The 115,343-nt window shown below is 43.3% G+C and carries 98 protein-coding genes (1 of these 98 running past the window's edge); 55 read left to right on the top strand and 43 right to left on the bottom strand.

All coding sequences use genetic code 11. The annotated features are described in order from the left end of the window. From DXX94_RS08670 to arcA, 3 genes are all read left to right on the top strand, one after another. On the top strand, positions 1-786 hold the 3' portion of the coding sequence (locus DXX94_RS08670; protein ID WP_116015229.1) for a methyltransferase. The gene continues 333 nt to the left of window position 1, outside the view; the window shows 786 of its 1,119 coding nt (coding positions 334-1,119); the start codon falls outside the window, past its left edge; the stop codon is at positions 784-786. Between the two features lie 230 nt (positions 787-1,016). Then, positions 1,017-2,699: a HAMP domain-containing sensor histidine kinase gene (locus DXX94_RS08675; protein ID WP_258872133.1), complete on the top strand. Its 1,683-nt coding sequence runs from the start codon at positions 1,017-1,019 to the stop codon at positions 2,697-2,699. A 173-nt stretch (positions 2,700-2,872) separates the two neighbouring features. Next, entirely contained in the window at positions 2,873-3,577 is a 705-nt protein-coding gene (gene arcA / locus DXX94_RS08680) for a two-component system response regulator ArcA (RefSeq protein ID WP_115998981.1), read from the top strand. A gap of 57 nt (positions 3,578-3,634) precedes the next feature. Here the strand turns inward: arcA and DXX94_RS08685 are convergent, their stop codons facing one another. Then, positions 3,635-3,982: an Hpt domain-containing protein gene (locus DXX94_RS08685; protein ID WP_116015230.1), complete on the bottom strand. Its 348-nt coding sequence runs from the start codon at positions 3,980-3,982 to the stop codon at positions 3,635-3,637. 447 nt (positions 3,983-4,429) lie between these two features. Between DXX94_RS08685 and folE2 the strand changes: the two genes are divergently transcribed. From folE2 to DXX94_RS08705, 4 genes are all read left to right on the top strand, one after another. Continuing rightward, complete coding sequence (gene folE2 / locus DXX94_RS08690; protein ID WP_116015232.1) at positions 4,430-5,356, top strand: GTP cyclohydrolase FolE2; 927 nt, start codon at positions 4,430-4,432, stop codon at positions 5,354-5,356. A 487-nt stretch (positions 5,357-5,843) separates the two neighbouring features. Continuing rightward, a complete protein-coding gene (gltB, locus tag DXX94_RS08695) occupies positions 5,844-10,304 on the top strand; it encodes a glutamate synthase large subunit (protein ID WP_116015233.1) in 4,461 nt (1,486 codons plus the stop codon). An 18-nt stretch (positions 10,305-10,322) separates the two neighbouring features. Next, positions 10,323-11,756, top strand: coding sequence for an FAD-dependent oxidoreductase (locus DXX94_RS08700; protein ID WP_115998977.1), 1,434 nt, complete (start codon positions 10,323-10,325; stop codon positions 11,754-11,756). A gap of 424 nt (positions 11,757-12,180) precedes the next feature. After that, positions 12,181-13,926 carry a sensor domain-containing diguanylate cyclase gene (locus DXX94_RS08705; RefSeq protein WP_116015235.1) on the top strand — a complete coding sequence of 582 codons (1,746 nt, stop codon included), beginning with the start codon at positions 12,181-12,183 and terminating at the stop codon, positions 13,924-13,926. Positions 13,927-13,932: 6 nt separating this feature from the next. Here DXX94_RS08705 and DXX94_RS08710 read toward each other — a convergent pair whose 3' ends face one another. After that, positions 13,933-14,745 carry a class II aldolase/adducin family protein gene (locus DXX94_RS08710; RefSeq protein ID WP_116015237.1) on the bottom strand — a complete coding sequence of 271 codons (813 nt, stop codon included), beginning with the start codon at positions 14,743-14,745 and terminating at the stop codon, positions 13,933-13,935. 254 nt (positions 14,746-14,999) lie between these two features. Here DXX94_RS08710 and DXX94_RS08715 point away from each other — a divergent pair, with 254 nt between their 5' ends. The 9 genes from DXX94_RS08715 to DXX94_RS08755 all read left to right on the top strand — a co-directional run bounded on the left by DXX94_RS08715 (position 15,000) and on the right by DXX94_RS08755 (position 23,079). Next, positions 15,000-16,817: a DUF885 domain-containing protein gene (locus DXX94_RS08715; protein ID WP_116015238.1), complete on the top strand. Its 1,818-nt coding sequence runs from the start codon at positions 15,000-15,002 to the stop codon at positions 16,815-16,817. Between the two features lie 100 nt (positions 16,818-16,917). Next, on the top strand, positions 16,918-17,805 hold the full coding sequence (locus DXX94_RS08720; RefSeq protein ID WP_116015240.1) for a prenyltransferase: 888 nt from the start codon (positions 16,918-16,920) through the stop codon (positions 17,803-17,805). A 170-nt stretch (positions 17,806-17,975) separates the two neighbouring features. Beyond that, a complete protein-coding gene (locus DXX94_RS08725) occupies positions 17,976-18,605 on the top strand; it encodes a dUTP diphosphatase (RefSeq protein ID WP_116015242.1) in 630 nt (209 codons plus the stop codon). A gap of 158 nt (positions 18,606-18,763) precedes the next feature. After that, the gene (locus tag DXX94_RS08730; RefSeq protein WP_116015243.1) at positions 18,764-19,411 is read left to right on the top strand and encodes a DUF2726 domain-containing protein; all 648 of its coding nucleotides are present in this window, start codon (positions 18,764-18,766) and stop codon (positions 19,409-19,411) included. 149 nt (positions 19,412-19,560) lie between these two features. Continuing rightward, entirely contained in the window at positions 19,561-20,094 is a 534-nt protein-coding gene (locus DXX94_RS19660; protein ID WP_116015245.1) for a type II secretion system protein, read from the top strand. A gap of 48 nt (positions 20,095-20,142) precedes the next feature. Beyond that, entirely contained in the window at positions 20,143-20,853 is a 711-nt protein-coding gene (mtnN, locus tag DXX94_RS08740) for a 5'-methylthioadenosine/S-adenosylhomocysteine nucleosidase (protein WP_116015246.1), read from the top strand. Next, positions 20,853-21,824 carry a cobalamin biosynthesis protein CobD/CbiB gene (locus DXX94_RS08745; protein ID WP_116015248.1) on the top strand — a complete coding sequence of 324 codons (972 nt, stop codon included), beginning with the start codon at positions 20,853-20,855 and terminating at the stop codon, positions 21,822-21,824. The genes mtnN and DXX94_RS08745 overlap by 1 nt, the downstream gene beginning before the upstream one ends. Positions 21,825-22,041: 217 nt before the next feature. Beyond that, positions 22,042-22,440 (top strand): rhodanese-like domain-containing protein, encoded by a 399-nt coding sequence (locus DXX94_RS08750; protein WP_116015249.1) that lies wholly within the window; start codon positions 22,042-22,044, stop codon positions 22,438-22,440. Positions 22,441-22,449: 9 nt separating this feature from the next. Further along, positions 22,450-23,079 (top strand): trimeric intracellular cation channel family protein, encoded by a 630-nt coding sequence (locus tag DXX94_RS08755; RefSeq protein WP_116015251.1) that lies wholly within the window; start codon positions 22,450-22,452, stop codon positions 23,077-23,079. Positions 23,080-23,148: 69 nt separating this feature from the next. Here the strand turns inward: DXX94_RS08755 and DXX94_RS08760 are convergent, their stop codons facing one another. The 4 genes from DXX94_RS08760 to tyrS form a co-directional block, all read right to left on the bottom strand. Beyond that, the gene (locus DXX94_RS08760) at positions 23,149-23,472 is read right to left on the bottom strand and encodes a ribonuclease E inhibitor RraB (RefSeq protein ID WP_116015252.1); all 324 of its coding nucleotides are present in this window, start codon (positions 23,470-23,472) and stop codon (positions 23,149-23,151) included. Between the two features lie 151 nt (positions 23,473-23,623). After that, positions 23,624-24,280 carry a hypothetical protein gene (locus DXX94_RS08765; RefSeq protein ID WP_116015254.1) on the bottom strand — a complete coding sequence of 219 codons (657 nt, stop codon included), beginning with the start codon at positions 24,278-24,280 and terminating at the stop codon, positions 23,624-23,626. After that, positions 24,270-24,770 carry a DUF4136 domain-containing protein gene (locus DXX94_RS08770; protein ID WP_181901520.1) on the bottom strand — a complete coding sequence of 167 codons (501 nt, stop codon included), beginning with the start codon at positions 24,768-24,770 and terminating at the stop codon, positions 24,270-24,272. The genes DXX94_RS08765 and DXX94_RS08770 overlap by 11 nt, the downstream gene beginning before the upstream one ends. 238 nt (positions 24,771-25,008) lie before the next feature. Next, positions 25,009-26,208, bottom strand: coding sequence for a tyrosine--tRNA ligase (gene tyrS, locus DXX94_RS08775; RefSeq protein ID WP_116015257.1), 1,200 nt, complete (start codon positions 26,206-26,208; stop codon positions 25,009-25,011). Positions 26,209-26,376: 168 nt separating this feature from the next. Here tyrS and DXX94_RS08780 point away from each other — a divergent pair, with 168 nt between their 5' ends. From DXX94_RS08780 to bfr (DXX94_RS08805), 6 genes are all read left to right on the top strand, one after another. Further along, positions 26,377-27,810, top strand: coding sequence for a peptidoglycan DD-metalloendopeptidase family protein (locus tag DXX94_RS08780; RefSeq protein WP_441351113.1), 1,434 nt, complete (start codon positions 26,377-26,379; stop codon positions 27,808-27,810). Positions 27,811-27,820: 10 nt separating this feature from the next. Beyond that, the gene (locus tag DXX94_RS08785; RefSeq protein ID WP_116015258.1) at positions 27,821-28,960 is read left to right on the top strand and encodes an anhydro-N-acetylmuramic acid kinase; all 1,140 of its coding nucleotides are present in this window, start codon (positions 27,821-27,823) and stop codon (positions 28,958-28,960) included. Positions 28,961-29,154: 194 nt separating this feature from the next. After that, entirely contained in the window at positions 29,155-29,346 is a 192-nt protein-coding gene (locus DXX94_RS08790; protein ID WP_116015260.1) for a hypothetical protein, read from the top strand. Positions 29,347-29,585: 239 nt separating this feature from the next. Beyond that, positions 29,586-29,780, top strand: coding sequence for a (2Fe-2S)-binding protein (locus DXX94_RS08795; protein ID WP_116015262.1), 195 nt, complete (start codon positions 29,586-29,588; stop codon positions 29,778-29,780). A 133-nt stretch (positions 29,781-29,913) separates the two neighbouring features. Further along, on the top strand, positions 29,914-30,378 hold the full coding sequence (bfr, locus tag DXX94_RS08800) for a bacterioferritin (RefSeq protein ID WP_116015263.1): 465 nt from the start codon (positions 29,914-29,916) through the stop codon (positions 30,376-30,378). A gap of 9 nt (positions 30,379-30,387) precedes the next feature. Continuing rightward, on the top strand, positions 30,388-30,855 hold the full coding sequence (gene bfr, locus DXX94_RS08805; RefSeq protein WP_116015265.1) for a bacterioferritin: 468 nt from the start codon (positions 30,388-30,390) through the stop codon (positions 30,853-30,855). An 89-nt stretch (positions 30,856-30,944) separates the two neighbouring features. Here the strand turns inward: bfr (DXX94_RS08805) and ssb are convergent, their stop codons facing one another. Beyond that, positions 30,945-31,667, bottom strand: coding sequence for a single-stranded DNA-binding protein (ssb, locus tag DXX94_RS08810; RefSeq protein ID WP_116015267.1), 723 nt, complete (start codon positions 31,665-31,667; stop codon positions 30,945-30,947). Between the two features lie 202 nt (positions 31,668-31,869). Continuing rightward, the gene (locus tag DXX94_RS08815) at positions 31,870-32,280 is read right to left on the bottom strand and encodes an acyl-CoA thioesterase (protein WP_116018409.1); all 411 of its coding nucleotides are present in this window, start codon (positions 32,278-32,280) and stop codon (positions 31,870-31,872) included. 184 nt (positions 32,281-32,464) lie between these two features. Here DXX94_RS08815 and DXX94_RS08820 point away from each other — a divergent pair, with 184 nt between their 5' ends. Both DXX94_RS08820 and DXX94_RS08825 read left to right on the top strand, forming a co-directional pair. Beyond that, positions 32,465-33,073 (top strand): (2Fe-2S)-binding protein, encoded by a 609-nt coding sequence (locus DXX94_RS08820; RefSeq protein WP_116015268.1) that lies wholly within the window; start codon positions 32,465-32,467, stop codon positions 33,071-33,073. Next, positions 33,073-35,361 (top strand): xanthine dehydrogenase family protein molybdopterin-binding subunit, encoded by a 2,289-nt coding sequence (locus DXX94_RS08825; RefSeq protein WP_116015274.1) that lies wholly within the window; start codon positions 33,073-33,075, stop codon positions 35,359-35,361. The genes DXX94_RS08820 and DXX94_RS08825 overlap by 1 nt, the downstream gene beginning before the upstream one ends. 82 nt (positions 35,362-35,443) lie before the next feature. Here the strand turns inward: DXX94_RS08825 and DXX94_RS08830 are convergent, their stop codons facing one another. Further along, positions 35,444-36,655: an iron-containing alcohol dehydrogenase gene (locus DXX94_RS08830; RefSeq protein ID WP_116015275.1), complete on the bottom strand. Its 1,212-nt coding sequence runs from the start codon at positions 36,653-36,655 to the stop codon at positions 35,444-35,446. 518 nt (positions 36,656-37,173) lie between these two features. On the opposite strand from DXX94_RS08830, the gene DXX94_RS08835 reads away from it, so the two are divergent. The 3 genes from DXX94_RS08835 (at position 37,174) to DXX94_RS08845 (ending at position 39,552) form a co-directional block, all read left to right on the top strand. Then, positions 37,174-37,917, top strand: a complete 744-nt coding sequence (locus DXX94_RS08835) for an SDR family oxidoreductase (protein ID WP_116015277.1) — start codon at positions 37,174-37,176, stop codon at positions 37,915-37,917. Further along, positions 37,911-38,540 (top strand): 2-hydroxychromene-2-carboxylate isomerase, encoded by a 630-nt coding sequence (locus DXX94_RS08840; RefSeq protein WP_220348069.1) that lies wholly within the window; start codon positions 37,911-37,913, stop codon positions 38,538-38,540. Before DXX94_RS08835 ends, DXX94_RS08840 begins: the two co-directional genes overlap by 7 nt. A 166-nt stretch (positions 38,541-38,706) precedes the next feature. After that, entirely contained in the window at positions 38,707-39,552 is an 846-nt protein-coding gene (locus DXX94_RS08845) for an esterase/lipase family protein (protein WP_116015278.1), read from the top strand. Positions 39,553-39,800: 248 nt separating this feature from the next. Here the strand turns inward: DXX94_RS08845 and DXX94_RS08850 are convergent, their stop codons facing one another. From DXX94_RS08850 to DXX94_RS08860, 3 genes are all read right to left on the bottom strand, one after another. Further along, positions 39,801-41,093 carry an OmpP1/FadL family transporter gene (locus tag DXX94_RS08850; protein WP_116015280.1) on the bottom strand — a complete coding sequence of 431 codons (1,293 nt, stop codon included), beginning with the start codon at positions 41,091-41,093 and terminating at the stop codon, positions 39,801-39,803. Between the two features lie 506 nt (positions 41,094-41,599). Then, on the bottom strand, positions 41,600-42,505 hold the full coding sequence (locus tag DXX94_RS08855) for a LysR family transcriptional regulator (RefSeq protein ID WP_181901521.1): 906 nt from the start codon (positions 42,503-42,505) through the stop codon (positions 41,600-41,602). 276 nt (positions 42,506-42,781) lie between these two features. After that, positions 42,782-44,008, bottom strand: a complete 1,227-nt coding sequence (locus tag DXX94_RS08860; RefSeq protein ID WP_115998948.1) for an NADH:flavin oxidoreductase/NADH oxidase family protein — start codon at positions 44,006-44,008, stop codon at positions 42,782-42,784. Positions 44,009-44,304: 296 nt separating this feature from the next. Here DXX94_RS08860 and DXX94_RS08865 point away from each other — a divergent pair, with 296 nt between their 5' ends. The 3 genes from DXX94_RS08865 to DXX94_RS08875 all read left to right on the top strand — a co-directional run bounded on the left by DXX94_RS08865 (position 44,305) and on the right by DXX94_RS08875 (position 46,331). Then, positions 44,305-44,766 carry a hypothetical protein gene (locus DXX94_RS08865; RefSeq protein ID WP_116015282.1) on the top strand — a complete coding sequence of 154 codons (462 nt, stop codon included), beginning with the start codon at positions 44,305-44,307 and terminating at the stop codon, positions 44,764-44,766. Positions 44,767-44,814: 48 nt separating this feature from the next. Then, positions 44,815-45,201 (top strand): 4-oxalocrotonate tautomerase, encoded by a 387-nt coding sequence (locus DXX94_RS08870; RefSeq protein ID WP_116015283.1) that lies wholly within the window; start codon positions 44,815-44,817, stop codon positions 45,199-45,201. Between the two features lie 359 nt (positions 45,202-45,560). Continuing rightward, positions 45,561-46,331: a transporter substrate-binding domain-containing protein gene (locus tag DXX94_RS08875; RefSeq protein ID WP_116015284.1), complete on the top strand. Its 771-nt coding sequence runs from the start codon at positions 45,561-45,563 to the stop codon at positions 46,329-46,331. A gap of 120 nt (positions 46,332-46,451) precedes the next feature. Here the strand turns inward: DXX94_RS08875 and DXX94_RS08880 are convergent, their stop codons facing one another. The 3 genes from DXX94_RS08880 to DXX94_RS08890 are packed head-to-tail and all read right to left on the bottom strand — an operon-like array spanning position 46,452 to position 50,477. Continuing rightward, entirely contained in the window at positions 46,452-47,354 is a 903-nt protein-coding gene (locus tag DXX94_RS08880) for a bile acid:sodium symporter family protein (RefSeq protein WP_116015285.1), read from the bottom strand. 50 nt (positions 47,355-47,404) lie between these two features. Continuing rightward, positions 47,405-49,024 carry a GMC oxidoreductase gene (locus DXX94_RS08885; RefSeq protein ID WP_116015286.1) on the bottom strand — a complete coding sequence of 540 codons (1,620 nt, stop codon included), beginning with the start codon at positions 49,022-49,024 and terminating at the stop codon, positions 47,405-47,407. A 13-nt stretch (positions 49,025-49,037) separates the two neighbouring features. Continuing rightward, the gene (locus DXX94_RS08890; RefSeq protein ID WP_374188847.1) at positions 49,038-50,477 is read right to left on the bottom strand and encodes a coniferyl aldehyde dehydrogenase; all 1,440 of its coding nucleotides are present in this window, start codon (positions 50,475-50,477) and stop codon (positions 49,038-49,040) included. A 572-nt stretch (positions 50,478-51,049) separates the two neighbouring features. On the opposite strand from DXX94_RS08890, the gene DXX94_RS08895 reads away from it, so the two are divergent. Next, on the top strand, positions 51,050-51,376 hold the full coding sequence (locus DXX94_RS08895; RefSeq protein ID WP_116015288.1) for a DUF1330 domain-containing protein: 327 nt from the start codon (positions 51,050-51,052) through the stop codon (positions 51,374-51,376). 193 nt (positions 51,377-51,569) lie between these two features. Here DXX94_RS08895 and DXX94_RS08900 read toward each other — a convergent pair whose 3' ends face one another. Next, positions 51,570-53,507 (bottom strand): acyl-CoA synthetase, encoded by a 1,938-nt coding sequence (locus DXX94_RS08900; protein WP_116015289.1) that lies wholly within the window; start codon positions 53,505-53,507, stop codon positions 51,570-51,572. 539 nt (positions 53,508-54,046) lie between these two features. Between DXX94_RS08900 and DXX94_RS08905 the strand changes: the two genes are divergently transcribed. Further along, entirely contained in the window at positions 54,047-54,850 is an 804-nt protein-coding gene (locus DXX94_RS08905) for a substrate-binding periplasmic protein (RefSeq protein ID WP_116015290.1), read from the top strand. 141 nt (positions 54,851-54,991) lie between these two features. On the opposite strand, the gene DXX94_RS08910 is transcribed toward DXX94_RS08905, so the two are convergent. From DXX94_RS08910 to DXX94_RS08920, 3 genes are read right to left on the bottom strand one after another with little or no spacing between them, the layout of a single operon-like run. Next, on the bottom strand, positions 54,992-55,774 hold the full coding sequence (locus tag DXX94_RS08910; protein WP_116015291.1) for a TIGR04219 family outer membrane beta-barrel protein: 783 nt from the start codon (positions 55,772-55,774) through the stop codon (positions 54,992-54,994). Positions 55,775-55,777: 3 nt separating this feature from the next. Further along, positions 55,778-56,770, bottom strand: coding sequence for a DUF2333 family protein (locus tag DXX94_RS08915; RefSeq protein WP_116015292.1), 993 nt, complete (start codon positions 56,768-56,770; stop codon positions 55,778-55,780). Positions 56,771-56,778: 8 nt separating this feature from the next. Further along, complete coding sequence (locus DXX94_RS08920; protein WP_116015293.1) at positions 56,779-57,249, bottom strand: copper chaperone PCu(A)C; 471 nt, start codon at positions 57,247-57,249, stop codon at positions 56,779-56,781. Between the two features lie 68 nt (positions 57,250-57,317). Here DXX94_RS08920 and DXX94_RS08925 point away from each other — a divergent pair, with 68 nt between their 5' ends. After that, positions 57,318-58,058, top strand: a complete 741-nt coding sequence (locus tag DXX94_RS08925; protein ID WP_116015294.1) for an enoyl-CoA hydratase — start codon at positions 57,318-57,320, stop codon at positions 58,056-58,058. A gap of 118 nt (positions 58,059-58,176) precedes the next feature. On the opposite strand, the gene DXX94_RS08930 is transcribed toward DXX94_RS08925, so the two are convergent. The 9 genes from DXX94_RS08930 to DXX94_RS08965 all read right to left on the bottom strand — a co-directional run bounded on the left by DXX94_RS08930 (position 58,177) and on the right by DXX94_RS08965 (position 64,744). Beyond that, on the bottom strand, positions 58,177-58,518 hold the full coding sequence (locus DXX94_RS08930) for a hypothetical protein (RefSeq protein WP_116015295.1): 342 nt from the start codon (positions 58,516-58,518) through the stop codon (positions 58,177-58,179). Positions 58,519-58,716: 198 nt separating this feature from the next. Continuing rightward, the gene (locus DXX94_RS08935; RefSeq protein WP_115998933.1) at positions 58,717-58,929 is read right to left on the bottom strand and encodes a PspC domain-containing protein; all 213 of its coding nucleotides are present in this window, start codon (positions 58,927-58,929) and stop codon (positions 58,717-58,719) included. 157 nt (positions 58,930-59,086) lie between these two features. Beyond that, complete coding sequence (gene pspA / locus DXX94_RS08940; RefSeq protein ID WP_115998932.1) at positions 59,087-59,752, bottom strand: phage shock protein PspA; 666 nt, start codon at positions 59,750-59,752, stop codon at positions 59,087-59,089. 11 nt (positions 59,753-59,763) lie between these two features. Beyond that, positions 59,764-60,078, bottom strand: a complete 315-nt coding sequence (locus tag DXX94_RS08945) for a hypothetical protein (RefSeq protein ID WP_115998931.1) — start codon at positions 60,076-60,078, stop codon at positions 59,764-59,766. 799 nt (positions 60,079-60,877) lie between these two features. After that, the gene (locus tag DXX94_RS08950) at positions 60,878-61,735 is read right to left on the bottom strand and encodes a sulfurtransferase (protein ID WP_116015296.1); all 858 of its coding nucleotides are present in this window, start codon (positions 61,733-61,735) and stop codon (positions 60,878-60,880) included. A 244-nt stretch (positions 61,736-61,979) separates the two neighbouring features. Next, positions 61,980-62,144, bottom strand: a complete 165-nt coding sequence (locus DXX94_RS19290; RefSeq protein ID WP_181901522.1) for a hypothetical protein — start codon at positions 62,142-62,144, stop codon at positions 61,980-61,982. Positions 62,145-62,162: 18 nt separating this feature from the next. Further along, complete coding sequence (locus tag DXX94_RS08955; protein ID WP_116015297.1) at positions 62,163-62,444, bottom strand: hypothetical protein; 282 nt, start codon at positions 62,442-62,444, stop codon at positions 62,163-62,165. Positions 62,445-62,747: 303 nt separating this feature from the next. Further along, positions 62,748-63,737: a tRNA dihydrouridine(20/20a) synthase DusA gene (dusA, locus tag DXX94_RS08960; RefSeq protein ID WP_116015298.1), complete on the bottom strand. Its 990-nt coding sequence runs from the start codon at positions 63,735-63,737 to the stop codon at positions 62,748-62,750. Between the two features lie 125 nt (positions 63,738-63,862). After that, positions 63,863-64,744, bottom strand: coding sequence for a LysR family transcriptional regulator (locus DXX94_RS08965; RefSeq protein ID WP_116015299.1), 882 nt, complete (start codon positions 64,742-64,744; stop codon positions 63,863-63,865). Positions 64,745-64,920: 176 nt separating this feature from the next. On the opposite strand from DXX94_RS08965, the gene DXX94_RS08970 reads away from it, so the two are divergent. Next, positions 64,921-65,298, top strand: a complete 378-nt coding sequence (locus DXX94_RS08970; RefSeq protein ID WP_309545214.1) for a YybH family protein — start codon at positions 64,921-64,923, stop codon at positions 65,296-65,298. Between the two features lie 110 nt (positions 65,299-65,408). Here DXX94_RS08970 and DXX94_RS08975 read toward each other — a convergent pair whose 3' ends face one another. The 5 genes from DXX94_RS08975 to DXX94_RS08995 all read right to left on the bottom strand — a co-directional run bounded on the left by DXX94_RS08975 (position 65,409) and on the right by DXX94_RS08995 (position 78,667). Next, on the bottom strand, positions 65,409-67,142 hold the full coding sequence (locus DXX94_RS08975) for an alkaline phosphatase D family protein (RefSeq protein WP_116015301.1): 1,734 nt from the start codon (positions 67,140-67,142) through the stop codon (positions 65,409-65,411). A 243-nt stretch (positions 67,143-67,385) separates the two neighbouring features. Then, complete coding sequence (locus DXX94_RS08980; RefSeq protein ID WP_116015302.1) at positions 67,386-75,344, bottom strand: beta strand repeat-containing protein; 7,959 nt, start codon at positions 75,342-75,344, stop codon at positions 67,386-67,388. A 419-nt stretch (positions 75,345-75,763) separates the two neighbouring features. Beyond that, positions 75,764-76,870: an NADH:flavin oxidoreductase gene (locus tag DXX94_RS08985; RefSeq protein ID WP_116015303.1), complete on the bottom strand. Its 1,107-nt coding sequence runs from the start codon at positions 76,868-76,870 to the stop codon at positions 75,764-75,766. Between the two features lie 145 nt (positions 76,871-77,015). Next, positions 77,016-77,627 (bottom strand): TetR/AcrR family transcriptional regulator, encoded by a 612-nt coding sequence (locus DXX94_RS08990; RefSeq protein ID WP_116015304.1) that lies wholly within the window; start codon positions 77,625-77,627, stop codon positions 77,016-77,018. Positions 77,628-77,716: 89 nt separating this feature from the next. After that, complete coding sequence (locus tag DXX94_RS08995) at positions 77,717-78,667, bottom strand: LysR family transcriptional regulator (RefSeq protein ID WP_116015305.1); 951 nt, start codon at positions 78,665-78,667, stop codon at positions 77,717-77,719. Positions 78,668-78,827: 160 nt separating this feature from the next. Here DXX94_RS08995 and DXX94_RS09000 point away from each other — a divergent pair, with 160 nt between their 5' ends. From DXX94_RS09000 to DXX94_RS09010, 3 genes are all read left to right on the top strand, one after another. Next, entirely contained in the window at positions 78,828-79,355 is a 528-nt protein-coding gene (locus DXX94_RS09000; protein WP_116015306.1) for an NADPH-dependent FMN reductase, read from the top strand. 251 nt (positions 79,356-79,606) lie between these two features. After that, positions 79,607-80,359, top strand: coding sequence for an AraC family transcriptional regulator (locus DXX94_RS09005; protein ID WP_116015307.1), 753 nt, complete (start codon positions 79,607-79,609; stop codon positions 80,357-80,359). A gap of 235 nt (positions 80,360-80,594) precedes the next feature. Beyond that, positions 80,595-81,482, top strand: coding sequence for a DMT family transporter (locus DXX94_RS09010; protein ID WP_116015308.1), 888 nt, complete (start codon positions 80,595-80,597; stop codon positions 81,480-81,482). A gap of 40 nt (positions 81,483-81,522) precedes the next feature. On the opposite strand, the gene DXX94_RS09015 is transcribed toward DXX94_RS09010, so the two are convergent. Beyond that, the gene (locus DXX94_RS09015; RefSeq protein WP_116015309.1) at positions 81,523-82,728 is read right to left on the bottom strand and encodes a helix-turn-helix domain-containing protein; all 1,206 of its coding nucleotides are present in this window, start codon (positions 82,726-82,728) and stop codon (positions 81,523-81,525) included. Between the two features lie 265 nt (positions 82,729-82,993). Here DXX94_RS09015 and DXX94_RS09020 point away from each other — a divergent pair, with 265 nt between their 5' ends. After that, entirely contained in the window at positions 82,994-83,761 is a 768-nt protein-coding gene (locus DXX94_RS09020; RefSeq protein WP_116015310.1) for a DUF2306 domain-containing protein, read from the top strand. Between the two features lie 5 nt (positions 83,762-83,766). On the opposite strand, the gene DXX94_RS09025 is transcribed toward DXX94_RS09020, so the two are convergent. Beyond that, the gene (locus DXX94_RS09025) at positions 83,767-84,651 is read right to left on the bottom strand and encodes an SDR family NAD(P)-dependent oxidoreductase (RefSeq protein ID WP_181901523.1); all 885 of its coding nucleotides are present in this window, start codon (positions 84,649-84,651) and stop codon (positions 83,767-83,769) included. A 294-nt stretch (positions 84,652-84,945) separates the two neighbouring features. Here DXX94_RS09025 and DXX94_RS09030 point away from each other — a divergent pair, with 294 nt between their 5' ends. Together DXX94_RS09030 and DXX94_RS09035 are read left to right on the top strand one after the other, a co-directional pair. Beyond that, positions 84,946-86,793 carry an RluA family pseudouridine synthase gene (locus DXX94_RS09030; RefSeq protein ID WP_116015311.1) on the top strand — a complete coding sequence of 616 codons (1,848 nt, stop codon included), beginning with the start codon at positions 84,946-84,948 and terminating at the stop codon, positions 86,791-86,793. A gap of 100 nt (positions 86,794-86,893) precedes the next feature. Then, positions 86,894-87,436, top strand: coding sequence for a hypothetical protein (locus DXX94_RS09035; RefSeq protein WP_116015312.1), 543 nt, complete (start codon positions 86,894-86,896; stop codon positions 87,434-87,436). A gap of 17 nt (positions 87,437-87,453) precedes the next feature. On the opposite strand, the gene DXX94_RS09040 is transcribed toward DXX94_RS09035, so the two are convergent. Next, on the bottom strand, positions 87,454-88,752 hold the full coding sequence (locus DXX94_RS09040) for an acyltransferase family protein (protein ID WP_116015313.1): 1,299 nt from the start codon (positions 88,750-88,752) through the stop codon (positions 87,454-87,456). A gap of 168 nt (positions 88,753-88,920) precedes the next feature. Between DXX94_RS09040 and DXX94_RS09045 the strand changes: the two genes are divergently transcribed. The 4 genes from DXX94_RS09045 to DXX94_RS09060 all read left to right on the top strand — a co-directional run bounded on the left by DXX94_RS09045 (position 88,921) and on the right by DXX94_RS09060 (position 93,315). Further along, positions 88,921-89,784 carry a LytR/AlgR family response regulator transcription factor gene (locus DXX94_RS09045; RefSeq protein ID WP_116015314.1) on the top strand — a complete coding sequence of 288 codons (864 nt, stop codon included), beginning with the start codon at positions 88,921-88,923 and terminating at the stop codon, positions 89,782-89,784. A gap of 221 nt (positions 89,785-90,005) precedes the next feature. Beyond that, complete coding sequence (locus tag DXX94_RS09050) at positions 90,006-91,736, top strand: hypothetical protein (protein WP_116015315.1); 1,731 nt, start codon at positions 90,006-90,008, stop codon at positions 91,734-91,736. Beyond that, positions 91,726-92,112: a hypothetical protein gene (locus tag DXX94_RS09055; RefSeq protein WP_116015316.1), complete on the top strand. Its 387-nt coding sequence runs from the start codon at positions 91,726-91,728 to the stop codon at positions 92,110-92,112. Before DXX94_RS09050 ends, DXX94_RS09055 begins: the two co-directional genes overlap by 11 nt. A 375-nt stretch (positions 92,113-92,487) precedes the next feature. Next, complete coding sequence (locus DXX94_RS09060) at positions 92,488-93,315, top strand: hypothetical protein (RefSeq protein ID WP_116015317.1); 828 nt, start codon at positions 92,488-92,490, stop codon at positions 93,313-93,315. Between the two features lie 256 nt (positions 93,316-93,571). On the opposite strand, the gene DXX94_RS09065 is transcribed toward DXX94_RS09060, so the two are convergent. Further along, complete coding sequence (locus DXX94_RS09065) at positions 93,572-94,072, bottom strand: lactoylglutathione lyase family protein (RefSeq protein ID WP_116015318.1); 501 nt, start codon at positions 94,070-94,072, stop codon at positions 93,572-93,574. A 117-nt stretch (positions 94,073-94,189) separates the two neighbouring features. Between DXX94_RS09065 and DXX94_RS09070 the strand changes: the two genes are divergently transcribed. Continuing rightward, the gene (locus DXX94_RS09070) at positions 94,190-95,095 is read left to right on the top strand and encodes a LysR family transcriptional regulator (RefSeq protein WP_116015319.1); all 906 of its coding nucleotides are present in this window, start codon (positions 94,190-94,192) and stop codon (positions 95,093-95,095) included. Positions 95,096-95,132: 37 nt separating this feature from the next. Here DXX94_RS09070 and DXX94_RS09075 read toward each other — a convergent pair whose 3' ends face one another. After that, on the bottom strand, positions 95,133-95,873 hold the full coding sequence (locus DXX94_RS09075) for a metalloregulator ArsR/SmtB family transcription factor (RefSeq protein WP_116018415.1): 741 nt from the start codon (positions 95,871-95,873) through the stop codon (positions 95,133-95,135). 456 nt (positions 95,874-96,329) lie between these two features. On the opposite strand from DXX94_RS09075, the gene DXX94_RS09080 reads away from it, so the two are divergent. Continuing rightward, complete coding sequence (locus tag DXX94_RS09080; RefSeq protein WP_116015320.1) at positions 96,330-98,135, top strand: lysophospholipid acyltransferase family protein; 1,806 nt, start codon at positions 96,330-96,332, stop codon at positions 98,133-98,135. Between the two features lie 106 nt (positions 98,136-98,241). Here the strand turns inward: DXX94_RS09080 and DXX94_RS09085 are convergent, their stop codons facing one another. Continuing rightward, the gene (locus DXX94_RS09085) at positions 98,242-99,027 is read right to left on the bottom strand and encodes an NRDE family protein (protein ID WP_116015321.1); all 786 of its coding nucleotides are present in this window, start codon (positions 99,025-99,027) and stop codon (positions 98,242-98,244) included. A 12-nt stretch (positions 99,028-99,039) separates the two neighbouring features. Continuing rightward, entirely contained in the window at positions 99,040-99,552 is a 513-nt protein-coding gene (locus DXX94_RS09090) for a DinB family protein (RefSeq protein WP_181901524.1), read from the bottom strand. A 291-nt stretch (positions 99,553-99,843) separates the two neighbouring features. On the opposite strand from DXX94_RS09090, the gene DXX94_RS09095 reads away from it, so the two are divergent. Then, a complete protein-coding gene (locus DXX94_RS09095) occupies positions 99,844-100,710 on the top strand; it encodes an alpha/beta hydrolase family protein (RefSeq protein ID WP_116015323.1) in 867 nt (288 codons plus the stop codon). Positions 100,711-100,780: 70 nt separating this feature from the next. Here the strand turns inward: DXX94_RS09095 and DXX94_RS09100 are convergent, their stop codons facing one another. Continuing rightward, positions 100,781-101,086, bottom strand: coding sequence for a hypothetical protein (locus DXX94_RS09100; protein WP_147302262.1), 306 nt, complete (start codon positions 101,084-101,086; stop codon positions 100,781-100,783). A 559-nt stretch (positions 101,087-101,645) separates the two neighbouring features. On the opposite strand from DXX94_RS09100, the gene DXX94_RS09105 reads away from it, so the two are divergent. The 7 genes from DXX94_RS09105 (at position 101,646) to DXX94_RS09135 (ending at position 110,241) form a co-directional block, all read left to right on the top strand. Next, on the top strand, positions 101,646-103,958 hold the full coding sequence (locus DXX94_RS09105; protein ID WP_116015327.1) for a S8 family serine peptidase: 2,313 nt from the start codon (positions 101,646-101,648) through the stop codon (positions 103,956-103,958). Positions 103,959-103,971: 13 nt separating this feature from the next. Then, positions 103,972-104,505: a hypothetical protein gene (locus DXX94_RS09110; protein ID WP_116015329.1), complete on the top strand. Its 534-nt coding sequence runs from the start codon at positions 103,972-103,974 to the stop codon at positions 104,503-104,505. A 418-nt stretch (positions 104,506-104,923) separates the two neighbouring features. Continuing rightward, positions 104,924-105,799: a YncE family protein gene (locus DXX94_RS09115; protein ID WP_258872136.1), complete on the top strand. Its 876-nt coding sequence runs from the start codon at positions 104,924-104,926 to the stop codon at positions 105,797-105,799. 83 nt (positions 105,800-105,882) lie between these two features. After that, the gene (locus DXX94_RS09120; protein ID WP_116018417.1) at positions 105,883-106,365 is read left to right on the top strand and encodes a nuclear transport factor 2 family protein; all 483 of its coding nucleotides are present in this window, start codon (positions 105,883-105,885) and stop codon (positions 106,363-106,365) included. Between the two features lie 389 nt (positions 106,366-106,754). Then, positions 106,755-107,291 (top strand): GbsR/MarR family transcriptional regulator, encoded by a 537-nt coding sequence (locus DXX94_RS09125; RefSeq protein ID WP_309545215.1) that lies wholly within the window; start codon positions 106,755-106,757, stop codon positions 107,289-107,291. A gap of 500 nt (positions 107,292-107,791) precedes the next feature. Continuing rightward, entirely contained in the window at positions 107,792-109,171 is a 1,380-nt protein-coding gene (locus tag DXX94_RS09130) for a cytochrome ubiquinol oxidase subunit I (protein ID WP_258872234.1), read from the top strand. A 44-nt stretch (positions 109,172-109,215) separates the two neighbouring features. Further along, positions 109,216-110,241 carry a cytochrome d ubiquinol oxidase subunit II gene (locus DXX94_RS09135; RefSeq protein ID WP_116015337.1) on the top strand — a complete coding sequence of 342 codons (1,026 nt, stop codon included), beginning with the start codon at positions 109,216-109,218 and terminating at the stop codon, positions 110,239-110,241. A gap of 411 nt (positions 110,242-110,652) precedes the next feature. On the opposite strand, the gene DXX94_RS09140 is transcribed toward DXX94_RS09135, so the two are convergent. Together DXX94_RS09140 and DXX94_RS09145 are read right to left on the bottom strand one after the other, a co-directional pair. Further along, positions 110,653-111,423 carry a LytR/AlgR family response regulator transcription factor gene (locus DXX94_RS09140; protein ID WP_116015339.1) on the bottom strand — a complete coding sequence of 257 codons (771 nt, stop codon included), beginning with the start codon at positions 111,421-111,423 and terminating at the stop codon, positions 110,653-110,655. Beyond that, entirely contained in the window at positions 111,416-112,477 is a 1,062-nt protein-coding gene (locus DXX94_RS09145; protein WP_116015341.1) for a sensor histidine kinase, read from the bottom strand. The genes DXX94_RS09140 and DXX94_RS09145 overlap by 8 nt, the downstream gene beginning before the upstream one ends. A 229-nt stretch (positions 112,478-112,706) precedes the next feature. Here DXX94_RS09145 and DXX94_RS09150 point away from each other — a divergent pair, with 229 nt between their 5' ends. Then, positions 112,707-115,103: an extracellular catalytic domain type 1 short-chain-length polyhydroxyalkanoate depolymerase gene (locus DXX94_RS09150; protein ID WP_116015343.1), complete on the top strand. Its 2,397-nt coding sequence runs from the start codon at positions 112,707-112,709 to the stop codon at positions 115,101-115,103. Positions 115,104-115,343: the final 240 nt, after the last annotated feature.

Raw genomic sequence — 115,343 nt, forward strand, 5'->3', positions numbered from 1 at the left:
AAAGCTGAGCTTGCTTATTCTCTCGCTATGCTTGCTCCATATTTAACAGACGATGCACGAGTGCTGTTTGTTGGTGAAAACAAAGGCGGCATCAAATCAGCAGCAAAATTAAGCCAAGACTATATTAGCCATTGTCATAAGCTCGATTCTGCTCGCCATTGCAGTTTATTCGCTGGTCAGTTTATTCGTGGTGATTATCAGTTTTCCCTTGCCGATTGGTTCCACTACTACCCGCTTTCGGTTGCCGGTATTGAACTTAACATTGCCGCACTGCCGGGCGTGTTTAGCCAAAAGCAACTAGACAAAGGCACACAAGTTCTATTAGAAAATTTACCTACCGAGCAACTGCCGAAAAAAAGTTACCAAGGCAAACTGCTTGATTTTGGCTGTGGTGCCGGAGTGATCAGCGCCTACTTAGCCAAACAGCACCCAGCAGCAGAGATAACAGCCCTCGATATTAGTGCACTGGCAGTTGCTTCCACGCAAGAGACGTTAAAAGTAAATAACTTAGCAGGCGAGGTATTTGCCTCAGACGGCCTAAGTGAAGTTACAGGCTCGTTTTCACATATCGTCACCAACCCACCGTTTCATCAAGGCTTGAAGACGCATTATGCTGCAACCGAAACGTTTTTGCGTGAGTGTCCGAAACGATTAGTTAGAGGTGGTAACTTAACTGTGGTGGCAAATAGCTTTTTAAAATACCAACCTATTTTGGCTGAAGGTTTTAAACAAATACAAACCACGGTTAATCAACGTGGCTTTGCTGTCTACGTCGCTTCAGTGTAGTTATTACTGGCAAGCGTGAAAAAAAACAGTGCGTCAGTCGTTAACTAAATTGGTATAAATTAACTTTAATAAAGAATAAAACATTGACGAGTGCTGACCTTTTGATATTCACTGAAAAAGCATCGTAGATATAAACCCATGCTACTTTGCGCCTACGACACGTGCTCAAGTTAAAAATTGAGCATTAAAAACGGCGAATAAGCACTAAGATAGGTAGTTAAAATCTAGTAATGAACCAAACTATGCACTCCAACCAATCTATGCATTCAAACCAAACTATGCATTCCAACCAAGTTGTGCAAACCAAGTCAATTCGTCGTAAGTTGAATCTATTAATGCTGGCTTTTGTAACCGGCTCATTTTTTCTCGCACACTTGGTTGTCTCCTATTTTGTTTTTGATCACCTTGGCGCAGAGTTAAAACAAGATATTAAAGAGCGCGCAGCCATTATTAGTGGTCGCTCAATCTCATTTATTGAAACTGACAACTATAGTGAATATCAAGAGGTATTGAAGCGACTTTCAAACCTACCTCGGTTTAACTATGTGCACATTTATCGCTTTGAAAACCAAGAGCTGAGCTTTTTTGCCAGCTACAATAAGCAAGGTTTTCCTGCTATCCCAGAGAAAACGGCGAGTATCGAAAAGTATCAAGCGCCCATTATTACCGATAGCATTATTGAATATATCAACCCAATCAAAGTCGATAACAAGCTAATTGGTTATGCCTACTTGCAGCTTGATACAAATAGCTATCATGAACTGCAAACAACGACTTGGTTCACCTTATCTATTGGCTATATTTTAGTGCTGATAATCGGTGCTCTTATCACCAACAGTATGTATAGCTCGGTGATTACACCGATTAATCGATTACTTACGGCGATACGCAATGTATCGCAGAAAAAAGACTTCAGTGTTCGTGTTAACGGCATGGAAAACCAAGAGTTTGAATTACTTGCCAACGACTTGAATGTTATGCTCAATCGCATTGAGCGACATATAGAAAAACAAGCAAACGCAGAGCAACAGATTTTAAAACTTAACCACGAGTTAGAAGACAAAGTTAGCCAGCGAACTGACGCACTAAAAGATTCAAACCAAGAGTTACTATCTACGCTAGAAAAGCTTCATCAGTTCCAAGGGCAACTAGTTGAAAGTGAAAAAATGGCCTCGTTAGGTGATATGGTGGCTGGTGTTGCTCATGAGGTAAATACCCCAATAGGTCTAGGGGTTACTGCATCAAGCTTGCTATCTGATCGCTTAAATGAAGTTCATACCGCCTTTAACGATAAAACCTTAAAATCGAGTCAACTGCGCCGTTTTCTGACGGAAAGTGAAGAAAACCTAGCCATCGTCACACGCAACTTACATCGTGCTGCAGACTTAATTTCTAGTTTCAAACAAGTGGCAGTAAACCAAAGCAATGAAGCAGATAGCGCATTTATTGTTAAGCAATTGATTGACGAGGTGATCTTGTCATTGGGGCCACAACTCAAACAAAAAAGTGTAAATTTTCAAATCGAGTGCAGTGAAAACTTAGCGGTTATTAGTAAGCATGGACCGATTAACCAAATATTGATCAACCTTATTGTGAACTCCATCATTCATGGTTTTGCAGATAATGATGGTGGCACAGTCACAATCAATGTGATGTATTTAAGTGGCCAACTGCACATTAATTACCAAGACGATGGCAACGGCGTAGAGCCGTCGATCAAAACCAAGATCTTCGACCCTTTCATCACAACTAGACGCGGCGAAGGTGGCAGTGGTTTAGGCTTACACTTAGTTTATAACCTTGTCACCCAAGCGCTTGGCGGCCATATTCAATTCGATATTGAACCAACGCAAGGCGTACAGTTTGAGATCGCTTTCCCTGCACAATTAAGCGAAGTACCAAAAATTAACTAATTGATTACTTTCTGTAACTATGTGGCGGATGAAGTCACCTATATTGTTTGCTAAAATGTTAAAGACTAAAGTAAAAAGTACCTACACTAGCCTTTAATTTTAGCGGTTGAGTTACTATATAAGGCTAACTAAACAATACTAAGCATAGATACCAGTTAGTAAACGGACAAAAAATGCAAAAAGCACATATCCTTATCGTTGAAGACGAAGACGTCACACGCTTTAACCTCCGAAACCTATTCGAAGCAGAAGGCTATCAAGTCTCTGAAGCTGTAGATGGCGATTCGATGGACGCTCAGCTAAGAGAACAAAAAGTACACTTAGTTATCATGGATATTAACTTGCCTGGTAAGAACGGCTTGTTGCTAGCTAGAGAGTTGACTAACAATCGAGATATGGGGCTTATTTTCCTAACTGGTCGTGATAGTGATATTGATAAAATTTTGGGTCTAGAAATTGGCGCAGACGATTACTTGACTAAGCCGTTTAACCCAAGAGAGTTAACCATTCGTGCACGCAATATCCTCAGCCGTATTACTCATGTAAAACCTGACACTGACGGTGCAATTATCAATTTTAACGGGTGGTCACTTGACGGTAACTCACGCAAGATGACAACCCCCGTTGGCGATATTATTCCAATTCCTCGTGGTGAATATCGTGCGCTTAAATTGTTGATTGAAAATGCTGGGCAAATTGTTTCTCGCCAGCAATTAATCAAGGAAATGACGGGTCGTGACTTACGCTCAAATGACCGTACGGTTGACGTTACCATTCGTCGTTTGCGTAAACACTTTGAATCTATTCCAGAAACGCCAGAGCTAATCAATACCATCCATGGTGAAGGCTACCGTTTCGTTGGTAGCATCGACGCCTAGCTAAAGTTTAAGTTAGCTTTAGTTAAGCTTATTTGGGGCTTAGGTTAAGAAAGCTTCTTACGAGCTTTCAAGCCATTGCTTAAAATCAGCAATAGCTGCGGTATTATCAATTTTTAAGCGAGCAAGATGCTCGCTTTTTTGTGGCCAAGTTTCTGTCGATTTTTCAATAGCCACTAAGAACTGATGAACACTCAGTAAGCCTACACTTGCCGCTGCACCTTTCATTTTGTGACAACGTTCTTGCCAGTTAGATTGACTTTGCTCATTGATCGCAGCTTCAATCTCACCAATGTAAACGCCAGATTGCTTCTGATAAAGCGCAAGCATCTGCGCTACCACCGTGCCCCCCAAATTGTCTAAATATCCTTGAATTAGCGATTTATCAATAGTTGCAGGCTGGTTCATAGTGCTTTTTGTTCCTCTTATTTCGTATCACCACACAGCCTAATCGCAAGCGTATTTAATGTAAATCTAAATTCATTAAATGCTACACCTTTACTAATGAGAATGCCGCTACAGATATTGATTTTAGCCGGATTTTCGTTCAGAATAGCCGCCCATTTTATTAGCGAAAACAGCCCTCAAATCAATACTTTTTATGTGGTTTTTGGTTCTAGGCTGGTTACGCTGACAAGGGCGTGTAGATCTTTTGAGGTTGAATTTTGTTCAATCTAAACACTTTCAGATCGCGGCGCTCGTTTTGTCGCATAGTCGTTCTATGTAAAAAGCGAGCAACAATGAGCAGGAAGTGTTTAGATGAACCCGCAGGGCAGCTTCTGCAAAACCAACCCTGAAAGATCAATACGCCCTGAGTAGCTTATTAAGTTTTACTACTGAGATTGCGGAGAACTAATGCCAACATCAATGCCAGACATCGCCAATCACACCACAGCCCAAACCGAAGGGACGTTAGATTGGGTTGGAATGAGCAATATTGAAATGCCTTTAATGGTGGCTTCTAAAGACCAGCCAGAGCGAATGGTGTCAGCTCACATTGATGCGTTTGTGAATTTGAAAGAGGCACAGGCAAAAGGTATTCACATGTCGCGCCTATATTTATTGCTCGACGAATTGTCCAATAACAATACCTTGAATTACCAAAGCTTTGCAGCTTTGCTCGATGGCTTTATTAGCTCTCATCAAGAACTAAGCGACCAAGCAAAAGTCGCTATTCACTTTGATTACCACCTGCGCCGTAAATCACTAATCAGTGGTAAGCAAGGTTGGAAAGCCTACCCGGTTGTATTAACAGGCCAGTTAAACAAAGGGCAATTGTCAGTTGAACTAGCAATCGATGTAAGATACTCGTCCACTTGTCCTTGCTCTGCTGCGTTAGCTCGCCAGCTAATACAGCAAGCTTTCTTAAATAAGTTTGATGAACAAGACAATATCGACAAGCAAACAATACATGAATGGCTCGGCACAACCGAAGGCGTTGTCGCCACACCACACAGCCAGCGCTCTATTGCCAAAGTAAAAGTTAAGCTGAACTCATCGGTTACAGAGTTTCCGATCAGTGATCTAGTTGATGCGATTGAAGACACATTACAAACGCCTGTACAAGCCGCAGTTAAAAGAGAAGACGAGCAAGAGTTTGCCCGTTTAAACGGTCAGAACCTGATGTTCTGTGAAGATGCAGCGCGCAAACTGCAGCATACGATGAACCAAGCTACGCACTATGATGACTTCTGGGTTAAGGTAAATCACCTTGAATCCTTACACGCACACAACGCAGTGAGTATCACCACCAAAGGCGTTGAAGGAGGCTATCAAGCATAAAGCTAAATAAAGCCACTAGCTGACCAAAAATAATTTCTATGAAAAGCCTGCTGATGCAGGCTTTTTTGTTTCTTAACATTGGCAAATTTCAATATAATTATTCGTTATAAATATGAATAAAATTAATTTTCATAACGTCATCAAGCTAGCGCCCCTAACTTAACTGGCAATGCGCCTTTGATGTAATAAAATTACAGAATATGTAAGCGCTCCCCCATATACGCCCCATCATTGACCATTTATTCAACTTTTGTGCAACCATTGTTTTAAAATGGCGCAACAAGCGATAAATAAGCCATAAAAATACCGATTATTATGAAAATTAATTACGAGCAAATACTCTATAAATGTTGACGGAATGTATATTTGTCGTTAGTGTCTATGGTTCGCTCATAATGCATTCAGGTATATTTATTCACAATTATTACCTAATTATTCGTACCTGAAGCCTCGTATCTGCGAATTGTAAAATGCTTGGAGAACAATAATGCAGCTATATGATCCCAACACACAAAAGGATAATTGTGGTTTCGGTTTAATTGCTCATCAAAAAGGTGAAGCAAGTCACAAATTAATAAAAACTGCGATTAGCGCCTTAGATCGTATGCAGCACCGGGGGGGTATTGCAGCCGATGGAAAAACAGGTGATGGTTGTGGTCTACTATTACAAAAGCCAGACACATTTTTCCGTGCCATTGCTGAAGAAAACGGTTGGCAGCTAGGCCGAAAATATGGGGTTGGTATGGTGTTTCTTAACACTGACCCAGAGCTTGCCGCAGCGTCGAAAAAAATACTTGAAGAAGAATTAAGCCGCGAAACACTTACTATTGTTGGTTGGCGCGTTGTCCCTACTGACAAATCAATTCTTGGCCCAATCGCCGCCAGTAATTTACCAGCTATTGAACAAATTTTCGTTGATGCACCACCAGGCTGGCGTAACCGTGATTTAGAACGCCGCTTATATATGGCAAGACGCCGTGCCGAAAAACGCATCAGCGACGAGAAATTCTACATTGCCAGCCTATCTTGTCAGGTTACTATTTATAAAGGCTTAATGATGCCTGTTGACCTGCCAAACTTTTATTTAGATTTGGCTGACATTCGCATGCAAAGCGCTATTTGTGTCTTCCATCAGCGCTTCTCAACGAACACCTCGCCACAATGGCATCTCGCACAACCTTTCCGCTTCTTAGCACATAACGGTGAAATCAACACCATTAAAGGTAACCGCCAGTGGGCACGAGCACGTACATACCGTTTTAATTCACCGTTATTACCAGATTTAAAAGACGCTGCACCGTTTGTTAACGAAAGTGGTTCTGATTCCTCGTCACTAGACAATATGCTAGAGCTATTTTTAGCCGGCGGCATGGACTTCTTCCGTGCGATGCGATTATTAATGCCACCCGCTTGGCAGAATAATCCAACCATGGATGACGACTTAAAAGCCTTCTACGAATTCAACTCCATGCACATGGAGCCGTGGGATGGTCCGGCTGGTATCGTGATGACCAATGGTCGCCATGTTGCCTGTAACCTCGATCGCAACGGCCTTCGTCCAGCCCGTTACGTCATTACCCGTAATGGCTTTATCACCCTAGCGTCAGAAGTCGGCATTTGGGATTACGGCGAAGATGAAGTGCTTGAAAAAGGCCGAGTTGGCCCAGGTGAAATGCTGGCGATTGATACCTATACAGGTACCATTTTCGACTCAAACAAGATTGATGATGAATTAAAAGTTCGCCATCCATACCGTGAATGGTTAAATAAAAACATTCGCCGCTTAGTACCGTTTGATCAACTGGAAGCCAACCTAATTGGCACTCGTATGTTTAACGACAGCGAGATGGCGCAATATCACAAGCTATTTAACTACAGCTATGAAGAAATCAATCAAGTGGTTAAAGTGCTTGCCGAGAATGGTCAGGAGGCGACAGGTTCAATGGGTGATGATACGCCGATGGCAGTATTATCAAGTAAACCTAGAACGCTTTATGATTACTTCCGCCAACAGTTTGCGCAGGTAACCAACCCACCAATTGACCCATTGCGCGAGCGCTATGTAATGTCACTGGCAACATGTATTGGCCGCGAGCACAACGTTTTCAATGAAACTACAGGCCATGCCGATCGCATTATTTTCGACACCCCAGTATTGATGTACACAGGGTTAAAACAACTGCGCGAATTAGATCAAGAGCACTATCGTTCAGATACCTTGACCTTGAACTATGATCCAGCAGAAGGGTTAGAAGCAGCAGTGCAGCGCTTATGTGACGAAGCAACTGATCTTGTGCGCAACAAGAACACCGTTATCTTGGTGTTGTCAGATCGCCAAATTTACCCTGGTCTATTACCTATTCCAGCGGCAATGGCAGTAGGTGCTGTACAAAAACGTTTGGTTGAAGAGCAGCTTCGATGCGATTCCAATATTATTGTTGAAACTGCATCGGTTCGTGACTCACATCAATTTGCTGTACTACTTGGCTTAGGTGCCACAGCAGTTTATCCATTCTTAGCGTTTGAAACCATTGAACAAATGGTCGACAAAGGTCAGCTTGAGATCCCTGCACGTCAAGCCATTGAAAATTACCGAAATGGTATCAATAAAGGCTTGTTAAAAATCTTGTCTAAGATGGGTATTTCAACCATTGCCAGTTATCGTTGTGCTGGCTTGTTTGAAGTGATTGGTCTTAACGATAACATTATGCAAACCTGCTTCCCTGATATTCCGAGCAGATTGCAAGGTGCTGATTTTAGCGATATTGAGCAAGACAATATCAACTTAGCGCGTCGTGTCTTTTTACCACATCAAAAAGTTGACCACGGCGGTTTACTTAAATATGTGCATGGCGGCGAGTATCACGCGTTTAACCCAAATGTAGTAAGTTACCTACAAAATGCGGTTAAAACCGGTGAATATAGCGATTACCGTCAGTTTGCCGAGGAAGTGAACAATCGCCCTGCTGCAGCATTGCGCGACTTATTAGCACTGAAAGATGACACACAAGCGATTGATATTTCAAAGGTCGAATCAGACGCAGATTTATTCAAGCGTTTTGACAGCGCCGCAATGTCTATTGGTGCATTAAGCCCTGAAGCACATGAAGCGTTAGCGATTGCAATGAACCGCTTAGGTGGTTTCTCTAACTCTGGTGAAGGCGGTGAAGATGAACGCCGTTTTGGTACTGTGAAAAACTCACGTATCAAGCAAATCGCCTCGGGCCGTTTTGGAGTTACACCGCATTACCTCGTCAATGCTGACGTGCTACAAATTAAAGTAGCACAGGGTGCAAAACCGGGTGAAGGCGGTCAACTACCGGGCGACAAAGTTACGCCACTAATCGCTAAGTTGCGTTTTTCTGTGCCTGGCGTAACGCTAATTTCACCACCTCCACATCACGATATTTATTCAATCGAAGATTTAGCTCAGCTAATTTTCGACTTAAAGCAAGTTAATCCAAAAGCGGTAATCTCGGTTAAATTAGTATCAGGCCCGGGTGTTGGTACGATCGCATCAGGTGTTGCTAAGGCATATGCCGACTTTATCACCATTTCAGGTTATGACGGTGGTACAGGTGCCAGCCCATTAACGTCTGTGAAGTACGCTGGCTGTCCATGGGAGATTGGTTTAGCAGAAGCGCACCAATCACTAGTAGCAAATGGTCTTCGTCATAAAGTGCGCTTACAAGTTGATGGCGGTTTGAAAACAGGTTTAGACATTGTTAAAGCCGCTATTTTGGGTGCTGAAAGCTTTGGCTTTGGTACTGCGCCTATGGTCACCTTAGGTTGTAAGTTCTTACGTATTTGTCATCTAAACAATTGTGCTACTGGTGTTGCAACGCAAGATGAAGTGTTACGTGAAGAATTCTTCAAAGGCTTACCGGAGCAAGTGATGAATTACTTCAAGTTCGTGGCACAAGACGTACGTGAAATTTTAGCTAAGCTTGGTGTTGAAAGCTTAACTGCCATCATTGGCCGTACTGATTTACTTGTGCCACTACAAGGTATTAGTGCCAAGCAGCAAAAACTCGACTTGTCACCAATTATTGCCCCAGTGGTTGCAGGCAAGCATACGGCACTTCACCAAACGGAAGCCAATATTCCGTTCGATGAAGGCAAGCTTAATCAACAATTGGTGGAAGCTGCTCGTGATGCTGTTGCCCATAAAACAGGTGCGGAGTTTAGATTTAACATCAACAATACTGATCGCTCAGTCGGTGCGGCACTTTCGGGTGAAATTGCTAAACACCATGGCGATCAAGGTATGGCAAGTAACCCTATTAAACTTCACCTTAAAGGCACAGCGGGTCAAAGTTTCGGTGTCTGGAACGCTGGCGGGTTAGAAATGACCTTAACTGGTGACGCTAACGACTATGTTGGTAAAGGCATGACCGGTGGTAAGTTAACTATCAAGCCACCTAAAGGTGTTGAGTATGCAAGCCATGAAACCATGATCATGGGTAACACCTGTTTGTACGGTGCAACAGGTGGTCGTTTATTTGGCTGTGGCCGTGCGGGTGAGCGTTTTGGTGTACGCAACTCAGGTGCTCATGCAGTTATCGAGGGCACAGGCGATCACGGCTGTGAATACATGACTGGTGGTATTGTTACTGTTCTGGGTCAAGTGGGTTTGAACTTTGGTGCAGGGATGACAGGTGGCTTTGCTTATGTACTTGATGAAGCTGATGACTTGGCAATTCGTCTAAACACTGAGTCGATTGAAATGTTGCCAATTGAAGAGCTAGTGATTCACCAAGAGCACTTACGTGGCATTATTAACCAACATTTTGAGGAAACTGGCAGCTTACGCGCGCAAGCTATATTGAACGATTTCGATAATTACGCGCCTAAATTTAAGCTAATCAAGCCAAAAGCAACTGATGTTAAAGCCCTGCTAGGTCACCAAACGCGTTCGTCGGCAGAACTTCGCGTGCAAGCGCAATAAGGGGTGGAGTAAAGAATTATGAGCAAAAATGTTTATCAATTTATCGATGTAAAACGTATCGATCCGCCCAAAAAAGCCATTGAACAGCGTAAAATTGACTTTGTTGAGATTTATCAACCGCTCAGTAGCGATCAAAGTAAAGGCCAAGCAGATCGTTGTTTAGACTGCGGCAACCCTTATTGTGAGTGGAAATGTCCTGTACATAACTACATTCCACAGTGGTTAGAGTTAGTCACCGAAGGTAAAATCTTCGAAGCTGCCGAGCTTTGTCATCAAACTAACAGCTTGCCTGAAATGTGTGGCCGCGTTTGTCCACAAGATAGACTTTGTGAATCTGCCTGTACGCTAAATGATGAATTTGGTGCGGTCACTATCGGTAATATTGAAAAATACATTACCGATACGGCCTTTGAGCAAGGTTGGACACCTGACTTGTCACATGTCGTTAAAACAGGCAAACGCGTTGCTATTGTTGGCGCTGGCCCTGCTGGTCTCGCCTGTGCTGATGTATTAACACGCCATGGTGTAGACTGTGTAGTTTATGACAAGCATTCAGAAATTGGTGGTCTGCTAACTTTTGGTATTCCAGCGTTTAAACTGGAAAAAGACGTTGTTATTCGCCGTCGCAAAATTTTCGAAGGCATGGGCATTGAATTCAAACTAAACACTAACATTGGTGTTGATATTGAATTCGATACATTATGCCAAGAATTCGATGCGGTATTCCTAGCTATGGGTACTTATACCGATATGGAAGGTGGCTTCGAAAACGAGCAAGCCAGTGGCGTTTACAATGCTCTCGACTTCCTCATTGGCAATACGCAACACATTATGGGGATTACTGAGAACGTAAAACCTTATGTGAATTTCGAAGGCAAAAAAGTTGTTGTGCTCGGTGGAGGTGATACCGCCATGGACTGTGTTCGCAGTTCAGTGCGTCAAGGGGCAAGTGAAGTCACCTGTGCCTACCGTCGTGACGAAGCGAATATGCCTGGCTCACCGCGAGAAGTGCAAAACGCGAAAGAAGAAGGTGTTAACTTTGCCTTCAACTTGCAACCACTTGATATTGCGGTCGACGAACAAGGTAATGCAATTGGCGTGCGCTTTGTTAAAACCCAACTGGGTCAGCCTGATGCAAACGGTCGCCGCAGCCCAGAGCCAATAGAAGGCTCAGAGTTTGTGATGGAGGCTGATGCCGTTGTTATCGCATTTGGTTTCTTACCAAGCCCGCCGCAGTGGATGAAAGACGCTGGTGTCGAAGTAGATGCACGAGGCCGTGTAGTCGCCACAGATAACAGCGAATTTGCCCTGCAAACGAGTGCAAATAATATCTTTGCGGGTGGCGATATGGTACTTGGCTCTGACCTTGTTGTAACCGCTATCGACCAAGGCCGAAAAGCCGCCATGGGCATTTTGGATTTTGTGTATAGCGAGCAAGTTATCGCGATTTAACAAGCAAACCAAAACGCTTCATCTGTAAAGTGAAAAACTAAGGGCACGCAACTTATTGCTTAATGAGTCTAGCGCGCCCTTTTTTTATGCGTTTTGAATATGTATACCAATTTGATTAATTATTTAGTCTCTCAGAATGACATAAGCAGTATTAGAACAAACGAAATTTATGACGATATAGTCGTTCTACATCAAGTGAATTTTGTGCAGTTATCATGCTGCTTATGCATTCCCAAGGGCGAGTTTTAAGGGCTCATATACTGCGTTATGTCATTTGATAAGGGAATAACCATTCTCTGCATGACAAGCCTTGTCTATGAGCCTTTAAATTCTCGCTGAGTGATTAAATAATTATTCAAGTTGGTATTATCAACAACTAAAAGTGCTATAGTAGAGCGGCGTATCGAGGCAAGAGATGTAATGCGTGCAGCAACCTAAGCACCCCAAGCAACAAAGTATCCGCGCTATTACCCTTATCACCACCTTCATGGGTGCAGTGATCCTATTGTCTGTTTTTGCCCTAAAACAAATTAAAGCAAGTACCACAGAGCAGATCAGAGACAACTTGCAAACCTTGCTACTGACGGTACAAGAGGCCCATCACATACTCGTTGAGCAACGTCGTTTTGCCGTCTCTAGCATTGCAGAAACAGCCGCTATCGTAGCCGTATCCAAGCGAATCCTAAACGAATACCACGGCGGCTTTCCACTTGCAGATAGCGAAAATCTTCGAGCGTTTAGGCAATTTATTCTGCCTATTATTCGCAAATTTGGCGATCAGGGCTTCTTCATCATTGCTCCTGATTACGCCAATATCGCGGCAATGGATAACAATAGCTTAGGGCGTGAAAACCTTATTGCACGCCATAAGCCAGAGCTGCTTGCTAAAGTTTTTAATGGTGAAACCACCTTTATTCCACCGATTAAAGCCGATAAAGAAGCAGCGACAATGTTTATTGTTGCCCCCATGCTCGACAGCCAGCAACAGGTTATTGCAGCCCTTGCTTTGCGCATCAATCCAAGAAGTTATTTTTCTAGCGTTACCACCATTGGCCGCATTGGTGAAACGGGTGAAACCTATGCCTTTGACAAGTCAGGCACTTTACTTACCGAAAGCCGCTTTGATCAGCAACTGCGCGATCTAAACATTATTAGTAATAACCAAAGCAGCAGTTTTAACGTACTTATTAAAGATCCTGGCGGCGACTTAACACAAGGCTATAAAGCTAAACTGCATTACGAACAACGACCCCTTACGCTGATGGCTGCGCAAGCGACACAAGGTAAGAGCGGCACCAATACCGAAGGTTATCGAGACTATCGCGGCGTGCCCGTAATGGGCGCTTGGATATGGGATCATAAGTTTCAATTTGGGATTGCTACGGAAATTAACGTAGAAGAGGCGTTAGAGCCCTACTACAAAACCCGCAACACTTTTATTCAAGTATTGAGCATATCTCTGGTCATGGTGCTCTTGCTGCTCAAATTGATTTTTCATTTACAGCGACAACATCGCAATCGAATCGAACAAACGAATGCTGAGCTTGAACAGCGGGTAAAAGAGCGCACCGCAGATTTAGAAAAAATGCAAAAAGAGCTGTCGGAAGCCAATGAGGAGCTTGCGATGCTAGCGATCACCGATAGTTTAACGGGGCTATACAATCGCCGCCATTTCGACAATCAGTTGAGCTTAGAATGGCAACGGTGCTTACGTGATAATAAATCGTTGGCAATTATTTTGTTCGACGTCGATCACTTTAAACAATACAACGATCATTACGGCCACTTAATGGGTGATATGTGCTTGAAAAATATCGGTAGCTTGCTCAATGTTTCCGATATCACTAAGCGTCCAAGTGATATTATTGCGCGTTACGGCGGAGAAGAGTTTATTGTCATGCTGAGCAATACAGATCGCGACTATTGTATTCAAGCCGCAAATGCAATCTGCCAAAAAATACGTGATTTAGCCATTCCTCATGAATATACAGGCAAGTCTTCACAAGTGGTGACCGTCAGCGTCGGGTTTATCATTTGTAATAATTTGGAATCATTAAGGCCAAATCAGCTAGTTAGCCGTGCTGACATTGCGCTTTACAGCGCTAAAGATGCAGGGCGAAATCAAGTCGTGGAATATCACGACGACCAGCGCATTGCCAGTCGCCGTTAATACGCTTTACTCTAAAAAGCTATCATCTAGCGCAAGCACTTGCGCGTACATTGGCTGATAATTGCCCCATGTCACATAATCCGAGCCATTCACTTTTTGCGTTTGTGCTGCTACTTGTTCAGGAATCAAAGTTAACTCACCCGCCCCTTGCGCTAATAATTGGCTATGGCAACAGCTATCCATAATCACGAAGTTTGCTGTTGCAGCATCAACCGACTTGCCAACAGTGAGTAGGCCATGATTTTGCAATATCACACCGGCTCCTTGCCCTAGTGCCTCAGCAATTAAATCACCCTCTTCAGTAACCGCTACAACGCCAGTAAACTCTGTAAATACGCCATGATTGTTATAAAACATACAAGCGTCTTGGGAAATTGGCGCCAACTTAATGCCCAATGAAGCAAAAGCTCGCCCGTATGTAGTGTGCGCATGCGCCACAGCATTCACGTCTGGGCGCGCTTCATGGATACGTGAATGAATAGCAAATGCGGCATTATTGATGGCATAGTTCCCTTCAACAATATTTCCCTTGTGATCAACACGCACGAGATCTGACGCTTTAATTTGCGAAAAGTGCACTGCCAATGGATTGACCCAAAAAGTATCAGGCTCAACGGCATCGCGCACGGTAATATGCCCTGCCAACCCTTCATCAAACCCCTTCATCGCAAATACGCGAAATGCTGACGCTAAACGCTGCTTGTCATATTGACGTTGCGCCATTTTATCTTCAAACACAGGTGGTTTAGGTACGCCAAATTGCTGGCTACCGCGCGTCATATTTTCAATATTCGCTTCTGGCTTCACTAATTCACTCATTTCTCGCCCCCAGGGGTTTTGCCTAAAGCAGCTAGGCTGCTGGTGTATTGTTAAAATACTAGTTATTCGTCAGACAAATACCAATGATATAAATGAATAGGAGTTTATTAGTTTGATGCATGGCTGTGTCGTTGGATTTGGTCTGCCATGCGAGGGCTAACTCGCTGATATTTATGTACTCAAGGCAATGCAAAATGCTAGGCTAAGTTGGCTAGACTCAAAAGAAGTATAAAAAACCAATAAAGAGTAAAAACATGATAAAAACATTCTTTAAACGCTTATTGCTGGGCCTGCTGGTCATACTGATCGCCGCAGCAGCCTTTGCCACACATGAATGGAAAGCAGAGAAACCATTTATGTTTCGTGCTTTTCTGGATCGCACGCTGATCCAATTTGCTTTTGAAAGCCCTGAAACGCTAACTTCACTAGGCTTTTTGGAGTCACTTGGCATCAAAGGGCACAATGCCAAACTCGATGACAACAGCCCTCAAAGCACTGATGAGTTATACGAAAAGCTGCCAAAGATCAAAGAAGTACTGTTAAGCTACGATGACGAAAGCTTGTCAGAAAGCGATCAGTTGTCAAAAGAAATTACCTTGTATTTACTCGAGTTTGGCGAGCAATCTGAGCCATTCCGCTACCACAACTACCCTGTTAACCAACTATTTGGGGTGCAAAATGGCTACCCAAGCTTTATGGAAGCACAACACCAAGTACATAGCGTTGAAGATGCAGAAAATTATCTCGCAAGACTTGAAGCCGTACGTGTTAAATTTGCACAAGCATTAGCGGGTATTCAACTTCGTGAAGAAAAAGGCATATTACCGCCACGCTTTGTTGTCGATCGCGTACTCGATGAAATGACCACCTTTGTCGCGACGCCAGCACAAGAAAATATCCTTTACACTTCGTTAAAAACCAAGCTTGACGATGCAGCAGATGTCAACGAGCAAGATAAGAGCCGACTTCTCGCCAGTGCAGAGCGCAATATTGTCGACTATGTTTACCCTGCCTATGATTTGTTTATAGAGTACTTTGAGCGCATTAAGCCGCGCACAGGCGAAGACGCGGGATTCTGGCGACTACCTGACGGCGACAAAGCTTACCAAGCCGCATTAAAGTTTTTCACCACCACAGACTACACCGCCGACGAAATTCATCAGATTGGTTTATCCGAAGTAGCGCGCATTCAAGCTGAAATCCTCGCAATTTTAGCGAATGAAGGTTTCGATACGAGCCAAGGGTTTAGTCAAGCAATTGAAGCACTGGCAGCAGATGAGCGCTTTTATTATGAAGATAGTGACGAAGGTCGCGCACAAATCCTGAAAGACTATCAAAAAATTCTTGATGAAATCGAAGTAGGCATAGACAGCGCGTTCCGCATTCGTCCAAAAGCAGGGATGGAAGTTGTTCGTATTCCTGAGTTTAAAGAAAAAACTTCACCAGGCGCTTACTATCAGCAACCGGCGATCGATGGCTCTCGCCCTGGTAGATTCTTTGCCAACCTATACGACATCAAAGCAACGCCAACCTACAGTATGCGCACTTTGGCCTACCATGAGGGCATTCCTGGGCACCATTTCCAGATTGCGATTTCAATGGAACTAGAAGGTTTACCCTTTATCCGCAAAATCTCGCCATTTACTGCCTACACTGAAGGCTGGGCGCTTTATACTGAGCAGCTAGCATGGGAATTAGGTTTCCAAGAAAATCCGTTTGATAATATTGGCCGTTTGCAAGCAGAGCTATTTAGAGCCGTACGCTTAGTAGTTGATACTGGCATTCATGCCAAACGCTGGACCCGCGAACAAGCCATTGACTATATGAAAGCGAATACTGGTATGGCGCAGTCTGACGTTGTCTCAGAAATTGAGCGTTACATCGTTATGCCAGGCCAAGCAACCGCGTATAAAGTAGGGATGATGAAAATCCTAGAACTTCGCGAGCAAGCCAAAGCAGTATTAGGCGACCGCTTTGATTTACGCGATTTTCATGACGTTGTCTTGAAAAATGGTGCGGTGCCACTAGATATTTTAGAGCGTCTGGTACAACAATATATTGAGAGCACTTAACACTTTAATCCTCAGAAGTATTTTTTGATCAAATGCTAGGGCATCATTGGATGCCCTTTGTTTTTCCAAAACCTAACTAACCGAACGTGAGAGCACTGTGATGGAGCAAGTCAAAGCGGCGTTCATGACCATGCGCCCACCCTTTCTGTTGTTAACACCCATTTGTATTGGGTTGGCAGCAAGTATGGCAATGGATCATGGTTATGGCATCAATGTTCTTGTCCTTTCTCTAATTTTCAGTTGCGCACTGTTAGCACATATTGCCGTCAACACCCTGAATGAATATCTCGATTTTCAAAGTGGTTTAGACCTAGTAACTAAGCGCACGCCCTTTAGTGGTGGTAGTGGCGCGCTCGTCGCAACTCCCAGCGCGGCCAACTGGGCTCGTAACATTGCCATTACTTGTATAGTGCTTATTGTGCTCATTGGCGGTTACTTATGTGTTACTCGTACTTGGCTATTACTGCCGCTTGGCCTGATTGGTTTAGCTGTGGTAATTCAATACACACGTACCCTCAACACTTTGCCTTGGCTGTGTTTTATCTCACCGGGTGTTGGCTTTAGTTTGATCATTACGCTGGGAAGCTTTTTAGCACTGACCTACACAATAACATTAGATGCGCTGTTAATTACAGGCATCACCTTTTTTCAAATCAACAACCTTTTATTACTGAATCAATTCCCTGACACAGAAGCAGACGCAGCTCACGGCCGCAACACCCTGCCCATTCACTATGGCGCCACCATAGCGAGCGTGATATTGCTTGTTTCTACACTTTCTTCGTTCGCGCTCATTGCAGTATTAATCCAGTTCAAATTCTTGCCCTTAAATGCCTATTGGGCGCTTGTTACAATGCCATTGGCAATTGTTAGTTGTATTGGTGCATTTATTTATGGCTTTGAAATTGGCAAGCGGCCAGCCTATTTAGCGTGTAACGTTATCGTGGCACTAATCACACCAACAATACTAGCTTTTAGCCTGTTGTAACGACTTTTTCTCACATTCCCAGCGGCAAGATAATATTGCTTAAGGGAAGTGCAAACATGCGAGGTAAAGCTAAACTTCCCACCTGACAAAACCTTCAAAAAGTTGCATGCAATACACGGCTTAGGCACACTATAGCCTTTGATTTTAAAGACCCCATAAAAGAGATAGTAATGAGCACACAAACAGTCGCGACCACTCAAATAAGCCAAATGCTGGCCATGCAAGATGCGATGAATAGCCGAGTAAGCGATACTTGGCGCGAAAATGGCTACGAATGGTACCGTGCCATTTGGGTTGAGTGCGCAGAAATGCTTGATCATCATGGCTGGAAATGGTGGAAACACCAAGAAATTGACGTTCCACAAGTACAACTAGAGCTCGTTGATATTTTTCATTTTGGTTTAAGTTTGCGTTTGATGACAGGTGCTAGCGTTGATGACATTGCATCATCGCTTACCAATGAATTAGCAACAGATAGCGAAGAAACAGACTTTAAACTCGCGCTAGAACAGCTTGCGTCAGCAGCTGTAAGCCAACGTGAATTTAACGCCCAAGCGTTTGCCGACTGCATGCGTTTAATGGATATGAACTTAGACGAGCTGTTTCGACAGTATGTCGGTAAAAACACCCTGAACTTCTTCCGCCAAGATTATGGCTATAAAGAAGGCACCTATATCAAAGTGTGGCACGGTAAGGAAGACAATGAAGTATTAGCTGACGTTGTGAGCAAGCTTGATAGCAGCGCGAACGACTTCCAACAACAGGTTTATGATGCGCTAGCAGCAAACTATCCCAGCTAACCTCAGCTTGGAATAGTCAGCCATATTAACAGCTAAACGGAATTTAACGAACAATACCAATCCACATAAATAAGCTCCACCAAAGATCTCTGGCACGTATTCTGCTTTAACAGGTTTATAAAGAACCCCGTCAAGAATTTGAATACTTGGAGATGTTTATGGAGCTTATCCTTTTTGCCCTAATCAGTTTAATTGCAATTGTTGCCGTATTGGCTAGCCGATTAACGGATAACAGCTTTCCATTCCCATTTGATAGCAAGCCAGCTGTATACACAGCCGCTGAGAAAAACTTTCTTACGCTTGTCGAAAGTGCCCTAGGCCCTGACTATCGTGTGCTTAACCGCGTAGCCTTGGCTGATATTGTCAATATTCGTCGCGGAGTCTCGAAAAAAGCCACACAAGCTGCACTGAAAAGTGCCAACAATAAGTATTTAGACTTTGTTATTTGCCAACGTAGCACAATGAAATTAATAGGTGCTGTTGATCTGGTAGACACTAACGGACGCGGTTACAAAGTGAAAAAAGATTGGTTTGTTAGCGGTGCGTTAGAAGCGGCTTCGATTCCACATGTGCGTATCAAAGTTAAGCCTAATTACACCGTTGAAGAAATTCGCGCTTGTTTAGGCAGTAAAGTGCTTGGTCGCAGTGTAAAAACAATGCCGAAAGTCAAAGGTCGCGTTATTCCTGCGCCAATGGTGAAAGCGCGCCCAAGAAATGCAGGGGTTATTACAGCCAATGCTGCCAAAGAAATGGCTGCTCAAACTCCATCTCTAGCCACGCCATCAATGGCCGCGATGCCCCACTAAATAGACTTTAGCTAGTTCATTTAAACTAGCCTTTAAAATTTCACTTTCTCTAGCTAGCCCGACTCTATCTGAGCTTCGGGCTAGCTTTGCTTTGCCCATTCAAACTTGATAATCTTGCGCCCACTTATTGTTGTTAAAAAGTTGTAATTATGAAATCACGCCATCAGGGTTTTACCCTTATCGAACTAGTTGTTGTTATCGTTATTCTTGGCATTTTAGCCGCCGTTGCTGCGCCGCGTTTTATTGATCTTGCCTCTGACAGCCGCGAAGCGATTATCGAAGGGGTAGCCGGAGCTATCGCTTCAAGTTCGTCATTGGTTGCAGCCAAAGCACGCGTTGACAATATAGAAGACGGTAATATTACAGTGAACGGTAGCAACGTTGCGATCGAGCAAGGTTATGCTAGTGGTCACTGGGCTAACGCATGGCAATTCTTACTTAATGTTGGTCAAAACATTACTTTTACCAACCCCACTGCAGAGTGCACCATTAATGATTTGTGTGGTGTTGGTAACCAAAACACCGCGCCCAGCTTAGATTTCACACCAAGCCCAGCCAATAGCAACGGTTTGATGTTGGTTTGGCCACAAGGCTATCGATTAGCTGACGCCTGCTACGCTTATTATTTCAACCCTAAAACAGGTGCGCAGCCACGTATTGGCACAGTTTCCAGTGGCTGTTAATGTGTAATGGCGTATAATCGCGCTAACTATTTTTAACCGAGATTTCCGATGAAAGCAGGTATTATTGGCGCAATGGAGCCAGAGGTTGCCATTTTAAAAGCAGCCTTAACTAACCCAACGACAACCCAACACGGCGGCTTCGAGTTTCACGAAGGCCAGCTAAATGGGCACGATGTAGTTATTGTTCAATCAGGTATTGGTAAAGTTGCCGCAGCACTAGCTACCGTTTTATTGATCGACAAGTTTTCGCCTGATTATGTAGTCAATACGGGCTCTGCGGGTGGTTTTGAACAATCACTTAAAGTGGGTGATATTGTTGTTAGCTCTGAAGTACGCTACCACGATGTTAATCTTATCGTTTTTGGTTACGAAATTGGTCAATTGCCAGCCAACCCAGCCGCTTTTATTCCGCACCCTGCATTGGTTGAAGCAGCAAAAGCTGGTATTGAAAAACTAGACGGTATTGATACGCTAGTTGGCTTGATCACAACGGGTGATACCTTTATGACTGCCGATGAAGATATCGCTAAAGCACGTGCCAATTTCCCAACCATGGCAGCAGTTGAAATGGAAGGTGCCGCGATTGCACAAACTTGTCACAAATTTAATGTGCCATTTGTGGTTATTCGCTCAATGTCTGATATCGCAGGCAAAGAATCTCCAACGTCGTTTGAAGCCTACTTGGAAACCGCGTCTGTTAACTCATCTGAGTTAGTGATCAATATGATCAACTCACTAGAGGGCGTGACTCTTAACTAATGGACTGGTTAGCCGCAATACCATCACAATTTGAAAGTATTGTTTTACTGTTGGCGGTATTACTGGTTAAGCGTGTGCTGCAAACCATTGCAGCACATAACCCCTGGCAATTTTTTCAGTTCTTTTGTTTGCAACTGGCTAACAAAGTCAACAAAGCTGAAAACGGTCAAAGTCAGCAAAGCATTTCAGGCTTTGTCGCAGTTATCGTTACCTTCACCCCATTGTGGGTAATCCTATGGTTATTTGCCGATTTCGTTGCGATTCCAGAGCTCTGGCAGGGGCTATTGCTGTATTTTGCGCTTGGTTCGTTAACGCTTGTACCCAGCGCGAAAACGATTTCTAAAGCACTGCGCGCTGGCGATAATTATAAGGCCAAACAAACCCTTAAACGGCTTGTGCTGCGAGACACCAGCCAGCTCTCTGCCATGGGGTTGTCCAAAGCAACCATTGAAGCGCTGATTATCAAACACATGCAACTTACGATCAGCGTCATTGCGATTTATCTTGTGGGCGGCGCACTGGCGGCTATCAGTTATCGCTTACTGTTGGAGATGCATTACGCTTGGAACCCTAAACGCAGCAACATGATGCACTTTGGCGGCTTTGTAAATGCGCTTTCACAGTTGATTACTTGGTTACCGAGTCGACTTTTCCTGCTCGCCGGCTTGTTGTTATCACTCGGCCAACAATCAACGCTATTGTGGCGATTAACCTTACCGAAAATATTCCAATTAAATAATGATGCTTTACTGCAGTTTTTTGCCATTGCACTAAATACCAAGTTAGCGGGTGTGGCTATGTATGAAGGTAAAAAGTTAAGACGCATCGAGTTTAATCCTAAAGGCCGCGCGCCAGACATCAATACGATTAGTCAGGCCTACCAATTTATTGGCCGTATCAATACCCTACTGGTTATCTTAGTCGTTAGTTATTATGTGTTTGCTTGGGCAGCGAGCCAAAGCCTTAGCTGATTTGATATTGCCTACACGCCATATACTGTGCGTGATCGTAACATCGCTATAATTAAGCTGAATAAAGGTATGTAGCATACCTTTATACATAAAACTTGAGCGTTATAACTTTGGCATCAAGAGTTAGGTATTAAGACTTAGGTTTTAAAAAGTAAGTATCACAGCCTAAGCATAACAAACTAACAAGTTCTCTTTTTATCAGTTACTAGGAGTTCAAATGAATAAGTTAGCAGCTAGCCTGCAATTGCTGCTCGTTACCGTTACCAGTTTTGTCTGGGCATCTGAGCGGCCAAGCGTGTCACAGGAGCACGTATTGAGCCTAGTCAATGCACCACTCACCAGTGGCTATACGCTGCTAGATGTGCGCACCGCAGAAGAATTTAAAACTGGCCATATTCAATCGGCAATCAATATTAGCCATACGGAACTGGCCAATAGTCTCGCTTTACTACCAAGTGATAAGGCAGCAAACATTATTGTATATTGCCGTTCAGGTAGACGGGCGGCAGTTGCTGAGCAATTACTTCGCAAACAAGGTTATACCAATATTTGGCATTTAACTGGCGACATTATTGCGTGGCAAGCTAACGGTTTACCGCTGAAAACTTTGGAGTAATTGGGTTAAATGACCGAGTTGTTATTCTGGCTAGATATATTTGGTACGGTTGTTTTTGCCCTTTCCGGCGCACTGATGGCAGGACGCTTTAAACTCGACCCATTCGGCGTCATTGTGCTTGCTGCCGTGACAGCGATAGGCGGAGGCACCATTCGCGACATCATTCTTGATGCGCCCGTGTTTTGGCTGGCCAACAGTTACTACCTATGGGTGATCTGCTTAACGGCGCTGTTAACCATTTTATTTATTCGCCGCCCCAAACGTATACCGACACGATTTTTATTAATAGCCGACGCCTTTGGCTTGGCGCTATTTGCTGTGGTTGGCACAGAAAAAGCTTTATCGCTGGGGGCACCAATTCCTGCGGCAGTTGTTTTAGGCACAATTACCGGGGTAGCGGGCGGTATGATCCGTGATGTCTTGTGCAATGTTATTCCATTAATTTTACGACAAGAGATATACGCAACTGCTGCCATGTTAGGAAGTAGCCTGTTTGCCCTGCTCTCTTGGTATGGGCAAGATCACACTTTGACGCTCATTGCCGCGATTCTCACAACACTCTTATTGCGCCTAGCGGCTATTTATTGGCGAGTATCTTTGCCTGCCTTCCATATTCGTGACAAAGATAACGATAGCTGATTAGCGATAGGATTTGGCATAAACGTCGTGAGTACTACTAGTCACACACGACGTATTAACGAAAAACAGCTAGGCTTCAATGCCCCAGCCGTCGTTGTAACCATTGAACTTGGCCGCAAGTTGCTCAAATTCGGCTTCTTGGGCGACGATCCCTTCATAACTTGGTACCATACGCACCGTGCAGTCAACGTCCCAAACATTCGGCGTTTCATCAGGATGAAGCTTTACTACCATATCTGGCGCTACTGCTTGTAGGTGAGCAACCAACTGCTCCGCTTGCGCTTTTTGCTCAAATAATTGAAAAAACACAACATCATGCATTTCATTTAACTCAATGCCTGCTTGCTGCATTTCCTGCAGGACATTACCCGTTTCATCATTGGGGAAAGACATAGTAATTACACTGTTATCGGAAGATGTTCGGCATTATACCCAAGCCAAAAGAAGATGCGAGCATCACTTGGTGACAATTGTTTATTGAAAATAGCTTAGCGGTAGTGGCTTAGTGAGTCCAAAGATGTGTTTAGTCGGGGTCGTAAGCGTTCTATTCAATGGAACACATATTGTGATGGCAAGTCAGTGAAAGCTCGCTAATTCGTTCTTCACATTCACTGTCATTTTGGCTGAACGTTTGCACAAATTGCGCTTTACTTAACATACTTTTACCTATGGTATTAACGGCGACAACGCAACCGAGCTCGATAGAGCTTGTATCAACAAAACGGCATTGACTAACATCTTGGCAAACTAAATTATTCAATATGGTCTGTTTCGCTTGTTCTAACTGGCGCAAGCGCGCTAGATCTTTTAATAGCTGTGCTTTCACCTTTGCTTCAACCTCGCTTTCTGCGCTCTCCTCACCACCTTGAGTGGCCAGCGTTAGTTGCGACTGTTCAGATAAAGGCAAAAGCTCAGTGGTAGGCGAAACCTCATTAGTCAATTCAATTAAAGGCGTTATAGACTCAGCATGTGGTTGTGCTGTCACTACCTGCTGGGCGCGCGGGCGTGTGGATTGTTGATCATGTTGAGATGCTTCTATCAATGCTCTGGTTTTACGTTCATTTTCTTTGAGCATGTAGCCTAACGCCAATAACACGCTAGTCAGCAAGGCTAGCACCACACAAGCAATAATTAACCATCTAAAAATTGCCTGTTGTAAGGTGTTTTGTCCCATACGATCACCAGAAGATCTAAGTGGCATGCGAGGCAATCCATTGTTGAGTTTGGCTAAATTGCTTGAGCATTGCCGCGACCGCAAAACTAATTTTTGCATTCACTTCAATACTGGTGTCTTTCTCGTTCAGGCCAAGTGGGTAGTTCGTTCGCCAAATCGAGCGTCTGTGCTTGGGTTGAATTACATCAATCACTAAACTTCCCGCTTTGATATCTAGTCGCTCGGCCCGCGTACCCGTTTTACTATTAGTTAAACAATATGAACAATAGTTAACACCACGGTTGTAGGTTTTAAAACTGCGGGCGCTGCGACGCACAACATAGTAGGTTACGATCACGTCTGCTTCACTACTTTCCTTGAACGCGAAACCTTGGCTATCCATCGCTTGCTCTATTGCCAACTCAATACCATTGCGCAGACTATCACTGATTAGCTGCCAGTCGTTAAATTCGTCATTACGCTGGTACAAGCCATAGCTTTGCACTTGGCTAAAATCAAAAATAGGCTGATATTTCACAATGGCAACTTTAGGTTGTGAACTGCAAGCGGATAACAGTAAAAAAGCGCTAAGGCAGTGCAAGCGGCAAGCAAACTTAGTGAATTGAAAAAAGCGTTTAAGCGAGCTGATTCGCATAGATTAATGTATATTATTTAACGATTCTTGTCAGTTAGCCTACCGAGTGACCAAGAAAATACAAGCATAAAAAAAACCAGCAAACTTGCTGGTTTTTTTGAATATCAGTAAGGCTGGTATATTAGGCAGTAGTCACACGTGCAAACTTGCGTTTACCTACTTGGTAAACAGCAGTGGTACCGCTTTCAATTTGCACTTTATTGTCGGCAACTTTCTCGCCATCAATTTTTGCAGCGCCTTGCTTAATCATACGCATCGCTTCCGAGGTACTTGCCACTAAACCCGCTTCTTTGAGTAAGTTGGCGATGGCGATTACACCGTCTGTGGTGGCAACGGTTAGCTCTGGCATTTCGTCTGGCATCGCACCTTTTTGGAAACGGTTAATGAACTCTTGGTGAGCTGCATCTGCCGCCGCTTGATCGTGGAAACGTGCGATAATTTCTTTCGCTAATTCAATTTTTACGTCACGCGGGTTCGCGCCATCTGCGATTTGCTGTTTGAATGCTTCGATTTCTTCAATCGGCTTAAAGCTTAGTAAGTCGTAGTAGCGCCACATCAAATCATCAGAAATTGACATGATCTTGCCGAACATTTCCGTTGGCGTGTCGGTAATACCAATGTAGTTACCTAACGACTTAGACATCTTCTGAACGCCGTCTAAGCCTTCAAGCAATGGCATCATCAATACTGTTTGCGGGCGTTGGCCTTCCACTTTTTGTAGTTCACGCCCCATCAATAAGTTGAACTTTTGATCGGTACCACCAAGCTCAACATCAGCTTCAAGTGCTACAGAATCCCAGCCTTGAACTAGCGGGTACATAAATTCGTGAATGGCAATTGCTTGGCCGCCTGCATAGCGCTTTTTAAAGTCGTCGCGCTCCATCATACGTGCGACGGTTTGGCGTGAAGCCAGTTTTAGCATGCCCGCAGCACCTAACTTTTCCATCCACGTTGAGTTAAATTCCACACGTGTTTTTGCAGGGTCTAGAATCTTAAAAACTTGCTCTTTGTAAGTTTCAGCATTGGCTAGCACATCTTCTTGCGTTAACGGCTTACGGGTAACATTTTTACCCGTTGGATCGCCGATCATGCCAGTGAAATCACCAATAAGGAAAATGACTTCGTGACCTAACTGCTGGAACTGACGTAATTTGTTGATCAGAACCGTATGACCTAGGTGCAAATCTGGAGCCGTTGGATCAAAGCCTGCTTTAATTTTTAATGGTTTACCTTGCTTAAGCTTTTCTAACAGCTCATCTTCTAGCAAAATTTCTTCGGCACCACGTTTAATTTCAGCAAACGCTTGGCTGACATCAGTCATGTAACTCGCTCCACATCGGTCAATATTATTCATCAATAGGTCGCCGATTCTACTGTAAATTAGGGACTGGATAAAACCCTGTTACTGTTTAAGCTGTATTTTTTTGTTATAGTGGCACAATTGTTTTTGTCCTTAGTTGATCACTTGAGTAGTAGCCAATTGAAAAATATAAAAAATTTATATTTATCACTGCCTAAACAGCACAAGGTAGTGATCAGCGTAGTGTCCTCGCTACTTGTACTGTCGTTGCTGTTGCCATCAGAGAAAGCAACCGCCAGCAAACAAACACCTGCATTGGAAGTTGGCAAACGTTACCAAGTTACCGCGCAAGGTGTCGAAAAAGTCGCAGCAAGTGAAAAAACACAAGGCATTACTCAAGAAAAACATCAGCAGAGCCCTGAAAAGAGTTCAAAAAACACCCAAAACTCACCCACTGAAACACTTGCTAACAATTTACCGCAACCCACTGTTAAGCAAGCAATTGAAGCACCGGAGCCTAAAACGCCAGCATTAAAATGGCAGACAGCAAGGGTTAAAAAAGGTGATTCACTGGCCAAGATTTTTAAACGTGCTGGCCTAAGTGCTCGCACCACTTATGAAATTGATAAAGCCGCCAAACAGCTCAAGAAAATTAACGTTGGTGATACGCTACGCTTAGGTAAAAACGAGCAAGGTGAGTTAGTGTCATTGGCTTATCCGCTGTCGAAAATCAAAACCTTGTACGTTGAGCGTATTGACGATAGCTACCAAACTCGTACTGAAGAAAAAGCAGTTGAAGTACGTGAAACCTTTGCCCATGGCATCATTAATTCAAGTTTTTGGAATGCAGGTATCAGCGCAGGCTTGGATGATAACCAAATTATTTCGCTCGCCAATATTTTTGGTTGGGATATCGATTTTGCGCTAGATATTCGCAAAGGTGACAGCTTTCACGTTGTCTATGAAAACCGCTACGTTGACGGTGAATATATAGGACCTGGTAAAATTCTGGCGGCAGAGTTTGTTAACCAAAACGAAGAATTTAAGGCCATTCGCTTCACTGACGACGAATACTACACGCCGGAAGGCAAAAGTATGCGCAAAGCATTTTTGCGAGCGCCCGTTAATTTCCGCTATATCAGCTCTAACTTTAAGCCTCGCCGCTTCCACCCGATCCAAAAACGCTGGAAAGCGCACAATGGTGTAGATTACCGAGCTTCAACAGGCACACCGGTAGTTGCGGCAGGCAATGGTAAAGTCACCCATTCAACTTACAACAAGTACAATGGCAACTATGTATTTATTCAACATGGCGACGGTATCGTCACTAAATACCTACATTTCTCTAAACGAGCTGTGAAAAAAGGCCAGCGCGTTAAGCAAGGTGAAGTCATTGGATACGTTGGCTCAACCGGCATGTCACAAGCACCACACTTGCACTATGAATTCTTAGTTAACGGTACGCACCGTAACCCACGCACGGTTAAACTGCCAGATGCAAAACCGATCGCGAAAAAATACAAACAAGCATTTGCTGCCGTTGCACAAAAGCGCATTCAAGAGCTTAATGGCTCAAAACAAGCGTTATTAGCCATGCAAGGCACCAACAGCAACAACGGCTAACTGGCTGACAATGACACGTTATTACATTGGTTTAATGTCGGGCACTAGCGCCGACGGCATTGATGTTGCCCTTGTCGATTTCAGCCACGGTAAACCCGTACTTGTCGCTAGCCATTATCAAGCCTATGACGAGACAACCCAGTCGCAAATCACTGCGCTTTATATCAGCAGCGACAATGAAATAGAGCGAATGGGACGCTTGGACAAAGCGCTTGCTAAACAATTTAGCAATGCGGTAAAAACATTGCTTATTAATGCGAACGTCAGTGCTGAGCAAATTATCGCGATAGGAAACCATGGCCAAACCATTCGCCACCGTCCGTCACTGGCAAGCCAAGTAGAAACAAATCCATTTACCTTGCAAATTGGCTGTAGCCAAACGTTAGCCTGTTTAACTGGGATTGAGGTTGTTGGCCAATTTCGCTTAAAGGATATTGCACTTGGTGGCCAAGGCGCGCCGCTCGTACCTCCATTTCATCAATTTCTTTTAGCAGGCACACCTGCGGCAAATAATCACAGTGTTATTGTTAATATTGGCGGAATCGCCAACCTAACTTTCTTACCGAGCAATGACCAAGCTATTCAGGGCTATGATACTGGCCCCGGCAATTGCTTACTCGATGATTGGTACCAAATCCATCATCAAGGTAGTTACTTTGATAAAAATGGCGCATGGGCAGCTTCAGGCACTTGCAATCAAGATTTACTAAACACCCTGCTAAGTGACGAGTACTTCAAACAACCCGCACCGAAAAGTACGGGGCGCGAAATATATAACCTCACATGGTTAAATAAGCATTTGGACAACCAAGCGCACAAACCAGAAGACGTACAAGCAACCCTACTTAATTTGACGGCGCGAACTATCGCTGATCAAATAAAGAAACTCACCTCGGGTTCAACACAAACTTGCGCAGTTTGGCTTTGTGGCGGTGGCCGTTTAAATCCGACACTTCAACAGGCGTTAGCAAAAGAGGTTGATAGCGTTTCTGTTGCTGCAATAGAGCAACTAGAAATAGACGGCGACCAACTCGAAGCAATGGCATTTGCTTGGCTTGCGTTTGCTTATATCAACCAGCTGCCTAGTAACATGCCTGCCGTGACTGGCGCTGAAAAAACAACCACACTTGGCGCACTATTCTCACCTTAACCACTAATTTTTAAGCACTTTTTTAAAAAAAACATTCCGAAAAAATAGCAAGCTACAGATTTACTTCTATACTGGTAATTCGCCTGTTTGTTTTTTATACAAAACTGAACATAAATTGTGATCTGGGAACTATCAGCGGAACGTTTAATCTAAACATCTGCGGTATATCTCAACTTGTCTTTTTAGGAGGAACAATGGAGTTTAACGATATTCATATAGGCATGAAGTACGGCAGTAAAAAAGGAAGTGGCACCGTAACATGGATAGATAGCTCTACACGTACCGTATACATAGCTGACAACGACAACAACAGCAGTTTTGAAGTTAATTTTGAGGAGTTAGTTGAAGACCCTCAAGTCCACAACAAACAGGATATTTACTATTAATGTAATTTAACTTGTTTGTCCGTTTTCACTACAGAAGCCTAGCTAACGTAGTGTTAGCTAGGCTTTTTTGTTGCCTCAGTTTTTCATACCAGTTGAGCTAACTGCTAAAAGCTTCAGAAATTAAAAATCCTTTAATGCTAATAGCTTAGATATTCCGCTAAAATTTCCGCTTGATCACAAACCAAATAATAATTATTATCACTTGCGTTTTTATATTCTAGAGCATTTAAGAGGCACCGATGTACGTTTGTATCTGCAAAGGCATTACAGATAAGCAAATCAAACAAATGGTTATCAAGCAAGGTGTAGGTTCAATTCGCGAACTTAAACAGCAGCTTGATATTGCCTCACAATGCGGAACCTGTGTGAAACTTACCCAACAAATTATCGACAATACCATCGTTGATGAAAGCCTATTTAAGGATGTTGGCTAACTAAAACAAGCTGCTATCAATAACCTAATTGATAATCATTGTTTTTAACAAGTTATTGACTTTGTTATATTTTTTGCTTTCCTCCATATCCCCACTATACTGAAATTGCCCTTTACTCATTACGGACAATATCATGAAATCGCAAACCGACATTATCGCGATGTTAAACAAGGTATTAACAACCGAGCTAACGTCGATCAATCAATATTTTCTGCACGCTAGAATTTTCAAAAATTGGGGTTTCAGCCAACTTAACGAAAAATGCTACAAAAAATCGATTCTCGATATGAAGCAGGCTGACAAACTCATTGAACGTATCCTCTTTCTAGAGGGCCTACCTAATTTACAACAACTTGGCCAACTAGCCATTGGCGAAGAGACCACGGAAATGCTCAAATGCGACTACACGTTTGAATTAAGTCAACGCACCGTATTGCAAGAGGCCATTGCCTTGTGTGAAAGCGAGCAAGATTTTGTGAGCCGTGACATGTTGACCGAGATCCTCGAAGGTGAAGAAGAACATATCGATTGGATCGAAACACAAGAATATCAAATAGCAAATATGGGTATTGAGAAATACCTACAAGCACAGCTTTAGGAGACAACAATGAAAGGTGACAAAGCAATAATCGACAGCTTAAATGCCCTGCTTGCCTATGAGCTTGCAGCAATGGATCAGTATTTTATCCACTCCAGAATGTATCATGACTGGGGCCTACATAAGTTATTCGAACGCATAGACCATGAATTCGATGATGAGAAAGGCCACGCCTCGCTGCTTATCGAACGCATTTTGTTTCTAGAAGGCACACCAGATATGGTCAAACGTGAAGGCCTGAAAATAGGTAAAGACGTACCAGAAATGCTCGCCAGTGACTTACGTGTTGAATACGCTGTTGATGTGAAACTTAAAGAAGTGATGACACTTTGTGAAAGCAAGCAAGACTACGTTAGCCGCGACATGCTGCAAACGCTTATTAACGATACCGAGTCAGATCACGCCTTCTGGTTGGAGCAACAACTTGGTTTAATTGATAAAATTGGATTAAGTAATTACTTACAGTCGCAAATGTAAGACTGTAAAAGGTTCAAAAATAAAAATGCCTGCTTGATGTGCGGGCATTTTTTTGAACCTTGTACAAGCAATTCGTTATTTCGAATTTGCTAGAACGGAATATCGTCGTCAAAGTCGATAGTTGGTTCTTGTGGATTTACCTTAGGCGCTGCTGGCTGTTGTGCTGGCTGCTGAGGTGCTTGGTTAAAACCACCTTGTGCTTGGCCTGTCTGCTGAGCAGGTGCTTGATTGAAACCACCTTGTGCTTGGCTTGGCTGCTGTGGTGCTTGGTTAAAGCCGCCTTGCGGTTGGCTTGGCTGCTGAGCTGGCGCTTGATTGAAACCACCTTGCTGCTGAGGAGCTTGGTTGAAGCCACCCTGCTGTTGAGGTGCCTGATTAAAGCCACCTTGTTGCGCTGCTGGCTTAAAACCGCCCTGCTGCTGAGGTGCTTGGTTGTAGCCGCCTTGCTGTTGGAAACCACCTTGACCTTGGCCACGAGAATCTAACATTTGCATGTCGTTAACGATAATTTCAGTCGTGTATTGATCTTGGCCCTGCTGGTTTTGCCACTTGCGCGTTTGCAGGCGACCTTCTAAGTAGACCTTTGAACCCTTTTTCAGGTATTCGCCAGCAATTTCAGCAAGGCGCTGATACATGACAATACGGTGCCACTCAGTTTTCTCTTTTTGCTCACCCGTTTGCTTGTCTTTCCAAGTTTCACTGGTGGCAACGGTAAAGTTAGCCACAGCGCCGCCGTTTGGCATAAAACGAACTTCTGGGTCTTGGCCCAAATTACCTACAATAATTACTTTATTAATACCACGACTGGCCATGTATATTTCCTATTCAATATCTGACAGTAAGCAACACGTACTGACTATAAAACCATCGTTATTCGCTCACAGGCGCACGATAGAAAATTGATCATCTGAGCTGATCGATTCTACCACTGTGTGACTCGATGCAACAGTAAAAGATCTTTCTTTGATCTAAAAATCTCGTCCCCGAAAGGTGCTCAGTAATACCAGCCCAGAGCTAGCTAGCGTCTGGTGACGACTCAACTAAATGTTCGGTTAATAGCTGACGAATATTTTCTGGAATAACTGCTGATTTTTGCTGTTTGAAATCAAAGTGCACCATGACCGCAGTACCACTGGCAACTCGCTGGCCGTTTTGCCAAAGCTCTTGGTAAACATCAAACGAAGAGCCACCAATTCGACTAATTGCGGTGCGCACTTCCATGGTCTCGCCATAATACATTTGCGCTTCAAAGGAGACATCAATTTTGGCCAAAATAAGTGGCCAGTTAGCAGTATCTAAGGTTGGCGTAAACAGCCTAAAAACTGGAGTTCTAGCGCCTTCAAACCAAATGGGAACTTTTGTATTGTTAATGTGACCAAGCGCGTCGGTATCACTAAAATGTGGCGTAAATGATTCCGTAAACATTGTCATCTCAAGGTTATTGCAAAACGCTTATATTAACCAAATTAAGACAATACGCTAGCCGCAAGCGAAAACTTTGAGCCAACTTTGCTATCACTAAACAAAAAAAGGAATAACACGCACGAATTAAATATCTCTATAATCGAAGAAAATCGAACGAATTGCCTCGAACCGGCTAAAAAACACGATGATCAAGTTTGAAATTAACGGTAAACCTACAGCACTAGATGTTGATCCTAACGCACCTTTACTTTGGGTAGTGCGCGAAGTCATTGGCCTAACAGGAAGCAAATTTGGCTGCGGTATGGGCTTATGCGGTGCTTGTACTATGCATTTAAATGGTGAGCCTGTTCGCACATGTGTACTCCCTGTCAGTGCAGCTAATGGTCAAAGGATAACGACAATTGAAGGTGTTGCGGATGGCGAGACATTGCACCCGGTGCAGCAGGCTTGGGTCGATGAAAATGTACCACAGTGCGGTTATTGCCAGTCAGGGCAAATCATGTCGGCGTTGGCACTATTAGAGAAGAATACCAACCCGAGTGACAAAGATATTCAAGCGGCGATGGCTGGTAATATCTGTCGCTGCGGTACTTACCCAAGAATTGAGAAAGCAATTAAGCGAGTGATCAACAACAAGCAATCTTTGCAGCAAGGTTCACTCAAAGAATCACTGATAAACACTAGTGCTTCATCTAGCAATACTGCCAATGGCGTCGAAATATATGAACCCGCTAAGCGAGAACTGCCTAACGAAGCTGATGCAGTAGCAAAAGCTACTAGGGAGACAATGTAATGAGTATTACTCGTCGTGGCTTTCTCAAGTTAAGTACTAAGCTTGCAGCCGCATCTGGTGCCAGCTTAATTGTTCCCGTTTCAGGTTGTGCGGCGAAACCCAACGCCTTTACGCAAACAAGCAGTGTAAGTTATCAAGATGAAGGCTTTATTCAAATTCTCGCCACAGGTGAAGTGCACTTTGTATTGCCACGAGATGAAATGGGCCAAGGTATTTACCACGGGCTAACCACACTCATCGCTGAAGAACTGGCGATTGCCCCTGAGCGCATAAACGTGCATTTTGCTCCGGTTGATAAAACCTACACCAATACTGGTTACAACATGCAAGGCACTTGGGGCAGCAGCAGTATTCGCGAGCACTACCTGCCACTTCGCCAAGCTGCCGCGAATGCGCGAGAAACGATACTAAAAGCTGCCAGCACTCAGCTCTCTATTGGCCTCAGTACTGACCTCAATACAAACCTCAATACAAAAACTAGTATTCAGCGAAATGAGCTAACCCTTAACAATGGTTTTGTTGTATTCCAAGACAACAAATACCCAATGGGTGATTTTATTCCAGCAGCAGCTCAGCTAACTCCCGTTGACAATGCGCCGCTTAAAGCCGCTAGTGAATTTAGGCATATTGGCAAACACAGCAAACGAATCGACATTACAGCCAAAGTCACAGGGCAAGCAAACTATGGTATCGATTTGGGCGAAAATGTGCCTAATTTACATCGTGCAACCGTTATCCATGGACCAAATATAGATGCAACACTTGTCGATTTTGATGCCAGCAAAGCGCTTGCGCTAGAGGGGGTTACCGATGTTGTCGCGGTGCCTACAGGTCTCGCCATTGTTGCTAAACACTACTGGCAAGTACAACAAGCGATCCCTCTGATCGATATCAATTGGTCACAAGGGGATTTAGTGAATTTCAATAGCAATGAGTTACCGCAACACCTTACGCAAAAACTATCGCAAGAATCCGGTGTTAAAGCGTTTAAACGAGGTGATGGTGCTGACGCCCTAAACGATGATGAATACCAAGCGCTAAATCATCATAGCGCGACTTATTTCGCACCCTATCTGGCCCATATGACCATGGAGCCAATGAACTGTATTGTTCATATCAATGATGAGCAGTGTGATATTTGGGTAGGTACGCAAGCGCCAGAATTTGCCCGCAACGGTGTCGCTGATCTGCTAGACCTTGATCGCGACAAAGTTACCTTGCACAACCAATTTATGGGCGGCGGTTTTGGTCGACGTGTTGGCGTAGATTATATTTTGGAAGCCGCTCACATTGCCCGACTAGCCAATAAGCCGATTCAACTTATTTGGTCGCGCACTGAAGACTTACACAATGACTATTATCGACCACCAGCACTTATTCAGTACCAAGCGAAAGTTGATGATAATGGCTATTTAAAAGTACTCAGTGGCCAACGAGCCGGCCCTAATATTTTCCCCTATGTGCTGCCAGAAGCCTTACCTGCTGTGCTGCCAGCATTTGTGCCATCGGGCGTTTCTGCATGGCTGGCAAAACGCGGCGGCGATGTGATCAACAACTGGAAGAATGAAACCTCCAGTGTTGAGGGCTTATTTGAAGACTACTTGCCTGAGCATTGTGAAATTCGCAATGTGACTTACGATCCAGGCATTCGCACAGGCTACTGGCGCGGCGTAGGTCACTCACTTAGTGGATTTTTTAAGGAAACTTTTATTGATGAGCTCGCCTACCAAGCCGCACATGATCCTGTCGAGTTTCGCTTGAAAAACCTAAAAGATGAGGGTCTAAAGCAAGTGCTTAGCATTGCTGCTAAACAAGCTAACTGGCCAACTAAAGCCAAGTCTATGGGCAATAGCAAGCGCGCCTTAGGTGTTGCTGTGCATCGTTCATTAAAAACCGCAGTGGCACAAATTGCTGATGTGTCTGTTGAAGCTGATAAGATTATTGTTCACTCGGTTACCTGCGTTATTGATTGCGGTGTCGCGATCAACCCCGACGTTATCAAAGCGCAAATGGAAGGCAGCATTATTTTCGGCATGTCGGCCGCATTGAACAGCCAAGTCAAGATTGCGCAAGGCCAAATAACGCAAACAAACTTTCATGATTATCCGATCATGCGTTACCCGCAAGCACCACAAATTAACGTTTATATTGTGCCGTCAACCAAGCCGCCAACAGGTGTAGGTGAACCAGGCGTGCCTCCTATCGCAGCAGCGATTGGCAATGCAATTTATGCCGCCACCGGAAAGCGCCTTCGTTCGCTACCACTAGCGCTTAACGAATCTGCATAAATAGAGGTAAGATAAAAAAGCCCGTGAACCAACCGACTTTGATTCACGGGCTTATCTTTTACTTGCGCTATTGAGCTAAACGCTAGGCAAAAACAACATTGCGCTCGCCATTCACAATGGCTTGTAGAATCGTTTTCACGTTTGACGCCTTCATCACTTTAGGGACAGCGTAAGATTCTTTTGCCTCAGATAACGCATCGCGCGCAATTGCATCAAAATCACTATCTTTTAAGCCTTCCAGTGTTGCCGGAATTTGCACTTCTTCTGATAGTTGATCTATGCGCTTAATAAAATCTGCAGCAAGCACTTTTTCATCTAACGACTTTGGCTGTGTTGCTAAAGCCCTTTCTAATTCAGCAAAGCGAGATTGGCAAACACTTTGATTGTAACGCAGTACTTTCGGCAATATCACGGCATTGGCTAGGCCATGCGGGGTATTGTAATGCGCACTTATTTGATGAGAGATAGCGTGCACATAGCCAAGACCGGTTTTACTAAAGGCGTAACCCGCGAGGAATGAGCCTAGTGCGACCATTTCTCTGGCATGCAAGTCGCTGCCGTCTTGGTAAGCAATGGGTAAATACTTCACTAATAATCGAATCGCAGAAACAGCATCGCGCTCCGCATCGCTAAATTTTACGGTTGATGTATAAGCCTCAATGGCATGTGTTAAAGCATCCATACCCGTTGTTGAGGTCATTTCTGGCGGTAAGCTCGCAATTAACTCTGGGTCTAACGCAGCCGACACAGGCACGTATTTAGGGTCAATAAAGAACTGTTTTTTATGGGTGCTGGTATCAGAGATAACTGCGATCGCCGTAACCTCAGAGCCCGTGCCTGATGTACTTGGCACCGCATAAAGTGGTAACGGAGGATTTTTGACTTTTAGCATGCCAATCAGCTTGCTCGACACCGCGCCATTAGTTAGCGCCGCGCTCACCACTTTAGCCGTATCAATCGCCGAACCACCGCCGACAACCAACACGCTGTCACATTTATTGGCTATCGCTAAACTCAGGCAATCTTCAACAATTTTAAAGGTTGGGTTTGCCGCAACTTCGTCAAACACAGACACTTCGCAGCCCGCTTGCGTGAAGCTTTCAACGGTACCCTTTATCGCACCATTGGCGTTAAGAAAACCATCAACAATTATTAATGGTCTTTTGTGACCATTGACCACCATTAATTCCGTTAACTTAGCCGTTGCTCCCAGCCCTTGAAATAGCGTTGGCTTTTTCGTTGGGAAAAATGTCGAAAGACACTTAATCGCATATTTATTAATTGTTGAACGCACACCTATTCTCCATTGTATCAAGTCGGTATTTGAATTATTAACAACTCTGTTTCTATGCCTTAACGCGCACAGCTTGGTGTACTCGCTAATTCACCTAAATTTTCCATTACAAATCAGGTACTTTTATTAGTGAAATTGTGAAAGCTCGGTATGTTATTGCTTTGACTTTTGCACTAATGGGTTCTCTACAAGCTTTTCGTATGAACCAAATGTCAGCACTTTATGTGTTAGTTCTATATCAAGAGCTAAGCGCTTACATTAAATTTTTGAGTAATTACTCAGTTTTTTCTATCTAAACCTGTGAACAAAAAAAACGCAAGTGAAATTTATTAACCCCGATAAAAAAATGGAATAGCTATTTCTCAGGTAAACAAGTAATACTTAAACCATGCCAATGACTTGCTCACTTTTTAAGAGCTAAAATTATTGTTAAAAAAATTTTTCTGAGCAGGTGCTGGCACAACAAGGAACGATGAAAAAGTAACAACAAGAAAAGGCAACAACAGGAGTCAGGTGTAATGTCATCAACAGCAGAAAAAGTCGCGCTAATTGTCGGGGCCGGCGACTATATTGGTAGTGCGATTGCTAAACGGTTCGCCCAAGAAGGTTACCTCGTATGTTTAGGGCGTAGAAAAGTAGAAAAACTTCAGCCACTCGTCGATGAAATAAGTGAACTCGGAGGCAAAGCAAAAGCCTTTGCTTTAGATGCTCGCGACGAAGCCAATGTTGAGCATGTATTTGCTGAAATTGAAAGTACCGTGGGCGAAATTGACGTGATGATCTTTAACGTTGGCGCCAATGTTCAGTTCCCTATTCTAGAAACCACTTCACGTGTCTTCCACAAAGTTTGGGAAATGGCCTGTTTTGCAGGTTTTTTAAATGGGCGTGAAGCGGCGAAATATATGGTGCCAAGAAAACGCGGGTCAATCTTTTTCACAGGAGCGACTGCGAGTGTAAAAGGCAATGCAGGGTTTGGCGCATTTTCTAGTGCTAAGGCAGGCCTGCGCTCGCTCGCACAAGCCATGGCACGTGAGTTGGGCCCAAAAAATATTCACGTTGCTCACTTGGTTATTGATGCCGGTGTAGATACAGAATGGGTACATCAGTTGATGAAAGAGCGCGGTATTGACGAAAGTTCACTGCCAGAAGACGGTTTAATGAAGCCCGAATCAGTCGCACAAGCATACTGGCAGCTGCATCAGCAATCTCGCGATGCATGGACTTTCGAGCTTGATATTCGCCCGTATGCAGAAAAATGGTAAGCAAGGAGCAACTTATAACCACAAACGTCGAATTTCACTTTGATTTTGGTAGCCCTAATGCCTACTTGGCCCACCTTTTAGTGCAAGAATTAGCGCAGAAAAAAGCAGTTAATTTTGATTACGTACCTGTACTACTTGGCGGCATTTTTAAAACAACAGGCAATACGTCACCGTTTCTCGCGAATCAAAAAATAAAGAACAAGTTTGCCTATATGCAAGCCGAGTTACGCCGATTTTTAACCCGTTATCAGCTAGTCGATAAGTTTAAATTGAACCCGCACTTTCCAGTTAATACGTTGATGATTATGCGCGGTGCAATTGCTGCGCAAAGCCTTGGCGAGCAAGTATTTGAGAAGTACGTTAATACCATGTTCGATGGTATGTGGCGACAAGGCTTAAAAATGGACGACGCGCAAGTATTGATAGAGGTACTGTCTGCCGCAGAATTACCAGCTGATGAGATTATGACGCTATGCCAAAGCGATGAAATTAAGCAAAAGCTGGCAGCAAATACGCAATATTCAGTAGATAAAGGCAGCTTTGGCGCACCGAGTTTTTACATTGGAGAGGAATTGTTCTTTGGTAAAGAAACCGTAGCAGAAATAGCCGAGCGTTTGTCGTAAATTAACTCGCTAAACCGGTTAATTGCTCGCTCAGTGCAGTTAGTGCGGCTGACTTTCTAGTTTACGAGTATAATCAAATCACTAGCGTGACAATATCGCTTCGACACAGCAGTCACGCTATGGCATTGATTAAATTTACCATAACTAAGAAGGAAGTCAGCCATTGATGAGCAGTGTATTATTTTATCTACTCAGTATTTACCTGCTAGCCTGCATTATTATTCTGGCCTTATGCTTTCGCTCAGCATACGCTCATCAGCGACTAGGCATCAGTTATCCGAAATTAACACTGCAAGGTTTTTGGCGAATTCATCTCGAAGCGATTATCAGCTCTGCCAAAATTGTATGGTGGGCAATATTCAAGCACGACAAAAAAGATCCGATCAAAATCAGTAAAGATCACCGCCCTTATATTTTATGTGTGCATGGTTTTTATATGAATGGCAGCTGTTTTTATGGCTTGCGCCAAACGCTGTCAGCACAAGGCTTTGATTCTTGGGCGATTGATATGGGCAAGCCCTACATTGCTCCACAAATTTATGTCGAACGTTATGCACAAGCCATTCAAGAAATAATTCGAATTGCACCTAATCGCAAGATAGTAGTGGTCGCCCATTCTATGGGTGGTTTGATCACCCGTCTAGTACTGCAACGCCACCCTGACCTTGCCCCTCACATTGGCCTAGTCATCACTTTAGGTAGCCCACATCTAGGCACAGGCAGTGTTACCCGTTTTGCGCTTAAATGGACGAGAAAAATGTTTTACAGCAAAGGTAATTTTATTACGAGTTTACCGAGCTTTGAGGCGCTTATTCCCAATACAAAAGTGTTCACGATCGCCTCAAAACAAGACTTAATCGTTTACCCATATACCTTCAGTCATTTGCCTGGCACTGAAGTCATTGATTTAGAATGGATTAGTCACGGCGGCTTGCTAACAAAGCAAAATTGCCAAGAGATAGTAGTAGACTTGCTCGATCAAGAAGCTGACTCTATTGGCGGCAGGTTTTGACTGACAAGCGCTAATCAACAAATCAGCTAATCTGTCGATTTTTGGGATAAATTAATCTGACTTATCGCTGCAAGTAGTTCGCGTTTTAATTGGCAAGCATGAAGCGATAAAAACGCATAAAAAAGCTAGAAAACCGACATACTAATTTGTCGGCTTTCTAGCTTATATCGCTTCAGTAGCACTCGATTGTTAATCGACTATCGCGTTAGCCTATTTTCAAAATGCTAGTTAAAACGACAAAGTGCTAATTAAAACGAGTAGTTAACTTGCGCACTTAGGATAGTTGCATTTGAGCTTTGCGTAGCATTCAGTTCTGAGCTGATCGGGCCAACGGCACGAGATTCTGAAAGGCCCACTTCACGACCGTAAACTTTCAATAAAGAGAAGTCGATTGTCGTTGACTCATCCATTGTGTAAGTCGCACCAGCACTGAACCATTGGCGATCAGTATCAGGAATGTTTAGTGTGCGATGCTCAGTTGTTGCTGCACCTTCGTCGTAAGCGTAACCTGCACGAACCGTCCATGCGTCAGATAATTCGTAAGTTGCACCTAAGCTTAGTTTCCAGTTGTTTTCAAAATGCTCTTCAGCAATTGGGAAAATAGTACCGTCTGCTAAATCCGCTTCTAGTACATCAAAGCTGCTCCAACCAAACCAGTTAGCACTTGCTTGAATTGATAGCGCATCAGTAATCTGTTGGCTAATGGCAAGTTCAGCAATTGCCGGTAAATCTAGGTCAACCGTACCCGACTGGTTTGCGCTTGCAATCACTTGTGATGATAAGTCGCCTGATACTTCTAACTTAGTTTCTGAGCGGTAGCTTAAACCAATGTTAGTTGAGCTTGTTGGCTTCCAAAGTACACCAACATTCCAGCTGTAGCCCCAGTCATCACCTTCCATTTGGGCAATTTGTGCACCTGCAGGTACTAAACCGCCAACAGCATCAGAAATAACGTTAGAAACAGCAGAGCCTAATTCAGCTTCAACGAAGCTTGCTGTAACACCTAAGCCTAAGCTTAGCTCGTCTGACACTTGATAAGCGATAGTTGGGTTGATGCCTAAGCTCGTGATTTCAGCTCTGTCACCGAAGTGTAACGCGTTGAAATCTGAATCGAAGTCAGTTGATAAACCGAAGTTAGCAAATACACCCAGACCCGCAGACCATTTGTCATTTAGTGGCTGAACGTAGAAAAATGCAGGAACCACTGCACTTGGGCTAACGTCATCATGTGATGCGTCATGAGTCACTGTGCCAGCGGCAGTACCTACAGTCACTGTGCCGTCAATATCAATACCTGGATCAATGTAGCTAGCAAAGGCACTTAATTGAGCCTTGTCGAATTCAGTAATCGCGGCAGCGTTTGAGTATAACACTGTCGCATTTTCAGCAAGTGCTGCTTGACCAGCGAATGCACGGCCTAAGCCGTTAGCACTGTGCTCGTGCAGGTAGAAACCTGCTGCTGTTGCAGAAGTAGATAATAAAACGGCTCCAACTTGTAAGCCCGCTGCAATAAGATTTAATTTAAAAGATTTGGTTTTCATTTATTTAATAATAACTCTTTCGTGTTTTCTAATGGTTGCGTAAACCTGAAGGCGGCAACCTCGTTGAAAAGCAAAGTACTCGTTAGAGTCGCAAAAAGTCCATTCACACGCTAGATAACTAGCGGCTCACCTTGCTTAACGATTGATTTAGCGAAATGCTTGAAAAGAAGAGATATGTGTACTGCAAGCCAGAAAAATCCTAGCTTTCACTGAGAGAAAAAGTATGCGATACAACTAAAAAACTTCAACATACGACGCCAAAAAGCGGAGCATTCTACCCCAGCTTCATTGAGTAATGAAGCCATACCAGTTGGGTATAGGGTAAATTCTGATAAAGATGGCGAAGAAAAGATCGATTCTTGCCATAAATTCCACGCGGGGATGCTATGCGAAATTCATGACTCTGAATAATAAATTTATTTCACAACAGCTATAAAATTTTTTAATAAGTATGGAGTGAACTAGCCAAGCAAAACTCACTCGGCTAGGGCCTTTACAGGCAACAGCTAGCTGTCATCACCACCTTCGGCCAACATATATTGCGAGAATAGTTCGACCACTTCTTTAACGACAGGAATTAATAAATTTTCTGGTTTTAATAAGCAGCGACATTGCCAAAAGACTTCTGTTTGAAAGTCGAGCTTTACTAATTCACCGCTAGCAAACTCCTTATGGAATAGAGTCTCTGGGCCAGCAGTTACGTAATCAGAATTCGCCACTATCGTTTTAGCCATATTATAATTATCGCAAATGATCATCGGATCTAGCGGACGACCACGCAGTAGATCCGTCACTTGGCTACCCAGGCTTTTCGGGATGTTTGGCGTGATTGATTTGTATTTCATCAGCACTTCCAAGCTGACATTCTTCTCTTTCGCGAGCTCATGATCTTTACGAACAGCGGCAACTAGCTTGTCGTAATTCATAAACGGCGTAATAAATTCGTTCGGTACGTCGTTTGCGGCAAATGGCCCAATCGCAATATCAATTTGGCTTTTCTTTAACGCGTCGAGTAAACCTTCAGACGACATGGTGACGACTGAGATCTTAAATTTATAGTCTTGCTCGGCAAAGTCTAATAGCGCTTTAGGTAAAATATCTTGTTCGATGATAGGGCCAACACCAACGCGCACGGTGCCGCCTACTAAATTGGCCATTAATTCCAGCTGGCGCTCGATAATATCAAGCTGACTTTTCAGCTCATCGCCCTTTCTCAACAATAGGCGAGCCGTTTCCGTTGGGATCATGCCGGCGCTGTCGCGGAAGAACAACTCCATGTTAATTTTTTGCTCTAGGCGGCTAACTTTCTTGCTTAAAGTGGGTTGTGAAACACTCAATAATTCAGCAGCTTTATTGATACTACCAACCTCACTGATCACCTTGATCATGTGGATATCTGAAATATCGATCACATCAAATGCCTGTTGTGTATAATTTTTTGTGCCCGCTAGCATAGTATGTGACTAATAGAATGTATAGGAATAACGTATATAAGGTTGCGCTATAGCGAGTAATGTTTGCGCTACATCAATGGCGCGTGGTCACTAGGTTAGAACAGATAAACGGCAAAAAATCTAAAAGAATTAAATGTCTTAAAACGCAAAATGGGCAAAAGGTTCAACACCCTTTGCCCATCTTCTGACTGCTTTTTTAAAGGTTTAGTAGGCGCTTTATTCGCTTTATTCCTACTACGCGCGAACGCGCTTAACGGTTTGACCACGTTTCCAGAAGTTAAACAGTACCGCGATCACTGACCAAATTCCGCGTACTTTGGTCTTTGGACTTTTGCCATCGCCCATACGACGAATGTTATCGGTGTACCAGCTAATTTCCATAATCGCCATTTGATCAATTTTCTTGATACCCGTGGTGATTGGCTGAACTGTTGAAACGAAACCTTGGCCGTTAAGTACTTTGTTGGCTAGATCAGGGTCAACTGCTAGCGGGCGTGCAATGCCTACTACGTCAACCGCACCAGAGTTAACCGCTTCTTCCATAGCTGCCTGGCTTCTGAAGCCACCCGTTACCATAATTGGCGCAGAAACGTTTTCTTTTAATTGCTCAGCAAACTCTAAGAAGTAAGCTTCACGCTTTTTCGTGCTCTCTTTCAGGTTACCTTTACGGTTTACTGGGTTCTCCCAGCTACCACCTGAAATTTCAATCATATCGATACCAAGCTCATCTAAGCATTTACATACTTCAATTGACTCTTCTTGAGTAAAACCACCTTTTTGGAAGTCTGAAGAGTTTAGTTTGATACCAACAGCAAAGTTTTGACCAAGCTTAGCACGAATGGCTTTGTATACTTCAGTAACGAAACGCATTCTGTTTTCTAAGCTACCGCCCCACTTATCTTCACGTTTGTTGTGATTTGGTGATAAGAATTGGCTAATAAGGTAACCGTGTGCACCGTGTAGCTGAACACCATCGAAGCCAGCTTTTTCTAATATGCTCGCTGTATTAGCAAAACGCTCGATAATATCTAAAATTTCTTCTTCCGTTAGCTCACGCGGAGGGAAGAACATATCACTAGCTAGTGGCACAGCAGATGGTGCTACAGGGTGACCGTTTAAGAATTTAGGTGATTGCTTACCTGGGTGGTTTAGCTGTGCCCAAATTTGGCCGCCTTTTGACTTTGCACCACGAGCCCAAAGCTCTAGTAAATGCATGTCGCGTTCATCTTCAACAGCAACGGCTAATGGTTCGTTAGCATGGCGCTTATCAACCATAACGTTACCAGTCACTAATAAACCTGAACCACCTTCTGCCCAAGTACGGTATAAGACTTCAAACTGTCTTACTACTCGGCCATCGCCTGTTGCCATGGCTTCATTCATTGCAGACTTACAAATTCGGTTTTTAAGAACAGAACCTGAACGTAGTTTAAGCTCTTCTGATAGTGGAGTGTTTGACATCTTAAATCCATCTTACCTTGGGGTTTAACGTGCCACGATAGTACTTAATAAAATTTAGTCAAGGTAATGAACTTATTTTTGCTACGTTATGAAAATTTTGAATGGCTAAGTTTTTCACTACTTTAACGGAATAATTTTAGAGTTATTACTCTATGAAATATCCATATATCAAAAGCTTATATTCGATAAATTATTAAGGGTGAGTAAATTTTTTCACTGTTCGAAATTAAGCTTCCTTACCTATGATGTAATCAAACAGTAATTTAAACATTGATTTGTTTTAGGTGGATTTGTAAATGAAAACGGTTCGAGTAATTTGCTCAATACAAGAAGGTTCACTTGGCTATAACAATATTAAGCAACTTGAGGCAGTGATCTCGAGTACTTATAAAGCCCACTTTGGTGCTGACTATCGCCTAGTATTTGCTTGGTTAGACTTGCCTTATCGTCAATCATACATAGCAGGTAAGCTGTCTTGTGCATCAACCGTGCAGTTACCAGTAGAAGATGGTATGCCCGCTGACAAACGTCATCCATTTATGAGTGAGATTTGCGCGAAATGGCAACACATTACTGGCTGTAGCAAGAATGAAATCATCCTAGTATCGCCAGACATGTCAGAGTACGAAAGAATGCATGAAGCCTTTGATGCACGTGTTGATGAGAAGGTACGTAAGAAAACTAAGCTGAGAATGATGTTGCGCTTAATTGTTGGTTATTTCAAAAAAGGTTATCTGACAACTAGCACTGACCTTTAATCCATCTACAATTTTAATAGTAATACTAAATATTTGAGGGATAAAACTATGCCACTTTATACTGTGTCAACGAAAAACCCGCTACCGGAAACGACTAGAGAAAAGCTAGCCATATTAATTATGGATGTTCATTGTGGTATTACCGGTGCGCCAGAAACCTTTGTTAATGTAACGTTCGCACACAACGCTGTTTTACAGCCGCGCGCAACGGTTAACGTCTTAGGTGCTGTACGAAAAGGTCGAACGCCGGACATGAACGATACGCTATCGGCAGATATGACACAGCGCATTGCTAATTTACTTGAATTAACCCCTTATGAAATTGATCTTTCATTGCACGAAGTGCCTGCCCAATGGGTAATGGAAGGTGGTGAAATTCTACCAGAGCCAGGTGAAGAAGCGCTTTGTGAATGGCTGCAAAAAGAGCATGCTTAGCCACAACTAACACTTCTCTAACTTTTTATGCTTAGCCGTTAGTTTAAAACGAAGCAGCGCATAATACTAAGATTTTCCAGCTTTGCTTTATGGCAATGCTGTGATATTTTGTGCAATATTAGTACAGCTGGAAAACACTATTTTTCAAACGTTAGTACCTGTATTGAAACGATTTTGTTTCTCCTCTAATGTTGTTATCAGAAATTTCTGCTCATTAGCCTGCCTTGATCAAAGTAAGGCATCAAATTGCAGCTATAATTTCTCTCATACAAATTAATTAAGAATAAATAGCCAACGGAATTAGGCAGTTAACCCGTAATTTTCAAGCTATTTAGCCTTTAACATGTTGTAGGAGTAGAATGAAACGAGCTGTTTATCCCCTAATTCTTGCAATAGGCTTATTTACTTCATATTGCCAAGCCGAAACGCCAATCACATTTGCAGGCGTGCTTGCTGAGAAAATTCAGCAACACGACAAACAAGGTTATTTGGATAAGATTTATCAAGAGATTGCTAGACGCACGAGCTTAACAATAAATTATGATGTTATGCCGATGGCGAGAACCATGAGTTTGTTCGATCATAAAAAGGTTGACTGTATACTGCCTGGCTCTTCTAACCGTTATTTTGATCGAACCAAACAACACGATATTGTGCGTTCACAAGCCATATCCGCCCTACTGCTATTCAAATTTACTTTTGAGCGCAATCAAGCGCTGTTAGCAGCTCAAGACTTGGCTAACGTTAATATTGGCTATGTACGCAATATTAAGATGTTTAACGCACTGAATATGCCGCCATTTGATAACGCAACCCATATTGTTGCCAGCCATCACAGGCATCTATTTGATATGCTGCATTTTGGCCGCACAGAACTAATTGTTGGTTGGTACCCTATCGTCAATATGCTAGCAACAGCACGTAATAGCGAGCGCGTAAGCTTTGACGCAGACCATGTGTTATCAACCGACTACCTAGTCGTTTCTTGTCATCGCAGTCACAAAACCGAAGCATTTATCGAGACCATTAATAAAGCCATTAGTAGTATGTGGCAAGACGGTACTATGGTTGCAATGCACCCCAACGGCACACACCATTTAAAAGCATTGTTCCCACCGCCAGCAATGTAACTTAAGTTTATTAGCTATCACTTAGGATGAGAGGTTTAATAAAAAAAGGCGTTACTTTTAGCAAGTAACGCCGCTTTGTGGCTCAATAAGGCCGACGACTACATCAGTGCGATGGCTTAGCTACTTTGAAGCTACCGCACTTGCACCAGTAACGTTATTTTCTTCACCCCAGTTTCTAAAAATAAAGATAAACGGCAAGGCAACAAAGTACATGGTAATCGAGTAAACCGCTGCTGGCAGTGCCAACTCAGTAATAGCTAAATCTGCATCGTTAATGGTCGCAGCAATAGCAATGGCTAACGGGCCATTTTGGATACTGGTTTCAATACCCAAGGTTTTACTTTCTTTCTTGTTCAGCGCAAACAGGCGGCTGACAACAATACCAATCACCATCATGATAAATGGCAAGAACAATAGGCCTCCGCCAATAACCGCGAAACTATCAACTAAACGTTCAAACGAGTTAGCAATCGCTAAGACAACAATAATCACCCAAAGTATGATGGCGGTTTTCTCTAAGCCGCCTTGAATCGCATTGGCGATGTTTTCTTTAAAATGGCGAATTAACACACCCAGTAGCACTGGTGTTGTGGTGATAAGAAAGGTGACAAAGGCTAAATCAAACAGCGAGAAAGTCACCGCCTCTTCACCTAGAAAGTGTTTCATCGACATGGCAACAAGCACAGGCACCGTCATAAACGCCAAGACGCTGACCACAGCGGTTAGCGAAACCGACAAAGCAACATCGGCTTTTGATAACTTAGAAATAATGTTACTCGTCACGCCGCCTGGGCAAAAGCTCAATAGCATTAAGCCCGCCGCAAACACGGGTGGGAAGTCAAACAAGTACGCAGTGCCAAACGCCAGTATGGGTAAGAGCACCACTTGGCTAAGCATGGCGACAAAGAAAACATAGGGTCGCTCTATAACACGCTTAAAGTCTTTAACTTCAAGGCCAATGCCAAGCGAAAACATAATAATCCCTTGGGCAACAAGTAATGCAAAGGTAATTGCTGATTCCATAGTAATTTACTTCTTTTTATATTAATTAATGATCAGCGCCTGCTGGTGGGCTAAGCGCTGTCTTTTTCTTCTGAGTTTTTATCAGGAACATGGCTCATTGCCCACTCACTTAACGCCGTGATGCTAAGCGATGGATTGACACCAGGGTTTGCAGAAATCGCAGAGCCGTCACAAACATACATATTGTGGTAACCAAACACTTCTGCCTTGTCATTGATAACACCTTCTTCTGTACTTGCCGCCATCACAGAGCCCCCCAGAATATGGGCTGTCGATGGTGTACCAAAAACCGCTTCAGTAATACCGGTGCTTGATTTACCATCAACAATCTTTTCTATCTTCTCAGTGATAGCGGTTGATTCTTTGATGTAACGCGATGGCGCAGGGCCTTGACCTAAGTTACTGGTGAGTCGCCCACCTAGGCCACGTTTTAACGACAAGGTGCTGTCCAAGTGTTGCATAAACAGCAAGATAATTGACTTCTTGCTCCAGTCTTTGGTGAATAAGACTTTCAAATTTTCTTTCGGCTCAGTCACCATCAACTTAACGAAAGAGGCAGCACGACTTAAAATGGTTCGACCAACAACATTAGGGGCGTGTAAGAACTTAACTACAGTTGACTGCGCGTTGTAGTTAATCGGCTCTAAATGACTGTGATCATCAGTATGTAACACCGAACCAATCGACACCCCTTGGGCAAAATTAATATCTTCTTTGAACGAGGTTACAGTGCTGATCGTCTCGTTATTGGTGCGAATATCGTCACCGACTTTATCAGACAAACCTGCCAATGAGCCTTTTTCCTTCAGTTTTAATAGCAACGGCACGGTACCGAGCACACCACCAGAGAAAATTACACCTTTGGCACGTACCACGTGATTTTTCTTGAAACTGTAGGGTTTTGAGCTTTTAAACGAGACAAAGTAGCCCTCGCTACCATCTTTCTTACCCGCAGGGTAAATATCATGCACTTCTTGCTCGGCCACAATCTCAGCACCTAACTTTTGCGCAAGGTAAAGATAGTTTTTGTCGAGCGTGTTTTTGGCGTTAAACCGACAGCCGGTAAAGCAGCTTCCGCACTCTATACAACCTCTGCGCTCTGGCCCTTCGCCATCAAAATAAGGATCTTTAACGAAAGAACCATGATCTTTTTTGTCGGAAAAGAATATCGCAACACGCGATGGGTGAAACTCATCTTCTTTGCCTAAGTCTTGGGCGAGCTCTTTGATCACTATATCAGCTTGTGTGAAGTTGGGATTGTCTTGTGCGCCCAACATACGCAGTGCTTCTTTGTAATAAGGTTTAAGCACTTCTTCCCAGTTTTGTAAATTTGCCCAAGAGCCAGTATTAAAAAACGCTTTTTTCGGGGTCGGTAACGTAGCGCCATAGGTATGAGAACCGCCGCCAACGCCAACACCTGAGTAAACGGTGATATGCTTGAGTACGGTCATTTTCATAATGCCGCGCAAGCCTAATAGCGGCATCCACAGCCAGCGTTTTAAATCCCAAGCGCTATGGGCGTAGGTGCTATCTTTGTACCAGCGACCTTTTTCAATCACTAGAACCTTGTAGCCTTTTTGACTCAACCTTAGTGCACTAACTGAGCCACCAAAGCCACTGCCGACGATCACGTAATCGTAATCCGTCGCCTTTGTTGTATGCTTTTTCATGTATCGCTCCTGACTAACGAGTTAAGTGTTTAAATTTAAACCATAACATTTTAGTAAGTAACTTGTGGACAGGATTGTTCCACGGTGGAGCAATAAATTTAATACTGTCGAAGCGGCCTTTAGTTACCACAGTTTTGGCTTTACTGAAATTCACAAAGCCTTCTTTACCGTGATAATGACCCATACCTGACGGCCCAATACCACCAAATGGCGCATCGTCTGCCATCACATGGCTAAGGGTGTCATTTAAACAAACACCACCGGAATGAGTGCGCGCAAGAATTTTAGCCGCACGTTCTTTGTCCCAATCAAAATAGTAAAGTGCTAGCGGACGAGCACGATCATTAACATAGGTAATCGCTTCTTCAATATCGTCGTATGCTTTGATCGGTAGAATTGGGCCAAAGATCTCTTCCTGCTCAACCAACATAGACTCATTAGTATTGAGCACCAATGTCATTGGCATCTTGCGAGTATCTTCGAAGGTCTCATCTTCAGGATTAATCGTGATTAACTCAGCGCCTTTTTCTTTCGCATCATCTAAATAAGATTTTAAGCGTACGAGCTGGCGGTCGCTAATAATAGCAGTGTAGTCATCGTTAGCGCGAATACTTGGATAGGCCTTGCTCATCGCTTTCACAAATGCTTGTGCGAAGGCGTTAACCTTGTGTCTCGGAACAAAAATATAATCCGGTGATACACAAATTTGACCAGCATTCATGCCCTTACCAAACGCGATACGCTGCGCCGCTTCTTCAATAGGGAATGAATCGTGGATAATGGTCGGAGATTTACCACCTAGTTCTAGTGTGACTGGTGTTAGATGCTCAGCCGCAGCGCGCATCACGATTTTGCCAACCGTTGTTGCGCCAGTGAAAACAAGATGATCAAAAGGTAACTTGGTGAAAGCTGAGCTGACATCAACCTCACCGGTAAATACCGCAACTTGGTCTTTGCTAAATACTGACTCAAGCATACGTTGTACTAAATCGGCAGTGCGCGGCGCAAACTCTGACATTTTAATCATCGCGCGGTTACCAGCAGCGAGTGCCGAGACAAGTGGCGATAAACCAAGAAATACTGGGAAATTCCACGGGACAACAATGCCCACCACACCGACCGGCTGGTAAAGCACTTCAACCTTGGCTGGCTGCAACGTTAATGGCGTTTTTCTTTTGCTTGGTTTCATCCAACGCTTAACGCGCCCTTTGCTGTATTCAATCGCATCAAGTAATGGAAAGATCTCGGCAAGTAAAGTTTCTGCCTCTGGTCGATTGCTAAAGTCCATGCTAATGGCTGAGACAATTTCATCAGTGTGCTCAATTAACACAGACTTCAATTTATTCAGGTTATCGATACGCTCTTGCGCACTAGGCATTGGCTGGTGAAGAAAAGACGCTTTTTGCGCCACTAACTGCTCTTCTAAATAACCAAATTCAGTGTTGGTATTAATATTTTCAACAGTCCCCATAGTTCCCCCTGTTAGAATTTTGTATTTCGTGGGCGCATTCTGTTCTTGTTTTTATTATTAAATACGCACTGATACCAATTGAAATAAATACTTAATCATTCAGCGAGAATTAAAAGGCTTAGAGGCAAGGCATTGATTGCAGAGATTGGTTATTCCCCTTTTTCTACATGAGAAGCAAAATCAATAACGCTGCATATCAGCCTTTTAAACTCGCCCTTCGGGAGCGTGCCAGCGTAGCAGATAACTGCGCCAAATTTGTTGGATTTAGAATAACTATATCGGCACAAATTTGACTTATTCTCTCACCGCTGACAACGCTCTGAATTGGTCAATTATCTAATTCAGTTGGTATAACTATAAAGTTGTACGCTTTTAGACTATTAAAAAGTGCATTGTGTGAATAATTATTTGATTGTCTAAGGGTTGTTAATATTTTGCATAGCATTAAACACAAGGCTTGCATAAAAAATCACCAAGCTGCACTCTAAGCAAGTAATAACTGGCTTTGAATAAATAACAACTGACTAACAATAACTACAAAGAGGGAATTAACCATGGCGGTATATGCACTAAACCTATTTGATTTAGCTGATAATGACGAATACCTTAAATATGCAAGGCGCTCGGCAGCAGAAGTAGAAAAACACGGTGGTAGAGTTTTAGCACTGGGCAAATATGACAGTGCATTGGTCGGCGACATGGAGCCTAGAACCGTGATGATTTTAGTGGAGTGGGAGTCGAAAGATGCCTTTGATCATTATTGCAATGATCCTGACTTAGCCGATTTGCACCCGCATCGAGAGCAAGGCACTAAGAACTACATTTGGCACTTGTTTGATAAGCTTGATGGTTTAAAACCGCTATTTTACCCACAAGCCTAATAACTATTGAATTAACACCAATTGAACCAACACCAATTGGATTGAGGCAGCCATAAAAAAGCCCAACTGAATTCAGTTGGGCTTCACTCTGTAACCTATCGTTTAACACTAAACTAATTCAAGCTAAGCAAAACCAAATGACGCCAAGCTAGGTGTTGCCACTTGGCGTAACAGACGGTATTAGTTAGCAGTATTAGTTACACGATGATTTGAAGGTATATTCACCTAGCTTCTTAACAAACGCAGCTTTCGCTTCACCATCACACTCACCTAACTCGATACTCGCTAAAATACCGTGTTTAGGATCTTGCGCAACTGAAACACTTGCCTGAGTTTGCGGTAGCATCTCACTTGCCAGAGCATTAATGCACTTGTCAATTTCTTGCATTTCAAGCTGAGGCTTAAATACTTTACCTACCGCTGTCACTGGTAATTGCTCTACGATGTGAATTGCTTTAGGAATCGCCGCTCGCTCAGAAATCTCAGCAGCTGCAAAGCTCAGTAGTTCCTCTGGATCGAGACTGCTCGGATCTTCCACCTGGACATAACAAACAGGTACTTCACCCGCATGTAAGTCAGGCTTACCAACTGCAGCTGCTAAGTTAATCGCAGGGTGCTTACACATTGCTTCTTCGATCAATTTCGGCTCAATATTGTGACCCGCACGAACAATAAGCTCTTTCTTACGACCTGTTAGCCAGAAGTAACCTTCTTCATCTTGGCGCGCTAAATCACCGGTGTTTAACCAGCGATTGCCGTCTTCATCATAAAGCCATAAGCCTTTATTTTGATGCTCAAGTTGATAACCCAAGAATACGTTCGGGCCACGAACAGCTAACACACCAATTTCGTCGGTATCACAGTAACGCGTGATTTTGTCGCCATCAATATTTACCGCTTTCATTTGCTGGTAAGGTAGACGAAGACCAATTGAACCGACTTTTTGCTCACCGTGGAATGGGTTCAAACTACTAACACAAGTACCTTCAGTTAAGCCGTAACCTTCCAAGATTTTAATACCAGTGGTTTCTTGGAAAGATTTAAAGGTCTCAACAGGCATTGGCGCTGCGCCACAAATACCGAACTTTAACGACGATAAGTCTTTACCTTCAATTGGGAAGTTCATCAAGGCAGAGTAAACTGTTGGTACGGCACTAAAGGTTGTTACTTTGTGATGTTCAACTATGTCCCAGAAATTTGGAATAACATTCGGTTCGCGGTAGCCTTGCGGGGTTGCGATTACTACAGTACCACCCACGGTAAATGGTAATAAACCAGTTACCAAGGCACCATTTACGTGGAATAAAGGTAAACCACCAAGTACGACCATTTCCTCGTTAAGCATCTGCGAGTTAGATTGCTGAACCGCTTTTACGTTGCTTAATTCATTAACATGGGTACGACGCGCAATTTTAGGTAGCCCTGTAGTACCACCTGTACAGTAAAGTGATGAAATAGTTTCATCAGTGTATTCGCGTGTAAAGTTTAACGCTTCACCGTTTTGCTCAGCGATTGCCGCAGTATAGTTATGGTACGTTTTACCTTCTGGCAAACTAATTCCGCCACGCATTTGCGCTTGCATTGCTTGTGCAGGCTCTGCCATTGGGCCCGTTACGTGATGTGCGATATCAATACCAATGACATGCTCAGTATGAACAAGCTCAGGCAATAGCTGCTCAAGCTTAGGCCACAATTCAATTTGGTGCATTGGGTTCATGGTAACCACAGCTTTCGCTTGCACTGAGTTAATTAAATCACCAATTTGCTTAGGCTCAAGCAACGGGTTAATGGCTAAAATTTGACATCTTGCTTCACCACCCCAAATCACATAATGCGCTTCTGGCGTATTCGGTAAAAAGAACGCAACTACGTCATTTTCTGTCAGACCAATTGAATCAAAGAAGTTGGCAGATTGGGTAATTTTACTAAGTAGTGTTTGGTAAGAAATATCGTGGGCATTGTTGTAGGCATCACCCTGTAAAAAGAACGAAATGGCCGTTTTGTCAGGACGCTGAGCGGCACTATGTTTAATCGCGTCATAAGTGTTGTTAAATTCACTATGACTCGCCCCCGGATTTGCTTGCTCTAACGACTCGACATCATTTAGTGTCTTTATATTTATAATAGTCATTTCTATATTACTTCCTTAAGCGGTAAAAACTTATCACGAGCTTTCATAATTAGAAAAGGTAACACCGGACAGTAATTGAGGAGCCAGCGAGTAGTAAGTGAAAATACTTTGTAGGCTATACCAAAAAATCGAATAAGCGTTACTGTCCTTAGCCTGTAGCCGATCCTAACAGCTCTTCTATACTAGGGGGTGAAAGTAGAAAAGGTCAACCACTTCGTCAACTTGCTGTTCATATAACCAACATAACCATTATTCATCTAATGCCAAATAGACAAAACCAAAGTCTCTGACTTCAAGATCAATTAACCATGTCTTACACCAATTCAATTATGTGGGTGTGTTAATCACGACTAGAGGCTATAACCCAAGGCTATTAAGGTATTCACTAACAGACTGTATTAATATGTAACCACTGGTTCTAAAAACCAGTAAAACAGTGTAATTTTTGTTCAGCATACGTTAGGATGCGCTCCCCCTGACAACATGAGTGCCCGAACCGTACTCTTTTTCATCAACATTAGACGTAAAAGGTGTTTTGATTGAATTTGGTAATATTATTTTTTGCTTTGCTGCTGTGTATTATGGTGTTGCCAACAACACAAGCTGAGCCATGCCAATCAATCACGGTTAGTGCCCATGAAAACTACCCGCCTTTTCATTGGTATTATGATGGTGAGTTCTATGGCGTTACCATAGATATCACAAAGCAACTACTAGAGCGTTATCAGGTCGATTATCAAGTTAGCTCACCAGTACCATGGAAACGCTTGTTAGAAATGGCAAAACATGGTCGAACTGATTTACTGTTGGGGCTAAAAGATACCCCAGCGCGTCGTGAATTTTTGAACTTTACTAGTGCACCTGTGCTAAATAATCCCGTGGCCGTATTTGTTAAAAAAGGTGAAGAGTTTTCATTTATCGACTGGCGCAGCCTGATAGGAAAAGTCGGTAATATCAACTTGGGCGATAGCCATGGCGAAGCCTTTGATAATTTTGCAAACCAGTACCTTAATATTCAGCAAGTAAAAGGGTTAGCGCAGAATTTTCAGATGGTATTGCGTGGCCGTGCCGACTATTTTGTTACCGGCTATTATCCAGGTATATCATATCTTTCCAACAGTGGTTTACAGGATGAAATCGTCGCCCTAACGCCATTTGCCGTTGACGGCTATATTCATTTTGGCTTTGTGAAAGACTCAGGTTGCGACAAGCTACTAGCTCGTTTTAACCAGGACTTAGCCGGCCTTATAAAAACCGAGACAATAGCTCAGCTATTTGAAAAGAATTTAATGCTCTGGCAGTCGCAATTAAACGGTGAGCGGCAGCGGCTAGAGCTGCACTGATCTATCAACGCGTTGTAACCATACATAACAACTTGCCAGAGTATATTGAATTGTTTCAACTGGCGTCATTCAGACACAAAAAAAGCCTTACTGAGTAAGGCTTTTTAGCTTGTTAAGTGACGTTACCGGTTTGTCGATAGACTAGAAGTGAACGGTCACTCCTGCGAACACCCCATCAAATTCTAGATCTGAATAAAGGTCGTCTAAATCATCAAGTTCTAATTTGACTGAACGATAGCCTGCTTGCAAGTTTACATCGATAGCGATGTTATCCACCACGGCGTAGCTCACACCTAACTGGTAGTCGTACAAGGTATGGTCATCAATCGATAAGAAGTTGCCATTGGCAAATAAGCTTAGGCCAGTAAACATTAAACCAACTTCCGTCGATGCATACAGCATAGGTACAATTTCAGAGGTATTGATTTTGCCTTCGACGGTATTACTTACAGGGTTACCACTTGAATCGTTGCTGGTCACTTGCGAGCTAAGCGTAACATCGCCATCAAAATCGCGCGCTGTTAAACCAAAGTCGAAGCTGAATAAACCATTGTCGAACAATTCATAATAAAGCGTGTAGTCGATGTAACTTACGTCAAAGCTAGCGGCAACTTGAGCACCAGCAGCAAAATTTTGATCGTCAAATTCTAACGGCTCAGTGATTTGTGTTGAGCCTTTTGTATCAAGTGTCGTACTGGCAATTCGCACATTAGGGATCAAAGGGATCGGGTGCTCTACCGCAATAAAGTAACTGCCCTGTTGCTCGTCACCTAAATTGAAATCTCGCTGCTGGCCACTTTCACCAAAAATACCTTCAGCCTCGTTGTCCCATATTTGAGCACCGATATAAAGGCCGACGACATCAGCATGCGCAGCTGTCGACATTAAGCTTGCTAATCCAGCGGCGATTAGTGTTTTTCTCATGATTTACCCTTGACTCAATAATTCATTTAAATCGATTAACGCGGCGTTTGCACGTGAAATATAGTTCGCCATCACTAGCGAGTGATTTGCTAAGAAACCAAAACCGTCACCATTTAAGATCATTGGGCTCCAAACACTTTGCTGACTTGCTTCTAGCTCGCGAATAATTTGCTGAAGGCTGACTTTCGCGTTTTTCTTCTCAAGCACGTCGTTAAAATCAATCTCAACGGCCTTTAAGAAATGTAATAACGCCCAACAAGCACCGCGCGCTTCGTAAAATTCGTTATCGATTTGCCACCAGCTGGTTTTAATCGCAATGTTTGGTGCTGAGTAAGTAGATTGTTGTGCCACGCTGTCGCCAGCTAAATCAGTGTTCATCACTTCACGACCAACACTGGCACTTAGGCGCTGCGAGTAACTACCTAAACGTTTTTCTACCTCACTTAACCACGCACGAAGGTTGTCGGCACGCGCATAAAATTGTGCAGTTTGCGTAGCAGGATCGGCCAATGCTGAGCGGTACGCATATAATTCGGCAACCGCTTTGCCGTATTCACTTTCAGCTGATGGCACTGCCCAACTGGTATGGTCAATATTCAGTTGTGGCTGAGCATTTTTAAGGTGCTGATTTTCCAATGACTGTGATTGCGAGCGACTTAGTTCTTGGCGCATAACAAGGGCCATATCACGCACCATTTCCAATACGCCAAACTCCCATGATGGAATGTTATCCAAAAAAACCGACGGCGGCAGAACGTCATTACTTAGATAGCCACCGGGCTTGTCTAACAAGGTTTCCGTCACGTTAATTAATGCTGTCGTTGTGGTGTAGCCAACAACTGGCGCAACATTTTCTGCACTTGCATCTTTAGTGACACGCTCTTTGATATCAAAGCTATCTGGCTCGAAGCTCCAAAACACGCCGATTAAATAAAATAGAAAAAAGACACCAACAACAGTGCCCAATACGGTTTTGGTGGAGATGTTTACGTTCATAGTACCCTCTAGTGGTGATGGTGTTTTGCTTGTTTTTTCATTGTTTTAATACTGCGCACAGGCAAGGTCACATCAAGGCTAGTATTATTATCAAACACTAATGTGACAGCAATTTGTTGGCCTGCAGCTAATGGCTGTTCTAGGTCAAACATCATTAGATGCAGCCCCATCGGCTGTAATTTAACTTGCGCATTAGCATCAATCTCAACGTAGGCTACCTGCCCCATTTTCATCATGCCGTCATGCATTGTATGTTCGTGAATCTCGATGATTGGAATATCATCGCTTTTGGCGGCAACGAGTTTTATTGCCTGCCCGCCTTGGTTGGTAATCGTCATATAAGCTGAGGTAACTGAATTTCCGGGAATCACTTCGCGTACGTAAGCATCTTCAACCACAATTTCAGCGCTTTTCGCAACACTGTGAAAGCTGGCTGTGAACAGCGTTACTGCGGTAATAAGTTGAACAAAAAGTTTCATCTTAGCTATACATCCTTTGATATAACGATTAGTGTTTTGTGACGCTATTGTAACTAAGCCAATTAAAAATGGATAACTTAATTCTCGCCGAGCAAGCTCAAGGTGTGTTAACTATCACCTTGAATAATTTAGATAAAAAAAATGCGTTGACGACGTCAATGTACAACACCTTAAGTGATTATGTGAATCAAGCCAATAGCGATAATGATATTCGCTGCTTATTAATCCAAGGTAATGAGCATTGCTTTTGTGCAGGTAACGATTTAAATGACTTTCTCGCTTGCCCGCCAGACCAAGAGCCAGACGCTTTCGATTTTGTTCGTGCTATCGCCAGTTTTGAAAAACCCATTGTAATGGCAGTAGCAGGCCCCGCCATTGGTGTTGCCTGTACCCTGTTACTGCACGCAGACCTTGTTATCGCGGCAGACAATGCCAAATTTGCAATGCCTTTTGCCAAGCTAGGATTGTCTCCTGAAGCAGGCTCTAGCATGTTACTCACGCAACTTGTTGGTCATGCAAAAGCATTCGAGTTAATGGTATTAGGTGACACCTTTGACGCTGACACCGCACTTTCTTTGCAACTGATTAATAAAAAGGTCAGCCAAGCTGAGTTGCTTTCTAGCGCAAACCACTATGCAAAACATATCGCTAGTTTGCCTAATGATGCAGTGATGAGCGCTCGACGATTGCTCAAACAAGCGAACCAATCATTGCTTAACGAAACACTTGAACGCGAATTTCCAACCTTTGCTCGATTAATGCAAACCGATGACTGTAAAACAATTCTCAACGGCTTCTTAAAAAAATAATTCTTACTTTGCATTCAAGCGGCATAGCAAGCCGCTTGATTTGTTTATGTTTTACTTGAATTGACTTGAGCAGATTTTAAAAGCTTCAACTAACTGCTAATCAGTGAGCACCTTTAGGTTAGTTTACTGACGCTTTCTTTGGCTCCCTTAGTACTAACCACAAAATAAAGGCAACAACTAATACTGGCCAAAACACGCCAATCGCCGCTAACCCCAATGCACCAACAACAAGTAAACCAACAAATAAGATCGAGCCAAATACAGTCAACACGATTGCCATGGCAACAATCACTAAGACAACCGCAACTAAAGCAGCAAAGCTGATCGCTTTTAACGGTTCAATGAGTTCATCACCCATATAAACATCAACATCAAACAAATCGAGAATACTGATGCCCAACACGTAAGTTAAAAATAAAGTGGCAAGAATAGCGAGTAATAATGATTTGAAAAATGACATGATGGTTTCCTTATATCCCTTTGCGCTCTGGTGTAAATGGCCTTTTGACACTATGGTTTTTTGACTGTGTGATTTTTTTGACTATGTGTTTTATTAGCTATGTAGCTTTTAAGCTCAACGTCCTTGTTTAGCTAATTTTCTAGTGCGTTTTAACCTAGCCTTTTTATATTCCCTTATTCATAAGCTATTTAAACTAGCTTAAGCTCTGGTCGGCAGTAACATTGCAGCTACTAGGTAAGCAACGCCCGTTGCCACAGGAAAAGTGAGTAATGCTAGGATGGCTGCTACGCGAATACCCCAGCGCGGCCATTGATAATAGCGGGCAATACCTGCGCAAACCCCTGACACTTTTTTATGAAGAACATCCTTCGTTAGCTGCTTTCGGGTTAAATAACTTGGCTTGTAACTCATGGTCTTTCTCACTTATTAATAAACTTGCGATAACGGTATTTACGGGTGATGTTGATGATCAGGCCAGCAATAGCAAAAGCGATAACTGGCATTAAACACATCAATATAAACATCAAATCAACGTCCATGTTCCCGTATCCTTTTCACTTGATTTAGTTCAAGCGGCATTACTCACTTTCTGCTTCAATGTCGCGAGTTCTTGGTCAATGTTATCGTCATTTTCTAAGGCTCTAAATTGACTGTCCAAATCTTGATTTTGGGTCATGTCGTAGGCCTCTACTTCCGCTTCTACACGCTCAATTTTTTGTTGATAGCGCTCAAATCGGTTAATCGCTTCGTCAATATTGTATTGCGTTGACTTTTCACGCACTTTTAATCGAACTTCTGCTGACTCTTGGCGTAACAACAAAGCTTCTTGGCGGCGCTTAGCCTCTGCAAGTTTGGTTTGTAATCGTTGACCATCTTCTTGCACACTGGCTAAGAACTCTTCCAACTTGTCGGCTTCTTCTTGCAAGGTCACCATTTGCTGTTTCACTTTGTGCTTCTCAGCTAAGGCACTTTTGGCGAGGTCATCGCGGCCTTTGCTAATCGCTAGCTCTGCTTTTTCTTGCCAGCTTGCTGCGCTCTTTTCCAATGATGCCACCTGGCGGTTAATGGTTTTCTGCTCAGCAATATGTTTCGCCGCAGTAGATCTCACCTCAACCAAGGTCTCTTCCATTTCTTGAATGATCAAACGGATCATTTTCTCAGGCTGTTCGGCCTTATCTAACATACTGTTAATGTTGGCATTAATGATGTCTGCAAATCGTGTAAACATTCCCATGAGGTAATCTCCTATTCTTCTTCACTAGATTCTGTTTTTGGCTCACTGTCAGCTTCATCAGTTGCGTCTGCAACCTCCGCTTCATCGGTTGACCAAGTAAAGCTTTCATCAATTGAAAACTCAGCGATACTTTCAGCAATTGAGTCAGCGATAGACGTTTGTAACTGCTCTCCTAAACTAGCAACCACTTGTTTTCCTTGTGCTACAACAAACTGAGTAATGGCTTGTTCAGTTGATACTTCAGCGGCTTGTGCTGTATTTGCGGTTACCGCCAGTAAAGACATCGACATTACTGAACCAACTAAAATTGTTTTTAACTTGTTCATCTCACTTTCCTTTTTAAGCTAATTTAATCAGCAGCCCATGCTGCGTTTGTATTAGTTATTACAAGTGATATGCCAACCCTCAAAAATTTTTTATCCGATTGATTATTATGACTTTTATTCAAACACAACAGAAATCATCACAATCAAGACATAATATGTCATACGATATTTTAGTTTATTTAACCACCAGTTTGGTGAAATTCACCATCACCAAAAAGTAACAACTCAAAAGTAACAACCAAAACAGGTTATTCCGCCGCTTTTTGCTGAGTTGCTCTTGTCTTAAGACAACCCCTTTAGATAAATACATTCGTTATCGGCTAGCGTCGTACCTATAACAATGTGGTACCTATAACAACGCAGTTAGCAAAAGCTAGCTCGACACATGGAAAGAGCGATTAGTCCTTGATGAAGTTGTAGCGCAAAGACGCATACAACAGTTAATTGGGTAAGAATTGAAGTGGTTACACTGTGGATGAAATGAAGTGGCTATACGATGAATAAAGTGGAACTAAAGCTCTGTTAAAAACACCGCTGCGCTTTGCTCTGCTTTACTGGGCTTTGTCCTGTTGTATTCTTTTGGCTCTAACATAAACCGATTAACCCAGTGTAATAACAATTGAATTAAGGAGTTGAGCAATTATGGCGTAGGAAAAAGGTTCATAAACACAGGTTTTATGCTGCCAGCAAAACCTAAGTACCTACATCCATATAGGCAAGGCGTTATTTTTCGTTAACTAGTTGTTCTAATTTCAAAAATAACAACGCAGTATATGAGCGTTTTAACAAGCCAGAATGATCAAGTATTTATTGAAATAGGTATAACCGGCAGCTCAGTTAATGAGCCCCATTCTGCCCACGAGCCATCATAAACAGCAATATCGTGATAGCCAGCTAGGTTAGCAGCTAACGCCAAAATGCAGGCGGTAATACCCGAACCACACGTTGTTACCATAGGTAAATTATCAGGATTTAACACTTTGAATTCCCTTACCAGCTCTTCTGGTGGCAATAGCAATCCATCGCGCATCAACTGAGCATAGGGCAGCGAAACCGCCCCTGGCATATGACCGCTTCGCACACCTTCTCTAGGTTCTGGAGCTTGTCCCAAAAAGCGAGCACTCGCTCTCGCATCAAGTATCACATGGCTTTTATCCGCCAAGTAGGTCGCTACCTGCTGATAATTAACAAACATCAACGCATTAAAGCAGCTTGTAAACACACCTTTGGCGATGCCATTTGTATTCGCTTTTTCACTAGGCAAACCCGCTGCTAACCATGCCGGCAAGCCACCATCAAGCACACTCACATGTTCATGTCCCATCGACGTTAACATCCACCAAGCACGTGCTGCAGAGAATAACCCTAAATCATCATAAACAACGATATGCTCATCACCATTAATCCCAAGCTGACGAATCGCCGCCTCAAATGCTTGTGGAGAAGGTAAGGTGTGCGGAAAACTCGCTGACGGGTCACAAAAGTTTTGCTCAATATCCATACGTTTAGCATTGGGAATGATGGTGTTAGGCCAACATTTTTGAGGTTGTTCTTGCGGCACTACAGGCGGCATACTGGCATCAAGAATAAGCAAATTTTGTTGGGTTAATTTTGACTTTAATTCGTGAACACTGATCAATGGCGTGTTGTTATGCATGATAAACAGTAGGTAGGAAAATACTGACTTCAAATTAGTCGAATTATCCCAAAGTGTACAGGCGAATATGCTGCAATAAAGTGTCTAAGCTGGTTAGAAATTTACTAATGAGTTTTATAGAAGGTCTGCCAAGGAGGCGATGAAGGATAGAAAGAGGAAAATGTGAGCTAATGACATAAAGCAAAATCAATAAAAAAAGCGCTAAATAAGGTAGGCTGCCAATAGATAACAAACATACCTTATTCTAGCTTACTTCAGATTTTGCCAAGTCTGACCGAAACAAACTGCGTTCGGTATCAAACTTTTGCTCAAATGTGCGTTGTTCAAATAGTCTTACAACTAATGATGTCATCAAGGCTGCAATGGCTGGTGCCATCATGATTGCAAACAGTGTAGCTAAACTAAACATAGGCAATTACCTGCGTGACTATTCAGCGAATTTAGCGTTGCTAGCTGTTGTGCTTGGCACTTTGCCCTGCTCAGCCTTTGCCAGCATGCTGTCGTTTAATTCAACTACAGGTAATTGCATTGCTCGTAGCGTAAACTGAATGTCTTGGTTTACTTGCTTAGCAACCATTTCACTGACTTGTGCATTTTGTTGCTTAATCAGCTCAGCAGCTAGTTGCTCAGCGTTGTTGTTTTCGGTCGCAAATGCGCTCGAACCAAATAATAAACTGACGGCTGCTAAGGTAGTGGTTAGTGATTTCATGTTCGGCTCCAATATATCCATTTGTTTAAGTAAAAAGTTAACTAACGACTGCGTTATTAGTTAAGTTGCATTTACCTTTACAAAGGTTGTGCCAGACAATGAAAAAAATATTATGTGATTGTAAATTAAGGAAATTTAATTTTAAACTTAGTTACAAGCTAAGGTGGACTCATTAACATTTGCTATGCATGTTAGTAAAATACACCAATTATTAGTGCAAAATTTAGCTAATTTAACTATTCACTTCATTCGGTGAGCTTTGAGCCACTCTCGCCTTAGCTAAATGGCTCTGACTAATCCTAGCTAGGAAGCAATGCTGACCGCATCTTCATTAACGAGGTCGAATGCACGACGTAATACGTCACCCGTTTCGCCAGCTAACATCGCATTTTCACTTAAATAGCGACGAAATTGCTTTGCCCCCGGCAAGCCATTGCATAGCCCTAACATATGGCGAGTCACGTGTGAGGCTTTAGCCTTATTGCCGCCAGCAACGTGTTTATCAATATACACCGCCATTTTCTCAATGACTTCTGCACGTGACACTAATGGCTTATCTTGACCGTAAATCACTTGATCTGCTTGCGCCAGCAGATACGGATTTTGATAAATTTCACGGCCAATCATCACACCATCAATATGATTTAAATGCGCAAGTGATTCGTCAAAGGTTTTGATACCACCATTAATGGAAATTTCTAAATGATTAAAGTCTTGTTTAATTTGGTAAACACGACTGTAGTCAAGCGGTGGAACATCGCGATTTTGTTTTGGACTAAGGCCAGATAGCCAAGCTTTGCGAGCATGAATAATAAAGTGATTACAGCCTGAAGTTTCTATTGTCGAAATAAACTCGTGTAGGAACTCATAACTGTCCTGATCGTCAATACCGATGCGAGATTTTACCGTGATCGGAATATCGGCAGCATCTTTCATCTGCTTAACGCATTCAGCAACTAAAGCTGGCTCTGCCATTAAACATGCACCAAAGCGACCATTTTGCACGCGATCAGACGGGCAACCTACGTTGATGTTAATTTCGTCATAACCCAAAGCGGCTGCACGTTTAGCGCATTCAGCCATTGCTTGTGGGTCACTGCCACCTAATTGCAATACCACTGGATGCTCTTCTTCATTAAAGCCAAGGTAATCACCTTTACCAAAGATAATGGCGCCCGTGGTCACCATTTCTGTATAAAGTACAGTATTGGCAGAGAGTAAACGATAGAAGTAACGACAGTGGCGATCTGTCCAATCGAGCATGGGTGCTACAGAAAGTTTATGAGAAATCATCAAGTTAATTGCGAGCCTTTTTAGTCAAAACAAACACCAGCGGGCTATTCACGCCGATGCGGTTGCTTATTATACGTAATTCAGACAGGGCAAATAAACCCGCGGTTTAAGAATTATCTGTGCGCTTAATGATCGCCAGCCGAATAACAGCGATTAAGCTGTTGTTCAATCGCTTCAATACAAACTTTAATACTCGCAGGTAAGTGCTTATCGTATGTATGTAAAGCGTACACATTGTTGGTCGCAAGTTGTAAGTTTGGAAAGACTTCTTCTAGCTGAGACGCTAATTGATAAAAATGAAAATCGGGTATTAACCCTATGCCTGCTACCTGTTTGAGCAGTGTAAGGCAGGTATAAAATGAATTTGCACGACAATGAGCAGTTACTTCAAAGCTTTCTTTTTTACCATTTTTATCGATAAAACGATGTTCAATTTGCTGACCTTGCCAATGATTGGCAATATATTTAGCATGCGTGATATCAGTTTCCCTCAACAGCGCTTTGCTACCACAAAGCACATCGCGAAACTGACCAATTCGGCGCTGTTTAATGTTGCTAGCTAAAGAGCTACCAACTCTAATCGCGATATCAATGTTCTCAGCCACTAAATCAAACGGCTTATCACCGCTGATCAGCTCGGGCTTTAATAGCGGATATTGGCGAAGTAATTCGCCGATTGCTGGCGCAATGATGATATCCATTAACGCATTCGGGGCGGTGATCCGCACTTGACCTTTCGGGCTTGTCAATGATTCCTGCGCTTGCTGCCAAGCATGATCAGTGAGCTTGTTAACCTCTTGGCAAGACTGATAAAAAGCGCGTCCAGCAGCAGTTAAGGTATGCCTGCGCGTGGTTCGTTTGATCAAGAGTACACCTAAGTCGTTTTCTAACGCGCTAAGGTGCTGGCTAACCACTGATTTCGAAAGCTGCAGCAAAGCCGCTGCTTCAGTGATAGACCCTGATTCAACGATTTGGGCAAATATCGACATATGACGTAATTTATTCACGCTATTGCTCTGCCTTCAATTGTTCGCACTCCCCTAGCCCCTGTGTATATATTTCTCCAATTAGCATTATTGTTCTGTTTTTACGAACATACAATTTTATTAACTTTGTTTTTGCAGATAATAAAAATACTTATGATCCACTTATCAATTGATTCAACCCAATCGCTAAGGGGATTATGATGACAAATGAAGAAACATTAGCGTTGTGCAAAGCTGGTATTAGCGCTTGGCAAACTGCATTTAACAATCAAGACGCTGCTGGTTGTGCGGCGCAATACACGCAAGATTGTGTAATGGAAGCTAAGCCGATCGGCACTTTTACAGGGCGTGAAGCGATCCAAGAGTGCTGGCAAAATATCATTGACCAAGGTTTTGCCGACGTGGTTTATTCAAATGTAAACTGGCAACCAGCAGACGATGGCGGCTATATTCTGACTTCAAGTTGGCAAATGAATAAAGCATATGGCGTAGTCCATCGCGAGCATTGGGTAGTTGAAAGCGATGGTAAAGCGCGATTAAAAAGTGATGTGTTTGAAATTCAAGGAGAGCGCTAGTCTAGGATAGTACTAGTGACAATGTCCTAAATAATACCTGTGGTTATTCACTATCAAACAAAAATGCCAGTCAACGACTGGCATTTCATCGATAACAGTAACACTAAATGCTAGCTTTGAATAACGTTAGTGCCTGCAGCTACGGTTAACGTATTGCTGCGCGCCTCAAGCGCTTGATAACTTGTACTGGCCACCGTATCTAGGTGAACCCATTGCGCCGTTGCCGCTTGCTCAGTAAAGGTCACCACCATATAACCGCGGTTTGCAATATTGGTGTATTGCAAGTCATTCACAAGTACTTGTAGTGCTTGCTCTGCCTGCGGTACAAAGCTTTCTGGCACGTTCAAAAAGGTTTCTAAACCCGGGGAGCTGACGCCTGCGGTGGCGAATTCAACCCCAACATTGCTACCTGATTGGTCAGTTAGGTTATTGGCCCACGCGTTGTGCGTGTCTCCCGCCAAAACCACTAGGTTGTGATTAAGCGATTTTGCTGTCCCTAAAACCACTTCACGCTCAACCGCATAACCATCCCACGCATCTAGGTTGTATGGAATTTCAATCGCAACACGCGCGCGCTCTTGCTCTGTTACCGTCGGATCGCCAGCGGCTATACGCCCTTTAATTTGTGCCAGTTCGCCAAAGGTTTGCAATAATGTGGGTGATGGATTGGCAAAGCCTGCTAATAGTTCAGCAGGAACATTCATGCGTCCCATCAATATCTGTTGACCTAGTACCTGCCAAGTTGCAGAAGACGCCACTAACCCCGATTGCAACCAGCCAATTTGCTCAGCACCCAGCAAGCTTCGATTCGCGCTCATTGCCGTAGTAAAACCAACCGCATCTAACTGCCCCGTTGTTGGGTCAATAAAGTTCTGATAATCAAGCTGTTCATCACGAGCAAGCAAGCGCGTATCTAGCATATGTAAGTTAACTAAATCGCCAAATTGGAAACTGCGGAAAATGCGCTCGTAGTCACTGGTCGCAATTGGACGAATAGGTAGCCATTCAAAATAGGCCTGCAAACCAGCCGATTTACGCACTTGGTAATCGCCTTCCCCTTCGTTATGATTTTCCGCACCGTCGCGCCACGCATCGTTAGTCACCTCGTGATCATCCCACACAGTGATAAAAGGTACTTGCTGGTGCAATTGCTGAAGGCTCGTATCACTTCGGTAAAGCGCGTAGCGTTTGCGATAGTCTTCTAAGGTAATACATTCGGTATTATTGTCGGCAGGTAATGACCGACCAATCGCCTCTGCATTTTCTGTCGCAAAACCACCATCGCCATATTCATAAATGTAATCGCCCAAATGTACGACGGCATCTAAGTCATCAAGCTGTGCTGCGCTGTGGTAGGCATTGAATTGACCTGCAGGATAGTTTGCGCAAGAAAATACCGCTAATTTAACTTGTGCCACTGACCCTACTGGTAAGGTTTTCGTCATACCTACAGGAGAGAAAGTTTCACCAGAAACAAAGCGGTAATAATACCTTGTATTGGCGGCTAGTTGTTGAAGATCGATTTTTACGGTGAAGTCTGAGCCTGCTTCTGCTTCGGTTGTACCGTTGTGAACTAAGTCATTAAACTCTGCATCAGTGGCTACTTGCCAGCTAACATTGACGCTATCGACTGCTGATAAAGGCGTTACGCGCGTCCAAATAATAACGGCGTTATCTAGTGGGTCACCTGAAGCAACACCGTGGTTGAAAGCTACTGGTATAATCGGTGAGACAGGTACCTCATCGTCGTCATCCGAACACCCCATTAATCCTGTCGAAATTACTGCTGTACCAAAGCCTGCCATTGACGCTTTGATAAACGCGCGACGCGTAAAATTACTCATTCCTTCACCCCAATATACTTCTAATTTTTATCGTTATTATCTGAGTAGCGATGCTGTTCTGATATAAATGGTGCACCACCACCCAGTGTTAACCACTTGTTAACGGAACCATACTAGAAAAATATTACGAGAAAGTGAAGTTGAATAATCCAACAACTTGTGTTTACAAAATGCACTCCCATTTAAACGAATAAGTGATTTATTTAGTTAAAGAAACAGTTCTGCAATCAACTAGACAAAGCATTACTGAAAAGTAGATAAACTTGAATTTTTGTCAGATGTCGAAAGGCTGACGATAAACCATAGCAGGCAATAAGATCTGCCGGCTCGTCTTTTGTGTGCTAACACAACACTGGCAAGCAAGAACAAAAGCGGAACACTAGGCTCGGGCACATCCGTTGGTAGCTGTGCCAATGTCAGCGCCAACCGCCAACCATTCACATCGTTTACCCATTGGCCTGCCCAGCCAGCGACTAAGTTGACATTAAATTCACTTAAATTGATTAGCTCGCCTGCATCGTCTAGTACATCGCCGCTAATATTAAGGAAGTTCAGTGTTTGCCCAAGTACATCTGGTAACTCAAGGCCGCCTAGAAATTGAAAGTCAATATCCAGCGCGCTCAGCAGGGTTAAATTACCCAGAATATTAATTGTGTCATGAATAAAGCCTCCATTGCCATCTACGCTGAGCTCTACCGTCAAATCAACATTGTCCCAAACCGTATCGCCGTCAAATGTCATCAATCCAGGGCTATTACCAGCATTTATTTGCGCGTTGGTCAGTAGCGTTTGGCCAATAAAGCTACCTGAGCCAGAGAGCATAGTATCTGTCAGCGCTAAAATATCGTCGGTATTCACTCGAACCACACCGTTGTTGATCAGCATACCTGATAAGGTATTGCTACTGGCAAAGTCAATCGTAGCGCCTTGCTGGTTATTCAGAGTGCCTGCGAAATTATCAATACGCCCGCCATTGTTAACTGTTAGTTGCCCGACATTAGATAGAGTGTGCTGATTAGTCAATTTGCCAGCAACGGTCAATTGGCTGGAATTAGCAAGTTGGCTACTCGTCGCAAAATCGCCTGCAATCGCATATTGATCAAACTCGCCAGCGGTAATCAACTGCTCAAAGCTTACATTTAATGCAATAACTCCCTGATTGCTATTAGACATTGACAAGGAGTTAATCACGGAATCTGCACCTGAATATTGATTTTCTATTAAGGCACTATCTTGGTCATTAAATTCGAGTAACAATCCTTGTTGCTGTGTGTAAGTTGCTGCGAGGTTGCTCAGTGCAACAATCGGGCTATAAAGCAATACATTATCCTCTCCAGCACTGTCGCGAATGGTATGCTGCCCTTCACGGCCAAGCTCAACAACGTACCTATCGTTTCCTTCACCGCCGTAAAGTATGTTGTGACCACCGCCACCATTTAATGTATCGATACCTGATAACCCCTCAAAAATATTGTCTTGATCATTACCTGTTAGCCGATCATTAAATGCAGAGCCTCTGATATTTTCAATATCAGTCAATAAATCTGAGCGACCGCCGGCATTGCCAAAGCTGACCTCATTCTCATTTAATGTGACGCTAGCTGCGCTGGTCGCATCAACATAGGTCACCCAATCGTTGCCCTCGCCACCATCTATGGTATTTATACCCGAGCCACCATTTAAAGTATCGTTACCGCGCCCACCATAAAGCGTGTCATCACCAGCTAAACCGGCTAAGTGATTATCGGCATTGTCGCCAATAAGTGTGTCATCAAATCTAGAACCACGAATATTTTCAATAGCAATTAACACATCATTGCTGCTAACGCCGCCACCGCCACGATTTAGTAGGTCGACATGGGTGCTCTCGTCCGAGTTCGCATAACTTACCCAGTCAACTCCCTCACCACCGTCAAGTATATTGTCGCCACTGCCGCCAAGTAACACGTCACTTCCCATGCCACCTTGCAGGTGATCATTGCCACTGCCACCACTTAACCAATCATCACCAGCCAGACCTTGTAAAGTATCATTACCCGCTAAACCGCTAAGCCTATTGGCTTGGCTATCACCAATTAAAGTATCACCTGATTGCGAGCCCATAAGATTTTCAATGCTCTGATAGGTATCACTTAGATGTTCTGCATGCGCTTGACTGGTTGACAGATCCGCAGTCACGCCAATGTTTGACCACGCGTAGCTGACCGTATCTTGATCACTACCGCCATCAAATTGATTATTACCTTCACCACCTTCGAGTAAATCATTGCCAGCACCACCAATTAGCGTGTCATTACCAGCCATGCCAAGTAATTGATTACTGCTTTGATCACCAATTAAGGTGTCGTTCTGCGCCGTGCCTTTAACATTTTCAACGTTAATAACAGTGTCGACACCACTATTTTTTATAACTTGGCCGCTCGCTAGACTAACAAATACCCCCTGATCGTTAGCAATAGCATTACTGTTAGCGCTGTTATTTACTCCAGAGTAATCGAGCCAGTCATTGCCTTCGCCGCCATCCAGCATATCGTTACCTGCTGTTGCTATCAGGCGGTCATTACCTGCCATGCCCATCAAGGTATTGTCTTGTTCATTACCAACAATCTCATCGGCAAAAGCCGTTGCTTGGACGTTTTCAATGGTATTAACGTTGTAGCGAAGTGAATTATCTATGGTGATTTCGCCAGATGTGAGATTAATAACAGTACCAGCATCGCTGGTCAATTTGAGCCAATCATTCCCTTCATCGCCCGCAGCCTTACTGATATTTTCATCGCCCGCATTAAGCTGGATGTTAATAACGTCATTTCCTTCGCCCCCATCGAGGCTATTAATGCCAGTACCACTGTAAAGCTCGTCATTTCCTTTTCCCCCGACAAGATTACTGTTCAGCCCAGCACGCAGTATATCGTTGTGCTCACTTCCTCGTGCGGTTTCAATACTTACCAGTTGATCAGAAAAGCCTGTTCCCATTGCCGTTTGTGCTTGCAGGTCAACCTCAACGCCGCTAGTGCTCCAATCATAATTAGCTTCGTCAGTACCTGCGCCGCCGTCTAACACATTCGACCCTAAACCACCGCGCAGCACATTGCTGGCGCTGTTACCGGTCAATTGATCATCAAAGGCTGAACCGACGACATTTTCAATTGAAAATAAGGTATCACTGCCATCGGCGCCAGAAGCCACGCCGTTCGCTAAATTAACGACAACAGCTCCGTCAGCATTAGCGTAGCTAGCCGTGTCCCTGCCAAGCCCACCTACCAATACATCATTACCCTGCGCACCTTGCAATACGTCATTGCCAGCGCCGCCATCCAGCCGATTATCGCCACTGTCACCATGCAAGCTATCGCTGTGTTCACTGCCAACAATATTTTCAATCGCTATCAGAGTGTCATTGCCTGAACCACCTGATGCATTACCTAACGCTAAACTCACTTCGACACTTGTCTTGGCATCTGAATAACTAGCGGTATCAATGCCACCTTGACCATTGAGCACATCGTCGCCTAGCCCCCCAGTCAGCACATTGTCTAGTCCATCACCACTAAGCTGATCATTGAAATTCGAGCCAATGACATTTTCAATGGCCGAGAGGGTATCATTACCCGCCCCACCTGATGATTGCCCAGTGGACAAATCAACCGTAACACCGCTGCCCGCCTCAAGGTAACTAGCGGTATCAATACCATCACCACCATCTAAAATGTCGTTGCCGAGTCCGCCAGTGAGGGTATTGGCCAGACTATTGCCAATAAGCTTGTCGTTATGTACTGAACCAATAATATTTTCGATTTGTACTAAGGTGTCATTACCCGCGGCGCCGGTCGCGTTATTATTGGCTAAATCAACATCAACACCACCGATACTGTCTTGGTAACTCGCGGTGTCATTGCCAGCACCGCCAACTAAACTGTCGTTGCCGAGACCACCAGTAAGCAGGTTATCGCCATTATTTCCCAACAACACATCGTTATGCGCAGAGCCGACAACGTTTTCAATACTGCTCAGTAAGTCAGTGCCATCTGCGCCTTGTGCAAGGTTACTAGCCAAGTCCACCACAACACTGCCTGTGGCCGAACTATAGTTAGCGGTATCATTGCCAGTACCACCAATTAAACTGTCGTTGCCAAGGCCACCAGTGAGCATGTCATTGCCATCGCCGCCAACTAGCAGGTTGTTTGCAGTATTGCCTGTTAGCTGGTCGTTATGTTGACTACCAATGAGGTTTTCGATTGAGCTTAAAGTATCTGTGCCATCTGCGCCGCTCGCTTGTCCTGTCGATAGATTCGCGACAACATCGCCATTGGCAAACTCATAGCTGGCAGTATCATTACCCAAGCCACCTGATAACGTATCGTTGCCACCACGCCCCATCAACAGATCATCGCCATCTCTGCCATCAAGCACGTTGTCAGCATCATCCCCCAATAAAGTGTCATTATTTTTCGAGCCGACCAGCCCTTCAATATTCATCAGCAAGTCGACACTATTCGCAGTAGTGACCACACCTGTCACTAAATCTGCAATGACTTGCCCGTCGTTATTGCTATAGCTCACGGTATCACTGCCTGCACCGCCATCAAGCGTGTTAATGCCTACACCGCCAACTAAAATATCGTTACCCAATCCACCAGAGAGCACATTGTTAGTGGCATCACCGATTAAGGTGTCGTTATGCGCAGAGCCAATGACATTATCAATTTGCACTAAGGTGTCGTTGCCATCAGCGCCTGTTGCTGTATTGCTGGTTAAGTTAACAGAAACTGCGCCAGCTGCATGCTCATAGCTTGCGGTGTCAATGCCTGAGCCGCCCAGTAAAACATCATTGCCACGACCACCTTCGAGCAAATTGCTGCCCTCGCCTGCAATTAGCGTGTTGTGTTGTTCATTGCCAATCAGCGTATCGTTGTGCTGACTGCCAATAATATTTTCAATGGAAATTAACGTGTCATTGCCACCCGCGCCAGCGGCTTGCCCTGTGGTTAAATTTACATTCACGCCACCAGCAGCATCGATATAGGAAGCCGTATCGTTTCCAGCAAGACCGTTGAGCACATCATTGCCCAGATTGCCCTTTAAGATATTGTCTTGATTGTTGCCAACCAAGCTATCATCAAAATCTGAACCCGTAATATTTTCAATGGCAATTAAGGCGTCATTGCCCGCACCGCCTGAAGCTGTACCAGCCATTAAATTCACATTCACACTACCAACAGCACCTCGATAGTCTGCTGTATCTGCGCCGCTGCCGCCATTTATCACATCATTGCCTTGGCCGCCAGTAAGCACATTATTTTGGCTATCGCCAATCAAGATGTCATTGTAAGCAGAGCCAATCACATTCTCGATCAACACTAAACTGTCATTACCAGCGGCTCCCGTTGCGCTAAAGCTTGCTAGATTAACGCTTACACTACCACTGGCTTGTTGGTAACTTGCCGTATCTGTACCTGCGCCGCCATTAATCACATCGTCACCTAGGCCGCCAGTGAGCACATTATCTTGGTTGTTGCCAATTAAAATATCGTTTTGTGCCGTGCCAATGACGTTTTCAACGTCGACCAGTAAATCAATACCGGTCGCAGTTTGCGCCGTGCCATCAGCGAGATTGACGACCACGCTATTAACCGTTTGCTGATAACTCACGGTATCTAAGCCATCGCCACCACTGAAAATATCGCTGCCACCACCACCGATGAGCAAATCGTCACCAGCACCGCCAAATAAGCTATTGCGACCCGCATTACCAATTAAAATATCGTTATATTGGCTACCACTGACATTTTCGATGCTAGTTAAGGAATCGCGACCATCACCGTTAGTCGCTTCGCCAATCGCTAGATTGACAAGTACGCCGCTGGTCGCGCCAACATAACTAACCGTATCATTGCCGCTACCACCAACTAATGCATTATTGCCTGCGCGACCAATCAATAAATCATTGCCACCCAGCCCTTCTAGTAGGTTGTTACCATTGTCGCCAATCAGTACATCGTTAAATTGTGAGCCTAATACCCCCTCTATCGAAACCAAGGTATCGTTACTGGTCCCTTCAGCATTGGCCTGACCCAAGAGCAGATCGACAAGCACGGCGTTACCTGACATTTGATAAGAGGCTATATCAAAGCCATCACCGCCATTTAAGAGATTTTCTCCTCCTTGTCCGGCCAAGATATCATTGCCTTGCCCACCTAACAGCCGGTTATTATTCGCGTTACCAATAAGGGTATCGTCGTGGCTTGAGCCAATAACATTCTCAATCTGCAATAAGGTATCATTGCCATCTGCGCCACTGGCAGTGCCCGCCGCTAGGTTAACAGTAACGCTGTCGCTGGCATCGGCATAGCGCGCGGTGTCATTGCCTGTGCCGCCTATTAATAGGTCATCTCCCAAGTTACCTTGTAAAACGTCATTACCTGCGCCACCCAGCAGTTTATTGTTACCGCTATCACCCGTTAAATTATCGCTAAATTCGCTGCCAACAAGGTTTTCAATTGAAATTAAGGTATCACTGCCGTCCGCGCCAAATGATTGACCAGTGCTTAGGTTGACATCCATCCCGCCGCTTGCTTGAGCATAATTAGCGGTATCTTCGCCATCGCCACCATCCAAAGTATCGCCATGACGCCCGCCCGTTAAGACATTGTTGTGTTGGTCGCCGACTAAGGTGTCAGCAAAATCAGATCCCGTAACATTTTCAATCGAAATCAGGACGTCTGGGCCATCTGCGCCACTTGCTCTACTAGTTGAAAGGTCGACCGTTACGCTGGCCAAGGCATCGATATAACTGGCCGTGTCAATTCCGCTACCACCATCAATTTCATCGCGCTCTAACCCGCCAATAATCGTATCGTTGCCACCCTCGCCAAACAGTCGGTTGCGAAGGTTATCGCCGTAAATCACATCATCAAAATTACTGCCAATAATATTTTCTATGGATATGAAGTCGCTAAAATCGCCAACATCGCCAACGGTAACATTGGTCAATAGATTGATGTCGACACCTACTCTTGAATACTGAAAACTTGCCGTATCTTCGCCTTCTCCCCCATCGAGTAAGTCATTGCCTAAACCACCCGATAATATATCGTTTCCCTCGCCACCGAACAGCCTGTCTAGTCCCTCGCCACCATTTAACTGATCGTTGCCAATACCACCGCGTAACTCATCACGACCGCTGCCGCCCGTAAGTTGATCGTTACCGCTACCACCATCGAGGAAATTATTACCCGCCAAGCCATCAAGGACATCGTTGCCCGCGCCGCCATTCAGCAAATTATTCCCCACATTGCCGGTTATGGTGTCGTTATAGATACTGCCAGTAGCTTGCTCAATACCGGTAAAGGCAGTATCCACCTCAAAACCTGTCGCGGTGCCGGCAAAGAGCTCAATCGTCAAACCTGTCACGAGAAACGGCTCGAAGTAAGTGGCGAATGTCAGCGCATCAATCCCTTGTCCACCATCAATAACATCTTGCCCACGCGAGCCAAGAAACACATCGTTACCTGCTAGCCCAAGCAGCACATTGTTGCCATTATCACCGCCAAGAACATCATCGCCATTAGTGCCGATAACATTTTCAATCGCCACTAAGGTATCGGTAGTTGAGCCAACAATTGCTTGCTGATTAAACAAGTTAACATTCACACTTTCAGCTGCTGCCGAATAATTAACGCTATCAATTCCCTCGCCGCCATCGAGAAAATCACTGCCTGGTGAATAAGTAAATGCGTCATCGCCTGCTAAGCCATAAATTCGATTGGCTTGACTATTGCCAATCAAAGCATCGTTAAACATACTGCCGATAATATTTTCAATGCTAATTAACGCATCCTGACCAAAGGCATTTCCTCCAACACCTGTCGCCAAGTTCACGCTTACTGCGACTATGTCGTTGTGATAACTCACCGTATCAAAACCCTCGCCACCATCAAGTGTGTCGCTACCTAAACCACCGATTAAAATATCATTCCCTCCATTACCGTTGATTTGATCGTTTCCTTGCAAACCGTCGATAATATTGTCGGTGCTGTCGCCGCTGAGCACATCATCACCATTGGTACCAACAGTATCAGCTGGCCCAACGGTTTGTGCACGGGCGGTGTTCAAGTTAACGAGTAATAAAAGAAAGAAAAAAACTAACACTGTTAGTTTCATGTCTGGTTTATTTACAGCGGACTCAAGGCGGTTATTCATGGCGATCCCTTTTCCCTGCTTGCTCTCCAATTTGAAATACTGGAAGCGACAATACCGCGGTCGGGTCGTATGTATTTATGGCACGGGGACTAGCTAAGTATTAATCCCACGAAGAGACTTTATTGTTAATTATTTAATGTCAGGACTGATAAGACGGCTTTCAGTATAGTCTAAGTTACTGAAGTCGGTTGTTTATTAGCAAATAGGCTTGAGAACTTGTAAATTTTTTTATCCGCGATACACTTTTGAATTACTTTTGATTGGATAAATAAGATAACAATAGAAAGTCGGTTAATACGAGGAAGAGGCAATTATTTCGAGACTCTATCAGAGTTATTTTTAAAGATTGGCGTAACCTCCTTAGACAAAGCTTGTTCACCTTGCCCAAGGGGTATAAATAACGCGTTAGACTAATTCTGCTAGACTAATTCAGCAAGTTGCGCTTTATCAAAGGCTTTTAGGCTGTCGAATTCGCCAGCTTTTACTTTGTTTACCCAATCTGGGTTAGAGATCAACGCACGGCCAACCGCAACTAAGTCAAATTCCTGCTTACCGATACGATCTAACAAGTTATCTAGGCTAACAGTTTCAGCATCTTTAAAGTTACTGGTGCCATCTTCTGGCAGGAAGTCTTGATTTAAGCCAACACTGCCAACGGTGATGGTGGGTTTACCCGTAACTTTTTTCACCCAACCGGCAAGGTTTAAGTCGCTACCTTCAAATTCTGGCTCCCAGAAACGGCGTTGAGAACAGTGGAAGATATCAACACCAGCATCAGCTAACGGTTTTAAGAAGGCTTCAAGTGCTTCAGGTGTTTCCACTAAACGTGCGCTGTAATCTTGTTGCTTCCACTGAGACCAACGGAAGATAATGGGGTAGTCATCACCGACGGCGGCACGCATCTTAGTGACCAATTCAATCGCAAATTTAGAGCGCGCCGCTAAGTCGCCGCCGTACTCATCAGTGCGTTGGTTGGTACCTTCCCAGAAGAATTGATCGATTAAGTAGCCATGTGCGCCGTGAATTTCAACTGCGTCAAAACCAATGGCTTTGGCATCTACTGCCGCTTGTACAAAGGATTCGATAACTTCGTCAATGTCCGCTTGCGTCATTTCATGACCAGTTTGTTTACCTGGGAATGCCATACCCGATGGACCATAACCCGGTAAATCACCACCCGGCTCAACGCCCGGCTTGCGAATTGCGCCAACATGCCATAGTTGCGGGGCAATTTTGCCGCCTTCAGCATGTACCGCATCAACCACTTTTTTCCACCCTGCTAATGCGTCATCACCGGCAATAAACGGCACATTCGGATAACCTGAAGCTGCCTTGTGACCAACACAGGTGCCTTCAGTGATAATTAAGCCAACACCACCTTGAGCGCGGCGACGATAGTATTCAACCACTAAGTCATTTGGCACATTGCCAGGTGAAAAAGTACGGGTCATAGGCGCCATTACGGTGCGGTTTTCTAGGGTTAATGGCCCTAATGACACTTGTTCAAAAAGTTGTGCACTGCTCATTGTGTTCTCTTCCTTTGTCTTAATTAAGGTAATAATTTATGTGTAAGTTTGTTGTCATTATTAGTTGTAATTTATTTCACTCGCTAACTAACCTCTTAGTCTCTTCTTTAACTAACCTAGAGGTAAGTTAGCAAGGTAAAATTTTTTAACCGGTTTGCTGTAAGCTCGCTTGCACCATTGCTGTCGAGCCAAGTAAAGTCATAATTTGCGCCATGGTTTGTTCAAAAATATCATCGCCATGCACACGAGAATATTGCAGCGCTGCCTTGCAGGCCAATACAACCACCATGGCTTGCCCTTTAGTCTCACCCGCAAAATTAAACTCGCCTTGTTGCCTGCCCTGCGCCAACACTTGGGTAATAAAATCCAACTCGTGTTCGTCCAGCGCCTTTAACCCCGGCCGCATCGCCGTTGGCAAGGAGGCGATATCTACTTGCAAGCTACTTAATGGGCAAATTTTATTCTTACCACAGGCATAGCGCAGATTGGCATTAATGTAGGTATCAAGCTTTTGTTGCGCACTGATATTTGCCAGTAAAATTTTGCGAAATTCCACTTCATGCCAGTCTTGAATGGCCTGACACAGCGCCACACCCAGATCTTCCTTTTTCGGAAAATGATGATGAATACTGGCCTTAGTAATGGCGAGGCGATTGGCGATATCCAAATAGCTAAAATTCTCAAAACCATGGGTTTGTAATAAATCCATAGCCACTGAGATAATTTGCTCTTTGCGATTTTTGGAACGTGTTTGCATAAAATTACGATAACTTACCTCAAGGTAAGTTATCAAGTATAAATTTTATTCAGTAGGTTAAATCCGTAAAAGTAAAAACAGAGGAGTGCTTAAGGCAGCGAGTGAACCGAGCTGCAATCCACTAGCATATCAATAAAGGCGCGCACTTTCGGAGATAAATGTTTACGCGACGGATAGACCACATAAACATCAACATCGGCTTGTGGATAGTCCGAAAACAATATCGCGAGTTTGCCGTCATCTAGCGCCGATTGCATGGTAAAGGCTGGCAATCGACAGATACCATGACCATCTAGCGCCATCGCTAATTCCATGTCTGAGTTGTTGCACATCATGCTGGGATTAACATCCGCCATGAAGGTTTGCCCCTCTTTATCTAGATACTGCCAACGGGTTGGCTGTTTTAAATTGGAGTAGCACAGGCAGCGATGATGTTTGAGTTCTTCTGGGTGCTGAGGCTCGCCGTATTGCTGCACATAGTCGTGTGAAGCAACCGTATAAGCCTTACCTGACATAATTTTTCGGCAAATTAAACTGGACTCCTCCAGTTGATGAGTGGCGCGGATCACCGCATCGAAGCCATCTTGAATCACATCCACTTTGCGATCATTGAGATCGAGCAGCAACTCTACCTGCGGATACTTAGCCATAAAACGCGATAAAATGGGCTGTAAATAATCGTTCGACAACGCGACTGGGCAACTTATTCTCAGCGTACCGCGAGGCACCATATCGTGCTGATGCATTAAACCTAATGCTTGCTCACCATCTTGAACAAGTTGCACACATTGCTCGTAGTAAAGTTTGCCTTCCGGCGTCAGGCCAAGTGAACGCGTGGTGCGGTTGATTAATCTGACCCCAAGCCGCGCCTCCAGCTTGTTAATTTCTTTGCTGATATAAGACGTCGAGTGACCGGTTGCTTCGGCAGCCGCGGTAAAACTGCCGCTATTAATTAATTGGGTAAACACCACCACACCATCAAATAATTTGGTATTGGTGCCGCTACTTAATGAAGAACTTGCATTGGAATTAGAAGTCATTAGGAAATAGTTTTTAAACTTTTACATGATTAATTATCAAATATAAACAATATAGAATGCATTTCAAGTTAGTGATTAACTCAATCGCTAACCATAAATTTACTCAGCTGCTGCTAGCGAATAGCAGCAGGTAACAGCAACAGAAAATTGAGGATTCAATATGAAAGTTTTAGCCTTTGCCGCCAGCAGCAGTACCAAGTCAATTAACAAAACCTTGGCCAACTACGCCGCATCACTAGTCACAGGTGCCGAGTTCGAACTGCTCAATATTAACGACTACGAAATGCCGTTATTTAGCCAAGACAGAGAGGAAGAATTAGGCCAGCCGCAAGCGGCGAAAGATTTCTTCGCCAAACTCGGTGAAGCAGACGCCATTATTATCTCGTTTGCGGAGCACAACGGTACTTACACCGCTGCCTATAAAAACCTGTTTGATTGGACGTCACGCATTGATCAAAAAGTCTTTCAAAACAAACCTGTCGTCTATTTGGCAACATCTCCAGGCCCGGGTGGCGCTGCCAGCGTACTAGCGACGGCAACCAATTCCGCACAGTACTTTGCCGCCGACGTAAAAGCATCGTTATCAATCCCGAGCTTTTACGATAACTTTGATATGGAAACGCAGAAGTTAACCAATGCTGAGTTAGATGATCAGTTAAAAACAGCGGTAGCGCAGCTGACCGAATAGTTTGAATAGTTTGAATAGTTTGAATAGTATAAATTGCGCTGTTACTTAAACACTCGCGAAAGCAGATAGCAAAAACAGAAAAACCTAGAAAACAGCAGTCGATTGGCTGCTGTTTTTTGTTCTCAATAGTCTGCTTGGCTTCGGTATTAGTAGCAGTGTTCCAAGTAGAACGCGAGGTTGTGATAAAACCCGCTAATCGTTATGGTTAACGCTATCAAATAACTATTCACATTATTAGTATTCATATTAATTTGCCTTCAGACAATACAAGTCAGCTAAGCGCAAGCAGCAACCTAGGCATAGCGTTATCGATTCGCTCCTATACGCGAAAGCTTAGTCAGCATCACCACAATCACCACCAGTTAGTGCTGCCGCTGCATGGCAATATTGAATTAGACATCGCAAACGACAAACAAACTATTGGGCCAAAGTGTTGTGCGATTATCTATCAAGGTGAGCTACATAGTTTTGCCGCGGATGAATGCGCCCGTTTCCTAGTTGCCGATCTCACCGACTTGCCCAGCAAATATCTGCCACAGCATCAGCACTACGTTAGTATTTCTGACGCTTTTTACGCCTTTATTCAGTATGTAGAAAAGCAGCTTGCTCAACCTGAATTTGATGACGTATCTAGTGCGCTAACGCCGTTATTTTGGTCACTACTTGCTACGCAAACCAGCACACATACTATCGATAAGCGACTTGCGCCAGTGCTTGATACCATGGCACAACAACTTGCCAACCCGCTGACCTTAAGCGATCTTGCCGAGCAAGCGCATTTAAGCTTGAGTCAATTTAAAGCAGTGTTTCACCAACAACTTGGTACGAGCCCGCAACAATATTTAACGAATCTAAGAATGGAAAAAGCAAAGGCCCTGCTTAGCTATACCGATTTACCAATCGGCCTAGTAGCAGAGCAAGTGGGTTATCAAAACGCTTCTGCGTTTAGTCGGCGCTTTAAAGAAGTGTATGGCCAATCCCCTAAAGCATTTAGCAAACACTAATCTTGTCATCACAATTAGAAGGTTAAAGCTTAAGATTCCAGCTCGACAGATAAATAAACCGGCTTTTTAGCACATTTTAATTTTGCAACTCTTGTACACTACCCAGCATATTTTGTTGTGCTGGTACTGCGCTCCGTTTCCACACTTAACTACTCGCGGTATAAAGGCAAGTTGGTAACGACTATACCAATAGTGCATCAGTAAAAATAATTTTAATCCCAGAGCAAATCGTTTTATGGCAAGTATTTTAGGTACCCTAGCACTGTTCATGTGGTCATCGTTAGCACTGCTCGCAGCTAAAACCACCAATATTCCGGCCTTTTTTATTTTAAGTTGCGCTTTCTTTGTCTCGTTTGGCTTATCGCTGTTATGGCGCTATCAACAGGAAAAACGCTGGTTTGCCAAACCTAAGTTAACAGCCGCGCAGTGGCTGCTTGGCATAACTGGTTTATTTGGCTATCACTTTTGCTACTTTTTCGCATTGCAGTTTGCACCTGTGTTGGAAGTTACGTTAATTAACTATTTATGGCCGCTACTGCTAACGCTAATCCTCGCCCAGCGAGAGCAACGACTATTTGCATTGGCAGGCGGTATCACCGCTTTTCTCGGCATTGTCGTCTTGCTATCCGGCGGACAAGCGACATTTACACAGCAAGATCTTGTTGGTTATTTTCTGGCATTAGGCGCCGCTATTATTTGGGCAAGTTATTCCGCTTATCTATCAAAAGGCAAGAGTGATACCGCAGATATTGGTTGGTTGTCACTCGCTGTTGCCCTGCTTGCGGCAATTTGTCATCTGTTATTTGAGCCTGCCATCAATATCGAACAGCCCACTAAAGTACAGTGGCTCTACTTATTGCTGATTGGCTTAGGTCCGCTGGGCGGTTCATTTTATTTGTGGGAATATGGCCTTTCCAAGGGGAATCACCGCCTTTTAGCTAGCCTGAGTTTTTTTACGCCGCTTTGCGCGTCACTGTTACTCGCTGTATTTGCTATGGCAACTTGGTCACTCGAAATGGCGGCGGCACTAACGTTAATTTTACTAGGTGGCTTGATCACCCATACGCCATCTGTTGTCGATAACTATCGTCAGAGATTAAGCGTTGATAAAGTTACTAGTTAGTGGTTAGTGATTGTTGTTTATAAAGAAAGTTAAAGCTTAACTAATTAGCGGCTTCCAGATGCACTGATTTTCGATATTGACTTGGAGTTTGCTGAGTCTCTTTTTTAAAGGCAGTATAAAAGGACGATTTGGCATTAAAACCAACCGCCATGGCGATATCGACCACAGTATCATTGGATTGTTGTAAAGCCTGCTTGGCCGCTTCTATGCGATATCGATTTACATAATCGAAAAAGTTCGCACCCAACGCTTCATTTAGGGTTTGGGAAATATAGTTAGGCGAAGTATGAATATGACTGGCCAGCTTTTGCAGGGATAACGACGAGTCTAAATATAGCTGGTCTTGCTGCATCGCCTGTTCAATTTTGGCGGCGATAGTATTTGCCTGTTCGCTACTTAGCGCTGAACGTTGGTATTTTGTTTGCTGCTGCTCACTGCTTGTTAATACTTGTTCAACCACTATTTGGCTCGTGTAAAGCTCTTCAAAACCCGGCTTTTGGCGTAGCCCCCACAGGGCAACACTCCACACCATCACTAAGGTGACAGCGCCGCTTATTACGCCATCAAAGCGAAAGGAAAACAGCAGATTGTCAATCAACAAGCTAGTAGCGGCTAACACCCAAACAACGCCAATCGCCAACAATAACCAAGTTAACCAGCGTGCTTCCTTTTCTTCGGTGCTGGCAAATAAATCCTTTAGATGGCGGCGATATTGATGTAACCGACCAATAACTTGGTAAACGTAATAGCCTGATTGAATCACCCAAGCAATGACCAGCAAAAAGGTCACGATTAAGATGCCGCCAACCAGCCATTGCATGGGTGTGGATAAGCTGGTAAGCAGGCTATCATCTCCCAAAACCAAGAGTTGATATTGGATTTCACTGGGCATTAACAGCGCAATCAATGCAACGCCGCCGCCAATGGCAAAAGGCAGAAAATGTACCTTAGAGACTTGCTTAAACTGCCATGGTGACTGCGCGGTAATGCCACATACATAGCACCAAAAACTCGGGGCAATGAGCATCAGCGCTGGTAGTGATAAGATTAAAAAACTGACTCGCCAAGGCGTTGGTAAACTGGCGAGCACAGGCTGACTTAATACCACGCCAACAGAGATTAAACAGACGGCTAATGGCAAATAGGCTTGCAACTTTGTTGCCCGCAATAATAATAAATGGGCGCTAAAAACAATCACCGTCAGCGTGATAAGGTTTAGAGCGAACACTCCGGATTCTGCAACCATAAAAATCTACTTATTCCTTCAAACTATTCCTTTAAAATCAGTCACTCTGACAGTGTATTCTGTTAGTGAATTGTGAGCGTCCAATCCTACAGGCTAGTACGTTTTCTCTGTCACAAGCGCAAAAAATAAGTATTTAGCCGTTCGCGCCAACCCAGTCGGACGCCTAAACACATCGCTTTCTCGATAATCAAATTCACCCTAGCGAAATATATCCGTTAGGTAAATAGACAGCCTAACCGATTCACTGATAGAAAGCGGGAACACAATGAGACAAGCATTAACAGCAAATAGGCAAGCGAGCTGCCACCAGACTGTCGGCCAAAAACCACTCTGCAAAAAACCACCCTGCCAAAAACCACCCTGCCAAAAAACGACAGCGACTATTCCATTTAATTGGCCAGTCGTAAGTACGTTAGCTTTACTGACAGCCATTCCCGCGATTCCGGCGATATTTATTTTGCTCATTGTTGCCATCGGCGCAGGCAACCATCAGGAACTTGCCGCCATGATCAACAGCGCCTATTTTGATGCACCAGCAGCAGTTTATGTTCACGGAGGCTCAGGCATTTTGTTTTTCTTGACCATGCCTTGGCAATTTTCGCCGAGATTACGCCATCAATATGCTGGCTGGCACAAAATCGCAGGTCGCATTGCCGTCATTGCGGGTTGTGTAATGGCGCTTTCCGGTATTTGGATGCACAAACAATTAACACCAGACGAACAAGGCGCACGTTACCTGATATTAGTGGTTATGAGCGCTGCTATCTGTTTATGCTTTTTGATGGCGGTTTGGCATATCGTCAACCGCAATATCGCGCGACATCAACGTTGGATGGCGCTCGCTGTTGCGATAACCTTGGCGGCGGTTACCCCGCTATTTACTGGGCTTTTAGTAATGTTGATGTTTAGCTCATTTGACCAACTCTACCCAACAGCCGCCTCGCTCCATCATCAATATGACCGCCTGTTGGGAATGGCGATTAACCTTGCTATCGTCGAACTTGTATTCCGCAAGAAAGGGATGCCTAGCTGATGAGGCTAGGCCTGCTTATTGGCTTGCTTAAGTGCTTGTTTAAGCGCTAAGTTGCGTGCTTTATATTTTGCTTTGAGTTTCGCGCCTTTGCGATACATAGCAGGTCGTAACTTAGTGCGCAGCCATGGAAACAAATACGAGATAGTCGTCAGTAAACCGCCGCTTGCTGGCAAACACACTTCGCGCTCTTTGCCTAGTGCCACGGTCAGTGCAGCGTCAGCCACTTGTCGGGCGCTGCTCATTTCCTGAGAAAAAACAATATCTTCTACTTGGTCGATATTCGACATAATAAAGCCGGTATCAATTGGCCCTGGCGACACCACACCCACGTGAATATTAAACGGCTTTAACTCGTCCCCAAGTGCATAAGTAAATGAACGCAAACCCGCTTTGGTCGCGCCATAAGCCGCCCCACCTTGCAGTGGCATACGACCAGCAAGCGAGCCAATATTGACAATCGCGCCGCCACCATTGGCTTTCATATGAGGGATCACTTGTCGTGAAAACACTAATGGCGCACGTAAATTCACATCAACCATTTGCGCAATATCTTCCGGCGCAATACCAATAGCGTCGCCACGTTGGTGATAGCCTGCGTTGTTGACCAGCACATCGATACGACCAAATTCTTGCATCACACTTTCTAACAAGGGCTCAAATTGGCTCAGATCATTAACATCTAGTGTTTGGCTCATAACCTTCACCTGAGCACTTAACTCTTGTGTGATCTCATCTAAGGCCTGCTGACCACGAGCAATTAAAACCAAATTCGCGCCCTGTGTCGCGAATACGCGTGCAGCCTCAGCGCCAACGCCCGCTGAGGCACCGGTGATCAGTACGGTTTTGCCTTTCATTGAATCGCTTGCTGCTGTTTCTTGTGCCTGTTGCATATCCTTTCCCCTATCACTTTTCTGTTTTTTTGCCGCAGACTATCGGCGTTATTATTCTTGTTATAGCTCTTGTTATCGCTAGTAAGCTTATCGCTGCTTGGCTTATCACCATTCAATATCGCAAATTGATATCGCCAGTAGCATCATCAAATTCGCATAAATTTTTCAACAACGAGCCTAGCTGCCAGAAATTTCAATTACTTTAACAAGATAGCGAATTACTGACCACTATTTCACCAGCGTTAAGCCTGCATTAAACCAAGCTGGCTGATCTCTGCGGTAGATGAAGGTAAAATGGTACTTTGCAGTGTTATCAATGAGCGAGCGTTTCCTTTGTCTGTTAAGCCTAGCTACTTTATTCCCTTTCAATCTTCGCTCGGTACGATATCGCCACCGAAAAAGTTCACTTATCCATTTTGCTATCAACCGCATAAGCTCGCGATATTAGCGGCGCAGCAACTACAAAGCGCCCTAAGCGATATTCATCCGCTTGCCAGTGAACAAGCAGGTAAAATGTATGGGGTATTGGTGGTCAGAAATCACCAAGATCAGCTAGGTTTTCTGGCTGCCTTCTCAGGTAAAGAGCTAGGTAAAGAGTCAGGCAAGGAATTGGGTAAAGAATCAGGTACAGAAAGCTCACCATCAATCAACTTTGTGCCACCGGTATTTGATGCCGAACGCCAAGATGAATTCTTTGTGGATAAGCAGCGGGAAGTAAACGAAATAAATGCTGAAATCGCGGCGCTGTCCACCACCAAAGTCGTTAAGATGTTGCAGCTAACCGCAGATTCCGAACAAGCCGCCGCTGATTGGCAAATTGGTCAATTACAACAACAACACAGAGACAATCGTCAGCAACGTAAACAACAGCGCTTGCATATAGAAGCGCAACTAACGCAAGCCACATTATCGCCTGCGCAAGGTAAACAAGAGAGTATTGAGCTTTCGCGCCAAAGTGTTGGTGATAAAAAAGCACTAGCTGCGCTAAAAGCTTATTGGCAGCAACGCATTGAATTCGCCAATTCTGCTTTACAAGTAAAGCTCGACAAAATCGCCGCGTTAAAGAAAGCTCGTCGCAAGCTGTCAAACATGCTGCAAAAGCGGTTATTTAAGCAATACAAGATGCTCAACAGCAAAGGCGAGTATGCGGATCTCATCAGCTTGTTTGCCGAAACTAAATCGCCAACACCACCGGCGGGCAGCGGGGATTGCGCCGCGCCAAAATTGCTGCAATATGCCTTTGAACATCAGCTAACGCCCGTGTGTCTGGCTGAGTTTTGGTGGGGTCAACAACCTAGTTCAGAAATTCGTAAACACGGCCACTACTATCCCGCTTGCCAAGGTAAATGCCAACCTATTTTAACCTTTATGCTGCAAGGGCTAGCGCTAGATGATAATCCGCTACTGATCAACCCCGGTGCAGAAAAGCCGCTACCTATTGTCTATCAAGATGAACATTTGGTGGTGGTCAACAAACCTGCGGGCTTGCTATCGGTGCCCGGTGTAACTATTGCCGATTCAGTGGCAACACGTATTCAAGCACAGTTTCCCAATGCTACTGGTGGTTTAGTCTTACATCGCTTGGACATGGCAACTTCTGGCTTACTGGTATTAGCGCTGAACGAACGAGCTCACAAGCATCTGCAAAAACAGTTTATTAATAAGGTAGTGCAAAAACAGTACGTCGCATTGCTTGAAGGGAAACTAACAAACAAGGAAGTAGTTAATGGTAATTTAGCTAACAGTGAACTAAGCAAGCAACCGAGCAAGCAGCTAAGTAACCAACCAACCAAACAAGCAAGCGGCGAAATTCACTTACCGCTGATTTTGGATATTGACGACAGACCACGCCAGAAAGTCTGTTTTACTGATGGCAATCGAGCTGAAACGCTTTGGCAAGTGCTGGGTTTTGAAGAACATGGCACTAATACCCGCACGCGAGTAAAACTCACCCCTGTCACTGGCCGCACGCACCAACTACGGGTGCACTGCGCACACCCAGACGGATTAAATATCCCCATTGTTGGCGATAAGCTTTACGGCACTGGCGACAAGCGTTTACACCTGCACGCCCAACACCTTAGCTTTTTACACCCGATCTCGCAGCAGCGACTGCACTTTGAGGTAGCGCCTGAGTTCTAATATCAAATTGAATGATTGGTATAAGGTACGCTGATCTTTTAGTAAGGCAAATTGGTATTAACAACTAATATTTTAGTTATACCACATTAAACTTATTAGCATGAGCACTGTCGATATCACCGAGATCTACCCGATTTTGCAAGACAAACATATGTACGCACAATCGGGTTTATCGCTAGTGACCATTTATGATGACAACTGGTTTGTCCGTAACGACTACGATATTTTATCGCGCGGCCAACGGGACTACCTGCAAACCTTTTTCCACCAACAAGGCTTTATACAAAAAACGGGAAAAATTATGGTCAATGGTGAAATTGAAGTTCACTTCCCCGATCCAAAACGAGTGTTAGCATTGTCTAGTTACTTTCCTGAAATGCTAACACCTGATGCTAATTACTTAATTGCCGTGACCCCAACCACCTTTGCCGAAGCCCTATTTCATCAGCAAATCGCTAACCAAACCGACTCACTCGACAGCATAAAGTCACTGATTGATAAATGCCCCTATAACATCGAGCTACTGCGTGATATTAGCTACCGCACCGCCATTGAAGACATTACCAAAGCCTCATTTGACGAGCTCAAGCGCTATCAGCAGCAAGTGATTATTAAAAAATTTAAGCGGAAAAAGGCGCTCTAGACTGTTTTAACAATTAGTTAAATCAGTCGCCAAATCAAAGGCAACAGCAAACATGCAGAACAGGTATAACCTACCTTTTGCGAAACCATTGAGTACTGGCCTTGCATCTTGAGTCCAAAACACGGCCTCAGGATATCGACGCGCTTAACCAACTCATAGCCAACAAAACAACCTGTAATCGTAACTAAGACTAATAACGAAGATTCGACGGCAATGCCCAAATTCAGTTGGGTAAGATAAAACCCCGCCACTAAAATAATGGTTTGATGCAGTATGTAAAATGGATAAACAGCATCAACACCATAGGTCAGCCAACGGCTGTTTTGACAGCGTTTTGAGGTGAATACGGTTTGTGCAAAACCCAACATCATCAAAACGCCTAGTAATCGACAGCTACCATAAAGCAGATTTCCCACCAACTGAACCCAAGTAGGAATGATGGATTCAGCTCTGGCATCTAGCCAAACGTATTGATAGAAAATAACCAATGCCAACCAACATAACCCGTATGCAACGCAAAAGTGTTTAACGTGATCAGCAATTTTCTGCCATGCTTGTGGCTGCCAGCCTAGCATATAGCCATACAATAAAAACAATAGCCCTATCGGATATCGACTTGGTGCCTCTGCCCATAAGAATTCAATCGCAATAACAGGCATTGCTAATATGCCAACAGCTATAGCACCATTGCCTAAAACGAGTCGCCGACGCATTGATTCAAGCCAGCTGCTGTTAAGTATGGGGAGCATGCAAACCAATGCTAATGAGTAATACCAAAGAGAGCGTAAATACCACAAGTGATTCACATCAATATGAGGCCAAATACCGTGTGGATAATTGCTAAAAGTCCCCTCTTTACCTGTAACAGCATCGCTAAAGAATGCCTGCAAAAATTGCCAATAGTTGAGTGCAATCTCACCTTTTGCGGTCATTTCAATATAAAGTTGGGGCGGAACAATAACCAATACACCAAATAAAAGTGGCAGGAGTAAATGATAAGTGCGCAGCATGACAAATCGCACTGGCGAGACCTTAGCAAGCACAAAGCGGATAGCAACGCCCGAGATTAGCCAAATCGCCGGCATTCGCCAAGGTTCAACCAAAAGTAACAGCTTATCTAACCATACAACCGAGTACTGGCTTTTGGCATGCCAGCCCCACGCGTCAACATAGAACATGCCGATATGATGGCTAATCAATAGGCCAAACAACATGATGCGCAGCCAATCAAGATCAGTTCTGCGTGGTGGACAAGTTCTGCTATCAGGGGGCGTAAAAACCAAGTGTTGTGAAATTCGATAAATCAAGCGCTGCATCTCGCCACTTACATAAAAATTATTTATTGATATGATGAGTCATTGCGTATCAAAAAATATTAGAAAAGTGCTTAATAAACAAAGGATAGGGCTAAGCGGTGGCTGACAGGGATAAAATTATAGTAGTAATCGGCTTACTAGAAATGGCTCAAACCAAGAGTAATTATTGTGAATAAACTAGCGCATTTTCAACGTTACCAATTGCGCTATGAAGTTGTCGCACTTGTTAGTTATTTTCTAATTAATGCGAGCTTACTCGCGAGCAGTGTGATCATGGAAGCGAGCCGTAACAACCAAGCGCTCCCTTTTGATTGGTGGGAACCATTTTCGTGGGAGTACACCAGTGCAATATCCACGCTTTTACTGTTCCCAATGATCGCCAAATTTATTGATAGATTCCCTATCCAGTGGCGTAAATTTCACCTGACCATTACCATTTACTGGCTTGGCTCGATATTGTTTTCGCTCGCTCATGTCGGCCTAATGGTTGGCTTTCGCAAGTTAATTTACCTGAGCCAAGAGCGCTACTACGATTTTGGTAATGTTTGGTATGAATTAGTGTACGAATACCGAAAGGACTTATGGGCATTCTTGTTTTTCGTGGTCGCTATTCATGTCTATCGTTTTGTGCTCGCACGTTTACAAGGTGAGGCGAACCCAATTCAAGAAGGCGAAGACAACCAAGTAGATAATGAACAACAAAGAAAGGAGATCGACAGGCTACTCGTGAAAAAGCTAGGCAAAGAATTTATTATCAAAGTGAGCGATGTTGAATGGTTAGAGTCTTCTGGAAATTATGTGAACCTGTATATTGGCGAGCGAATTTATCCATTGCGCATAACGCTCACCAAGTTAATAGAGCAGCTGGCAGATAAGGGTTTTAGTCGTATCCACCGCTCTTATGCAGTAAGGCTTGATGCTATTGAATCCATCACCCCTATCAGTAGTGGTGATAGTGAAATTCGACTAAAAACAGGTAAACAACTAACTCTTTCTAGGCGCTACAAAGAAGCGTTTAAACTGCAATTATAACTAAAGCTCATAACGACTTATTCGTAAGAGTATAATCCAAAGGGCGACTCTATTAAAAAATATAGTAGCAAGGTTAAGTTAGATGCTTTTAAGGCGAACACCAGTTAGCTATTAACTACCTTACATTTTCTAAGCTCTCTTTAGATGGAGTAAAATTTATCTACTCTTGGTGACAGCTATGAATTAAAGTATTAATTAGCATATTAGGAATGGTTTCATAGATGAAAATTTCAGACATAGATGGGGTATTATCAGACTTCATTGTAACCAAAATAAGGGAAGTAACCCCCATATGGGAAAATGACTCACTACTCGCAAAATATTTTAGCAACTCTGGTTTTTATTTAGACAAGTTTGATTTGTGCTATTTAACTAGCTACGCAATAAAAGAAACAAATCATTTCAAAAATATAGCGTTTAATGAGAGCGATACTGAAGTTTTTAAATCAGAAAAATATGGTGGTGTTGGAGTAGGAAAAAATCTTGGGGGTGCAAGATGTGGAAACATTGGTCAATTCCAAATCAAAGGTATAGGTCGAAACAATCTGGCAGATAAAGACGCACCTTCTCACCACTCGAATGGCACTTTAAGCTTACTAGATGCTACTATCGAGACTATATATACTAATACTCTAAATGCTCTACTGCCAAACGGTGTTGTTGGTGTACTAGGCCTAGTAGCTACTGGAGAGCGTAACGCATACTGTGAGTTTTCAGGTACTAAACCTGAGTTCTTAACTTGGGGCGCATTACTTACAAGAGAGCAGTCCGTTAGGCCTGCACATTTTATTAGAAATAGCGCTATTACGAAAGAAAACTTAGACATACTGCAAGTTGATAAGCATAGAACAAACGAAGCAAATAGGTCACTTTTATCTTACTTCAAAGACTTAGATCATATAAGAGCTTTTTTGCTGAATAGTTTTTCCAAACAAATCCAACAATTTGCATTTGCTAGAGTCGCAGGTATAGCTCATGGAGCAATATCTGCTTCAAATCTTACTTTAGACGGGCGTTGGATTGATTTAAACACGGCAGACTTTGTAAATTCGAATCAAAATAATAGTATAAGTGAAAATGCTATTCCATTTTATTCAGAGCCTCACTCAATTGTAGACATATACATTGAATTGACTCATACCCTGAATAAAATTAACAAAATAAATTTAAACACTAACGAATTCATTAGTGCTTACCAATATGAATTTAATCTATATTTTGATTCATATTCATTATGGATTTTAGGTCTGCCAATTCAGCCAAATATAGAAGAAAAAAACAACACAATTATTGGTCGCTATTTTGCCAAGCACCTGTATAGAAACACACGAATAATACATTCGAACACTAAACTTAGTGCCCTCAATAATCTTAAAACTGAAATAATCCACTGTTTAATAAAAGAAATAACCTCAAAAACCAAATCAAAAAACGATGAATTGAGAGCATTTGTAAACGCATACAAGAGTGTTTTGAGTTCTAAAAGCGAAAAATTTAAAGCTAGATTCTCTATTGAAAAGAGAGCATATTTAATTCTGACATTATTACTTGCTTTAAAAAGAACGTGCTTTCAGTTTTTCTTTGCAAGAGCCAGGTTAACAAAAATTATTTTGAAAAATACTCAAACGTGTAATATTAGTGCTATCCCAGAACTTATTGAGACGGTCAAAGAAGTATCAAATTGGGCTTTTTATAATTCAAATACAAAAAGTATTTTGTTCTCAAGTAAAGAGATTCAAATAAATTTCGATGCGATTGCGCAGGAATTTTCAATATCAAATAAATACGATCATTCAACTCAGAGTTTTTCCTGCATAATAGAACTAATAGACTACATCAATTCCATATCTGATAATTCCCTGTACATCGCGGAATATGATTTCAAGCCTGATTTATTAATAATACTGACTACAATCTGCCAATTAAAGACTACTCTTGATTATGAACTATAAAGATTTTTCAATTTTATGTACTTTATGCATCCAAAGAAATGGCAACATTGATAGAAAGAAATTACAAATATTGCAGTCTGCAACAAGGTTCAACACTTATCGAATAATCTACACACCTGCCAATAATTTACCCGTTGGATTCATTGTTTGGGGAGAGATAACAGCAGAAAGTAAAAATTTACTAGAAAAGTTTAACGTAAAGCCTAAATACCATTATGAACTTTATGAAGGTGAAATTGCTTATATTTTAGATGTAATGTTTAAGCCGGGATGGCATCACCTTCTGAAAGCAGAATTAAGATCTCTGCGCTCAGAGTTTGTGGAGTTCGTCTATATAAAAAAGAATAAATTGAAATCAGTTAAAAACAAGCAATAACTTAAGACGGAAAGCATTCAATAAAGTTTTAGCTGAACAGTGGTCGCTCTTTTTTTACGTAATCCGATCCTGTTCATCAAAGAGCTCTCATGATACTTAAATTTAATTTATGTGAAAAGTAACGACTTTACTCATTGTATTGCCTAAGTATAATCAAAGTCGATTGCCATTTAAATCCTCAAAAAGATGGACCAGAACCCAGTCCAGTTTTTAGCTCCTGAAAATACCATTTGAACAATGCTCACTTAAATGTGGAATATATTTCATCTGGTTGTAAATTAAACAATAATTAAAAATTTACTTTACAACTAAAAACCTAAATGGAAATATAGAAAACGGAATGGAAATATAAAATTTTGATAAAAGGATAGATCTATGAAAAAAATACCTTTAGCTATAACACTAGCACTCAGCACAAATGCGTTTGCATATACCCATCCGCTGCAAGACACAGATTTACAACCTAAAGAGAGCAGTTATAAATGTACATCACTTTCACAGCTTGATGAGAAAAGCTTGATAGAAGACAACAACTATCTTGCGGACTTTTTGCTATCACCGGATTATTGCATCAACAACTCTAAATATAGCTCATACATCACTCCGGACATGATGATATCAAAATCAGATATTTCTGATATCTATAGCAATTACTATAAACTCTATGAATCACTAGAATCGTTAGAAGAAAAGATTCATTTCGTTCATTTCTTTTTACAAGAAGCCTCAAAAAGGTACTTTCTAGCATCTGGCTATCAAAACCGTGAAGATGAACTTCGACTAATTTTTTACTCTCCTAAAACAAATGGAGGCTCAAGAGGTTATTCTTTTTACCCCTTTGGTCGTGATAACTTCACACCTGAATTTGCCCAGCAATATAAAAAGACAACTCAAAAAATTACAAATACTCCCGATAATATTCAGGCTTTAGTTAACCAGCTACTAGGTTTAGATCACAAAAAAAAACTTAAATCTATAAGTGACCTACAACCATTTAATAATAACTCTTCAGATTCAGATAGAGATTCTGATTATATGGACTGGGCGGAAGAGCAGGCCAGTAATTGGTGCGATACTTGCCGAGATGATGGTTGGGGGAGTGATAGAGACACTAGAGAAGCATACTTAGTAATTAAAGATGACTATGGTAATAGGTGGGAGGCTTACCATTACAGTCCATGGGATGATGACTGGTGGAGATAAGGCGTATCGTTCGCTTTAGAGACTAATAAATCCGAGCAATATTAGCTCGGATTTATTAGTCTCTAAAGCGAACCTTTGATTCAAAGTTAGCGATCAATATGTACTATTGATCGCTACTAAGCCACTACAAGGAAATCCTACGAATACGAAATGAAAAATAGCCGTATCGCTATACCTAAAATATTTTGATTCGGAATCGTTTCATAATCATTTACCATTTGCAGATTTTTTGATGATCAGCAAACGATAGAGATAACTAATAAGCACCTGCCGAGTAAGTTAACTCATAGCTATGGCTGTAAACTTCTAAGATATTGCCAAATGGATCTTCCATATAGATCATGCGATAAGGCTTTTCACCTGGATAGTAGTAGCGTGGTTCAGCCATGCGCTTTTTACCACCGGCAGCGACAATTTTTTCAACTAATTCTTCTAAATTAGGGTCTTGAACACAGAAGTGGAAAACACCGGTTTTCCAGTACTCAAAGTTATTGTCAGGTGTTTCATGATTAACGAACTCGAATAATTCAACGCCAATACGATCGCCGGTTGCCATATGGGCAATGCGGAACTTCTGCCAGTTGGCACCGAACACATCAGTACACATTTCACCAATTGGACTTTCGTCTTCAACGATTTCCGTTGGCTCCATAATTAAGTACCAACCGAGTACTTCAGTGTAAAATTTAACAGCAGCTTCAACATCTGGCACTGAAATACCAATATGCGAAAACGTTCTTGGGTAGGCATTTGCCATGATCTTGTCCTCTATTAAAGTGATTCGTTGCTAGCAATTAGCTGGTAGGAAAAAGTATAGAGGCTATAATCACAGACAAAAAATTATCATTTTTTATGATATTGAGTACGTTTTGTAATGATTAATCTGAACTTGCTAAGAACGTTTTGCACGCTTGTTGAGGTTGGGCATTTTACCCAGACCGCAGAGCGTTTGTTTATGACCCAATCTGGGGTTAGCCAACAGATCAAAAAGCTGGAGCAGTCGCTAAAAACTCAGCTGATTATTCGCGAAGGAAAAAGCTTTTACCTAACCCAAAATGGAGAGCAGCTGTATCAACAAGGGCAGCAATTGTTGGCCAATGCCAATGCGCTATCAACGAGCTTTACTGAGGATAGTCATTACCAAGGGAAGGTTTCGCTAATGTCGCCTGGCAGCTTGGGGCTAAAGCTATATCCTTATCTCTTGTCGATTCAACAAACGCACAAAGCGCTGAGTATCGATTATCAATTTTCATCAAATCGCGGCATTGAACAGGCATTGACTGAGCATCAGTTAGACATAGGGCTGATGACCGCCCTACCCGTTGGCAGTGACACTATCGCGCAACCACTAACGCAAGAGCCAATTGTATTAGTGACCCCTAGCCAGTGTGAAACGCCCGACTGGCAAGCCTTGCAAACATTAGGCTTTATTGACCACCCAGACGCCCAACATCACGCGCAACTATTACTGCCCGCAAACTTTAGCGAGTTTGAGCATATCAGTCAGTTTTCGATACGAGGTAAGTCCAACCAAATTAGCCTAATTTTAATGCCTGTAGCGCTGGGCTTAGGCTTTACCGTATTGCCGCTACACGCGGCATCCGCATTTAGTGAGCAAAACGCGATTCGTATTCATCACCTTGAAAACTCTGTCTCTGAGCAGGTTTATATTTGCCACCACAGACGCGCGCAAGCTGCGAATCGCGTAGCTTTTATTAAGCGAGAAATAGACGCTTATTTAAATACAGAGAACTCATCAAATCAGCAGCCAAGCCTTTAGCAACTAAACAATTGAGCTGCTAAGCACTCTGGCTGGCTTAACAGCAGAAGCTCGCTTTATCTGGTCGGTTTTCCATAGTCACTAAACGGGTCAGATCAGGCTTAATCAGCTCAACATTATTTTCCAAGGTTTGGCTAACCACCTGCTTTGCCCAAAGTGGCAATTCAGGGTTGATGCGATAAAACACCCATTGGCCATTTTTACGCGTCGTCAACACACCAGCTTTTTTAAGCACTGCTAAGTTGCGTGAGACTTTCGGTTGGCTTTCTTCATCCAAAGCTTCCATTAACTCGCACACGCAAATTTCACCAAAGTAATTAGTGAGTAATAATGTTTTTAAGCGAATATCATCGGTTAGGCATTTATAAAAAACGATGGGATCAAGCGCCATTTGCTGCGCTTTATCAATTTCAGGTTCTTTGTCCCGCTCGCCATTAAGCTGTAGAAACATCTGAATACGATTAGTCAGTTCAGTAAACGTCGTAGAGAACGGTTCAACACCTTGGCGCGACTTAGGATCAGGGAAGTCCCAAGCTATTTGCTCGCCCTCAGTATCGAATGAGCGGCATTCCTGCATCGCCTGTTCACATAAGGTAATCACATAATCAAACGCCAACGATTCAATATCCTCGATTGACTTTGACTGCAAATTATCAGTGCTTAAGCCAAATTTAGTTAGTGTCGCCAAGGTACGCTCGTCAACGCCATCAGGGTGCATACCAGCGCTAAAGACTTCAAAATAATCACCTGCTTTGGTGCGTAAAATAGCTTCCGCCATTTGCGAGCGCGCCGAATTACCAGTGCATAAAAACAACACACGCTGCTTGGGGTTAGATGTAGTAGCTTGACTCACTTCAATTTCGCTTGGTTAACTTAACGTCCAATATATTGATTATTTCATATATAACCTCAGCTGGATATTAAAAAGCAATAGGTCAGCTGATTTAAGATCTCGATTTGATACATAGCAGTTAATGCCAGAAGTTTAATCAGCTAACACTTAACGACAGCAAAAAATTAAATATCAAATAATATCAATCTGTTACTTAAAAAAATGACAGCCCTAGTCTATTGCTTCAACATCGCTAGGCACAGTAGATAAAGGATTAATCGAGCTTTCATCAATAATAATTCTGATTAGTTTGAATAGTTTTGCTATAAACAAGGTTCTTCTGCACCATAGCAAGTTTTAATTGAAAGAGCATTGAAGGGCAACCTCACCCAAGCATTACGTATGTCAGCAAAGCACACTCTAGTAAACAACAATCTCAAACAAACCGACAGTCGCTACCATCTATCGATTCGAAACGTTATCGCCAATAAAGGCTGGCTTAAGCCAGTGTATTGGCTCGCCCCTGTGCTTGATCGCCTTGTTGGCCTGAAGCAGCTTGATAAGATGTATCAACGCCATGAGTTTCAAGGGCTAGACAAAGCTGAATTTACAGAAAAGTTCATCGACACCTTTGAGCTTGATTTACAAGTGCCAGACGGTTCGCTGGAGCGACTTCCCAAAACCGGCCCAGCCATTGTTGTTGCAAATCATGCGTTTGGCGGAATTGAAGGCGTTGCTTTGGCGCACTTGTTAAATAAAGTAAGACCCGATGTTCAAATACTGGCAAACAGAGGGTTGTCGATATTTCCAGAATTAGCGCCTTATTTTATTTTTACAAACCCGCTGAAATCAAATGCAAAAGGCAATAGCCAATCACTAAAGGCCTGTTTGAAGCACCTTAAAAATGATGGCATGGTAGTGCTGTTCCCAGCTGGACGGGTAAGCTACCCGAAAGACAAGCACAGCCCGGTTAGCGATCACGAGTGGCATCGAATGGTCGCCATGTTGGCGAAAAAATGCCAGTGCCCGGTATTGCCAGTACATATCAGCGGACAAAATAGACCTATTTTTTATCGCCTTGGTTTAGTGTATTTTCGTTTTCGTCTACTCATGTTGATCAGAGAGATGATCCACAGCCAAGGTAAGAAAATCCCCATTACTATCGGTAAAGCAATCAACAACATGACACATAAAGCGCTTAACAATAAATCAGACCAACACATTACTGATCTCACTCGCCTGCTAACGTATTTGCAAGACCCTGAGCTTGTTCAGCACTGGCCAGAGCGTGTTGACCCAGAAATGCAGCCTATTGCGCCAGCAATTTCACCTGATTTACTGAATGATGAAGTTACTCAGTTGCCTGAGTCACAGCAATTGGCAAGCTTTAAAACCTTAAGTACTTATTATGCCAAACGCACGCAAGTACCCAATGTTATTGAAGAAATTAGACGATTAAGAGAAGAGAACTTTCGTCTAGTCGACGAAGGTAGCGGCGCGCCGCAAGATGGTGATGACTTTGACGATAGCTATGTGCACCTGTTTATTTTTGACCACCAAACCAAGCAAGTCGTTGGTGCCTACCGTATGGGACAATCAGATAAGTTGCTAGCTGAGCAAGACGCTAGCGGTATTTACCTTGCTAAAATGTTTAACTTTAATAGCGAGTTTATCAATCAGCAGTCACCATGCCTAGAAATGGGTCGCTCATTTTTGATTGCTGAGCAGCAAAAAAGTTTTCATGGTCTGTTGTTACTATTCAAAGGCATCGGTGCTTTTGCCAAACTATTTCCGCAATATCGTACGCTCTACGGCACCGTATCACTGAGCACACAATATCAACCGCTCAGTGTCATGCTAATCGAACAATTTTTGGTAAAGCCTGAATATCGCCAAGGGGTTGCTGCGAAAAAGCCGTTTCAGCACCAAGTACCTTATGAACTTAGTCAATATTTAGCGCAATATGGTAGTGATATTGATGTATTAGATTGGCTGGTTAGCCAAATTGAACCCGATGGTAAAGGCCTGCCTGTGCTGGTTAAACAATACCATCAGCTAGGTGCTAAATTTCATTGTGTTGCCATCGACCCGAACTTTGCTAACACACCAGGCTTGTTACTTAGCGTGCATTTGCCTGATACGCCAGAAAAGCTACTGAAGCTATATCTCGGCAAGGACTACAAAGAATATTTAGAATACCGAGAATAGATTGGCGCGAATAGATTACCGCGAAGGCAATTAAAAAAGAAAAGATTATAATGGCGCGCAACCCATTGTTGCGCGCTAGTGTCTTAACAAGCTTTCACTCAAACCGTTAAGCATATTGCAACTGCGTTAGCTTTTCTTGTATCAGTTTCTCTTGCTTAAGCTGCGTTAGCGCATCGCTATTGTTCAGGCTTTGACAAGGGCTACCCTGATAGTAATTGAACACTTGTTCACCCTCACCTACTTGCACATGACTAAAGCTCACCGTATGCGCGTCTTCTCGGTGCATACAAACAGAAAAAGCGCTGCGCTGAGGCTGGTGACTCGCGTGATAGGCCAGAAAATCTTGTGTGGTTTGTGGCATTAGCTCAGCAAAATGTAAATAACGCGCGGCGCTAACCGCACTGATATTAAAGCCAGATGAGGTTAACGGCATGGTCACAGGTAAACAGGTTAAGTGTTGACCATCCCATTGTAGTTGCTGTACTTTTCCTTGATGCTGATTTAAATAAGCGGGAAAAAAGCACAAAATAAAGGGCGCAAATCGTGCCAACGGTAGGGCTTTTATCAAATGAGTGATATCACCACGCTCTTCATGGGTTCCATCAACATCATCATTAAGTTTTGCAATCAAACGTAAAATTACTTCGCCACGACTGATCGGGTCAATAGGCTGGTGAGTGGCTTGCGCTTGGTAATTATTCAACAAACAAAACGTACTGCCAGCTTGTGTCAATGCAATCCAAGTGCCGCCACCTTGCGGATCGACAGGGTAAACAGCATCTAACGACGCATTAAAAGCCACAGGCTTAGCGATAGCGCGAGTGCGCTGTTCGTCACGATTAAAGAAAACTTGATAACCGCTGGGCTCAAGTTGCCAGGTTAATGTACACAACTGACTGGCACCTTATGATTGCGCGTTATTTTGCTGACGTAAGAAGGTTGCTGTTGATGGTGCAATACCAAACTGCTCTGAAGTTTCACCACCGAAACACAGGTGAATAGCTTTCATTGTTGCATAATGGTGAATGGCATGACTACAGGCAAACATGAGCTCGCGACCTAACGTGCTGGTAACCGACATCACATTGTCACTGCCAATACCTACATCAGCTTGCACTTCCACCGTTTGGGTAAAAACACTATCAGGTAACGCCAACAACCATGTTTTTAGTTGCTCAAGGCGCGCTAGCGCTTCCGCTAAGTCACGTTCAATTGGGCTATTGCGTTGACGTAGCTCATAATTGACCACAGAACTTTCAAGTGCAAATTCCAAAGCAACAAAGTGATCAATAACATGGCGGATGTGACCACCAATAGCACTTAAGAAACCATCAGGAACTGATGTGTACTGTGTTTGAGTTAAACCAGAAAGAAAGTCGATACCTTGTTGTACCGTTGCCACAAAATCGCGCTGCACTACGTCAATAACCCTATTAAATATATGTTTTTTTGTAGACCCTGCTTTACAGGAATCTCTTTCATATTAGCCAAAAATATTTTGTTACCAAATGTAGTTCCATAGAGTAACAACTTTAATTTAGTTCAGTATGATGATTATTGATAGTGTTTTATCATTCAAGGCTCATGAGCATATGAGCTCGCATGGCCTATTCGGTTGAATTCTCCTCAAACTTGACTTCCTGGTACGACCAGTTAAATTTTACATTATCCGGTCAATTTACAGAATCTAGCGCTAGCATAAACGACGATGAATCAAACTCAGATTAACGAGCAAACAATCGTTTGCTCAGACCATATAACCTTGGCAGCGACTCTTTTTCGACCAAGTAACGAGCTCAAAGGAGCGGTATTAATTGGCCCAGCTACAGGTATTAAGCGACAATTCTACGCCAGCTTTGCTAGCTATCTCTGCGACAATGGTTATGGTGTATTAACCTTTGAAAACCTCGGTATAGGCGAGTCAAACCAAGGTTTACTCACCGATAACACCGTCACTTTGCAGTCTTGGGGAGAAAAAGACTTAACCGCAGCTTTCGAACATCTCAAGGCACAATTTCCTGACGCTAAATACCACCTCGTTGGCCATAGCGCAGGTGGACAATTAATAGGGCTGATGCCCAACGCACATCAACTAAGTTCAGTTTTTAACTTTGCCTGCTCGTCTGGTTGTTTGGCAAATATGAGCCTGATCAATAAATTCAAAGCTCACTTTTTTATGAACTTCTTTATTCCTTTGAATAACTTATTGTTTGGTCACACAAAGTCACAGCTTGTCGGTATGGGTGAGCCGTTACCTAAACAGGTAGCGAGACAATGGCGACACTGGTGTAACGGCAGTGGCTACGTCAAAATGGCGTTTGGGCGCACCGTTCACCAGCACTGGTATGATGAACTAGCTATGCCTTCGATGTGGGTGAATGCAGTGGATGATTACATTGCCATTAACGAAAACGTTGCTGACATGATCTCTGTTTTTAGCCAAATGCCAGCGCAAACACTAACGCTAGATCCTAAAGATCACGATCTTTCTGAAATTGGCCATATGAAGTTTTTCAGTCGCCAATCACAAAAACTTTGGCCACTAGCAACTGATTGGCTTAGCAAACACGCGTAAGTTTCGAACTACCATTGAACGTGAGATAGCGGCAACTAAAACCGCTATCTCAAATTGCCGACAAGAAGCCCTAGCGACCTCTTTTTAACGCCAGAATTTGCTTACCTAACGCATCATAAACAAACACTTTTCGCTGCTCTTTTTTAATACTTATCGCAACAAAGATGCCACGTGAAGCATCGTATATTTCGCCAAGCCATAAGTTGTCTTGCTGGCTAGCCTTAGTGATCTTTCGGATCACCAACTGCCCTTCATTTTGAGGATGCGTTTGGTGCGTTTTAACCGTGCCAATACCTTTATCAAGATCAAATTCAATGAATGCAGGCTTATCTACATGCTGCCAAATGCCAGCAATAGAGGAGCTTGCATGAGACATTGTTGGTAGAACAAAGAAAACTAGTAAACAATATAACGTCAGACGTGCCATATAAACTTTAAGAAACCTAATAACGTGATAGTGATGCAACATATGTAAGTAATCTGCTATGACATTTCAACGTATTTATTTTGAACTTAACAGTTTCCTTTAGTCATTTTTAAATAGTCGGTACTTTAGATGCTCGCGTTAGCGCTCGATCACACTATCTGCTAGGCCAAACCAATCTCTCTAAATAATTCGCACCGAATCTAAGTGAATCATTGACCTAAATTAAACCTCGTTATTTCAAACGGATATATACAGAGGGGCAATGCCAATGTCCTTTTCCTAGTTCAAATAAGCTAATTACACTCCATTTACACTTTTATTACAAAATAAAAACATAAACACTTTGATTTAGCCGTTTCTTGTGATAGAAAACCCGACCCGGTGTAAAAAATTGCGACACAATTAATGACGTAATTTCCAACATACTGGCATAAAAACACATGGTATATGGTGTTAAAGGTTAAAAGAATAAATGTAGTTAGGATAACTACTTACAATGGAAATATGCATGAATAAAAAGATGTTTAAACTGACAGCAGTTAATGCGGCTGTTTTACTTTCCCTAGCTGGTTGCGGTAGCGACAACAATTCTCCCAATGTAGAAGTCAATAATCCACCAAGCGCTCAGAAAGTTACCGTAACTGACGCCAAGCAGTGGATACCTGTTTCAGGTACTTTAGATGCTCGCGATCCAGACGGCGACGCGTTAACAATCTCTTTCTTAGAAAATGGTAATACAATTCGCGCCGTTGATGGGGTTTATACATTTAGCCACGGCCAACTGACACTAAATGGGCTAGATTTCGAATACACATCGCTTTCTGGTCAAGACGCTGTTATTACCTACACTGCAACAGCACAGAATATTGTAGCGTCATCTACAGTTGAATTTGTCAATGTCAGCAATGATCCATTGGCATACCAACAATGGCACTTGCGCAACACAGGACAAAAAGCTTATGCGCTTAGCGATGCTATGTACGAAGGCTTGGTACAATTATACGTAGAGCAAGGTCGTGGTAATGAAGCAGAAGCGCGTGAGCGTTACGACAATATATTTTCAGAGCAGAATGCCACCGCAGTGATCGCTGGTGAAGATATGAATGTTGCCAATGCCTATGCACAAGGCGTTACAGGTGCTGGCGTAACTGCCGTAGTTGTTGACTCAGGTATGGAAATTCGACACGAAGACTTAGTTGATAACGTATTGCCGAACCGCTCAATCAACTTAGATGCAACAACAGTAGACCGCACTGACCCTACTAGCCAAGCCAATAGTGGTGACCACGGTACCAGTGTAGCAGGCTTAATTGCAGCGAAAGGCTGGAATGGCTTAGGTGGCCGTGGTGTTGCTCCAGATACGGGCCTAATAGGCATGAACTACTTAGGTGGTGATAAGATTCCTCAACGTGACCTACTTGCTCACGGTTTCCCTGGTAGCGGTATTTCAGCAAGTGAAGAAATTTCAGCATTTAACCGTAGCTATGGTATTACCTTCCCAACCTTTATTGGTTATTCATTAGTTGATGAAGCAATTGAAGCGTATCCAAACTTAACACTACGCAACGGTAAAGGCGCGCTAAACGTTAAGTCTAACGGCAACTCTTTTGAAGACGGTCGTGGCGAAGGTTCATTTTGTGCCGACAACGGCGCGCAAACGCTTGGTTTACCTTGTTACAACGCAGCGTTTGAGCCAAGCCAAGCTAACATTCACTACTTAAGCGTAGCTGCAGTAAATGCCAACGGCTTACACACAAGCTATTCGCAATCAGGTGCAAACACTATGGTCGCTGCACCAGCAGGTGAATTTGGTCGCTACGATCCAGCTATGGTTACCACAGACCAGATGACCTGTATCAATGGTTACTCAGGTTTCAACGGCGGTACTATTGCCGCGTGGAGTAATTTCTTTGGTGAAGCATTTGCGGCTAGCCAGCTGGCGTTTAACTACCCAGGTCATCCGGAAAATGCGACCTGTAACTACACTTCAACCTTCAATGGTACTTCTTCAGCTGCGCCAAATGCATCTGGTGTTATTTCATTAATTCTTTCAGCAAATCCAGCGTTAACATGGCGCGATGTTCGCCATATTTTAGCGTCTACCAGCACTATGAACGACCCTCAAAATGAAACGGTCGAAATCGCCATTGGCGAAGGCTCATTCATGGCGCACGATGCTTGGATTGAGAATGCAGCAGGTTTCAATTTCAACAACCTATATGGTTTTGGCCGTGTTGATGCAGGTAAAGCAGTTGAAATGGCGAAAAACTATTCTAAAAACTTAGGCGACTACGTTACAACAGATTGGGTTGGAGCTAGCGATTTATCCGCAGATATCCCCGACAATAATGCTACTGGTATTGTGCAAGAGATCGAGATGACCGAGGACATTACCATCGAAGGTATGCAGTTCTCATTTGACATTAGTAACGAAGAGATGGGCTTCGGCTACCCACTAGAGGATGGCACTCCGGTGCAAACTTCTGCTGGTAACGATATTGCCATTGAAGTTATTTCACCTGCTGGAACACGCAGCGTATTATTATCTTCTAAACAAGCTATCTTCTACCCTGCTTTCTCTTTTGATGTAGGTTTCCAACCTGGTTATGTGCTTAAAGACGCAGTATTCTTGTCAAATGCTTTCTATGGTGAAAATGCCAAAGGTACATGGAAAATCAGAGTGCTAGATACAGGAAATACGAACTTCACGCTATCTGGCGGTACCGACAACAACCTTGAAGTTGCGGCTATTGTTAACAACAATGTAGATAGTAAGCTTGAAGCCGTATCGGTTAGAGCATTCGGACATGCAGCGCAATAAGAAGGACAATATAATGAAATTAAATAAGTTAATTATGATAGGTGCTGTCGCTATAGTGTCTAACGCTGCACAAGCAAACAATTCAATTGAAGATAAATTATCACAATCGGTTTCGAAAACAGCGACGCTAACTCAGCAGACAAAAGCAGAATTTGGCGCGTACAAAGTTGAGCCGGCGTTACAGCTAGTGCCTGCGTCAATTGCAGATACAAAAAATGTTGTTGCCGCCAAAGGCGCTATGTCTGTTGTCACTGGCAACAGCAGCGATATTGTCAGTAAAGGTTCAGTGGTCAGAAATACATTGACCAATGAATTAACAACCCTGACGGGTAATATTATTGTATTGTTAGCAAAAGACGCTGACGCCTCTGCAGTAGCTGCTCAAGCAGGAATGAGAGTGGTCTCAGTATTTCCAGGTACCGACTTAGTCGTATTTGGCGCAATACCAGGTAATGACTTAGTTGATGCATTTAACAGCTTAAATAAGTCTTCACTTGCTTTATCTAGCAAAGTGGAAGTAACCGATACATTGTTCACGGCACAATAGTCGTTACTTAAATTTAAGTGCTCACATTAACTGTGAGCAATAAACAACAAAGCCCTATCGACTGATAGGGTTTTTTATTCCTGCTTTTCTATAGCGAGATTTAAAAATCTCTTACAACATCACCTAGATTTTACGCTATAGCAGTTATTCATTTCCTGTATTAAGCTTTTGATAGCGTAAGTGCTTTGCTTAGTACTTTGATCTGCATAGCACTGTGATCTGTTTTGTCGTGATCATATGAATTCAGGTGCCTCAATACAGTACGTTCGTCCATTAAAATAACAACAGGCAAAAAATAATGCGTCTCTTTACTTTATCTCTAATTTATATACTAACTTCGTTTACTCCTGCTCTTGCCGATATCAAGTCATCAATGCTTACCGGCACTTTGGTCGTCGTTAACAAAAGAGGCGATGACATGAGCTTTATCGATCTAGCGAGTCGCCAAATAGTAGCAGCTAGAGCCACAGGCAAAGGTCCTCATGAAGTGGCGATAACAAAAGATGGCAAATGGGCAGTAGTCACAGATTATGTCGGTGGTAATAGCTTGTCTGTGTTTGATATTGTAAACGCCCAAAAAGTCAGAACAATAGATTTAAGCGACTACCCAAGGCCGCACGGTATTCTATTTCTTGCTGATCAACGACGTGTTGCAGTGTCGGCAGAAGGCGCGGATGCGGTGGTCATTGCCGATATTTTTAGTGGCAAGATCACACAAGCGCTCAACACGGAACAAAAAGGATCGCACATGGTTGCGCTAAACGGCGCAACCGATAAAGTTTATACGACCAATATGGTATCTAATACGGTTTCGGAGCTGTCTATTCCAAGCAATAAACTGTTAAGGCAAATCCCCATGCCAAAAACGCCAGAAGCTATCACCATCAATGCCAGTGGTAACGAGCTTTGGGTCGGCAGTAACCAAGATGGTTTGGTTACCGTCTTTGATACGAAAACGGGTCAACAAATTAAACAATGGAAAGACTATACCTTTCCCTACCGTGTTTTATTGAGCCAAGATGAGAAATATGCAGTCATCCCAGATTTTCGCCAAAATATTCTCGATATTGTTGAGGTTGAGAGTAAAACACGGGTCAAGCGAGTAGAGTTTCCAGACAAAACCACACCTAATGGCGTAGTTTTCGCCCCAGATCAGCGTACTTTGTTTATGTCTGCATATGACAAAAATAAAGTGTACGTAGTTCAAGTGCCCAGCGGTAAGGTGTTGTTCGAATTGCCAACGGGTGATGGCCCTGACGGTATTGGCTACTCACCATTTACGCTGAGCCGTTAACATTTAGCAAAACATTTGTGGGTAAATACAGAGCAAAACACGCTAATCTTGAGACAGCCGCACAACACGACAAGGAAGCCATTATGGCTCGACAATTTACTTGGCTAGCTGGCACACTGCTAGCCTTAGCTTTACTTAGCGCCTATGCGATAGCCTATCCAACAACCAGCGCAGATCGCTCAAACGAGCGAGCAGTTAAACGCGCCGTGCTTGATTATATTGAGTCACAGATCCAACATAAGCCTGAATTGATGGCGCGAGGATTAGATAAATCACTAGCAAAGCGTACCTACTGGCAGGGTAAAAATAACCAAGAGAAAATCATGGAAACTAGCCATGATTTTATGGTGGAGCTTGCCAGTTGGTATAACCAGCAAGGGGATAAATTTTCAGCTAACCCTCGCGTCGAGATTGAAATTTTCGATATTGATCAGCGAGTCTCATCGGTCAAGCTCACCGTTGACGATTGGATTGACTACATGCATTTGTACCAGAACGAACATGGGCAATGGAAGGTATTAAATGTACTGTGGCAATATCACGACACAAGTAAACATAAAAGTTAGCACTCCCACAAAAAAAGCATCCAGCAAAGGTATATATCGATGAACGTAGCGTGATAGTGAGAATACGCTTAAGCAATCTACTCTGCTCAATTTAAGCATAAAAAAAGGCTCAGCCATAAAGCTGAGCCTAAAAACGCCCCGTCGGGGTGGCTGGTGTAGACTTCCAGCACACCCGATAAGTTCATGATAACCCTTCACTTAGAATATTTTATTGACTTATATCAAATTATCTTTACAATTTTCAGAAATTACTGAAAATTCAGAAACTGATAAATACTGAATAAAAGCTTAATAAAAACATAAAGCTTCAACAGCAAAAGTTGTTGCAATTATTTAGTGTAATTATTAATCAGAAAACTGCGGAGTAGTGGCAAATGAAAGTGTCATCAATGACTCAATCGTTAATTCTTCACTTTGGTGAAATGGGCTCGAAATGGGGGTTAAATCGTACCCTAGGTCAAATGTATGCCCTGATTGTGTTAACTGAAGCGCCGCTTAATGCCGACCAAATTAGTGAGTGCCTACAAATCTCACGCTCTAATGTTTCTATGGGTTTAAAAGAGCTTAAATCGTGGAACTTGATCAAGCTACAGCATATTCCCGGCGATAGAAAAGAGTATTTCTCTGCGCCTAGCGATGTCTGGGAAATTGCCCGCACCTTAGTAGTTGAACGCCGCAAACGTGAGCTTGATCCAACCTTATCTATGATGCGCGATGCCTTGCTACAAGAGCCCGGTAACGACGCCGATCGCTATGTCCAAAAACGCGTGCAAGAAATGCATGATCTAATGGAAATGGTCACCCTTTGGTCGAATGAGCTGCAAGGTATGTCGTCCGAAAAGCTCGCGGCATTACTCAAGCTTGGTGAAGGTATCGGCAAACTGCTGGATATGAAAGATAAGCTACTACCCAATAAAAAGGCCTAGCCAAGTAGACAATACGTCGAAAACCAGCGCACAAACGACTAACACCAAAAGCATTTGCTTAAAACACAGGCTCAAAACATAAGCTAAGAAGCGCAAATAAACTAATTCCGATAAAGATCATCCCCCCTTTTCCCAGTTTAGACAGGGTTATGATCCTTATCAAAGCAAAGTTGCCCGTAGCGATCAGCATTGCCGAACAACCAAGCAGAGTATGCAGGCCAATATCGTAGGCTGATAAGCGAACGAAGTCGGGCTAGTGGCCGCTAGTGTGTTTTGGCATGCCTAATTTGCATAGTAGTTCGCATGGTACTTCGCTTAGTAGTTCGCATAGTGTTCGCATAGCCAAGATACTTCATGCTCATACCTTATTAGGTGTTGGCTCGGTCAAGTTGAAAAGAATTCGTTTAGCTAATGCGCCCAAGGAGGTGCTTATGTTTGCTTTTAGTCCACTTGCCTTTATCAATCTGGCCTTTATCGATTTGGCTACTGAAACTGGCCTGATGTTGTCGCGAATTCAATTTGCCGCCAATATCAGTTTTCATATCTTGTTTCCTACCATCAATATCGCCCTTTGTTGGATTCTCGTTTTTTTCAAATGGCGCTACAACCGAACCCAAGATGACGCTTGGCTGCGCGTATATCGGTTTTGGGTGCGGATCTTTGCACTAACATTCGCCATTGGCGTGGTCAGCGGCATTACCATGTCTTTTCAATTTGGCACTAACTGGCCCGGTTATATGGAAAAAGTCGGCAATATCGCTGGCCCACTATTAGGTTATGAAGTAATGACCGCCTTCTTTTTGGAAGCTTCCTTCTTGTCGATCATGCTCTTTGGCATGGACAGAGTCTCAAATCGCGTACACACCATAGCAACTTTGCTAGTCGCTGTTGGCACTAGCCTATCGGCCTTCTGGATTCTAGTACTTAATTCTTGGATGCAAACGCCTGCAGGTTTTGAAATGATCGATGGCGTAGCCCATGTCACCAGCTGGTCTGAAGTGGTATTTAACCCTTCCATGCCTTATCGCCTTGCCCATATGCTACTAGCTTCGGCACTGACAGCAGCCTTTTTGATTGCCGGAATTTCTGCTTATCGGCTGATCAAAGGCGATCAAAAATCGTCAGTAAAATATGCACTTAACTTTGCTGTGCTATTGGCTGCTATATTGATGCCATTGCAAGCTTTTGTTGGTGATTTACATGGCCTGAATACCTTTGAACACCAGCCAGCGAAAGTCGCAGCGATGGAAGGGGTATGGCAAACTGAACGCGGTGCCCCGCTACTGTTATTTGCGGTGCCGGATGAAACTGAACGCACCAATCATTTTGAAGTGGCCATTCCAAATTTAGCTAGCCTGATTCTAACGCATGAAATCGATGGTGAAATTCGTGGCCTAGATGAATTTAAGGGTGAACATGCTCCCGTCGCCCCAGTGTTTTACAGCTTTCGTTTAATGATTGGCATCGGGCTATTAATGTTAGCGCTTGCTTGGCTCGCCAGTTATCAGTTTGTTTATAAAAAACGTTACCCAACATGGCTACTAAAAACGACCGTGGCCATGACCTTCTCTGGCTGGATAGCAACGCTCGCTGGCTGGTATGTCACTGAAATTGGCCGCCAACCTTACCTCGTATCAGGGGTGCTAACCACTGAAGAAGCTGCCACAGGTATCGCCCCAGAAAATATCGCCTTATCGCTTACCTTATATTTGCTGGTTTATGGCTTTTTATTAATTGCCTATATCAAAACTTTGTTTGTGATGGCAGATCGCGCCGTGAAACTTGAGGCCACCAACCCTAAATTAGCAGATATGCAGCAAGCAGATAGCCCTAGCGAAGATTTAAATGAAAAACTAAGCACGCCAGTAAGTGCCCAATAATTCACCATACGTTTTACTATCAAAAAGTTGTAAAGGAGTTTGTTATGGAGTTTGTTACAGAAAGCTCAACAGTAAACTGGTTACCTATGGTGTTTATTGCACTCATGGGCTTGTCGTTTTTGGTGTACGCCATTTTAGATGGCTACGACTTAGGGGTCGGCGTATTGCTACCCACCGACAAAGCGGCCGCCAACCAAGCGGCGCGCGACAAAATGATCTACTCCATTGGCCCGTTTTGGGATGCCAATGAAACTTGGCTAGTGCTGGCGATTGGCTTAATGCTGATCGCATTTCCCAAGGCCCATTCGATTGTGCTGCAAGCCTTGTATTTACCTACAGCACTCATGTTATTTGGCTTGATTTTACGCGGTGTATCTTTTGATTTTCGCACCAAAGCGCCGAGTAAAGATAAGCATAAATGGGATTTGGCGTTTAAAGCCGGCTCGCTTATCGCCACCCTGTGCCAAGGCTATATGCTAGGTCGCTATGTTACCGCGTTTGATACCAGTACTGCGGCAACCTTATTTGCCCTGCTCTCTGCGATTTGCGTCACCGCAGGTTACTGTTATGTTGGCTCAGCTTGGTTGGTGATGAAAACCGAAGGTGAACTGCAAAAACGTTCGGCAAAGTGGGCGATTTGGTCGAACCGTTTTATGGCATTAGGGATAGTCGCAGTTTGTATAGCCAACCTATCAATCGACCCTGTTATTGCCGACAAATGGTTAGGCTTTCCGCAAGTGTTTATCTTGATCCCATTGGTTATGCTGTTTGGCTTTATGTTCGTGACGGTTGAACTTTACTTACGCAAAGTGCCGATGGCAGATGATTTTGGCTGTTGGTATCCGTTTGTTTGCGCCATCATTATTTTCACTTTGTGTTTTTGTGGCTTAGCCTATAGCTTCTATCCGTATATCGTGCCAAACCAACTGACGATATTTGAAGCAGCCAGTGCTCCCGCGTCACTTTTAGTGATTTTTTGGGGCGCAGTGATTGTGTTACCTGTGATTATTGGCTACACGATTTTTGCCTATAAGGTGTTTTGGGGTAAAACCAGTCAGTTAAACTACTAGTGGTTACTACTAAGTAGGCAATTTCTAGAAATAAAAAAGTGAGGACGCACCCCAAGGCATTAACCCTAAGAGGGGAATCAAAAAAACTTCGATTTTTCGAAGTTTTTTTATACCTGTTGTATCTAAATCAAAGGGTCAAGGTCTGATGATTAGGAGGTTGGCAATTTGAATAACTTAAAGTAAATCCCCAAGTTTGATGGTCTATGAAAAAAGAATGAACTAAACCGCTAACACGGCATACCCTCGCCTCAAGAATGGTAGAGGCCTGCTATTGATTCTTTGACTAATGTTTGAAAATTTGTATTCCCAAGCAATGGGACAATGTATGAAGACTAGTTTATGGAGCAACTCTATCAATTAAGTCAGTTTTAAGGTGGCGCCTGCTGGGTTTACTTAACGAGATTATGGGTATCACTGCCCCTTATTTAGTGCCGACTTTAACTCTGACACTTTAGCGCGAGCGACAGGTATTTTCATATCACCTTCCATTAAACTGACATAATGGCGTCTCGACTCGACAGATATTTCAACAATTTGTTCAATACTCACGATAAAGCTGCGGTGCAAACGGGTAAATGCTGAGGTTGAAAGCTGAGATTCAAAGTCATCTAAAGTAGTGCCAGAAACAATGGTGGGCATACGGTGTAGATCAATCCCCGCCTGATTGAGGTGAATGCAACGATAGCGGCCAATACCCTCAATGTAAGTAATATGCCTTTGGTTAACCACCCGCATGGCTTTACCATCTGACAACACCAAACTGTCGCTTTGTCCTTTTTGTTCTTCAAGTGCCTCGAGCGCCATATCTTCCTGATGTAAAATTTTGTTGATGCACTTTTTAAGTACCGAAGGCCGAACTGGCTTCAATAAATAATCAATTGCTTTGGTATCAAAGGCTTCCAAAGCGTAGTGGTCGTAGGCGGTAACAAATACCAACTGATAGCTAATATCTTCTGTTACTTTCGCCACTTCAAAACCTGTTACTTCAGGCATTTCTATATCGAGAAAAACGATATCGGGTTTTTGTTTGATAATCTCCTTGATGGCCTTTCGACCATCACCAATTTCAGCAATGATTTCCAGTTCATCGAAGGTATTAATAACCGATCTCAAATGATTAATGGCTGCTGGTTCATCATCGATCAACATAACACGTTTAGCCGCTATCTTTAATTCACTCACGGTTTGACTCCAAAATTCGAACGGGAATACATACCTTAAATTCGCCACCTGTCTTGGTTGATTTCAAGCTCACCCCATAGTTGTTAACAAAGTGTAAGTCGAGCGTTTTGCGCAGAATTCTGAAGCCATCCCCTTCTTCGATACCTTTATCGTCAAATACTGGCCCCGTATCTTTGAAAACCACAACGAGGTTTTTGTCGGTAAGACTTGCTGATACCTTTACGTGGGCTTTTGCGGCGTAAGGAGCGACGGCATGTTTTATTGTATTTTCAACAACAGGTTGTAACAGTAGTGCAGGGATCTGTAATCGATGAGTGTCATGTGCGACCTCGATGTCGAAAGTAAGCCGATTTTTAAATCGTTTTTGTTGTAATGTCAGATATAAGTTCACCAACTTCATCTCTTCTGAAACCGTTGTGAAGCTTTGTTGCGCCATTTTCAAATACTTGCGAAGCAAATCAGCAAGGTCATACACTATCTCCTTGGCGTTGTCTGGATCGTCAGATATTTCCGAATTGATCAGATTTAAAGTATTAAATAAAAAGTGAGGATTACTCTGGGATCTGAGTACATTTAATTCTGATTCTTTCAGTGTCAGCATTGTACAAAACGCATTCGCCTGCTCGTCCAGTATTCGCAATACTATCAGATAAAGAGTAATTTCCAGAGTAATGATAAAAAGCCTGGGCACCTCGAGTGACTGGGTTGAGGGGAGGCCGTCAGGGCGTGTAAATACAGGTGCGAAGAATGAGGCAATGCCTACAATAATGAGAATGTGCAAAGCTAATTGACATACAAAACAGTCTTTACGAATAACTCTAGGGAGATACTCTTCCAGCAACTGGAAGACCAGAAATGTTAATCCGAAGATCACCCAAACTCGAATTGCAACAGTCCCAATGGTCTGAATATTGAACTTTTCATTGTCGTACATCACAGCAGCGACAAAAAGCAGATTTGTCAATGGCAAGATAATCAAAAACACAAGCTTTTGTAGCTGTTTTCGATTTATCTCTTGTTGCGCGTTTAGTGTGACTAATTTATCCAATGCCATTTAGCCTTTGCGGGTTATCGTTAATGGCTCAATTATAAGTTTATATTTTGAGAATGAAATACAGCGTCTGTACTACTCATACGCATTAACGTACCGTTCACACATCACGGCGCACATTTGATGCACTTCGCCCTGCAGGATGGAAAAAGCTCTGTTAATTTCCGAACCAAATTCGATGTTCGTAATTGAATTTCGATTTATTTGAAATGAACAAATCAAGGTGACAGAGATGAAAAACAAGGTAACTTTTCCCCTGAACTGTATTGCGCTTATCTTGGCAAGCCAACTTACAGGCTGTGGTAGCGATGGTGATAACACCCCCCAAATCGACGATAGCGCAACCGACAACACCCCACCTGTAATTACTCTTATTGGTAACGAAAGTATCGACGTTGTGTATAACGCCGTATTTGGTGACTTGGGTGCAGAAGCTCATGATGAAACGGATGGTGCAATCACCGTAACATCGCAAGGAACCATCGATACAGCCATGCCCGGTACCTATGAGCTGACATATACTGCAACAGATGCTAGTGGTAACTCGTCGCAAGCGACCAGAACAGTAGTGGTGCTAGAAGATACCTCTCAAAGCGCAACCATTACCACACCACAAGCGCCGTTTTCGTTATTCTATGACGGTGTATTGAAAGGGGCAGACTATTGGTCCGAAGAGCCACAAATCTTGTCGGCGGGCATGGGCTTTGATGGCATTATCGGAATTGATGCTCCAGAATTAACGTTTGATTCTGTTCTTGAAGCGGGTGGTGCTTGGTCATCAGACATTAATTGTGGCACGGGCGCTCAAAACTACACTTCAACTTCAACGCTCGATCAAATTGCTGGAGCTTATATTAATCAGACGCCTTATGGAGAACTAAAAGACGGTGCTATCGGTCTTGATGGTTTGCCCATTGTGCTTAGTTGGCCGATTGATACCAGTACGCTAAGTCTGACCGATTTTCAATTTACATTAAACACGGGTGACATTGTAAGGCCGTTGGCGATAGGCCCGTTACCTAACTTTGAAGACAATGAGCGAAATACACCAGTAGCTTTTGGCGAGTTTGGTAACAGATTACCAAGCGACCATCCTGATGCTCGTTTCCCGATAAAACTTGAAATTGTTGAAGATGACACGCCATTGATGATGGTTGGCCCAGGTGGTCAAGTCGTCAGTGCCGTGGGGCTTACTTGGGAAACCGATTCCAGTCCGTATGATGAGAATAACGGTCCAAGATTAGTCGGTGCGAAGTTAAATCGCATCGAGGGACAAATGGATGGTGAAGGTATCAGCACACCAATACCATTAATTCCAGCAAACGACGCCACCGTCTTATACGATGAAGGTGATTTCATGCTGAGAATGTTAACCACAGGTGGTTTTTCACCAGATGGTGTAAGTGGTCTAACTCCTAATGACTTTGAACGTTTCTTTCGAATTCACGCAAATGGTGTGGACGGCAGCACGGTCATCATCGATAAAGTAGGAGAGGAATATGCGGTGCAGGGTGGCACGCTTAGAGTCGTTGGTATGTCTGATCTAGGTCAGCCTGAAGGTGGCGAAGTTGTATTTGACGCTTGTTACAGTGAAGACAGAGATAACTATATCGACATCATCATGGTTGGCGATGAAGAAGCGGCGAGAAACATTACCATACTTGAAATTCCAAGTTTAGAAGAAGGTTATTCAGCATTTTATAACCCTGGTGGTCCTGGTAGCACCCCTTTCGAAGGTGTGAGTTATACAGCCCCTGGTCCACGCGATCTTGAGCCTGTGATTATTGCCTTAGATGACCCAATGCGTGTGACTTACGTTCCAGGATCTGAGAACGTTGAAACTCCTGATAATCTAATGACTTTCCTATTTGAAGGTATTGAACGCGAATATTTGTTGAATATGTCTAGCAATTATACAGGCGATACTCCCGTGCCTTTATTGTTTGATTTTCACGGATTAAACGGCACAGCAGAGCAGCAAAATACTGACAGTCAGTTCAACCAGCTTGCTGAAACTGAAAACTTCATATTAGTCACTCCGAAAGCGATTGGTGGCTGGAATGTGACTGGATTCCCGCTAGGTGGCGATGCCAATGATCTGGGTTTCATCGACGCCTTAATTAACGAGCTGTCAACAACGTATAACATCGATACCAATCGTATTTATGCGGCAGGCTTTTCATTAGGCGGCTTCTTTTCATTTGAATTGGCTTGCCAGTATAGCGACACATTCGCGGCAATCGCCCCGGTTTCTGGTGTGATGACGCCGAATATGGCTAACGACTGTCTGCCAGAGCGTCCAATCCCAATACTGCAAACTCACGGCACGGCAGACGATCAACTCCCTTATGCACAAGCTCAAACCGTCTTGCAGTGGTGGATTGACTTTAATCAAACGGATGTGGAACCTGCTATCACTGATTTAGAAGACACATTCCCTGATAATGGCACCACGGTTCAACGTTATGTGTACGGCAATGGAACCAATGGTGTATCTGTTGAGCATCTAAGAATTGAAGGTGGTCAGCATATATGGCCAGGTTCTGCGGGAGACAGCGATATTAATATGGCAGAAGAAATATGGTCTTTTTTCAGCAACTATGATTTAAACGGTAAAATTCCGGATTAAAGAAGTTGATATATTGGTGGTTCAATTTTGAATCACCAATAATATTAATCTTTCACCCAATAAATTAGATGACTCAAAACTTAATTTTTTGTAATTTGATGGAGCAGCAGTTGCCACCCTAGGTTGTTTTATATCGATTTAAACCATGATGAACAGAAGACTTTTGAGTAAGGGCAGTTTCATCGGCAAATTACTTAAATTAGTTGTCGTTTAAGCAGCAATAGCCGAACCCCTACCTAT

Source organism: Thalassotalea euphylliae, from assembly GCF_003390375.1.
GTDB classification, from domain to species: Bacteria; Pseudomonadota; Gammaproteobacteria; order Enterobacterales; family Alteromonadaceae; genus Thalassotalea_F; species Thalassotalea_F euphylliae_A.

Excerpts from the sequence above, each read along its gene's own strand:
- DXX94_RS09070 (WP_116015319.1), top strand. The coding sequence starts at position 94,190 with ATGATTAATCTGAACTTGCTAAGAACGTTTTGCACGCTTGTTGAGGTT.
- DXX94_RS08730 (WP_116015243.1), top strand. The coding sequence starts at position 18,764 with ATGGAGCTTATCCTTTTTGCCCTAATCAGTTTAATTGCAATTGTTGCC.
- DXX94_RS08885 (WP_116015286.1), bottom strand. The coding sequence starts at position 49,024 with ATGAAAAAGCATACAACAAAGGCGACGGATTACGATTACGTGATCGTC.
- DXX94_RS08765 (WP_116015254.1), bottom strand. The coding sequence starts at position 24,280 with ATGCCACTTAGATCTTCTGGTGATCGTATGGGACAAAACACCTTACAA.
- DXX94_RS08915 (WP_116015292.1), bottom strand. The coding sequence starts at position 56,770 with ATGAACGTAAACATCTCCACCAAAACCGTATTGGGCACTGTTGTTGGT.
- DXX94_RS09060 (WP_116015317.1), top strand. The coding sequence starts at position 92,488 with ATGAAAAAAATACCTTTAGCTATAACACTAGCACTCAGCACAAATGCG.
- DXX94_RS08755 (WP_116015251.1), top strand. The coding sequence starts at position 22,450 with ATGACCGAGTTGTTATTCTGGCTAGATATATTTGGTACGGTTGTTTTT.
- DXX94_RS08945 (WP_115998931.1), bottom strand. The coding sequence starts at position 60,078 with ATGAACAAGTTAAAAACAATTTTAGTTGGTTCAGTAATGTCGATGTCT.
- DXX94_RS08745 (WP_116015248.1), top strand. The coding sequence starts at position 20,853 with ATGGACTGGTTAGCCGCAATACCATCACAATTTGAAAGTATTGTTTTA.
- DXX94_RS08935 (WP_115998933.1), bottom strand. The coding sequence starts at position 58,929 with ATGAGTTACAAGCCAAGTTATTTAACCCGAAAGCAGCTAACGAAGGAT.
- DXX94_RS08795 (WP_116015262.1), top strand. The coding sequence starts at position 29,586 with ATGTACGTTTGTATCTGCAAAGGCATTACAGATAAGCAAATCAAACAA.
- DXX94_RS09115 (WP_258872136.1), top strand. The coding sequence starts at position 104,924 with ATGAGCTTTATCGATCTAGCGAGTCGCCAAATAGTAGCAGCTAGAGCC.
- DXX94_RS08725 (WP_116015242.1), top strand. The coding sequence starts at position 17,976 with ATGAGCACACAAACAGTCGCGACCACTCAAATAAGCCAAATGCTGGCC.
- DXX94_RS08975 (WP_116015301.1), bottom strand. The coding sequence starts at position 67,142 with ATGAGTAATTTTACGCGTCGCGCGTTTATCAAAGCGTCAATGGCAGGC.
- DXX94_RS08835 (WP_116015277.1), top strand. The coding sequence starts at position 37,174 with ATGTCATCAACAGCAGAAAAAGTCGCGCTAATTGTCGGGGCCGGCGAC.
- DXX94_RS09010 (WP_116015308.1), top strand. The coding sequence starts at position 80,595 with ATGGCAAGTATTTTAGGTACCCTAGCACTGTTCATGTGGTCATCGTTA.
- tyrS (WP_116015257.1), bottom strand. The coding sequence starts at position 26,208 with ATGACTGATGTCAGCCAAGCGTTTGCTGAAATTAAACGTGGTGCCGAA.
- DXX94_RS08840 (WP_220348069.1), top strand. The coding sequence starts at position 37,911 with ATGGTAAGCAAGGAGCAACTTATAACCACAAACGTCGAATTTCACTTT.
- DXX94_RS09030 (WP_116015311.1), top strand. The coding sequence starts at position 84,946 with ATGGTACTTTGCAGTGTTATCAATGAGCGAGCGTTTCCTTTGTCTGTT.
- dusA (WP_116015298.1), bottom strand. The coding sequence starts at position 63,737 with ATGATTTCTCATAAACTTTCTGTAGCACCCATGCTCGATTGGACAGAT.
- mtnN (WP_116015246.1), top strand. The coding sequence starts at position 20,143 with ATGAAAGCAGGTATTATTGGCGCAATGGAGCCAGAGGTTGCCATTTTA.
- DXX94_RS09000 (WP_116015306.1), top strand. The coding sequence starts at position 78,828 with ATGAAAGTTTTAGCCTTTGCCGCCAGCAGCAGTACCAAGTCAATTAAC.
- DXX94_RS08700 (WP_115998977.1), top strand. The coding sequence starts at position 10,323 with ATGAGCAAAAATGTTTATCAATTTATCGATGTAAAACGTATCGATCCG.
- DXX94_RS08675 (WP_258872133.1), top strand. The coding sequence starts at position 1,017 with ATGAACCAAACTATGCACTCCAACCAATCTATGCATTCAAACCAAACT.
- DXX94_RS08980 (WP_116015302.1), bottom strand. The coding sequence starts at position 75,344 with ATGAATAACCGCCTTGAGTCCGCTGTAAATAAACCAGACATGAAACTA.
- DXX94_RS08720 (WP_116015240.1), top strand. The coding sequence starts at position 16,918 with ATGGAGCAAGTCAAAGCGGCGTTCATGACCATGCGCCCACCCTTTCTG.
- DXX94_RS08760 (WP_116015252.1), bottom strand. The coding sequence starts at position 23,472 with ATGTCTTTCCCCAATGATGAAACGGGTAATGTCCTGCAGGAAATGCAG.
- DXX94_RS09015 (WP_116015309.1), bottom strand. The coding sequence starts at position 82,728 with ATGGTTGCAGAATCCGGAGTGTTCGCTCTAAACCTTATCACGCTGACG.
- arcA (WP_115998981.1), top strand. The coding sequence starts at position 2,873 with ATGCAAAAAGCACATATCCTTATCGTTGAAGACGAAGACGTCACACGC.
- DXX94_RS08815 (WP_116018409.1), bottom strand. The coding sequence starts at position 32,280 with ATGTTTACGGAATCATTTACGCCACATTTTAGTGATACCGACGCGCTT.
- folE2 (WP_116015232.1), top strand. The coding sequence starts at position 4,430 with ATGCCAACATCAATGCCAGACATCGCCAATCACACCACAGCCCAAACC.
- DXX94_RS09135 (WP_116015337.1), top strand. The coding sequence starts at position 109,216 with ATGGAGTTTGTTACAGAAAGCTCAACAGTAAACTGGTTACCTATGGTG.
- DXX94_RS08910 (WP_116015291.1), bottom strand. The coding sequence starts at position 55,774 with ATGAGAAAAACACTAATCGCCGCTGGATTAGCAAGCTTAATGTCGACA.
- gltB (WP_116015233.1), top strand. The coding sequence starts at position 5,844 with ATGCAGCTATATGATCCCAACACACAAAAGGATAATTGTGGTTTCGGT.
- DXX94_RS09040 (WP_116015313.1), bottom strand. The coding sequence starts at position 88,752 with ATGCAGCGCTTGATTTATCGAATTTCACAACACTTGGTTTTTACGCCC.
- DXX94_RS09075 (WP_116018415.1), bottom strand. The coding sequence starts at position 95,873 with ATGGCGGAAGCTATTTTACGCACCAAAGCAGGTGATTATTTTGAAGTC.
- DXX94_RS09130 (WP_258872234.1), top strand. The coding sequence starts at position 107,792 with ATGTTGTCGCGAATTCAATTTGCCGCCAATATCAGTTTTCATATCTTG.
- pspA (WP_115998932.1), bottom strand. The coding sequence starts at position 59,752 with ATGGGAATGTTTACACGATTTGCAGACATCATTAATGCCAACATTAAC.
- DXX94_RS08895 (WP_116015288.1), top strand. The coding sequence starts at position 51,050 with ATGGCGGTATATGCACTAAACCTATTTGATTTAGCTGATAATGACGAA.
- DXX94_RS08715 (WP_116015238.1), top strand. The coding sequence starts at position 15,000 with ATGATAAAAACATTCTTTAAACGCTTATTGCTGGGCCTGCTGGTCATA.
- DXX94_RS08950 (WP_116015296.1), bottom strand. The coding sequence starts at position 61,735 with ATGCATAACAACACGCCATTGATCAGTGTTCACGAATTAAAGTCAAAA.
- DXX94_RS08920 (WP_116015293.1), bottom strand. The coding sequence starts at position 57,249 with ATGAAACTTTTTGTTCAACTTATTACCGCAGTAACGCTGTTCACAGCC.
- DXX94_RS08995 (WP_116015305.1), bottom strand. The coding sequence starts at position 78,667 with ATGACTTCTAATTCCAATGCAAGTTCTTCATTAAGTAGCGGCACCAAT.
- DXX94_RS09105 (WP_116015327.1), top strand. The coding sequence starts at position 101,646 with ATGAATAAAAAGATGTTTAAACTGACAGCAGTTAATGCGGCTGTTTTA.
- DXX94_RS08685 (WP_116015230.1), bottom strand. The coding sequence starts at position 3,982 with ATGAACCAGCCTGCAACTATTGATAAATCGCTAATTCAAGGATATTTA.
- bfr (WP_116015265.1), top strand. The coding sequence starts at position 30,388 with ATGAAAGGTGACAAAGCAATAATCGACAGCTTAAATGCCCTGCTTGCC.
- DXX94_RS09145 (WP_116015341.1), bottom strand. The coding sequence starts at position 112,477 with ATGGCATTGGATAAATTAGTCACACTAAACGCGCAACAAGAGATAAAT.
- DXX94_RS09125 (WP_309545215.1), top strand. The coding sequence starts at position 106,755 with ATGACTCAATCGTTAATTCTTCACTTTGGTGAAATGGGCTCGAAATGG.
- DXX94_RS08970 (WP_309545214.1), top strand. The coding sequence starts at position 64,921 with ATGATGACAAATGAAGAAACATTAGCGTTGTGCAAAGCTGGTATTAGC.
- DXX94_RS09050 (WP_116015315.1), top strand. The coding sequence starts at position 90,006 with ATGAAAATTTCAGACATAGATGGGGTATTATCAGACTTCATTGTAACC.
- DXX94_RS08750 (WP_116015249.1), top strand. The coding sequence starts at position 22,042 with ATGAATAAGTTAGCAGCTAGCCTGCAATTGCTGCTCGTTACCGTTACC.
- DXX94_RS09095 (WP_116015323.1), top strand. The coding sequence starts at position 99,844 with ATGAATCAAACTCAGATTAACGAGCAAACAATCGTTTGCTCAGACCAT.
- DXX94_RS08900 (WP_116015289.1), bottom strand. The coding sequence starts at position 53,507 with ATGACTATTATAAATATAAAGACACTAAATGATGTCGAGTCGTTAGAG.
- DXX94_RS08925 (WP_116015294.1), top strand. The coding sequence starts at position 57,318 with ATGGATAACTTAATTCTCGCCGAGCAAGCTCAAGGTGTGTTAACTATC.
- DXX94_RS08870 (WP_116015283.1), top strand. The coding sequence starts at position 44,815 with ATGCCACTTTATACTGTGTCAACGAAAAACCCGCTACCGGAAACGACT.
- DXX94_RS08865 (WP_116015282.1), top strand. The coding sequence starts at position 44,305 with ATGAAAACGGTTCGAGTAATTTGCTCAATACAAGAAGGTTCACTTGGC.
- DXX94_RS08955 (WP_116015297.1), bottom strand. The coding sequence starts at position 62,444 with ATGAAATCACTAACCACTACCTTAGCAGCCGTCAGTTTATTATTTGGT.
- DXX94_RS08880 (WP_116015285.1), bottom strand. The coding sequence starts at position 47,354 with ATGGAATCAGCAATTACCTTTGCATTACTTGTTGCCCAAGGGATTATT.
- DXX94_RS08850 (WP_116015280.1), bottom strand. The coding sequence starts at position 41,093 with ATGAAAACCAAATCTTTTAAATTAAATCTTATTGCAGCGGGCTTACAA.
- DXX94_RS08860 (WP_115998948.1), bottom strand. The coding sequence starts at position 44,008 with ATGTCAAACACTCCACTATCAGAAGAGCTTAAACTACGTTCAGGTTCT.
- DXX94_RS08985 (WP_116015303.1), bottom strand. The coding sequence starts at position 76,870 with ATGAGCAGTGCACAACTTTTTGAACAAGTGTCATTAGGGCCATTAACC.
- DXX94_RS09020 (WP_116015310.1), top strand. The coding sequence starts at position 82,994 with ATGAGACAAGCATTAACAGCAAATAGGCAAGCGAGCTGCCACCAGACT.
- DXX94_RS09100 (WP_147302262.1), bottom strand. The coding sequence starts at position 101,086 with ATGTCTCATGCAAGCTCCTCTATTGCTGGCATTTGGCAGCATGTAGAT.
- DXX94_RS08845 (WP_116015278.1), top strand. The coding sequence starts at position 38,707 with ATGAGCAGTGTATTATTTTATCTACTCAGTATTTACCTGCTAGCCTGC.
- DXX94_RS19660 (WP_116015245.1), top strand. The coding sequence starts at position 19,561 with ATGAAATCACGCCATCAGGGTTTTACCCTTATCGAACTAGTTGTTGTT.
- DXX94_RS09055 (WP_116015316.1), top strand. The coding sequence starts at position 91,726 with ATGAACTATAAAGATTTTTCAATTTTATGTACTTTATGCATCCAAAGA.
- DXX94_RS08790 (WP_116015260.1), top strand. The coding sequence starts at position 29,155 with ATGGAGTTTAACGATATTCATATAGGCATGAAGTACGGCAGTAAAAAA.
- DXX94_RS08825 (WP_116015274.1), top strand. The coding sequence starts at position 33,073 with ATGAGTATTACTCGTCGTGGCTTTCTCAAGTTAAGTACTAAGCTTGCA.
- DXX94_RS08990 (WP_116015304.1), bottom strand. The coding sequence starts at position 77,627 with ATGCAAACACGTTCCAAAAATCGCAAAGAGCAAATTATCTCAGTGGCT.
- DXX94_RS09150 (WP_116015343.1), top strand. The coding sequence starts at position 112,707 with ATGAAAAACAAGGTAACTTTTCCCCTGAACTGTATTGCGCTTATCTTG.
- DXX94_RS19290 (WP_181901522.1), bottom strand. The coding sequence starts at position 62,144 with ATGTTTAGTTTAGCTACACTGTTTGCAATCATGATGGCACCAGCCATT.
- ssb (WP_116015267.1), bottom strand. The coding sequence starts at position 31,667 with ATGGCCAGTCGTGGTATTAATAAAGTAATTATTGTAGGTAATTTGGGC.
- DXX94_RS09065 (WP_116015318.1), bottom strand. The coding sequence starts at position 94,072 with ATGGCAAATGCCTACCCAAGAACGTTTTCGCATATTGGTATTTCAGTG.
- DXX94_RS09120 (WP_116018417.1), top strand. The coding sequence starts at position 105,883 with ATGGCTCGACAATTTACTTGGCTAGCTGGCACACTGCTAGCCTTAGCT.
- DXX94_RS08785 (WP_116015258.1), top strand. The coding sequence starts at position 27,821 with ATGACACGTTATTACATTGGTTTAATGTCGGGCACTAGCGCCGACGGC.
- DXX94_RS08820 (WP_116015268.1), top strand. The coding sequence starts at position 32,465 with ATGATCAAGTTTGAAATTAACGGTAAACCTACAGCACTAGATGTTGAT.
- DXX94_RS08875 (WP_116015284.1), top strand. The coding sequence starts at position 45,561 with ATGAAACGAGCTGTTTATCCCCTAATTCTTGCAATAGGCTTATTTACT.
- bfr (WP_116015263.1), top strand. The coding sequence starts at position 29,914 with ATGAAATCGCAAACCGACATTATCGCGATGTTAAACAAGGTATTAACA.
- DXX94_RS09035 (WP_116015312.1), top strand. The coding sequence starts at position 86,894 with ATGAGCACTGTCGATATCACCGAGATCTACCCGATTTTGCAAGACAAA.
- DXX94_RS09110 (WP_116015329.1), top strand. The coding sequence starts at position 103,972 with ATGAAATTAAATAAGTTAATTATGATAGGTGCTGTCGCTATAGTGTCT.
- DXX94_RS08710 (WP_116015237.1), bottom strand. The coding sequence starts at position 14,745 with ATGAGTGAATTAGTGAAGCCAGAAGCGAATATTGAAAATATGACGCGC.
- DXX94_RS09025 (WP_181901523.1), bottom strand. The coding sequence starts at position 84,651 with ATGCAACAGGCACAAGAAACAGCAGCAAGCGATTCAATGAAAGGCAAA.
- DXX94_RS08930 (WP_116015295.1), bottom strand. The coding sequence starts at position 58,518 with ATGTCATTTTTCAAATCATTATTACTCGCTATTCTTGCCACTTTATTT.
- DXX94_RS09080 (WP_116015320.1), top strand. The coding sequence starts at position 96,330 with ATGTCAGCAAAGCACACTCTAGTAAACAACAATCTCAAACAAACCGAC.